Origin of the sequence: Dorea sp. 210702-DFI.3.125 (assembly GCF_020560945.1) — a bacterium.
Lineage (GTDB): Bacteria > Bacillota > Clostridia > Lachnospirales > Lachnospiraceae > Dorea > Dorea formicigenerans.
The window spans coordinates 1-88,837 of the sequence record NZ_JAJCNF010000011.1 but is presented as its reverse complement, the minus strand read 5'-3'; the positions used below and the strand labels follow the sequence as shown (position 1 = coordinate 88,837).

The 88,837-nt window shown below is 39.9% G+C and carries 81 protein-coding genes and 1 tRNA gene; 74 read left to right on the top strand and 8 right to left on the bottom strand.

Features of this window, described 5'->3' with window-relative positions; all coding sequences use genetic code 11:
• From LI164_RS07325 to thiI, 31 genes are all read left to right on the top strand, one after another.
• The coding region (locus tag LI164_RS07325; RefSeq protein ID WP_227086947.1) for a GBS Bsp-like repeat-containing protein at nt 1-931 on the top strand (931 nt) is incomplete at its 5' end.
• Between the two features lie 188 nt (nt 932-1,119).
• On the top strand, nt 1,120-1,896 hold the full coding sequence (locus LI164_RS07320; RefSeq protein ID WP_227086946.1) for an ABC transporter permease: 777 nt from the start codon (nt 1,120-1,122) through the stop codon (nt 1,894-1,896).
• 9 nt (nt 1,897-1,905) lie between these two features.
• Nucleotides 1,906-2,643, top strand: a complete 738-nt coding sequence (locus LI164_RS07315) for an ABC transporter ATP-binding protein (RefSeq protein WP_227086945.1) — start codon at nt 1,906-1,908, stop codon at nt 2,641-2,643.
• 14 nt (nt 2,644-2,657) lie between these two features.
• Nucleotides 2,658-3,257 (top strand): hypothetical protein, encoded by a 600-nt coding sequence (locus LI164_RS07310; protein ID WP_227086944.1) that lies wholly within the window; start codon nt 2,658-2,660, stop codon nt 3,255-3,257.
• Between the two features lie 17 nt (nt 3,258-3,274).
• Nucleotides 3,275-5,728: a glycosyltransferase gene (locus LI164_RS07305; RefSeq protein WP_227086943.1), complete on the top strand. Its 2,454-nt coding sequence runs from the start codon at nt 3,275-3,277 to the stop codon at nt 5,726-5,728.
• 16 nt (nt 5,729-5,744) lie between these two features.
• Complete coding sequence (locus LI164_RS07300) at nt 5,745-9,089, top strand: GBS Bsp-like repeat-containing protein (protein WP_227086942.1); 3,345 nt, start codon at nt 5,745-5,747, stop codon at nt 9,087-9,089.
• 121 nt (nt 9,090-9,210) lie between these two features.
• Nucleotides 9,211-9,600, top strand: coding sequence for a glycerol-3-phosphate cytidylyltransferase (gene tagD / locus LI164_RS07295; protein WP_227086941.1), 390 nt, complete (start codon nt 9,211-9,213; stop codon nt 9,598-9,600).
• 43 nt (nt 9,601-9,643) lie between these two features.
• Nucleotides 9,644-11,365 carry a CDP-glycerol glycerophosphotransferase family protein gene (locus LI164_RS07290; protein WP_227086940.1) on the top strand — a complete coding sequence of 574 codons (1,722 nt, stop codon included), beginning with the start codon at nt 9,644-9,646 and terminating at the stop codon, nt 11,363-11,365.
• 81 nt (nt 11,366-11,446) lie between these two features.
• A complete protein-coding gene (locus tag LI164_RS07285) occupies nt 11,447-12,043 on the top strand; it encodes a GerMN domain-containing protein (RefSeq protein ID WP_227086939.1) in 597 nt (198 codons plus the stop codon).
• 92 nt (nt 12,044-12,135) lie between these two features.
• Entirely contained in the window at nt 12,136-13,809 is a 1,674-nt protein-coding gene (locus LI164_RS07280) for an AAA family ATPase (protein WP_227086938.1), read from the top strand.
• 18 nt (nt 13,810-13,827) lie between these two features.
• Entirely contained in the window at nt 13,828-15,012 is a 1,185-nt protein-coding gene (locus tag LI164_RS07275; protein WP_227086937.1) for a methyltransferase domain-containing protein, read from the top strand.
• Nucleotides 15,013-15,166: 154 nt separating this feature from the next.
• Entirely contained in the window at nt 15,167-16,063 is an 897-nt protein-coding gene (gene rfbA, locus LI164_RS07270) for a glucose-1-phosphate thymidylyltransferase RfbA (protein ID WP_117494794.1), read from the top strand.
• A 68-nt stretch (nt 16,064-16,131) separates the two neighbouring features.
• Entirely contained in the window at nt 16,132-17,163 is a 1,032-nt protein-coding gene (rfbB, locus tag LI164_RS07265) for a dTDP-glucose 4,6-dehydratase (RefSeq protein ID WP_005331716.1), read from the top strand.
• Nucleotides 17,163-18,113, top strand: coding sequence for a dTDP-4-dehydrorhamnose reductase (gene rfbD / locus LI164_RS07260; protein ID WP_227086936.1), 951 nt, complete (start codon nt 17,163-17,165; stop codon nt 18,111-18,113). Before rfbB ends, rfbD begins: the two co-directional genes overlap by 1 nt.
• Before the next feature lie 138 nt (nt 18,114-18,251).
• Nucleotides 18,252-18,860, top strand: coding sequence for a dTDP-4-dehydrorhamnose 3,5-epimerase (gene rfbC, locus LI164_RS07255; RefSeq protein ID WP_005337866.1), 609 nt, complete (start codon nt 18,252-18,254; stop codon nt 18,858-18,860).
• A gap of 16 nt (nt 18,861-18,876) precedes the next feature.
• A complete protein-coding gene (locus tag LI164_RS07250) occupies nt 18,877-20,409 on the top strand; it encodes an MBOAT family protein (protein WP_005331710.1) in 1,533 nt (510 codons plus the stop codon).
• On the top strand, nt 20,396-21,367 hold the full coding sequence (locus LI164_RS07245) for a hypothetical protein (RefSeq protein WP_105309130.1): 972 nt from the start codon (nt 20,396-20,398) through the stop codon (nt 21,365-21,367). Before LI164_RS07250 ends, LI164_RS07245 begins: the two co-directional genes overlap by 14 nt.
• A gap of 33 nt (nt 21,368-21,400) precedes the next feature.
• Nucleotides 21,401-23,071: a glycosyltransferase gene (locus LI164_RS07240; protein ID WP_227086935.1), complete on the top strand. Its 1,671-nt coding sequence runs from the start codon at nt 21,401-21,403 to the stop codon at nt 23,069-23,071.
• 10 nt (nt 23,072-23,081) lie between these two features.
• On the top strand, nt 23,082-24,785 hold the full coding sequence (locus LI164_RS07235) for a glycosyltransferase (protein ID WP_227086934.1): 1,704 nt from the start codon (nt 23,082-23,084) through the stop codon (nt 24,783-24,785).
• Between the two features lie 9 nt (nt 24,786-24,794).
• Nucleotides 24,795-26,009, top strand: coding sequence for a glycosyltransferase family 4 protein (locus tag LI164_RS07230; protein ID WP_227086933.1), 1,215 nt, complete (start codon nt 24,795-24,797; stop codon nt 26,007-26,009).
• Nucleotides 26,010-26,011: 2 nt separating this feature from the next.
• Nucleotides 26,012-26,890 (top strand): glycosyltransferase family 2 protein, encoded by an 879-nt coding sequence (locus tag LI164_RS07225; RefSeq protein WP_117613669.1) that lies wholly within the window; start codon nt 26,012-26,014, stop codon nt 26,888-26,890.
• 104 nt (nt 26,891-26,994) lie between these two features.
• On the top strand, nt 26,995-28,398 hold the full coding sequence (locus LI164_RS07220) for an undecaprenyl-phosphate glucose phosphotransferase (protein ID WP_005337854.1): 1,404 nt from the start codon (nt 26,995-26,997) through the stop codon (nt 28,396-28,398).
• Nucleotides 28,399-28,436: 38 nt separating this feature from the next.
• On the top strand, nt 28,437-29,585 hold the full coding sequence (locus tag LI164_RS07215) for an LCP family protein (protein ID WP_227086932.1): 1,149 nt from the start codon (nt 28,437-28,439) through the stop codon (nt 29,583-29,585).
• Nucleotides 29,586-29,598: 13 nt separating this feature from the next.
• The gene (locus LI164_RS07210) at nt 29,599-30,516 is read left to right on the top strand and encodes a glycosyltransferase family 2 protein (protein WP_227086931.1); all 918 of its coding nucleotides are present in this window, start codon (nt 29,599-29,601) and stop codon (nt 30,514-30,516) included.
• An 81-nt stretch (nt 30,517-30,597) separates the two neighbouring features.
• Entirely contained in the window at nt 30,598-32,022 is a 1,425-nt protein-coding gene (locus LI164_RS07205; protein ID WP_227086930.1) for an LCP family protein, read from the top strand.
• Between the two features lie 51 nt (nt 32,023-32,073).
• Nucleotides 32,074-33,687, top strand: a complete 1,614-nt coding sequence (locus tag LI164_RS07200) for a hypothetical protein (protein WP_227086929.1) — start codon at nt 32,074-32,076, stop codon at nt 33,685-33,687.
• 151 nt (nt 33,688-33,838) lie between these two features.
• On the top strand, nt 33,839-34,936 hold the full coding sequence (gene glf / locus LI164_RS07195) for a UDP-galactopyranose mutase (protein WP_118145177.1): 1,098 nt from the start codon (nt 33,839-33,841) through the stop codon (nt 34,934-34,936).
• 68 nt (nt 34,937-35,004) lie between these two features.
• A complete protein-coding gene (gene prmA, locus LI164_RS07190) occupies nt 35,005-35,961 on the top strand; it encodes a 50S ribosomal protein L11 methyltransferase (protein ID WP_005331694.1) in 957 nt (318 codons plus the stop codon).
• 15 nt (nt 35,962-35,976) lie between these two features.
• Nucleotides 35,977-36,723 (top strand): 16S rRNA (uracil(1498)-N(3))-methyltransferase, encoded by a 747-nt coding sequence (locus LI164_RS07185; protein WP_227086928.1) that lies wholly within the window; start codon nt 35,977-35,979, stop codon nt 36,721-36,723.
• Nucleotides 36,724-36,803: 80 nt separating this feature from the next.
• On the top strand, nt 36,804-37,961 hold the full coding sequence (locus tag LI164_RS07180) for a cysteine desulfurase family protein (protein WP_117605869.1): 1,158 nt from the start codon (nt 36,804-36,806) through the stop codon (nt 37,959-37,961).
• Nucleotides 37,962-37,982: 21 nt separating this feature from the next.
• Nucleotides 37,983-39,164 (top strand): tRNA uracil 4-sulfurtransferase ThiI, encoded by a 1,182-nt coding sequence (gene thiI / locus LI164_RS07175; protein WP_005331688.1) that lies wholly within the window; start codon nt 37,983-37,985, stop codon nt 39,162-39,164.
• 95 nt (nt 39,165-39,259) lie between these two features.
• On the opposite strand, the gene LI164_RS07170 is transcribed toward thiI, so the two are convergent.
• Complete coding sequence (locus tag LI164_RS07170) at nt 39,260-39,508, bottom strand: HPr family phosphocarrier protein (RefSeq protein ID WP_005331686.1); 249 nt, start codon at nt 39,506-39,508, stop codon at nt 39,260-39,262.
• Between the two features lie 107 nt (nt 39,509-39,615).
• On the opposite strand from LI164_RS07170, the gene mtaB reads away from it, so the two are divergent.
• The 8 genes from mtaB (at nt 39,616) to LI164_RS07130 (ending at nt 46,229) form a co-directional block, all read left to right on the top strand.
• Nucleotides 39,616-40,902 carry a tRNA (N(6)-L-threonylcarbamoyladenosine(37)-C(2))-methylthiotransferase MtaB gene (mtaB, locus tag LI164_RS07165; protein ID WP_117657102.1) on the top strand — a complete coding sequence of 429 codons (1,287 nt, stop codon included), beginning with the start codon at nt 39,616-39,618 and terminating at the stop codon, nt 40,900-40,902.
• 93 nt (nt 40,903-40,995) lie between these two features.
• Nucleotides 40,996-41,259 carry an IreB family regulatory phosphoprotein gene (locus LI164_RS07160; RefSeq protein ID WP_005331681.1) on the top strand — a complete coding sequence of 88 codons (264 nt, stop codon included), beginning with the start codon at nt 40,996-40,998 and terminating at the stop codon, nt 41,257-41,259.
• Between the two features lie 5 nt (nt 41,260-41,264).
• A complete protein-coding gene (ruvX, locus tag LI164_RS07155; RefSeq protein ID WP_005331678.1) occupies nt 41,265-41,699 on the top strand; it encodes a Holliday junction resolvase RuvX in 435 nt (144 codons plus the stop codon).
• A gap of 7 nt (nt 41,700-41,706) precedes the next feature.
• Nucleotides 41,707-41,967 carry a DUF1292 domain-containing protein gene (locus LI164_RS07150; RefSeq protein WP_005331675.1) on the top strand — a complete coding sequence of 87 codons (261 nt, stop codon included), beginning with the start codon at nt 41,707-41,709 and terminating at the stop codon, nt 41,965-41,967.
• A 6-nt stretch (nt 41,968-41,973) separates the two neighbouring features.
• Nucleotides 41,974-42,429 carry a Fur family transcriptional regulator gene (locus LI164_RS07145; RefSeq protein WP_005331674.1) on the top strand — a complete coding sequence of 152 codons (456 nt, stop codon included), beginning with the start codon at nt 41,974-41,976 and terminating at the stop codon, nt 42,427-42,429.
• Nucleotides 42,430-42,474: 45 nt separating this feature from the next.
• On the top strand, nt 42,475-44,142 hold the full coding sequence (locus LI164_RS07140; protein WP_040015345.1) for a ribonuclease J: 1,668 nt from the start codon (nt 42,475-42,477) through the stop codon (nt 44,140-44,142).
• Nucleotides 44,143-44,263: 121 nt separating this feature from the next.
• The gene (locus LI164_RS07135; RefSeq protein ID WP_005337843.1) at nt 44,264-44,914 is read left to right on the top strand and encodes an O-methyltransferase; all 651 of its coding nucleotides are present in this window, start codon (nt 44,264-44,266) and stop codon (nt 44,912-44,914) included.
• Nucleotides 44,915-44,987: 73 nt separating this feature from the next.
• Nucleotides 44,988-46,229: a U32 family peptidase gene (locus LI164_RS07130; RefSeq protein WP_005331671.1), complete on the top strand. Its 1,242-nt coding sequence runs from the start codon at nt 44,988-44,990 to the stop codon at nt 46,227-46,229.
• Between the two features lie 124 nt (nt 46,230-46,353).
• On the opposite strand, the gene LI164_RS07125 is transcribed toward LI164_RS07130, so the two are convergent.
• From LI164_RS07125 to sigK, 4 genes are all read right to left on the bottom strand, one after another.
• Nucleotides 46,354-47,418, bottom strand: coding sequence for a PTS sugar transporter subunit IIC (locus LI164_RS07125; protein WP_005331666.1), 1,065 nt, complete (start codon nt 47,416-47,418; stop codon nt 46,354-46,356).
• Nucleotides 47,419-47,565: 147 nt separating this feature from the next.
• Nucleotides 47,566-48,405: a response regulator gene (locus LI164_RS07120; protein ID WP_227086927.1), complete on the bottom strand. Its 840-nt coding sequence runs from the start codon at nt 48,403-48,405 to the stop codon at nt 47,566-47,568.
• Nucleotides 48,387-49,685 carry a HAMP domain-containing sensor histidine kinase gene (locus tag LI164_RS07115; protein WP_227086926.1) on the bottom strand — a complete coding sequence of 433 codons (1,299 nt, stop codon included), beginning with the start codon at nt 49,683-49,685 and terminating at the stop codon, nt 48,387-48,389. Before LI164_RS07115 ends, LI164_RS07120 begins: the two co-directional genes overlap by 19 nt.
• A 58-nt stretch (nt 49,686-49,743) precedes the next feature.
• On the bottom strand, nt 49,744-50,370 hold the full coding sequence (gene sigK, locus LI164_RS07110; protein WP_227078742.1) for an RNA polymerase sporulation sigma factor SigK: 627 nt from the start codon (nt 50,368-50,370) through the stop codon (nt 49,744-49,746).
• A 271-nt stretch (nt 50,371-50,641) separates the two neighbouring features.
• Between sigK and LI164_RS07105 the strand changes: the two genes are divergently transcribed.
• The 18 genes from LI164_RS07105 (at nt 50,642) to LI164_RS07020 (ending at nt 68,356) form a co-directional block, all read left to right on the top strand.
• Nucleotides 50,642-52,195: a YifB family Mg chelatase-like AAA ATPase gene (locus tag LI164_RS07105; RefSeq protein ID WP_227086925.1), complete on the top strand. Its 1,554-nt coding sequence runs from the start codon at nt 50,642-50,644 to the stop codon at nt 52,193-52,195.
• Complete coding sequence (gene dprA, locus LI164_RS07100) at nt 52,195-53,289, top strand: DNA-processing protein DprA (RefSeq protein WP_227086924.1); 1,095 nt, start codon at nt 52,195-52,197, stop codon at nt 53,287-53,289. Before LI164_RS07105 ends, dprA begins: the two co-directional genes overlap by 1 nt.
• A 73-nt stretch (nt 53,290-53,362) precedes the next feature.
• Nucleotides 53,363-55,444 carry a type I DNA topoisomerase gene (gene topA / locus LI164_RS07095; RefSeq protein WP_227086923.1) on the top strand — a complete coding sequence of 694 codons (2,082 nt, stop codon included), beginning with the start codon at nt 53,363-53,365 and terminating at the stop codon, nt 55,442-55,444.
• A 63-nt stretch (nt 55,445-55,507) separates the two neighbouring features.
• The gene (codY, locus tag LI164_RS07090; RefSeq protein WP_005337824.1) at nt 55,508-56,293 is read left to right on the top strand and encodes a GTP-sensing pleiotropic transcriptional regulator CodY; all 786 of its coding nucleotides are present in this window, start codon (nt 55,508-55,510) and stop codon (nt 56,291-56,293) included.
• A gap of 27 nt (nt 56,294-56,320) precedes the next feature.
• Nucleotides 56,321-56,635, top strand: coding sequence for a hypothetical protein (locus LI164_RS07085; protein ID WP_040015344.1), 315 nt, complete (start codon nt 56,321-56,323; stop codon nt 56,633-56,635).
• Between the two features lie 120 nt (nt 56,636-56,755).
• Nucleotides 56,756-57,040, top strand: a complete 285-nt coding sequence (gene groES, locus LI164_RS07080; RefSeq protein WP_005337820.1) for a co-chaperone GroES — start codon at nt 56,756-56,758, stop codon at nt 57,038-57,040.
• A gap of 68 nt (nt 57,041-57,108) precedes the next feature.
• Complete coding sequence (groL, locus tag LI164_RS07075) at nt 57,109-58,734, top strand: chaperonin GroEL (protein WP_005331654.1); 1,626 nt, start codon at nt 57,109-57,111, stop codon at nt 58,732-58,734.
• 174 nt (nt 58,735-58,908) lie between these two features.
• Nucleotides 58,909-60,363 (top strand): IMP dehydrogenase, encoded by a 1,455-nt coding sequence (guaB, locus tag LI164_RS07070; RefSeq protein WP_005331653.1) that lies wholly within the window; start codon nt 58,909-58,911, stop codon nt 60,361-60,363.
• 230 nt (nt 60,364-60,593) lie between these two features.
• On the top strand, nt 60,594-61,292 hold the full coding sequence (locus tag LI164_RS07065; RefSeq protein ID WP_227086922.1) for an N-acetylmuramoyl-L-alanine amidase family protein: 699 nt from the start codon (nt 60,594-60,596) through the stop codon (nt 61,290-61,292).
• A gap of 116 nt (nt 61,293-61,408) precedes the next feature.
• A complete protein-coding gene (locus LI164_RS07060; protein WP_005331651.1) occupies nt 61,409-62,194 on the top strand; it encodes a shikimate kinase in 786 nt (261 codons plus the stop codon).
• Nucleotides 62,194-62,703, top strand: a complete 510-nt coding sequence (locus LI164_RS07055; protein WP_005331649.1) for a YqeG family HAD IIIA-type phosphatase — start codon at nt 62,194-62,196, stop codon at nt 62,701-62,703. Before LI164_RS07060 ends, LI164_RS07055 begins: the two co-directional genes overlap by 1 nt.
• 86 nt (nt 62,704-62,789) lie before the next feature.
• Complete coding sequence (gene efp, locus LI164_RS07050; RefSeq protein WP_005331647.1) at nt 62,790-63,347, top strand: elongation factor P; 558 nt, start codon at nt 62,790-62,792, stop codon at nt 63,345-63,347.
• A 124-nt stretch (nt 63,348-63,471) separates the two neighbouring features.
• Nucleotides 63,472-64,347: a DUF5688 family protein gene (locus tag LI164_RS07045; protein WP_227086921.1), complete on the top strand. Its 876-nt coding sequence runs from the start codon at nt 63,472-63,474 to the stop codon at nt 64,345-64,347.
• 212 nt (nt 64,348-64,559) lie between these two features.
• Nucleotides 64,560-64,631, top strand: a tRNA-Arg gene (locus LI164_RS07040).
• A 35-nt stretch (nt 64,632-64,666) separates the two neighbouring features.
• A complete protein-coding gene (locus LI164_RS07035) occupies nt 64,667-65,248 on the top strand; it encodes a hypothetical protein (RefSeq protein WP_117494770.1) in 582 nt (193 codons plus the stop codon).
• 139 nt (nt 65,249-65,387) lie between these two features.
• The gene (locus LI164_RS07030) at nt 65,388-66,650 is read left to right on the top strand and encodes a S1C family serine protease (RefSeq protein WP_227086920.1); all 1,263 of its coding nucleotides are present in this window, start codon (nt 65,388-65,390) and stop codon (nt 66,648-66,650) included.
• Between the two features lie 36 nt (nt 66,651-66,686).
• Entirely contained in the window at nt 66,687-67,922 is a 1,236-nt protein-coding gene (gene glyA / locus LI164_RS07025; RefSeq protein ID WP_117494768.1) for a serine hydroxymethyltransferase, read from the top strand.
• A gap of 23 nt (nt 67,923-67,945) precedes the next feature.
• Nucleotides 67,946-68,356, top strand: coding sequence for a hypothetical protein (locus tag LI164_RS07020; RefSeq protein ID WP_005331642.1), 411 nt, complete (start codon nt 67,946-67,948; stop codon nt 68,354-68,356).
• Nucleotides 68,357-68,537: 181 nt separating this feature from the next.
• Here LI164_RS07020 and LI164_RS07015 read toward each other — a convergent pair whose 3' ends face one another.
• Genes LI164_RS07015 through LI164_RS07005 form a run of 3 tightly spaced genes read right to left on the bottom strand, consistent with a single transcriptional unit; the run spans nt 68,538 to nt 69,597 of the window.
• Nucleotides 68,538-69,140, bottom strand: a complete 603-nt coding sequence (locus tag LI164_RS07015) for a manganese catalase family protein (protein WP_117494766.1) — start codon at nt 69,138-69,140, stop codon at nt 68,538-68,540.
• 3 nt (nt 69,141-69,143) lie between these two features.
• On the bottom strand, nt 69,144-69,413 hold the full coding sequence (locus LI164_RS07010) for a spore coat protein CotJB (RefSeq protein WP_005331640.1): 270 nt from the start codon (nt 69,411-69,413) through the stop codon (nt 69,144-69,146).
• Nucleotides 69,403-69,597 carry a spore coat associated protein CotJA gene (locus LI164_RS07005; protein WP_044911804.1) on the bottom strand — a complete coding sequence of 65 codons (195 nt, stop codon included), beginning with the start codon at nt 69,595-69,597 and terminating at the stop codon, nt 69,403-69,405. Before LI164_RS07005 ends, LI164_RS07010 begins: the two co-directional genes overlap by 11 nt.
• 186 nt (nt 69,598-69,783) lie before the next feature.
• On the opposite strand from LI164_RS07005, the gene LI164_RS07000 reads away from it, so the two are divergent.
• From LI164_RS07000 to sigG, 17 genes are all read left to right on the top strand, one after another.
• Nucleotides 69,784-70,944, top strand: coding sequence for an FtsW/RodA/SpoVE family cell cycle protein (locus LI164_RS07000; RefSeq protein WP_227086919.1), 1,161 nt, complete (start codon nt 69,784-69,786; stop codon nt 70,942-70,944).
• 121 nt (nt 70,945-71,065) lie between these two features.
• A complete protein-coding gene (locus LI164_RS06995; protein WP_117657094.1) occupies nt 71,066-71,905 on the top strand; it encodes a DegV family protein in 840 nt (279 codons plus the stop codon).
• A 114-nt stretch (nt 71,906-72,019) separates the two neighbouring features.
• On the top strand, nt 72,020-72,274 hold the full coding sequence (locus LI164_RS06990; RefSeq protein WP_005331635.1) for a hypothetical protein: 255 nt from the start codon (nt 72,020-72,022) through the stop codon (nt 72,272-72,274).
• A 222-nt stretch (nt 72,275-72,496) separates the two neighbouring features.
• Nucleotides 72,497-72,937, top strand: a complete 441-nt coding sequence (gene mraZ, locus LI164_RS06985; RefSeq protein ID WP_029731286.1) for a division/cell wall cluster transcriptional repressor MraZ — start codon at nt 72,497-72,499, stop codon at nt 72,935-72,937.
• Nucleotides 72,938-72,948: 11 nt separating this feature from the next.
• A complete protein-coding gene (gene rsmH, locus LI164_RS06980; RefSeq protein ID WP_005331632.1) occupies nt 72,949-73,884 on the top strand; it encodes a 16S rRNA (cytosine(1402)-N(4))-methyltransferase RsmH in 936 nt (311 codons plus the stop codon).
• 31 nt (nt 73,885-73,915) lie between these two features.
• Nucleotides 73,916-74,443: a hypothetical protein gene (locus tag LI164_RS06975; protein WP_005331630.1), complete on the top strand. Its 528-nt coding sequence runs from the start codon at nt 73,916-73,918 to the stop codon at nt 74,441-74,443.
• Between the two features lie 8 nt (nt 74,444-74,451).
• Nucleotides 74,452-76,377, top strand: a complete 1,926-nt coding sequence (locus LI164_RS06970) for a penicillin-binding protein 2 (RefSeq protein ID WP_118000125.1) — start codon at nt 74,452-74,454, stop codon at nt 76,375-76,377.
• A gap of 101 nt (nt 76,378-76,478) precedes the next feature.
• Nucleotides 76,479-78,212 carry a penicillin-binding transpeptidase domain-containing protein gene (locus LI164_RS06965; protein ID WP_044911800.1) on the top strand — a complete coding sequence of 578 codons (1,734 nt, stop codon included), beginning with the start codon at nt 76,479-76,481 and terminating at the stop codon, nt 78,210-78,212.
• 34 nt (nt 78,213-78,246) lie between these two features.
• Complete coding sequence (mraY, locus tag LI164_RS06960; RefSeq protein ID WP_040015341.1) at nt 78,247-79,203, top strand: phospho-N-acetylmuramoyl-pentapeptide-transferase; 957 nt, start codon at nt 78,247-78,249, stop codon at nt 79,201-79,203.
• A gap of 113 nt (nt 79,204-79,316) precedes the next feature.
• Nucleotides 79,317-80,669: a UDP-N-acetylmuramoyl-L-alanine--D-glutamate ligase gene (murD, locus tag LI164_RS06955; protein WP_117657090.1), complete on the top strand. Its 1,353-nt coding sequence runs from the start codon at nt 79,317-79,319 to the stop codon at nt 80,667-80,669.
• Nucleotides 80,670-80,692: 23 nt separating this feature from the next.
• On the top strand, nt 80,693-81,793 hold the full coding sequence (locus LI164_RS06950) for an FtsW/RodA/SpoVE family cell cycle protein (RefSeq protein WP_117657186.1): 1,101 nt from the start codon (nt 80,693-80,695) through the stop codon (nt 81,791-81,793).
• A gap of 13 nt (nt 81,794-81,806) precedes the next feature.
• On the top strand, nt 81,807-82,610 hold the full coding sequence (locus LI164_RS06945; RefSeq protein WP_117657089.1) for a cell division protein FtsQ/DivIB: 804 nt from the start codon (nt 81,807-81,809) through the stop codon (nt 82,608-82,610).
• Between the two features lie 117 nt (nt 82,611-82,727).
• Nucleotides 82,728-83,972 carry a cell division protein FtsZ gene (gene ftsZ / locus LI164_RS06940; RefSeq protein ID WP_005331622.1) on the top strand — a complete coding sequence of 415 codons (1,245 nt, stop codon included), beginning with the start codon at nt 82,728-82,730 and terminating at the stop codon, nt 83,970-83,972.
• A gap of 444 nt (nt 83,973-84,416) precedes the next feature.
• Nucleotides 84,417-85,193, top strand: coding sequence for a sigma-E processing peptidase SpoIIGA (locus tag LI164_RS06935; RefSeq protein WP_117657088.1), 777 nt, complete (start codon nt 84,417-84,419; stop codon nt 85,191-85,193).
• A 154-nt stretch (nt 85,194-85,347) separates the two neighbouring features.
• Complete coding sequence (gene sigE, locus LI164_RS06930; RefSeq protein WP_117657087.1) at nt 85,348-86,088, top strand: RNA polymerase sporulation sigma factor SigE; 741 nt, start codon at nt 85,348-85,350, stop codon at nt 86,086-86,088.
• 37 nt (nt 86,089-86,125) lie between these two features.
• Complete coding sequence (locus tag LI164_RS06925) at nt 86,126-87,733, top strand: MBL fold metallo-hydrolase RNA specificity domain-containing protein (RefSeq protein WP_005331618.1); 1,608 nt, start codon at nt 86,126-86,128, stop codon at nt 87,731-87,733.
• 193 nt (nt 87,734-87,926) lie between these two features.
• Entirely contained in the window at nt 87,927-88,706 is a 780-nt protein-coding gene (sigG, locus tag LI164_RS06920; RefSeq protein ID WP_022279784.1) for an RNA polymerase sporulation sigma factor SigG, read from the top strand.
• Nucleotides 88,707-88,837 lie beyond the last annotated feature (131 nt).

Genomic DNA, 88,837 nt, shown 5'->3' with positions numbered 1-88,837 from the left:
AAATATAGAGTTATCAAGGTTCAGCACACCTTATTGGTGTGGGAAGTTTGAGTTAGGAACAACAACATTTACAGTCTCTAATATATCGTTGGAGTCAGGTGTTCTGATTGATAATTACGGTAATGTAGATGGAAGTTTTGAAATTATTATTCCGAAAGTAAATAGTGCGTCAGGAGTGTCGGAAGTTCAGGCTGCTGTATGGTGTGCCGCAAACCAAAATGATATTGTTTGGTATAATGCCAAAAAACAAAACGATGAAACTTACAAAGTATACGTAGATCCAATGAATCATAAAGGAAATTCAGGATTATATAAAGTACATGTGTATGTAACAGGAGAAAATGGTCTCGTACAGAAAGTAGATACAGCATCTCAATTGGTTACAGCAAGCAAGTATTATACGATTATGGGTGAAACCAGTGTAACGGTAGATCAGATGGTGAAATATTATGAGAGCACAGGTAATCAGTATCCGGCTGCAAAATTAGGCGCAAGTGGAGCAGCTACATTGAAAGAGTTCTGTGAAATTTATTTGCAGGAAGCAGAGGCAGAAGGTGTTCGGGCAGAAGTTGCATTTGCTCAGTCAATGAAAGAAACTGGCTGGTTAAAGTATGGTGGAGCAGTGAAAATTGAACAGAACAATTTTGCAGGAATAGGTGCAGTAGATAATGATCCAGTAGGAAGCAGCGCATGGTTTCCTGATGTGAGGATTGGTGTGAGAGCCCAAATACAGCATTTAAAAGCATATGCAAGTACAAATGATTTAAATAATGCACGTGTGGATCCAAGATTTAACTTGGTTACACGCGGTTGTGCGCCGTATGTGGAATGGCTTGGTACACAGGAAAATCCTAATGGGTATGGATGGGCAACAAGTGCAAATTATGGCGCATCTATAGTAACGATGATAAAAAAATTAAAGACAATGTAGAGTTGCAAATACTATTATAGAATGATATAATATCTGAGTATTATGAATGTATAGACAGGATATTTTATAATTATGGATAATAGTGGAATGTTAAAATATAATAATTTATACATGAAATAGTGAAGCGGACAGCAGTATCGAAAGATACTGCTAGTTTGCATTATAGATAAATTATTTGGAGGTATATTGTGAATAGTTATATACAGAATTTTAAAAAATTTAAACCGTTATTAGGAGAATTGGTTGCAAGAGATGTTAAGATTAAGTATAGACGTTCAGTGTTAGGCGTATTATGGACATTATTAAATCCACTATGTATGATGATAATTTTATCATTGGTTTTTTCAAATATTTTTAAATTTGACGTGGAAAATTATTCGTTGTATATATTAAGTGGACAAGTTGTATTTAATTTCTTTTCAGGGGCAACGACTGATGCAATGTCATCGATTATAAGCAATGGATCGTTGATTAAGAAAGTATATGTCCCGAAATATTTATTTGTTTTATCAAGAATAATATCTAGTTTCATTAATCTTTTAGCATCTTTTACAGCACTGTTGTTAGTTATGATTGCAACAAGAGCAGAATTGCACTGGAAAGTAGTACTTGTTGTGATACCATTAATTTTGTTAGTGGTGTTTTCACTTGGAGTTGGATTAGTGCTTGCTGCAATTACAGTTAAATTTAGAGATGTTATGCATCTTTATTCTGTTTTTACAACAGCTTTGATGTATTTAACACCGGTTATTTATCCGATGTCTATATTGCCTAATTGGTTATATAAGCTGGTAATGTTAAATCCATTGACAAATATGTTGATGATGTTTCGTGATGTTATGATTAATAATAATATATTTGATTTGAAATCCTTGATTATAGCAATTATTGAAACAGCGCTCATGTTTTTAATTGGATTGTATGTATTTTACAAGAATCAAGATGAGTTTATTTTAAATATTTAGAGGTGCATTATGGAAAAGCAGGAAGCAATTATAAAAGTTGAGAATGTTTCTATAAAATTCAATTTATCAACGGAGCGATTTGATACTTTTAAAGAATATGTGATTAAAAGTCTTAAGAATCAGGTTTCATATGAAGAATTTTGGGCATTGAAAAATGTTTCGTTTGAAGTATACCGAGGAGATTCGCTTGGATTAGTTGGATTGAATGGTAGTGGAAAAAGTACAATGCTAAAAACTATTGCAGGTGTTTTAAAGCCGACCGAAGGAAAAGTTACTGTTAATGGTGGAGTAGCACCGCTAATCGAATTGGGAGCAGGATTTGATCTTGATTTGACTGCTCGTGAAAATGTGTACCTGAATGGAGCAATTTTAGGTCATTCAAGGGAAGTCATGGAACAGCATTATGAGGATATAGTTGAGTTTTCGGAGCTGCGAGAATTTATGGATGTACCAGTGAAAAATTATTCATCAGGAATGGTTTCAAGATTGGCATTTGCAATAGCAACGATAGGGACACCAGACATTTTGATTGTGGATGAAGTATTGTCTGTTGGAGATTTTAGATTCCAAAAGAAATGTGAAGAAAGAATTCATGCAATGATGGACAAAGGAACGACGATACTTTTTGTGTCTCATAGCATTGATCAGGTGAAATCCATATGCAACAAAATTGTATGGCTTGAAAAAGGGCATGTGAAGCGTTTTGGAAATGCGGAAGAAATCTGTGAAGAATATAGAAATTCATAAAGGTGAGGCGTAATATGAAATATATTAAAAAAATTATAATAACAATCATTGTTTTAGTTCTCGCATTTGTATATGCACATATTGCGAAAGCGAATGATGTATATGATAGAAATATAGATAATAATCAGTATCAAAGTACGGGACTAGTTCAGAATGGAACGATTGAACAGTCATTTGTCAGCGTAGAGGATACACTGGATGGTGTAAGTGTAAAAACTCAGACAATCGGGGATGTTACTGATATTGTAGTTAAATATACATTAGAAGAGGTAGATTCTGGTAAAATTGTTGCAGAAGGAAATGTTGATGCGAAAGATATCAAAAATGGGAAGTTTCAGAAATATAGTTTTGATACAGTGGAAAAATGCAAAGGCAAAAGTTATAGAATAATATTCGAAATTTCAAATACAACAGAAAATAATGGAGTTGGTTTTTATTTTGAACCTCAGGTTGAAAAATCAACAATATTTACAGTTGCAGGAAATAATACACAGGGTACGTTAATTTTAAAGACTATAACAAATCGTTTTGATTTTGAAACATTTGCAGTATTACTCATTTTTGTTGTGTATATTGTTTTATTTATGAAATTCTTATATAAATTATTTAAATAATGATGGAGAAAAGTAAAATGGAAAAAACAAAAAATGAATTTCAAATTGTTAAATACAGATTGAAGATTGATAATCCTAATATTCTGCTTGTTCAATGTTGGTTTACAGAAAATGAAGTGGAAGAAAGTGACATTTTCTTTTTACTGGGAGAACAAAGATTGATTCCTAAAGTTTCAGTGAAAGAAGGAATTGAGATTCGAAAAAAACATTTGAATGAGAGTTATAATATTGATCGAGAGTATTATTTTTGGATTCCTCTTCCTGAAGATATTAATGCGAAGCAATGTGTGCGGGTTTTCCAGAAGATTGATAATAAAGAGAAACTGGTATATGCAATTCCGTGTGCCAAGATTATAAGTAAGCAGAAAAAGATTGATAAATACATTGAAGAAACTAAAATTGCAGATGACAAAATTAATATAAAGGGTTGGTATGTAGCGGATAAGGATGATGTAGAAATCTGTATTTTGGATGAACGTAATAGGAAGATTGAATTTGCGATAAAAGATATATTCAGGAATGATGTTGTAACAGAATATCCAGAGGCAAAGCAGAGACAAGTGCACGGATTCAATATTGAATTTATGGATAAAGGATATAAAAAAGTTACGGTTGTTATGATTGATGGTCAGAGAAAGTCTGAATTCCAATGTAATGTAAGACCTAGTCTCATATCTAAAGGAACAAAAAAAGTAGTTGGTTTGAGTAAAAAAACTTTAAATAGTTTGTCACAAAATGGAGTGAAGACAACTACAAAATTGATTATAAAAAAAATCCTAAAAATTAAAGAAAATGATTATATGACTTGGAGAAAGAAATATATACTTTCTTCAAGCGATTTGGAAAAACAAAAGGCAAAAAAATTTGAATATCAGCCTAGGTTCAGTATTGTTGTACCATTATATAAGACTCCTGAAAAATATTTGAGAGAGTTTATTGCATCAGTTGAAAATCAGACCTATTCAAATTGGGAATTATGCTTATCGGATGGTAGTGGTGAGAATTCACCGATAGAAAAAATTTTGAAGGAGTATGAAGAAAAAGATGAACGGATAAAGATAGTCAGAAATGATAATGCATTACAGATATCGGAAAACACAAATGAGGCAATTGCTATTGCTAGTGGTGATTATATAGCTTTTGCAGATCATGATGATTTGTTAACCCCAGATGCATTGTTTGAGTGTGTAAAAGTGTTGAATCAGGATCGAAGCGTTGAAGCAATCTATTCGGACGAAGATAAAGTTACAATGGATGGAAAAGAATATTTTGAACCACATTTTAAGACTGATTTCAATATAGAGTTGTTATGTTCAATGAACTATATTTGCCATTTGTATGTAGTAAGTAAACAGATAATCGATAAAATTGGAGTTTTAAATAAAGAATATGATGGTGCGCAGGATTATGATTTTGTATTAAGAAGTGTTGAAGTGGCACAAAAAGTATATCATATTCCAAGAGTTTTATATCATTGGAGAGCGCACAAAGATTCGACAGCAGAAAATCCAGAAAGCAAAATGTATGCATTTGAAGCAGGAGCAAGAGCAATTCAAGCGCATTATAATCGTGTGGGGATAAAAGCTAAAGTACATCAAGGAGAATATTTGGGGCTTTACAAAACGGAGCATATTATAGATGCTAAACCTATGATTTCCATTATTATTCCGAATAAAGATCATATAGATGATTTGGAAAAATGTATAAATTCAATAGAAAGAAAAAGTCACTATGAAAATTATGAGTATATTATTATAGAAAATAATAGTGAGGAAGAAAAAACATTTGAGTATTATCAGAAAGTAGAAGCTGAGAATTCAAAAGTACATGTTGTATATTGGAAAGATGAATTCAACTATTCTGCAATTAATAATTTTGGTGTAAAATATGCAAAAGGTGATTATTTATTATTTTTGAATAACGATACGGAGATTATAAATGATAATTGTTTGGAAGAATTGGTTGGATATTGTATGCATGAAGGGGTAGGAGCAGTAGGAGCCAGATTGTATTATTCTGACAATACAATTCAACATGCAGGTGTGATAGTTGGATTCGGAGGAATTGCAGGTCATGCATTTTTAGGTTTGGACAGAAGTGCAAATGGATATTTTTCTAGAATTATTTGTGCGCAGGATCTTAGTGCGGTGACTGCAGCATGTATGATGGTGAAGAAGGAGGTGTTTGAAGAAATAGGAGGGTTTGATACGGATTTAAAGGTTGCATTCAATGATGTTGATTTATGCATGAAGATAAGGACAGCAGGATATCGAATTGTATATAATCCATATGCAGAATTGTACCATTATGAATCTAAATCTAGAGGATTAGAAGATACTCCGGAAAAGGTAGAAAGATTTAATGGAGAAATTGCAACATTTGCACAGAAATGGCCGGAAATATTAAAACACGGAGATCCCTATTATAATCCTAATTTGTCAATGGAGCGAGGAGACTTTGGATTAAAATAACTGAGAGGAGAGGCCTATGAGGAAAAGAATTGAAAAATTGATAGTTGTGTTTTCATTAGTGTGCATGATGACTGCTGAAAGTGTATATGCGGAAGGGATAACTGAAAATCAACAGTTAATCAGCAATGAAACCACACAGGTTGTTAATGAAGAGCAAGAAGCTCAAGATAGAGTGGAAAATCAAAATGATGTTAATGCAGAAAATGAAGAACAGATACTAAATCAAGAACAGATTACGGATAGAAGTGCGGAAGTAAATGACAACTTAGAAGTTGTTCAAAAAGGAGTGGCACAATATATAATAAAGTATACTTTTTCATCAGAACCGATTTCTGTAAAAAAAGTTAAATTTGCGGTCTGGAGTGAACTGAATGGGCAAGATGATCTCGTTTGGTATGATGCTTCAAAGAAAGAAAATGGAATATATGAGACAGAGGTTTCATTGTTGAACCATGTAGGGCTTGGAAAATATTTAGTGCATGCTTATTATGTGGATGAAAATGGAAATATGAATTTCTTAGAATCTACAGCATTTTCAACAGAGGAGCCGAAACTGAACGAGCCAAGTGTTGAAATCAAAGATTTCGAAAAAGGAATTATTCACGCTACTACAGGTATAATAGAAAAACGCGAATATGTTCAAAAAGTGCAGTTTGCGGTTTGGAGTGAAGATGGCGGACAGGATGATCTTATATGGTATGATATTTCGCCTAATGCAGATGGAGAATATGAAAAAGATATATTTATTAGCAATCATAAGTATGCACTAGGAAAGTATTATGTACATATATATATTACTGATATTACTGGAAGAAGATATGGAGTATGCGCGTTAGAGCAGGAAATAAATGCGCAACTTGGAACTGTATCAGTAGAAAATAAGACTGGCAGTTATGAATATAATATTTCAGTTAAAGGAATGGTGGTTCCAGGAGGAATAGAAGCAGTCCAGTTTCCTGTCTGGAGTGAAGTGAATGGACAGGATGATATTATCTGGTATAATTCGACTAACGTAGGAAATCAGTATGAAAAGACAATTTCTTTAATGAATCATAAAGGATTTGGAACATATGCAGTACACGCGTATGCCAAAACAAAAGGTGGGAAACTGCTATTTCTTGGAAACCATTCTTTTGAGGTGGAAGGGCCTGAAATTGGTAAGGCAGAAATTACTAATTATGATTCGAAGGCTGGAACATTTCAAGTTGTTTTTTCGGATGTAAAACATGACGAATTGATAAAAGAAATTAAAGTTCCAACTTGGAGTGCGATAAATGGACAGGATGATATTGTCTGGTATAGTGCAAAAAAAAGTAAAGATGGAACATATGTAGTAGATGTTAATATAAAAAATCATAAGTATTCAATGGGCACTTATATTTCGCATGCATATATGACCGATATAACTGGGAATACAACAGGTATGGTTGTAGGAACATTGGAGGTAAATATTGAAAGTGGAGCATTAACATGCACACAAGGGACCAGTGACAAAAAGCAGTTTAAGATAGAACTCGAAGGATTAAAAGTCCCGGGAGGAGAGATTGCAGTACAGTTTCCGATATGGAGTAAAGTTAACGGTCAGGATGATATACGGTGGTACACAGCAAAGAAAAATGGCGATGGAAAATATTCTTTGACTATGTCAGTCGCAGATCATAAGGGATTGGGAGCATATGCAGTACATGCATATGCAAAAATGGCAGATGGAAGCTTGAAATATATCGGTAATACGGAGTTTAAAGTAGATGCTCCTACAATTGGTGCGATTGAAGTAAATGATCAGAAAAAGAAATCTGGGGAATTCCAAGTTAAAATTACGGGAATTCAGCATAATGAATTAATAAAACAAATTCAGGTACCGATATGGTCAGAAGGAAACCAAGGGGACATTGTATGGTATAATGCAACTAGAAATCAAGAGGGTGATTATGTTGTAAATGTAAATATAAGTAATCACAAATATAATCTAGGTCTTTATAAGATACATGTATATATGACTGATATAACTGGAGCAAAACAATGGATGGGCGCTACAAGTTGTGATATATCATCTACATATACAAATTTGAAAGTTGAAGATATAGCTGGAACAGAGAGTACTTACAAAATAACATTAAGTGGTTTGGAAGTTCCGGCTGGAGAGAAAGCTGTTTCTTTTGCAGTATGGGGAAGCAGTTCAGGTCAAAATGATATTATATGGTATAATGCATCGAAAGATTCTAATGGAAATTATACATGTGATGTGAAAATTAGAAATCATAAAGAATTAGGATCATATAATGTACATGCATATTGTATAACAAAAGGGGGAAACAGAGCATTTATAGGAGCAACAAGCTTTGAGGTGCAAAGTGTTCCTAATACAATTGTATCAGTGACGGATATAAATGGAACAAAAGGTAGTTTCAAAGTTACGGTATCCGCTGTTGGTGCAGCATCAGGTATTGAAAAAATTCAAGTACCGGTATGGTGTGCAGCTAATCAAAGCGATATTGTGTGGTATACAGCAATTAAAGATGGATCTGGAAATTATGTAGTAAATGTACCAGTTTCGAATCATGCTCATCATTTTGGAACTTATAAAATTCATACATATATTACTATGGGAAATGGTGTCACTGTATTTGGTGGTTCGAATCAGTGCAATATCATTGCTAAAGATTATGTATATAATGTTTCTCTTAGTGCGACAAAAAGAGAAGTTGGAATTATGGGGGCATCGGCAAGTCGAGTTCAATTTCCGTCATGGAGTGATGCTAATGGACAGGATGACATTATATGGTATGAAGGTGTAAATCAAGGAAATGGGAAATGGAATGCAGTTGTTGATAGTACAAAACATAATAATGGTGGAAATTATACCACACATATCTATGTAACTAGTAATGGAACGAAATATAATGCAGGAGCGACACATTACTCATTAACAAAGGCACCGACAGATCAGGGACTGATGCAGGCCAGAGCAAATTTATATGGAAGTTCTACCCCATATATTATTTTAGTAAACAGAAGTACACATAAAGTAGGAGTATTTCAAGGATGGCAAGGTAACTGGACGTGTATTCGATACTGGGATTGCAGTGATGGAGCACCAAGCACACCAACAGTAGAAGGAACTTTTACGGTTGGAATCAGAGGATATTATTTCGATTCCGGGGCTTCGAGATGTTACTGGTATACACAGTTTAAAGGTAATTATCTATTCCATTCCGTTTTATATAATAAGAACGGAACATTGAGAGATGGAAGATTAGGAATGCCATTATCACATGGTTGTGTCAGGTTGGATATCAATAATGCAAAATGGATATATGATACAATACCGTCAGGAACAACTGTTGTAGTTTATCATTAAGGTGTAATATAAAGGAATTGGATAACATGTATTGAAATATGTTATCTGATTCCTTTTTTAGTGAAAATGTTCAGAATATATGATATAATGAATAAAATATTTGTTGGAAAAGGAATAAAATATGAAGAGAGTAATAACATATGGAACATTTGATTTAATTCACTATGGACATATTAATTTATTGGAACGTGCAAAGAAGCTGGGAGATTATTTGGTAGTAGGGTTGTCCACCAATGAATTCAATGAACAAAAAAATAAAAAGTGTTATTTTTCTTATGAAGAAAGAAAAAGGTTATTAGAGGCATTAAGAGTTGTGGATTTAGTTATTCCAGAAGAATCTTGGGAACAAAAAAGAAGTGATATACAAATGTATCATATAGATACATTTGTTATGGGAGATGACTGGAAAGGGAAATTTGATGATTTGAAAGATATATGTGAGGTCGTGTATTTAGAACGGACACCGGAAGTATCTACAACAAAAATAAAAACGGAATTAAAGAAATTTTAGGAGAAAGAGGACACTTATATAATTAGCGTGCGGTATAGTAAGAATGAGAGAGAGAATAGAAAAAGATTTAATGGTGTTTATATCAAGCCCAGATTTTGCAGATAATTCCAGGGGATTATGGGAGTATGTTGTAAAAAATACAAATTATAAAACATTTTGGATTATAAGAGACAAAGAAATATATGATTTGCTATTAGATAAGGGTATTGAATGTGCATTAGAAGGTTCAGAATTAGCTAAAGAGACTATTTCTAAAGCACATTATTTAATAACATCATCTTTTGATTTGGCATATGAAAAGAAAGTTGGTCAAGTTCATGTAGCAGCATGGCATGGATTTCCACTGAAAGTAATAGGCTTTTTTGATAGCGCAGCCTCGAATACTGAAAGCTTTGATGATTTAAAAATAATCACAACACAGACAGATCTTATTACAGCTACATCGAGATTTTCACATCTTACATTGAGTGGTATGTTTGCTGTTGACCCAAGAAAAGTTAAGGAAACTGGATATCCAAGAAATGATATTATGTTTTGGAGTAATGCGCAGGAGGAGTTGCAGAAGTTAGTTGATATTGACGTAAAGAACAGCAGATTGTTTTTTTATTTACCAACTATGCGTAAGGGATTAAAAGATGAAGGAGAGCATTTCGAAAAAAATATTTTTAATTATTCGGATTATGATGTCGAAGAATTGGATTGTTTTTTAGAAAAAAATAATGCATACATCATTGCAAAGGTACATTTTGCAGATAACGAAATGTATAAAAGTGAAGATTTTAAATTGCCTAAGAGGCTTTTATTTCTGGATACACAAATTATGAATACAAAGTTATGTACAATTTACCATATTATGTCTGCTTTTGATGGTCTAATTACTGATTATTCGTCGATATATGCAGACTATATGTTATTAGACAAACCGATTTTATTTTCATGTCCGGATATAGAAAAATATAAAAAAGACAGAGGATTCGTAGTTGATGATCCAACGTTACTGATGCCAGGAGCAATTATAAAGACTCAAAAAGAATTGTTAGAAAATTTGGGTAAGATATTAAAAGGAGAAGACGAGTATAAAGCTGAAAGAACTAAGAAAATAAGTATTTTTCATAAATATCAAGATGCAAATTCATCAAGAAGAGTGTTAGAGATGATGGAAAATATAGCTGTTGAAGGCAGTGTAGATTCATCAAAAACGATGGGAAAATTATTTCAGAAATTTCAGTCTCCATTAGAACAATATGTTGTTCAAGAAGTTAAAGCGGAAATATTCTTTGACAGAGGGGCAGGATATAGTGAAAAAAATAAAGAAATAAAAAAATACTCCTTGATGAATAAAGAAGATAATGTAATCACAGTCCAGATGGAGCTTCCAGATGACATTTGTAATATTCGTTTTGATCCGGATGATTATGGAAGAGTTGTAATGAAATCAATGAAAATATATTTGGATGGAGTGCGTCAGGAAAAATATACCATAGTTAATGGACAGAAAATTGGTGGAGATATTTATTTTGGTAAACTGGATCCTCAAATTATAATTCCTTTGGAAGGGAAAAAGGCAAAAACGTTAAGAATTGAATATAATGCTGCGGATTTATATGAATGTGCAGGTGCGGTAATAGAAAAGGTGTGCGGTGAAAATTATTCATTGAATCAAAAAATAGGACAATTAAATACATTACTCCAAGAAATTTATGAGTCGACTTCTTGGAGAACAACTGAAATATTTAGAAAAATAGGCAGAAGAATTAAAAAATAAGGTTCATTCAATGATAAGCATCAAAATGCATTAAATTTGTTTAATAAAGAAAAAACTTGATTATATGGAGAAGAAAATAAAATGAAAAGAAAAGTATTTGCTATTTTATTAGTAGTAATGTTAGTATCAGTTTCAGCATGTAGTAATTCTACAAGCACAGATTCATCTCAAACTGCTAATCAAAAAACAGAGCAGCAGGAGGATAAGAATAACGCTGATCAGAAAGATGAGAATAAAGAAGAACAGTCAGGAGAGAATTCAGATGAAAAGTCACAGAATACGGTTTCAAATGAGGATAAATCTGTAGAAATCAAGGTTTATATGAGTAATGATGATGCAACCGCATTTGTATCTGAGAGTGTAGAGATTGCTGAACTGACACCAGAGAATATTGTGAATGCATTAATTGAAAAATCTGTATTGTCATCAGATGTTCAAGTATTAAAGTGTGACAAGCAGACAGTAGAGGGTGTGGAAAGTCTGGAGGTAGATTTTAATGGAGCATTTGGTGTATATGTGAGCAGTAAAGGAACAACTGGTGAGTATTATACAATCGGAAGTATTGTAAATACATTTTTAGATGCATATGGTTGCGAAAAGATTAAGATTACGGTGGAAGGAAATACTTTAGAGACAGGGCATAACGATTATCCTGGATATATGGATCGTTTTGAGTAAAAATAGTACAGAAACAGGAATTCCCGGTTTTTCGTTGTGGAAAGCCGGGAGTTGCTTTATAATAAAAATATATTTGGCATGGAGGTGGAAAAGTGATTCGATACAATATCCCGATTGGTATTTCTGAATTTGAGAAGATTAGGAAAAATGATTATTACTATGTGGATAAGACGGAACTGATTCAGACTTTGGTGAAGACAGAACCTGCGGAGATTACACTTTTTACAAGACCTCGCAGATTTGGAAAGACGTTTGTGATGAGTATGCTGGCTTCTTTCTTTGATATTCGCAGAGATAGTAAAGCCTTGTTTGAAGGTTTGAAGATTGCTGAAGATCAGAAACTGTGTGAATTGTGGATGAATCAATGGCCTGTGATTTTTCTTAGCTTTAAAGATGCAGGTGGGGAAACCTTTGAAGATGCATATGGGTTATTGCAATCCATTATTTCACAGCTATATGTAGAACATGCTTACTTAGAAAAATGTACTGAAATTGATGAATCATATAAAGAGATTTTTGCCAGATTGAAACGGTGGCAGGGAAATAAACCAGATGTGCAGATTTCACTTAGAATATTAATGCGTATGATGCAGATATACTATGGAAAACAGGTGATTCTGCTGATCGATGAGTATGATGTGCTGATGGCAAAGGCAGGAGCCAAAGCATATTATAATGAGATGCTGGATGTAATTGGTACAATGATGAGCCAGGCATTAAAGGATAATACAGCACTTAAGTTTTCGGTAATCACAGGCTGTCTGCGTATTTCGAAAGAGAGTATTTTTACAGGTACCAATAATTTTGTGGCAGATACCATTGCGGATGAAAGATTCAGCAGCTTTTTTGGTTTTACGGATGAGGAAGTACGAAAACTTTTAGAGAATACTGATAATCTTGAATATTTCGATCAGATAAAAAAATGGTATGATGGATACTGTTTTGGAAAGACAGAGATTTACTGCCCGTGGGATGTGTTGTGTTATCTAAATAAACTGGCATTCGAATCAGAAAGTGAACCGGAGAATTTCTGGGAAAATACCAGTCATAATGATATCATTCGTACATTTTTATCATGTGAAGGCATGGATGTGACAGATTCTTTTGAGAGGCTTCTTGCAGGTGAGACGATAGAGGTCAATATTACAGAAAACCTGACGTATGAGAATTTGACAGATTCGGAAGAAAATCTGTGGAGTGTGTTGTATCTGACTGGATATCTGACCAAGGATATTAAAAATCCGGTGTCTGGAAAGACGAAAGTATTTTTGAAAATCCCAAATGCAGAGATTATGGATATTTTCAGGAAAAGTGTAGTGCGTTGGTTTGACGAGCGGATAGCTGTTCGTGACAGAAGTGAATTGTTCGAGGCTTTGTGGAATGAAGATGTTGGCAGATTGTCAGATTTGATATCAGAACTTTTATTTGAGACTATCAGCTACCATGATTATGCAGAGAGTTTTTATCATACATTTTTAGCGGGACTATTTGCAAATGCAGGTTATATTGTGGAGTCTAATTATGAAAGTGGACTTGGGAGACCGGATCTTGTAATAAAAGATAAGAAAAAGCGTCGGGCAGTTATTACGGAAATGAAGATTACTGACAGCGTGGAGAGTATGCAAAAGGCAGAAGAAAGGGCTTTGAAGCAGATAGAAGAGATGCGCTATGCGGATGGTATGTATGCTCAGGGGTATCAAAAAGTGCTAAAGTATGGTGCAGTATTTTATTGGAAGAGTTGTCTGATTGGCAGATGTGAAGAATAAAGGTGTAACAAAGGTAGAATGAAAAAGCCAGGTTATTATTCGTCCGGAGAGTTTGCGCGGATGGCGCATGTGACACTTCGGACAATCAGGTATTATGACAAACAGAATATTTTAAAGCCATCGTATGTGTCGGATTCAGGGGCAAGATTCTATACAGATGAAGATTTTGCCAGACTGCAGCAGATTCTTCTTTTGAAGTACCTGGGATTTACGCTGGATGATATCAGAGAGATGACCATTGATGATGCGGATTATCATTTTATGCTGAATTCATTGAATATTCAATTGAAGCTTGTGAGAGATAAGATTGAGCAGATGCAGCTTGTAGAAAAAGCAATACAGGATACATCGGAACTGATTCAGAAGGAGCACACCATTGACTGGAGCCAGATGTTGAATTTGATTCATCTGACTGGTATGGAGAAGAGTTTGAAGAACCAGTATCAGGATGCGTCCAATATATCAGCAAGAATTAATCTGCACAGCCTTTATTCCGTGAATAAAGAGGGATGGTTTCCGTGGATTTATGAGCAGCTTTGTGTGAGAGATGGCATGAAGGTACTGGAAATCGGCTGTGGTGATGGAACGCTCTGGAAGGAAAATAAAGATAAACTTCCAGAGAATATAGAGATTACATTGTCAGATACATCGGAAGGTATGCTTCGGGATGCGAGACGTAATGTAGGGATTGGAGACCATAGGTTCCGGTTTCGGCATTTTGACTGCCACAGAATTCCATATGAGGATCAGAGCTTTGATCTGGTAGTTGCCGGACATGTATTGTTTTACTGTGAGGATATATTACAGGTGTGCCGGGAAGTGAGGCGTGTATTAAAGCCTGGTGGAAGATTTGTGTGCAGTACCTATGGTGGCGAGCATATGAAAGAAGTCAGTGAATTGGTACAGAGCTTTGATGATAGAATTGTTCTATCGGCAGAAAAACTGTATGAAAGATTTGGAAGAGAGAATGGGGCTGAGATACTGGAGCAATATTTTACGGATGTTCATTGGAGAACATACGAAGATGAACTTGTAATTCCGGATCCAGAGCCGTTGATATCGTATATATTGTCCTGTCATGGAAATCAAAGCCAGTATATACTGGATCGGTATAAAGAATTCCAGACTTATGTGCGGAAAAAGACGGAAAAAGGCTTCCGGATTACAAAAGACGCGGGCGTGTTTATAGCATGGAATTCCTGAAGATTTTCTTAAATATTACAAAAAAGTTACATTTTTTGTAAAAAGTACTTGAAGGTGACCTAGGGTCACCTTTTATAATGCAATCATGAACATGCCATAACTTTATGAGATATGGTTAAACTATGTATTGTATTTATTACGAGGAGGTTCCTATATGAAGGGAATTATTTTAGCAGGAGGATCTGGAACACGTCTTTATCCTCTGACTATGGTAACATCAAAACAGTTATTACCTATTTATGATAAACCGATGATTTATTATCCGATGTCTGTGCTGATGAATGCAGGTATCCGTGATATCTTGATCATCTCTACACCACAGGATACACCGAGATTCAAAGAGCTGTTAGGAGACGGACATCAGTTTGGTGTACATCTTTCTTATGCAGTTCAGCCAAGCCCGGACGGACTTGCCCAGGCATTTATCATTGGCGAGGAGTTTATCGGTGATGATACAGTTGCTATGGTTCTTGGAGATAACATTTTCGCAGGACATGGACTGAACAAGCGTCTGAAGGCAGCAGTAGAAAATGCTGAGACAGGCAAAGGTGCTACAGTATTTGGTTACTATGTAGATGATCCAGAACGTTTCGGTATTGTTGAGTTCGACCACGAAGGAAAAGCAATTTCCATCGAGGAGAAACCGGAGCATCCAAAGAGCAACTACTGTGTAACAGGACTTTACTTCTATGACAATAAAGTTGTAGAGTATGCAAAGAGCCTGAAACCAAGTGCCCGTGGAGAATTGGAGATCACAGACCTGAACCGTGTATATCTTGAGAAGGGCAACCTGAATGTAGAACTTCTCGGACAGGGATTCACATGGCTGGATACTGGTACACATGAGAGCCTTGTAGATGCTACAAACTTTGTAAAGACAGTTGAGACACATCAGCATCGTAAGATTGCATGTCTGGAAGAGATTGCATACTTAAATGGCTGGATTTCAAAGGAAGAAGTTCTGGAAGTTTACGAGGTATTGAAAAAGAACCAGTATGGTCAATATCTGAAAGATGTCTTAGACGGAAAATACCGAGAGAATCTGTACTAAGATATTAGAATGAAAAACGAAGAATTTTAATAAATTTTGACTAAGTAATTCAAAGGAGATTTTTAATTATGACAATTATCGTAACCGGCGGAGCTGGATTTATTGGAAGTAACTTTATTTTTCACATGTTAGACAAATATCCGGATTATCGTATCGTTTGTCTGGACTGCCTGACATATGCAGGTAACTTATCTACACTTGCACCAGTGATGGACAACCCGAATTTCCGTTTTGTAAAAGAGAGCATCACAGACCGTGAGGCTGTTTACAAATTATTTGAGGAAGAGCATCCGGACATGGTTGTAAACTTTGCAGCAGAGAGTCATGTAGACCGTTCTATCGAGAACCCGGAAGTTTTCCTGGACACCAATATCAAAGGTACAGCAGTTCTTATGGACGCTTGCAGAAAATATGGTATCAAACGTTATCATCAGGTATCTACAGATGAGGTTTACGGAGATCTTCCACTGGACAGACCAGACCTGTTCTTTACAGAGGAGACACCAATCCACACAAGCAGTCCATACAGCTCATCAAAAGCTGGTGCAGACCTTCTTGTTCTTGCATACCACAGAACATACGGACTGCCTGTAACAATTAGCAGATGCTCTAACAACTACGGACCATACCACTTCCCGGAGAAGCTGATTCCGCTTATGATTGCAAATGCACTGAATGATAAGCCGCTTCCGGTGTATGGAAAAGGTGAAAATGTGCGTGACTGGTTATATGTAGAAGATCACTGCAGAGCCATCGACCTGATCATCCATAACGGACGTGTCGGAGAAGTTTACAATGTTGGTGGACACAACGAGATGAAGAACATTGACATCGTTAAGATGATCTGTAAAGAGCTTGGAAAACCGGAAAGCCTGATCACATATGTAGCAGACCGTAAAGGACACGATATGCGTTATGCAATCGACCCGACAAAGATTCACAATGAGCTTGGATGGCTGCCGGAGACAAAATTTGCAGATGGTATCAAAAAGACAATCCAATGGTATCTGGATAACAAGGAGTGGTGGGAGACGATCATTTCCGGAGAGTATCAGAATTACTATGAGAAAATGTATGCAAACCGGGAGGGAATGAAATAATGAAAGTACTGGTAACTGGAGTAGCAGGTCAGCTCGGACATGATGTGATGAATGAACTGGCAAAGCGTGGCTACGAAGGAATCGGTTCCGATATCGCGGAAAGCTATAATGGAATCCAGGACGGTACACCGGTTGTATCTATGCCATATGTGCAGATGGACATTACAGATAAAGCATCTGTAGAGAAAGTTCTTACAGAAGTAAATGCGGACGCAGTGATACATTGTGCAGCATGGACGGCAGTTGACCTTGCAGAAGATGAGGATAAAAAGGATAAGGTTCATGCAGTAAACGCAGAAGGAACGAAAAATATTGCGGAAGTATGTAAGAAGCTTGACAGTAAGATGGTCTATACCAGTACGGACTATGTATTCAATGGTCAGGGAGAAGAACCATGGCAGCCGGACTGCAAGGATTATCAGCCGTTAAATGTTTACGGACAGTCAAAACTGGACGGAGAGCTGGCAGTTTCTGAGACACTGGACAAATACTTCATCGTGAGAATTGCGTGGGTATTTGGAAAGAATGGTAACAACTTTATAAAGACCATGTTGAAAGTTGGAAAAAATCATGATAAACTTCGTGTAGTGAATGACCAAATCGGTACACCGACTTACACATTTGATCTGGCAAGACTGCTTGTAGACATGATCGAGACAGATAAGTATGGTTATTATCATGCGACAAACGAAGGCGGATACATCAGCTGGTATGATTTTACAAAAGAAATCTTCCGTCAGGCTGTAGAACAGGGACATACAGAGTACGGAGAAGACAGAATTACAGTTGATCCGGTTACAACTGCAGAGTACGGAGTGTCCAAAGCTGCAAGACCATTTAACAGCAGACTGGATAAGAAGAAACTGGTGGAGAATGGCTTTATACCACTTCCGACCTGGCAGGATGCACTTGGACGTTATCTGAAAGAGATGAACATAGACGAACTCTAAAAGCTTTGTGAAGATTCGCATAGACTCAAATAAGAGGCATTGTAAGACGAATAAAAAGAGTGAAAATGAAATGGACGGGTGCACATAATATATGTGTGCCCGTATGCATCATAATCGCAAAAAAAGGAGATATGCAAGATGGGACAGATTAAAGTAGAAAAAAATGCAGGTGGAATAAAGGGACTTTGTGTCATTGAGCCAACGGTTCATGGTGATGCAAGAGGATACTTTATGGAGACATACAATCAGAAGGATATGGAAGAGGCAGGACTTACGATGCAGTTCGTACAGGACAATCAGTCTTGTTCTACAAAAGGTGTTCTTCGCGGATTACATTTCCAGAAAGAGTTTCCACAGGGAAAACTTGTACGTGTCGTAAAAGGTTCAGTATTTGACGTAGCTGTTGATCTTAGAAGTGACAGTGAGACATACGGAAAATGGTTCGGTGTAGAACTGACAGAAGAGAACAAGAAGCAGTTCTATATTCCGGAAGGATTCGCCCATGGATTCCTTGTTTTAAGTGAGATTGCAGAGTTCTGCTACAAGTGTACAGACTTCTATCATCCAGGAGATGAAGGTGGTCTCGCATGGAACGACCCTGAGATTGGTGTAGAATGGCCACAGCTTGTAGGGGAGTATAAGGGCAATGCTTCCGCAGAAGGATATCATCTAGAAGATGGAACAGCACTGAACTTAAGTGACAAAGATCAGCTTTGGGTAGGACTGAAAGATACATTTCATTTTTAAGTAAGAGGAAATATTTATGTCATTAACATCAATAGAATTTCTGGTATTTGTGATTGTGGCAGTAGTTGGATATTATATCATTCCGAAACGCTGTCAATGGATGTGGCTGTTGCTTTTCAGCTACATTTATTATGCATCTGCCGGAATACAGTATTTAGGGTTTATTCTATATACAACACTTGTGACATATGGAACAGCGCTTGTAATTCATCGAATAGACCAGACAGATGAAGCACATAAAAAAGATGCGAAGCAAAAAAAGAAGGGCGTGTTAATACTTGCCCTTCTATTTGTGTTTGGTCTGTTAGGAGTATTGAAGTATACGAATTTTATTGTACAGAATATTGATCAGTTATTTCATACAGATTTTGGCCCATTTCATTTATTACTTCCGATTGGATTGTCTTTTTACACATTTCAGTCAGCAGGGTATATTTTAGATGTTTATTGGAACCGTTGTGAACCGGAAAAAAATGTATTTCGTTTTGCTTTGTTTGTTTCTTTCTTCCCTCAGATTTTGCAGGGACCGATTGGCAGATTTGACCGATTGACAAAGACCTTGTACGCAGAACATGAATTTGACTGGCAGAGAATTGAACGTGGTGTTCAGCGGATAATTTGGGGATTTTTTAAGAAAATGTTGATTGCAGATACAGCAGCAGTATTTGTTGATGCAATTTTTAATCAATATCAGACTTATAATGGAATTGCAATATTAGGTGTACTGGCATATTCTGCACAGCTCTATGCGGACTTTTCAGGAGGTGTAGATGTAGTTATTGGTGTGGCAGAATTATTTGGCGTAGAGATGGATGAAAACTTTAAACGCCCGTATTTTGCGGTTTCTATTACAGATTTCTGGCATCGTTGGCATATTACATTGGGAACATGGATGAAAGATTATGTATTCTACCCGGTATCATTATCTGGATGGATGGGAAAATTCGGTAAATTCGCAAAGAAAAAGTTTGGAAAAACTTATGGAAGAGCATTACCAATCTGTGTAGCGAATCTGATCGTGTTCCTTGTGGTAGGAATCTGGCATGGAGCAGCTTGGAAGTTTATAGTATATGGTATTTATAATGGAGTGATTATTGCATTTAGTGGTCTGATGACAAAAAATTACAGAGAGTGGAAGAAAAAGCTTCATATTGACGATAAATCTACAGGCTGGCATATATTTCAGATTATCCGGACATTTCTACTTGTGAATATAAGCTGGTACTTTGATCGGGCGGACACAATTCCACAGGCTCTTACAATGATGAAAAATTCTGTAACATATTTTGAACCTGCACAGATATTAAATATACAGTTTGGACAGATGAATTTAAAGTATACACCTGTATTTATTGCTGTGCTGTTAGTATGTTGTGCAATTTGCTTTGTAGTCAGTTTTTTACAGGAACGAGGAACGAAGATTCGACAGTCTCTTTCTACAAAGATATGGGTAATTCGTTGGGCAATTTATCTTGCAATGATTTTTGCAATGCCATTGCTTGGCAGAATGCCAGATACAGCAGGAGGTTTTATTTATGCACAATTTTAAAAAACTTGTCAGTCCGGTAATTTTGATGATAATTATTATTTGTGTGAATGAAATGCTTTGCTTTGCAGCAAAACCGTATAGTTTTTTTCGGTTTGATATGCATAATCTGGAAAACGGCGAGGAGTACACAGATATATTTGTAGGAACTTCTCATGGAAAAGCTGCAATTGCGCCGGAAGTTGTAGATCAGTATACTGGCGGTAACAGTATCAATATGTGTCTTGGGGGCGAGTATCTTTCAGATAGTTATTTTATTGTAAAAGAAGCAATACGTGTCGGTCATCCGAAACGAGTGGTTTATGAACTGGATCCAGGTTATTGGGTGGCAGAAAAAAGCAAGGGTGCAGAATATAGAGAAATGTATGATGAATTTCCAAAATCATTGGTAAAAGCAGAGTATTATCATCAACTGCTGTGGGGACAAGACTGGAGAATGACAATTTTCCCATGGTATCTTTGTAGAACCGGATTGAAAAACCCATTTGAAAGAATCAGGACAAAGCTTGGGGAAGCATATAAAAACTTTGACGATTCTTTCTGGAATAGTGATGTTCAGAACTATGGAGGAAAAGGGCATGTCAGCATTCACAGAACAGATGCTGTGAAGACAGAGGATAATTTGAAACTCTGGGACAAACAGGAAATTTTGCCGGAAGTAAAAGAATATTTTGAAAAACTTAAGAAATTATGCAAAGAAAATAATATAGAGCTTGTGGTAATTACAACACCGATTCCGCAGGAGACAATGGAGAAGTATCAGGACAACTTTGAAGAGGCGAATGCATATTTTGCGGAATATATGGCAAAACAGGGGATTCCATATTATAATTACAATTATATAGATACAGAAAGTCTGGATAAATCGTTGAATGGATTTTCAGATTATGAAGGACATATGTATGAAGATGAAGCTGAAAGATTCAGCGCTGAGCTTGGAAAGATGCTTGCTGGAAAGTAGAGCTTTGAGAATCATATGGAAGGCAGAATGAATATGTCAGAATTTTGGAAGAATATAAATACTTATTATAAACGATATGGATTACATGCAACGATAGTCCGTATTATGGATAAATTGACAGGACAGTCTCGTGTAGATTATATGACATGGTATCAGAAAACAAAGCCGACAAAACAGGTGCTCAAAATACAGCGAGAAACAACATTTCCATATATGCCGGAGATTTTGGTAATTGTGCTGGAGAATAAGAGTGGATCTCATCGACTGGCTGACTCTTTGAAAAATCAGACTTATTCAAGGTGGAAGCTTTGCAAAATAAGAGAATTAAATGATGTAGTGGAAATTCTGAAAGAAGCGAAAGAAGAGTATGTGTTGATTACGCAGCTGGAAGATGAACTTTCAGCGGATGCATTCTTTCAGTGTGTGAAGTCATTGAATGCAGACAGAACAATTGAAGTAATTTATTCTGATGATGATATAATAAAAAATGAGACAGAATATGAAAAACCAGCTATGAAGCCGGATTTAAATCTGGATATGCTTAGAAGTTGTAATTATATTCATAATTTTTTATTGGTAAAAAAGAAACTTTGTCAGGAATTGTTTGAGGAGTGTTTGGAAAGTTGGAATGGACAAATTGACTGGAAGTATGACTTTATATTTCGATGCATAGAAGAAAAACACTCAATCCATCATATTGCAAAAGTGTTGTATCACAGGAATGTAGAGCATGTTCAAGTGTGTGACGAACAAGAACGCAAAGCAATTGATATGCATCTGAAGAGAATGAATATAAAAGGGAATGTAGAAAAGACAGAGTATAGAGGGATTTATCGTGTCAGATATACAATGAAAGAAACACCGCTTATTTCCATTGTAATTCCTAATAAAGATCATGTGGAAGATTTAAAAAAATGTATTGATTCTTTGGAAAAAAAGAGTTCCTATGACAATCGAGAATATATCATTGTCGAAAATAACAGTACAGAAGAACAGACATTTGCCTACTATAAAGAATTGGAAGCAAAATGTCCAAGAGCCAAAGTGGTTTATTGGAAAGAAAAAGGTTTTAATTATCCGAAAATCAATAACTATGGAGTGCAGTATGCAAAAGGAGAGTATATTTTATTCCTGAATAATGATACGGAGATTCAGAATCCGGATTGTCTTGAGGAAATGCTCATACATTGCAGCAGACCAGAGGTGGGGGCTGTCGGAGCCCGCTTATTTTATGAAGATGGAACAATTCAACATGTAGGTGTGATTGTTGGGCTTGGAGGAATTGCGGGACATCCTTATGCAGCAGAAGCAGAAGAAACGTTAGGACATATGGGAAGAGTTCATATGATTCAGGATTTAAGTGCAGTAACGGCGGCATGTATGATGGTGAAAAAAACGGTTTTCTTTGAAGTTGGTAAATTTGAGCCGGAGTATGCGGTTGCGTTTAATGATGTGGATTTATGTATGAAAATCCGGAAGGCGGGATATCTGATTGTTTATACTCCATATGCAAGACTGACACATTATGAATCTAAATCAAGAGGTTTAGAAGATTCTCGTGAAAAGGTGAAACGTTTTGATTCGGAGGTAGCACTTTTTGAAGAGCGTTGGGGAAAGGAATTAGAAAAAGGGGATCCTAATTATAATCCTAATTTCAGGCTGGATGAAAAAGATTTCCGATTGAATGTACATGTCAGAAGGTAAGAATAAAAAGATGAATGTAAAGCAAATCAGCGAAAGATTGAATAAAGAGAATGTAAAAAAAGGTTTTGAATATATTCGTAGAAATGGTGTCAGCAGATTTTGGACGCTTGCGAAAGCAAAAGCTTTTCCGGCAGGAAAGAGTTATAAAGAGTGGTATGAAGAGCATTGTCCGACAAAAGAAGAGCTGATGCGTCAAAGAGAGGTTGAATTTTCTGTTCAGCCTCTTATTAGTATTGTTGTGCCGACATACCAGACTCCGATTCCTTTTTTGAAAGATATGATTGATTCGGTAAGAAAACAATCTTATGAAAAGTGGGAACTATGTATTGCAGATGGAAGTTTGAACGGAGATGAAAATGACACAAAAGTCATTCGTGTCAGAGAAGAATTGAATCGTTATTCCATGGAAGATAAAAGAATTAAAGTAGTTTATCTGGAAGAAAATCAGGGAATTGCAGAGAACACAAATCAGGCACTAGCGCTCGCTACAGGAGAGTATATCGGGTTATTTGACCATGATGACATGCTGACGCCAGACGCTTTATATGAGATTGTAAAGGCAATTAATGACTATGATTATGATGTGTTGTACACAGATGAGGATAAAATCTCAGAAAATAGTCACGATTATAAAAAGCCAGTGTTTAAACCGGATTACAGCCCGGAATTGTTATGTGCTAATAATTATATCACTCACTTTTTTGTGGCTAAAAAATCAATTGTAGATCGGTTGGAAGGATTCAGAAAGGAATATGATGGATCTCAGGATTATGATTTTATCTTTCGGTGTGTAGAACTTGCAAAAAAAGTAGGACACGTTTCTAAAGTTTTGTATCACTGGAGGATGCATGGAGGCTCAGTAGCAGGAGATCCAACAAGTAAAATGTATGCGTACGATGCGGGCAAGAAAGCAATTCAATCACATTATGAGAGAGTTGGTATTCAGGCTAATGTAGAGCATACGGAGCGACTGGGACTATATCACACAGAATACAAGATGATAAAGCAGCCTTTGATATCTGTGATTATATATGGGGAAGATGATGAAAAAAAGAAAAGATGTTCAGAGTGGTTCAAAAGAAAAGATTATTCGAATTTGGAAATTTTAGCTTCTGCAGGAATAAGCGTTGAAGAAATTAATGCTCTTGCAGAAAAAGCGAGAGGATCTTATCTGTTTTTTGTTTCAGAAAATCTTGAGAGTGTAGAAAGAGACGCATTGCAACAAATGGCTGGAGTTTTACAGATACAAAATGTTGGTGCCGTGAGCGGAAAGGTGATTGGGCGAAAACATACTGTAGAAGATGTAGGAGTTGTGTTTAGAACAAATGGGGATTTATGCAAAGCGAATTATGGTATTGGAGATTGCGATTATGGAGATATGTTTCGGGCAAAAGTAATGAGCAATTATAGCATTTTATCTTTGAATTGTTTCATGACACACAAAAATACATTTGAAGAATTAGGCGAATTTAATAAACATTTTTCATTAAGTTTTGCAGCAGCAGATTATTGCTTAAAACTGAGAATGCATGGGAAAAGATGTGTCATGCAGGCATCAGTAGTCTGGGAATCAAAAGATGTGATGAAAAATGGTATGATCAATGATGAAGAACGTGAAAGATTTTATAAAGAATGGCAGGAAGTTTTAAGAATGGGAGATCCTTATTACAATTCTAATTATGCAAAACAGGGGGCACTTTATATTCTGGAGTAGGAGTAAAAAATGACAATACGAAATGTGATAGTGGTTTGCGATTATGCTTATATAGAAGGAGGCGCAGCCAGAGTGGCTGTTCAGACTGCAGTTGAGCTGTCGAAGCGAAGTAACCTGAAGGTTTATTTTTTTGCAGGTTGTGGTGAACCATGCCAGGAGTTAGTTCAAAGTTCTGTACAGGTGATTTCGCTGGGAATGTATGATCTGCTCGGAAATCCAAGCAAATTAGATGCTATGAAAAAAGGAATTTATAATCGGAAAGCTGGAAAATTGCTGGAAGATTTATTAAATACTTTGAAAGAAAATGAAACAATTATCCATGTGCATACATGGACAAAAGTGTTATCCAGTGCAATCTTTGCTATTGCGGATAAAAAAAATATACCAGTATTTTTGACTGTGCATGATTATTTTCTTACATGTCCCAATGGAGGCTGCTACGATTATGTAAAAAATGAAATCTGTGAGAGGAAGCCAATGTCTTTTAATTGTGTTGTTTGCAATTGTGATTCCAGGCATTATTATTATAAAGTCTGGAGATGCATGAGGCAGTTCAGACAGAATCGGGTTATGCGAAATTGCAAAAATATTCGGTATATATTTATATCTGAATTTGAAAAAAAGCAATTGGTGAGACGTTTTGGCGAACCTAAGTGGCAGTTTATGCTAAAAAACCCAAGTACATTTTCAGAAAGAAAACGAGTATTGGCAGAAAAGAATGAGATATATCTGTACATTGGGCGAGTATCTGAAGAAAAAGGAGTACCACTTTTCTGTGATGCAGTAGAAAATGCGGGAGTAAAAGCAGTTGTAGTCGGAGATGGCGGATTAAAAAAAGATTTGGAAAAAAAGTATCCAGACATTACGTTTACAGGCTGGCTGGAAAAAGCACAGATAGATCAATGGATTGAAAAAAGCAGATGTCTGATATTTCCGTCAAGATGGTATGAGGGATCACCACTTACGGTACCGGAAGTTCAAGCTTATGGTATTCCATGTATCGTGACAGACTGCAGTGCGGCAGTTGATAATATTGTGACAGAAAAAAATGGTTTGATTGTAAAAGCAGATGGAAAAGAAATGTGCAGCGCAATTGCTAAGATGGCGAATGATGAAATCGTAGCGAAGATGTCATATAATACATTTGAATTGTTCGATGAAAAAAGTTATTCAAATGATGTATACATTAAAAATCTGCTGCAGATTTATGAAAAGGGAGTCTAGAAATGAAAATTTCGGTCATTATTGTAGCTTATAAAAGTGGAGACATTCTTGTGAAATGTTTGGATTCTATTGCAAAATACAATGATATTGAAGATGAGTTGGAAGTGATTGTGGTAGACAATAGTCCAGAAGATGAAAGAATAGAACGAGATTTAGCAAAATCACAATATAAAAATTATCGATATATTCCATCGGACAATCGAGGATTTGGTGCCGGCAATAATCAGGGAGTAGATATATCAACCGGGGAAATCCTTGCATTTTTGAATCCGGATATTATTTTAATTGAACCAATATTTAAAAAAGTCTGGGAGAAATTCCAGAAGGAAAAAGATCTGATGCTCATGGGAGGGAAACTTTTGTTTGAGGATCTAAAACCGGGCTTTTCATTTTACTTTGATTACAAGCCTTCTATAATAAAAAAATGGTCATTAAAATTATGGAATCGGAAAGACCGTTATGATGAAAAGAACATGTATATTGCTGGGGCAGATTTGTTTGTAAGACGAGATGCTTTTTATGAGGCGGGAAAATTTGATGAGAATATTTTTATGTATTATGAGGAGCCGGATTTGATTCGAAGACTTCGAAAGGTGCAAAAAGATTGTAAGATTGTGTATGAACCGGGAATTCGAATGATTCATCTGGAAAAGAAGAGTACGCCGATGTCTATGAATATGATTGGGCACGAAATGGATTCTTGTATTTATTATGGAAAAAAATATGGGCTGGATTATAAGAAGAAGATTCGTTTTGAATACAGATATTATAAATTAAAAAAGATGATTTATAGGGTGTTGAAGAATCAAAAAGCAGAGCGTATGAATGAAATTATTCAATATCTGAATGAAAATTATATAAAAATATTACGTAAATATTAAAGAAATGTTAAGAATTATGCATCTGATTAGGGTTGTAGACAATTTAAAGATATAGTATAATTTGTAGAATAAAGAGCTATATTTCGAAAAGTCAGGTGAAAATTGTGATTAAAGATAATCAAAAGCTATTTAATAGATTACATGTGTTGATAGATGCACTTATTATTATATTTTCTTATGGAGCAGCGTGGTTTATCCGTTTTAAAAGTGGATTATTCGCGCTGTCTTCATGGTATCTTTCTTTGAACCAATATATGAAAGTGCTGGTGTTTGTAGTACCTATCTATTTGATTCTATATTATGCGTTTCAATTGTATACTCCAAAGCGTGGACAGGGAAGAAGAATTGAAGCGTGGCATATCGTACAGGCTAATATTATTGGTCTCTTAGTATTTATTCTAATACTTTATCTCGCAAAAATGACAGATTATTCCAGAAAGATGTTGTTTGTATTTTTCTGTGTAAATGTAGTTGCTGAGATAGGGTTTAGAAATGTGTTACGATGGATTCTCAGAAAGTATAGAAAGCAGGGATATAATCAGAAACATATCTTGTTGGTCGGATATAGCCGTGCAGCAGAAGGATATCTGGATCGCGTGGTAACACATCCAGAATGGGGATATATTGTAAAAGGAATATTGGCAGATAATAAGCCTGAAGGAGAGGAATATCGAGGAATAAAGATTCTTGGCGGAACAGATAAACTGGCAGAAATTCTTCCGCAGAACCAATTGGATGAGATTGTAATTACGCTTGGACTGGCTGAGTATCATAAACTGGGACGGATTGTTAATATGTGCGAAAAGTCTGGTGTGCATACGAAATTTGTTCCGGATTATAATAATATTATTCCGACAAAACCGTACACCGAAGATTTGATGGGAATGCCGGTCATAAATATTCGACGGGTACCTTTGAATAATATGTTAAACGCAGTGGCAAAGCGTTGTGTGGATATTTTTGGAGCATTGGTTGCGATTATATTGTTTTCGCCGGTAATGCTTGTTACTTCAATCATTATTAAAGTAACTTCACCGGGACCACTTATTTTTAAACAGGAAAGAATTGGAAAGCATAATCGTCCGTTTTATATGTATAAGTTCCGTTCTATGGTTGTTCAGGATGAAAAAGATGAAAAGAAAGGCTGGACGACGAAAAATGATCCACGTGTGACACCAATTGGAAGATTTATTCGTAAGACAAGTATTGATGAATTGCCACAGCTTTTTAATATATTAATAGGAGACATGAGTCTTGTCGGACCAAGGCCGGAAAGACCGCAATTTGTTGAAAAATTCAAAGAGGAAATCCCAAGATATATGATTAAGCATCAGGTAAGACCTGGACTTACAGGTTGGGCGCAGGTGAATGGATACAGGGGAGATACATCTATTCAGAAGCGTATAGAATTTGATCTTTATTATATCGAAAACTGGACAATGGGATTTGATTTTAAAATTATTTTCCTGACATTTTTTAAAGGCTTTATTAACAGAAACGCATATTAAACAGGAAATAAGAAGGTTCGAATAAGAGGAGTGTAAGTATGGATAAAAAGAGATTGAATAAAAGACAGCAAAGATTGGAACGTGAACGAAGGCTAAAAAAGAAACGCAGAAAAAGAATCATCATTATTATGGTTGAATTATTAATCCTGGCAGGTCTTGGAGTTGTAGCTTATGGAATGTTCGTTATGGATAAGATGGATACGACTACGTTGAACACAGATGATCTTAATATTTATAAGAGTACAGGAGATTATACGAATATTGCATTATTTGGTCTGGATTCCAGAGAAGGCGAGCTGGATGGCGGGGTACAGAGTGACTGTATGATGATAGCCAGTATTAATAATAAGACCAATGAGGTGAAATTAATTTCACTTTATCGAGATACACTTTTGAAGCAGGAAAATGGGAAATATCAGAAAGCTAATTCTGCATATCATACAGGAGGACCAGCCGAAGCAATTGCGCTTATGAATCGTAATTTAGATCTTGATATTGAAAAATATATCAGCGTCAACTTCAATGCATTGGCAGATATTATAGATGCGTTGGGTGGAATTGATCTTGATTTTACAGAAGATGAAATTAAATACACCAATATGTATTGCGATGAAACTGAAATTGTAGTAGGTCGTGAAACTTCCAGATTAGAAGGAGCAGGAACACATCACGTAGATGGTATTCAGGCAGTAGCGTATTCGAGAATTCGATATACAAGTGGAATGGATTTTGAGAGAACACATCGTCAGAGAATTGTATTAGAAAAAATAGTTGAAAAAGCACAGAGTGCAAACGTGATTACATTGAACAAGTTGATTAATGAAATCGTTCCACAGATTTCTACAAACCTGACAACAGGTAATTTCCTGGCACTTGCATCAAAAGCAACAAATTACAAACTTAGTGAGATGTCTGGATTCCCATTTGAAGTGACAACATGTGACAATGTAAAAGGACACAAAGGGTCTTATGTCGCTCCAGTTGGATTGGCTAAAAATGTAACAGAATTACATCAATTTTTATTTGGAAAAGAAGATTATGATCCTTCTGATGAAGTGAAAGAAGCAAATGATGCAATTATAGAATTGACAGGGGTTGATCCGGAAACTTATAAAGATACTACAGACTTTACTTATAAGAGTGGAGGAGAAGAATCGGACACTTCAGAAAAGCAAAATAGTAAATAAAGGGGAATTTTAAATGCAGGTGGATGTAATTATTCCAACATACAGACCGGGAAGTGAGTTTAGACAATTAATTAGCAAGTTACAAGAGCAGGAATATCCGATTCATAAAATTATCATAATTAATAGTGAAGTAGGAGAATTTCCACAAATGCTTGAATCAGAACCATATCAGATTGAAGTTACTCACATCAGACAAGAAGAGTTTGATCATGGGGGAACAAGAAATATGGGAGCTAGTATTTCACAGGCAGATATTGTTCTCTATATGACGCAGGATGCAATCCCAGCAGATAATCGGTTGACTGAAAGATTTGTGGAAGTGTTTAAAAGTAATCCAGAGATTGGAATTGCATATGGAAGACAATTGCCAAGAGAGGATTGCAACATAATAGAAAGATATACAAGAAGGTTTAATTACCCAGAAAAAAGCAGGATCAAATCAAAAGTTGATTTGCCACAGCTTGGAATTAAAACATTTTTTTGCTCAGATGTATGTGCAGCTTATCGAAGAAACTATCTTTTGAGTGCAGGAGGATTTGAAGATCCAACTATATTTAATGAAGATATGATTTTTGCCGGAAAGAGGATATTAGCTGGAGATAAGGTGGCATATGTGGCAGAAGCGAAAGTGATACATTCACATAATTATACGGGAAACCAACAGTTTCATCGTAATTTTGATCTTGCAGTGTCACAGGCGCAACATCCGGAAGTGTTTGAAGGAGTTCCGTCAGAAGGAGAAGGAATCCGTATGGTAAAAGCGACTGCAAAATACCTGATCCGGAGCGGACAACCTTTAAGAATATGGAATTTGATATATCAGTCAGGATGTAAATATATGGGATATTTCTTAGGAAAGAGATATGAAAAATTACCAAAATGGCTCGTATTAAAATGTACATCAAGTCCAAAATACTGGAAAAAATCTTAAGAAACATAATTTCTGTTGAAATTTGTAAAAAAATAGGATATTATTAATCTGTTTAATTCTGTTCAAAGAAAGGAAGTTTCGATGGCTAAGAAAAGAAGAAGTAATCGTAAGGTACATAGAGGTAGAAGAAAAAAAAGAGGATTTTCTACCTGGTCGTTAGGTAAGAAGATTGGTGTGATTGCTGTTAGCATACTATTAGTACTCGTGATTGGTGGAGGAGCAGCGGCAGCGGCTTATGTGACCAGCAAGGTAGACAAGATGGAAGTCCAGAAGCTAGATGTGAATAAGCTGGAAATTAATAAAGAAGTAGAATATAAGACGGGATACTTAAATGTAGCGTTATTTGGAGTGGATTCCAGAGAGGCTTCTTTGGGAAAAGGTACCAGAAGTGATACAATCATGATCGCAAGCCTGAATCAGGAGACTGGAGAAGTAAAGATTAGTTCCGTATATCGTGATACGATTTTGCAACAGTCAGATGGTACATATAATAAAGCGAATGCAGCATATTCCTTTGGAGGAGTAGAAGAGGCAGTTGCACTGTTGAACAAAAATCTGGATTTGAATATTGAACATTATGTTGCAGTGAATTTTAATGCTATGATTGATGTGATTGATACACTTGGTGGTCTGGATATTGAACTTACAGAAGAAGAAGTTAAGTATACGAACATGTATTGTGATGAGACTGCTGTAGTAACAGGACGTCCATTTGAAGAAGACCTGGTTGGTGCTGGGGTGCATCATCTAGATGGTGTTCAGGCTACTTCTTTCTGTCGTATTCGTTACACGAAAGGCGATGACTTTAAAAGAACTGAGCGTCAGCGCTTTGTGATTGAGAAGATTGTAGAAAAATTACAGGCAGCTAATCTTGCAACAATCAATAAAATTGCAGACGACGTATTTGCAGAGGTAGGTACTAACTTTACATTACCGGAAATTCTTTCTTATGCAAAAGATTTTAAAAAGTATACATTGGGAGAAACTACGGGATTCCCATTTAATAAATCAACTGGAACATTAAGTGGAATTGGAAGTTCCGTACTTCCTACTGATTTAGCAGGAGATGTGCAACAGCTTCATCAATTCTTCTTTGGAGATGATGGCTACACCCCATCAGATGTTGTGCTGAGTATTGATGCAGGTGTTAAAAAGAAAGCAACTGATGTTGGTAAAGGTACAACAAAAGATAATGACAGTTATTACGATGACAGCTCCAACAGTTCTTCTAAGGGCTCATCAGGAAGTAGTTCCAATAAATCTTCAGGAACTTCAAGTGGCGGCTCCGGTAGCGGCAATTCCTCTGGCAGTGGAAGCTCCGGTGGCAGTAAATCAGACAGCGGATCAGGCGGCGGCTCCGGTAGCGGAAGTTCAGGCAGCGGTTCCGGTGGCGGAAGTGAATCTGGCGGAAGCGGTTCTGGCGGCAGCAGTTCCGGTGGAGGAAGTGAATCTGGAGGAAGCAGCTCCGGCGGCGGAGAATCTTCCGGTGGTGAAAGTGCAGAATAATGTATAACCATTCTTAAAATACAGAAACTATAGAAAAAAGAGGTAAAGTACATGAAGTTTTTAAAGAAAGTACTGGCTGCAGTTGCCTGTGTATGTGTGCTGGCTACCAGCGTGACACTGACATCCCATGCAGCTGGCGGCAGAATTTCTTTTGCAGATCCGAGTACGGCTGTGGGAGATATGGTAGACGTAAAATGTGTTTTAAAATCCAGCAGTGGATCTCTTGGAAGTTCATCAGTAACACTTTCTTATGATGCCAGTGCATTGAAGTTTAATTCCGGTGATGGAGTGACCGGTGGTGATGGAACCCTGACATACTCAGGAGATGGCGGTTCTTCAGAAGTGTCATTTACCATGACATTCCAGGCACTGAAAGAAGGTTCCACAGAGATTACGGTAGCATCTCAGGATGTGAAATCCAGTTCTGGTTCAGAGGTTAAGTTGACAGAAGGAAAATCTACAGTGACAATCGCTGCCGGAGATCCTTCTAAGATCGTGGATGATACTCAGGCAGCAGAAGGTGCTGACACAGCAGCTAGTGGTGATGTAACCGTTGAGGTGAACGGTACATCTTATACGCTGAGTGATTTTGTAGAAGCTTCTGTTCCAGCAGGATTTACAAAGACAACAATGAATTATGAGGGCGCTGACCGCCCAATGGCTTATAACGAGACAAATGGTATTTACCTTGCTTATCTGACATCAGCGGATGGTAATTCCAATTTCTTCTTATATGATGATTCAAATGCAACATTTGCACCATATGAAGAGATTGATATTTCCGATACAACAACGATTGTTCTGTTAAGTGATACAAGTGTGAAGCTGCCATCTAATTATGCGCAGACAACGCTGACACTGAACGGACAGGAATTCCCTGTATGGCAGGATAATGACAAAGATGGATTCTATCTGATGTATGCTGTAAACAACAATGGTACAAAGAATTTCTATGAGTATGATTCTCAGGAGAATACGTATCAGAGATGTGATGTAAAGCAGGATACCGGAGCAAGCAATGCTAAGAAAAAGGCAAATGGCTTCTTTGACAAGATGCAGAATGTGATTGACGGACATTTTAAAGTATTTACGATGATCTTTATTGTTATTTTACTTCTTCTCATTATCCGTTTGATTGTGGTTCGTGTGAAGCTTCGTAACCGTGATATTGAGCTGGATGATCTGTATGATGAGTATGGAATTGACTTAGAAGAGGAAGAACCGGAACCGGCTCCGAAGAAGAAAAATAAAAAGAAAGCTCAGCCGGCTCCTAAGAAGGGCAAAAAGAAAAAAGTCGTAGACGAAGATGATTTCGATGACTACGATGATGACGAATTTGACGATGATGACGATTATGATGACGATCGTTATGATAGCAAGCGTTATGATGACGAAGATGATTATGCAGATGATGACTTTGAAGAAGAGGAATTTGATGAAGTCAGAGAAGCACCGCTTCGTACAGTGAAATTCGATGATTTTAATACCATTACGGATATGTCTTTATATGAAGATGAGAACTTCGAATCATTTGTGATGGATGAGGAAGAAGAGGATGATATGGTAGATGATTTAGATGATCTGCTCAGTGAGCGTCCGAAGGAGAGACGCAGCCATTCTGAGAAGGATGACACATTCCAGGTAGATTATATTGATCTGGATTAATAAGAGTGAAATGAGTAACCAGGGAGGAATGCATAATGTAAGATGCATTCCTCTCTTAATAAATGGAACTTAAAAGACATAAATGGAGTTTGAAAGGCATAAATGGAGTTTGAAAGGCATAAATGGAGCTTAAAAGGCAGCAGGAGGGATTATGTACGATTATATTATTGTAGGGTCTGGGCTTTATGGAGCAATCTTTGCCCATGAGGCTATGAAGGCAGGAAAGAGCTGCCTCGTTGTAGAGAGACGTTCGCATATCGGTGGAAACATTTATACAAAAGAGATGGAAGGAATCCAGGTGCATCAGTATGGAGCACATATTTTCCACACAAGTAATAAAGAGGTGTGGGATTACATTGGACAGTTTGCAACATTTAACCGTTATACGAACTGCCCGGTGGCATATTATAAAGGCCAGATGTACAATATGCCGTTTAATATGAATACATTTCATAAGATCTGGGGTGTGATCACACCGGCAGAGGCGAAGGCTAAGATTGAGGAACAGGTGAAGGAATATGGCGTAAAGGAGCCGAAGAACCTGGAAGAGCAGGCAATCAGCCTGGTTGGAAAAGATATTTACGAGATCCTGGTCAAGGGGTACACTGAGAAGCAGTGGGGAAGGCGTGCGACAGAGCTGCCGCCGGAGATCATTAAGAGACTGCCGGTCCGCCTGACTTATGATAACAATTATTTTAATGACCTTTATCAGGGGATTCCGGTGGGAGGCTACACGCAGATCATTGAGAAGATGCTGGAAGGCGCGGAGGTCCGTTTGAATGTGGATTATCTGAAAGAAAAAGAAAATCTTCGCCCACTTGGTAAAAAAGTAGTGTATACTGGACCTGTAGATGCATATTTTGACTATTGTTTTGGTGAATTAGAATATCGTACGGTCCGTTTTGAGACAGAGATTCTGGATACAGACAATTATCAGGGAAATGCGGTGGTCAATTATACAGAGTATGAAGTTCCATATACAAGAATCATTGAGCATAAGCATTTTGAATTTGGAACCCAGGAGAAGACCGTTATTTCCAGAGAGTATCCGGTGACATGGAAGAAAGGGGACGAACCTTATTATCCGGTCAATGATGAGAAGAATACAGCACTTTATGCAAAATACAAAGAGCTGGCAGAGAAGGAAGAGAACGTAATCTTTGGAGGGCGTCTGGGACTTTACCGTTATATGGATATGCATCATGTGGTGGATGCGGCGTTACAGGCTGTAAGAGAAGAAATGAAATAAATGATAACGAGGTTAGAAACCGGGTATCATCAAAGGAAGATAATGAACGTAAAGAAGGAGAAAGTATTATGAAATGGAAGCAGTTTCGTTTAAAAACAACGACACAGGCGGAGGATATTGTGAGCAGTATGCTGGCAGATCTTGGAATTGAAGGTGTACAGATTGAGGACAAGATTCCGCTTACAGAACAGGATAAGGAGCAGATGTTCGTGGATATTCTGCCGGATATTCCAGATGATGACGGGACAGCATATTTGACATTTTATCTGGATGAGGAAGAAGATGTGGCGCCGGTTCTTATGAACGTGAGAAAAGAACTGGAAGATATGCGCGCATTTCTTGATGTTGGGGAGTGCACCATCGAGGAATCTGAGACGGAAGATGTAGACTGGGTCAACAACTGGAAGCAGTACTTCCATCAATTCTATATAGACGACATTCTTGTAATCCCATCCTGGGAAAAAGTAAAGCCGGAGGACAGCGACAAGATGGTCATTCACATTGATCCGGGTACAGCGTTCGGAACAGGTATGCATGAGACGACACAGCTTTGCATCCGGGCGCTGAAAAAATATGTGACATCCGAGACGGAGATTTTAGATGTTGGTTGTGGAAGCGGGATTCTTGGAATGCTGGCGCTTAAGTTCGGGGCAAAGCATTCTCTTGGAACAGATCTTGATCCATGCGCCATTGATGCGACTCACGAGAATATGGAAGTGAATGGGATCCGCAAGGATCAGTATGAGGTCATGATTGGAAACATCATTGACGATAAGGCTGTTCAGGATGCGGTTGGATATGAAAAATATGATATTGTAGCAGCAAATATTCTGGCAGATGTCCTTGTTCCGCTGACGCCGGTCATCATTCATCAGATGAAGCCGGGGGCTGTATATATTACAAGTGGAATTATCGAAGATAAAGAAAATGTTGTAGTAGAAGCTGTGAAGGCTGCCGGACTGGAAGTTCTGGAAGTGAATCACCAGGGCGAGTGGGTGTCTGTTGTAGCAAGAAAGAATGCTTAGAGGAGTAAAGAAAAAATGCAGCATTTTTTTGTAGATGCCTCTCAGGTATCGGAAGAAACAATCCGAATCGAAGGTTCTGATGTGAATCATATGAAAAATGTGCTCCGTATGCGGATTGGTGAGGAAGTGACGGTCAGTGACGGTCAGGGAAAAGAATATCTCTGCCAGGTTCGGGATTTTGAAGAGGAGCAGGTGCAGTTGAAAATCGTAGAGACGAAAGCTTCAGATGCGGAACTTCCATCAAAGATTTATCTGTTTCAGGGTCTTCCGAAGCAGGAGAAGATGGAATTGATCGTGCAGAAATGTGTGGAGCTTGGGATCTATGCGGTAGTCCCGGTCTCCATGAAGCGGTGTGTGGTGAAGCTGGATGCGAAAAAAGGGGCGAAGAAAGTGGAGCGTTGGAATACAATTGCAGCCAGCGCAGCCAAACAGTCCGGGCGGGGGATCGTGCCGGAAGTGACGTCTGTGAAGACTTATAAGGAAGCCCTTGAGATGGCAAAAGATTTGGATGTTGTATTGGTGCCTTATGAGTGTGCAGAAGGTATGGACCACACAAAGAAACTGATACAGTCCATAAAGCCGGGACAGTCTGTTGGAATATTTATCGGACCGGAAGGCGGATTTGATCCGGATGAGATTGCGCTTGCATGTGAGACGGGCGGCCAGGTCATAACTCTCGGAAAGCGTATTTTACGGACAGAGACAGCGGGACTTGCGCTATTGTCTGTGCTGATGTTTCAACTGGAGCAAGTTACATATTAAATTGCAGGGACATATATTGATGATAAGAAGAGACAGTGATCAACTGTTATTGGAAAAAAGAAAACAGGAAGTGAGATAGAATGAAGGAAGTATATCTGGACAATTCTGCTACGACGAGAGCATACCCGGAAGTGGGAGATCTGGTCCGTAAGGTATTGTGTGAAGATTATGGAAATCCATCTTCCATGCACCGTAAGGGCGTGGAGGCTGAAAAATATATAAAAGAAGCGAAAGAGACATTTGCAAAGCTTTTAAAGGTGCAGGAGAAAGAAATTTTTTTCACCTCCGGAGGTACGGAAAGTGATAATCTGGCATTGATCGGGGCAGCAAAAGCGAATCGAAGAGCAGGGAATCATCTGATCGCATCCGGAATTGAGCATCCGGCGATCATTAATACGATGCGTTATCTGGAAGAGGAAGGATTTCGTGTTACATTTCTTCCGGTGGACCGCTTTGGAAGAATCAGTCTGGATGCACTGAAGGATGCACTCTGTGAAGACACGATCCTTGTATCTGTGATGTATGTGAATAATGAGGTGGGATCCGTACAGCCGATCCAGGAGGCTGCCAGCATGGTAAAAGCGTATAACAAGAACATTTTGTTCCATGTGGATGCTGTGCAGGGATTTGGAAAGTATCACATTTACCCGAAGCGCCTGAAGGTGGATATGTGTTCCATCAGTGGACATAAGATTCATGGACCAAAAGGAATTGGAGTGCTTTATATTGATGAACATGTGAAGATAAAACCAATCGTATTTGGCGGTGAACAACAGAAAAATGTCCGTTCCGGTACGGAAAATGTACCTGGAATTGCAGGGATTGGTCTTGCTGCGAAGATGATTTATGAAAATCTGGATGAAAAAGTTGCAGCGATGCGTGCGATGAAGGAGCATTTTATTGAAGGCGTGAAGCAGATCCCGGATACGACCATCCATGGTCTTTATGATGAGACCAGTGCGCCACACATTATTAGTGTTGGATTTGCGGGAATCCGAAGCGAGGTTCTTCTGCATGCGCTGGAAGATAAAGGCATCTATGTATCCAGTGGTTCTGCATGTGCTTCCAACCATCCGCAGATCAGTGGCGTGTTAAAAGGAATCGGAGCCGGTCAGCAGTTTTTGGATGCAACGCTTAGATTCAGTCTTTCTGAGTTTAATACGATGGAAGAGATTGACTATACATTAGATACTCTGTATAATATAGTACCGATGCTTAGAAAATATACCAGACATTAGAGATAAATGAGGAGAAGATCGATGAGATTTCATACATTTTTATTGAAATACGGGGAGATTGGTATCAAAGGAAAGAACCGTTATCTTTTTGAAGATGCTCTTGTAAGACAGGTGCGTTATGCGTTAAAGGATGTAGACGGGAACTTTGATGTCCACAAATCCCAGGCAAGAATCTATGTGGACTGTGAGGGTGATTATGATTACGAGGATACGGTGGAACATTTGAAAAGAGTGTTCGGACTGGTCGGAATCTGCCCGGTTGTCCGTATGGAGGATAAAGGTTTCGAGGAATTGAAAAAAGACGTGGTAGCTTATATGGCAGAGATGTATCCGGACCGCAACTTTACATTTAAGGTAGAGTCACGCCGTGCCAGAAAGTCATATCCGAAGAACTCTATGGAAATAAGCCGTGACCTTGGAGAGGCAATTCTCTATGCGTTCCCGGAGATCAAGGTAGACGTACATCACCCGGATGTGCTGGTAAATGTAGAAGTGAGAAATGAAATCTATGTTTATTCTGAGATTATTCCAGGAGCAGGCGGAATGCCGGTGGGAACTAATGGAAACGCTATGCTTCTGTTATCCGGCGGAATTGACAGTCCGGTCGCAGGTTATATGGTATCCAAACGAGGAGTTGGTCTTGAGGCAACTTATTTCCATGCGCCGCCGTACACAAGTGAGCGTGCAAAGCAAAAAGTTGTTGATCTTGCGAAGATTGTGGCAAGATATTCTGGACCAATCAAATTACATGTTGTGAACTTTACAGATATTCAGTTGTATATTTATGACAAATGCCCGCATGACGAGCTGACTATTATTATGCGCCGCTATATGATGCGTATTGCGGAAGAATTCGCAAGACGTGATGGCTGCCTTGGACTGGTGACGGGAGAGAGTATCGGACAGGTGGCAAGTCAGACTATGCAGAGCCTGGCTGCAACGAATGATGTATGTACAATGCCGGTATATCGTCCGCTGATTGGATTTGATAAGCAGGACATTGTAGATGTGGCAGAGAAGATCGATACTTACGAGACCTCCATTCTTCCATTTGAGGATTGCTGTACCATTTTCGTGGCAAAGCATCCGGTCACAAAGCCGAATATCGAGGTTATCCGCCGTTCTGAGGAGAATCTGGCAGAGAAGATCGATGAACTTATGCAGACAGCGTTAGATACAGCAGAGATCATTGAAGTGAAATAGAAAAAGTGAAATAAAAAGGGGCAGCCCTTCGAAAGGAAGAACTGCCCTGTTATCTTTGCTGCTTTGCTTTTGATATATGCTTTTTGGCCTGAATCCTACTTAGGATCTTCGCTTACGATATAAGGCTTGATTGCTTCAAGAATAGGACCCATCTCAGAATCTGTTGCGTGGATATTCAGAGTTGTTGGCTCATTCAGATCCAGACTGAAGATTCCCATAACAGACTTAGCGTCTACGATATATCTTCCGGAAACAAGATCAAAGTCGTTGTCGAATTGTTCAAGCTCGTGAGAAAAAGAGTTCACCTTTTGGATTGAATTTAAATAAACCTGTACAGTTTTCATTGTACGTTACCTCCTTATTTATCATACTTCTATCATCTCTATCTTAAAAGTATGACAGATAAAAGTCAAGAAACAAATTACCAAATATTTTGAAAGGAATGTGTAAAATGAAAAAGAAAGCTGCGCTCCATAATCTGGGCTGCAAAGTAAATGCATATGAGACAGAGGCTATGCAGGAGCTTCTGGAGCAGAATGGATATGAGATCGTGCCATTTAAAGAAGGGGCAGATGTCTATATTATCAATACATGTACAGTCACCAATGTTGCAGACCGCAAATCCCGGCAGATGCTTCATAAAGCACGGAAAATGAACCCGGATGCGGTAGTTGTGGCGACAGGCTGTTATGTGCAGGCAAGAGGAGAAGATATCGACCCTTGTGTGGACATCGTAGTTGGAAATAATAAAAAGAAAGACCTGATCGCGATTCTGGACGAGTATTACAATGCTCAGCATAAAGTAAAAAAAGAGCTGCTTGATATCAACCATGAGAAAGAATATGAGGAGATGCAGGTCACTCATACAGCAGAGCATACCCGCGCGTATATCAAGGTCCAGGATGGGTGCAATCAGTTCTGTTCTTACTGCATCATTCCGTATGCGAGAGGACGTGTCAGAAGCCGTAACCTGGAACATGTATTAGAAGAGGTGCGGACACTGGCAGCTTCCGGATATAAAGAAGTTGTGCTGACAGGAATCCATCTGAGTTCTTATGGAATTGATACCGGGGAGAGCCTTCTGGAACTGATCCAGAAAGTACATGAAATTGACGGCATTAAAAGAATCCGGCTTGGATCTCTGGAGCCGAGGATCATTACAGAAGAATTTGCTTCCAGTATTGCGGTACTTCCGAAGATGTGTCCACATTTTCATCTGTCATTACAGAGTGGCTGCAATGCGACCCTGAAGCGTATGAATCGTCGTTACAGTGCAGAAGAATATATGGAAAAATGTGACCTTTTACGGAAATATTTCCACAATCCTGCACTGACAACAGATGTGATTGTAGGATTCCCGGGGGAGACACAGGAAGAGTTTGCCGAGTCCATGGATTTTGTAGACCGCGTGAATTTCTATGAGACACACATTTTCAAATATTCCAGAAGAGCAGGAACGAAAGCAGCCGTGATGCCGGATCAGGTTCCGGAGGAAATAAAAAGTGAGCGAAGCGCGAAAATGATCGAGCTTGGACATAGAAAACAGAAAGCTTATGAAGAAAAACTCCTTGGAACGACACAGGAAGTGCTGATGGAAGAGGCAGTTGAGACAGAAGACGGCATTTACCAGGTCGGGCATACGAAAGAATATGTTAAAATTGGTTTAAAAACAGAAGAAAATCTATCAAATCAACTGAAAAATGTTAAAATCGAAGATACAAAGCAAATAATTCATTGAATTTTGACAAATGATAGGTTAGAATAAGATTGAAGAAATGTAATTATGAAGATGTGAGAATAATTACAAAGTAATGTGAAGGACGTGAGTAGTATGAAAGAATTAAGCAATACGCAATTTTTTCAGGTAGAGAGTGCACCACAGATTCAGGCAAAAGATATTCTTGAAATTGTGTACAAGGCTCTTGTGGAAAAAGGGTATAATCCGGTGAACCAGATCGTAGGTTATATTATGTCAGGTGATCCGACTTATATTACCAGTTACAATGGTGCCCGCAGTCTGATTATGAAGATGGAACGGGATGAGCTGGTTGAAGAGATGTTCAAGACGTATATTGAGCATAATAAGTGGGGATAATATATATGAGGATTATGGGACTGGACTACGGCTCGCGTACAGTCGGGGTGGCTGTCAGTGATCCTTTGGGGATAACTGCGCAGGCTGTAGAGACTATATGCCGTAAGGACGAGAACAAGCTTCGGAAGACATGTGCCCGCATCGAGGAACTGGTGGCAGAGTATGAAGTTGAGAAGATTGTGCTCGGACTTCCGAAGCATATGAACAATGATATTGGAGATCGGGCGGAAAAATCTATGCAATTTGGTGAGATGATCGGACGACGGACCGGCCTTGAGGTCGTGATGTGGGATGAGCGTCTGACTACTGTTTCGGCAGAGCGGACTTTAATCGAGAATAAGGTAAGAAGAGAAGACCGCAAGAAGTATATTGACCAGATTGCGGCTGTTTTTATATTGCAGGGATACTTGGACTCCGCACACCTGAATAAAGAAGGGTAGAAGATTTATGGAAAAGATTACATTTGCGTCTGCAGATTCACAGGAAAATGAAGAGTTTTTTGTGTTGGAGCAGACAAAGTTAAATGGAGTATCTTATATTCTTGTCACGGATTCGGAAGAAGACGATGCAGAATGTTGGATTTTAAAAGACACGTCACCGGAGGAATCATCCGAGGCAATCTATGAGTTTGTGGAAGATGAAAAAGAACTGAATGGGATAATGGGAGTTTTTGAAGAACTTCTGGAAGATGTGGAAATTGAAAGGTAATGAATTATGTCAGTCAGTCAGGAGAGTTTTAAGAAAAAGTTAAAAGAAAAAGGGCTTAAAGTGACGAATCAGAGACTGCTTGTACTGCAGGTTCTTGCAGAGAATAAGGACAGACATCTGACTGCTGAAGATATCTATGAGCTCGTAAAAGAAGATTACCCGGAGATCGGGCTGGCAACCATTTACCGAACAGTGCAGTTGTTACTGGAAATGCAATTGGTGGATCGTATTAATCTGGATGATGGATGTGTGCGTTATGAGATCGGGGAGACGCTGGATGGCACAGGAAAGCACCATCATCACCATCTGATATGTAAAACATGTGGAAAAGTACTGCCTTTTAAAGACGACCTGTTGGATGAACTGGAGCGGCATATAGAGGAAGAGACAGGATTTCATGTGTTAGACCACGAATTAAAGTTCTACGGACAGTGCAGTGAATGTAGAAAGAAACAGAAATAGACCCTTTGTTACACTGGGGGTCTGTAATTACGTGGAGGTGTAAACTTGAAAAAAGAGAATATTGGAAGTATGCGTATCATTCCACTCGGGGGACTCGAGAAGATCGGAATGAACATTACTGCCTTCGAGTACGAAGACAGTATTATTGTTGTGGATTGCGGATTGGCATTCCCAGAGGACGGTATGCTTGGAATTGACCTTGTTATTCCAGATGTGACATACCTGAAAAACAATATTGAAAAAGTAAAAGGATTTGTTATCACGCATGGTCATGAGGATCATATTGGAGCATTAAGCTATATTTTACGGGAAATCAATATCCCAATCTATGCAACAAAGCTTACGATGGGTATTATAGAGAAGAAGCTGACAGAGCACAATCTGCTTCGCTCAACGAGAAGAAAAGTAGTAAAACATGGACAGTCTATCAACCTTGGACAGTTCAGGATAGAATTTATTAAGACGAACCACAGTATCCAGGATGCAGCAGCACTTGCAATCTATTCCCCGGCAGGAATTGTTGTGCATACAGGAGACTTTAAGGTAGATTATACACCAGTCTTTGGAGATGCTATCGATCTTCAGAGATTTGCAGAGATCGGGAAAAAAGGAGTACTGGCACTTTTGTCAGACAGTACCAATGCAGAACGAAAAGGCTTTACACAGTCTGAACGTACGGTAGGTATTACCTTTGATCATATATTTGCAGAACATCAGAATACAAGAATCATCATTGCGACATTTGCGTCTAATGTAGACCGTGTACAGCAGATCATCAATTCAGCGTGCAAGTATGACCGTAAGGTTGTGGTAGAAGGACGCAGTATGGTGAATATCATTCAGGTAGCACAGGAACTCGGATACTTGAATGTTCCGGAGAACACGATGATCGAGATTGACCAGCTTAAGAATTATCCGCCGGAGAAGACGGTTCTGATTACGACCGGAAGCCAGGGTGAGTCTATGGCGGCTCTTTCTAGAATGGCGGCAGACATTCACAAGAAGGTAACGATCATGCCAGGCGATACAGTTATTTTAAGCTCTAACCCGATCCCTGGAAATGAGAAATCCGTATCCAGAGTTATCAATGAGCTGTCTGAGAAAGGTGCAAATGTTATCTTTCAGGATGCTCATGTATCCGGACATGCGTGTCAGGAAGAATTAAAGCTGATTTATTCACTGGTCAAACCAAAGTATGCAGTACCGGTACATGGTGAGTACCGTCACAGAAAGGCAAATGCGAACCTGGCAAAATCTCTTGGAATTCCAAAAGAGAATGTCTTCATGCTTCATTCCGGAGATGTACTGGAAGTCAGTGAACAAGAGGCAAAAGTCGTAGATAAAGTCCATACGGGAGAGATTCTTGTAGACGGACTTGGTGTCGGTGATGTAGGAAATATCGTACTTCGAGACAGACAGCATCTGGCAGAGGACGGAATTATGATTGTAGTCCTGACGTTAGAGCGCGGAAGCAACCAGCTCCTGGCAGGACCGGATATTGTGTCCCGTGGATTTGTCTATGTTCGTGAGTCAGAAGATCTTATGGAAGAGGCAAGACAAGTCGTAACTGACGCAGTAGAAGATTGCCTGAATCATCAGAGAAATGCTGACTGGAGCAAGATAAAATTAGTGATCCGCGATACAATGAACGAATTTATCTGGAAAAAAACAAAACGTCGTCCGATGATTTTGCCGATTATTATGGATGTATAAAGTGATATTTATTTAACAGGGGACGTAGTACTTTGAAGAAGTGCTACGTCCCCAATTGCGAAGAGAGGTGTCTCCAATTGCGAGGTGGGGGGTCCCTGATTGAGGAGAGAGGTGGTTGTAAATGATCGTAGATGAGCGGATGGTGACTTATATCCGGTCGCTGGAGGTGCCGGAAAGCGCGGTAATTGAAGCGATTGAGCAGGAAGCTTTAAGAGATCGTGTGCCGATTATCCGGAAGGAAATGCAGAGTTTTCTGAAGGTTCTGCTGATGATTAAAAGACCGATGCGGATTCTGGAAGTAGGAGCTGCGGTTGGTTTTTCGTCAATTCTTATGAGTGAATATATGCCGGAAGGCGGGCATATTACAACAATAGAAAATTATGATAAACGAATTCCGATAGCCCGGGCGAATTTTAAACGGGCAGGGAAGGAAGAGCAGATTGATTTGATTGAGGGAGATGCCCTGGAAGTGATGCATGGCCTGGAAGGGCCGTATGACCTGATATTTGTGGATGCGGCAAAGGGGCAGTACATTCATTACCTTCCGGAAGTTATGCGGCTTCTTGGGACAGATGGAGTGCTTGTGTCAGATAATGTGCTGCAGGAAGGTGATATTATTGAGTCCAGATTCGCGGTGGAGCGCAGAAACCGGACTATTCACAGCCGTATGCGGGAATATCTCTATGAGTTAAAGCATCATGATCAGTTGCAGACATCGATTATTCCACTGGGAGACGGCGTGGCATTGAGTGTAAAGCGCAGTGATATTTAAATAGTGATAGATATTTAAGCAGTGATATTTAAGAAGAATAGAAAATTAATAAAAAGAGAAGGAGAAGAGAAGTATGAGTCAGAAACGTCCGGAATTATTAATCCCGGCCAGCAGTCTGGAAGTATTGAAGACTGCGGTTATGTTTGGTGCAGATGCAGTATATATTGGTGGTGAAGCATTTGGGCTTCGTGCGAAAGCAAAGAATTTTTCCATGGAAGATATGAAGAAGGGTGTGGAATTTGCGCATGCACATGGTGTAAAAGTACATGTGACGGTCAATATTCTTGCGCATAATGATGATCTTCCGGGAGTAGAAGAGTATTTGAAAGAATTAAAAGAAGTTGGACCGGATGCGCTTATTATCGCAGATCCCGGTGTGTTTGAGCTGGCAAAGGAAATCTGCCCAGAGATTCAGCGCCACGTCAGCACGCAGGCGAATAACACGAACTATGCGACCTATCAGTTCTGGTGGAAGCAGGGAGCTTCCCGCGTAGTGTCTGCCCGAGAATTATCCTTGAGAGAAATCAAAGAAATTCGTGAGAGGATCCCGGCTGAGATGGAGATTGAAAGCTTTATTCACGGAGCAATGTGTATATCATATTCCGGAAGATGTCTGCTTAGTAATTTCTTTACCGGTCGTGACGCAAATCAGGGAGCATGCACGCATCCGTGCCGCTGGAAATATTCCATCGTGGAAGAGACGAGACCGGGAGAGTATATGCCTGTCTATGAAAATGAGCGTGGAACATACATTTTCAACTCAAAAGACTTATGCATGATCGAGCATATTCCGGAAATGATCGATGCCGGAATCGACAGCTTTAAAATTGAAGGGCGTATGAAAACGGCTCTTTATGTTGCAACCGTTGCAAGAACTTATCGTAAAGCGATAGATGACTATCTGGAAGATCCACAGAAATACAGAGATAACATGCCTTGGTATCTGGATCAGATATCCAACTGCACCTATCGTCAGTTCACTACAGGATTCTACTTTGGAAAACCAACCGAAGAGAGCCAGATCTATGACAGCAATACTTATGTAAAAGAATATACTTATCTTGGAATTGTAGGAGAAATCTGTGACGGGCGCTGCAAGATTGAGCAACGTAACAAATTCTCAGTCGGTGAGACAATTGAGATTATGAAACCGGATGGAGAAAATGTAGAAGTTACAGTCAAACGGATTATCAACGAAGAAGGTGAAGACCAGGAGAGTGCACCACATTCTAAACAAGTGCTCTATATTGAGTTAGAAGGCGGTCAGGCAAGCCCATATGATATTTTGCGCAGGCAGGAGCCAGAAGTTCAGTAAGGCGGTAAATGAGAACTTGTTGCATAATTATCGTGAATTCCATTTTTAATGTAAAAAAAAGATGCGCTGGCGAAGCGCATCTTTTTTTATATGTATCAATGTCAATATCGATGGAGTGCGATACTTACATTCCAGGCTCAAGCTCTGCTTCTGCCATTTCTTCGGCTGCTTCAGATGCCTTCTCGTAAGTTCCGTTTTTCATACGAATGTGTTTGAAAATTGTTCCACCTACAAGTCCTGCAACACTTCCTCCGATAGCTGCGAACAGAAGAGCAAGTAATACATTCTGAACCGGGTTAAATGCAAATGGTGCTAACAGTCCAGGGATTGGAGATGCTGTACCAGGTGCATCGTTCACAATGTGGAATACTGCTGCTGAAATTCCGGCAAATCCACCTCCGAAGAAGTTAGAACCGTAAATCGGAATTGGGTTAGAAGTAACGATTGGAGCCTGTGTTAATGGCTCAAGCATAACGCCGATCACATTACCTTTGTTACCAAGTTTCAGTTTGTGGAATACAAGTCCATTTGTAAAGGATCCACCAAAACATGCGATGGCTGCAATACCCATTGGAAGACCGGTCAGTCCTAACATAGCTGTGAGCGCCATAGAACTAAGCGGCGATGTACAGATCATCTTCATCATTCCACCTAACAGGAATCCCATAACGATTGGAGACTGGTCTGTAGCAGCAGAAATAGTAGCACCAATGTGTGACAGAATCCATGTTACACCAGGATCAACAACTGTTACAATAATACGGGCAACTGGAGCAATTACAAGTGCTCCTGCAATAATGTTAATTCCAACAGGAAGTTTCTTTTCAATAATCGGAGCGATGAATCCAATGACATAACCTGCGATAAATCCAGGAAGGATTCCGAATCCACCAACAGCAACACCGGCTACAACTGCGAATAACGGGTTAGCACCCATTGCAATTGGAACAAGAGTAGCTGCGGCAACGCCGCCCATGCTTCCGGAGATATCTCCAACTTCACGTAAGAATGCAATGCCAATCAGATCACCGGAAATATACTTATGAATTGCTTCAACAAGGAATGTTGCAACGGCTGCGTCTGCCATACCGCCCATTGCAAGAGATCCTTTTGGCATCTTCAGACTGAAAATAGAGAAGACTGCCAGAGTGACGAGTAGTAAACCTACACCAGATAAAATTGTTACCATACTTTGTACCTCACATTTCTTTAATTTGTTATTTTAATAACATCGTCGTGTTTATTGATGAGATTAATATATAAGCATGGTTACAAAAAGTATCAAATGGTGTCAAAATACCATTAAAAATTTAACAAATCGCGATAACTTTGTGCATTATTGACAATAAGAGGCCAATGCGTTCAAAAACTGCTTAATCCTTACATTGCCGTGTTTATCAGTCTTTCCACGTATAAAATCCATTTCCCTGCGAACCTGCTCAAAATTGTATAATGTGCTGGAATAGTCTACAAAAATTTCGTTACTATAATCTTCAAGACCAAGGTGAGCCAGGTTTACAAGTCCATTAAATGCTGTTCTGCGTATGCGCTGCTCCATAGATTTCGGTGTATCACAGAAGCGGCTGCACAGATCACTGACTGTCAGTGAGTCAGCATGATCCTGGTGGTCGACCAGATATTTGACAATAGAAATGATATCTTTACTGCCAATATCCCCGATAATACCGATTCTTGTAAGGATTGTGCGAAGGGAATTCTCAATCTGCTCACTATTGTCAGGTACAGTCACAGTTGCAGGTCTGGTATCTTCCATAAAAATGTTTTGCATTTTGCGGACCATTCGTTTCATAGATAAGCCATCGGAAACTTTTTTGATGACAGCTTCTACTTCCACACTATTAATTGGTTTCTGGATAAAGAATTCAATCCCGGCTTCATAGGCAGAAGCAATCATATCTTTGGAGGACACTTGGGACAGCATAATATAAGATGCATCTGGTACTATTTTTCGAGCCTGTTTTACAAAGCTGATTCCATCCATCTCAGGCATGAGCAGATCTACAATTACAATATCCGGTTTAGCTGAAGGAAGATCTTCCAGTGCTTCAGCCGCATTATTAGCACTGCCGCAACATACCCCAAGTCCTCGTTCATTTATAATTAGTTTCAAAATGTTACAAATATTTTTGTCATCGTCTATAAAATAGAAAGACATAATTTTGACATTACCTCCAATTCATTTAAAGGGATGCAGATGGTAAAAACTGTCCGACCCGGAATAGAGGTCAGACCAATCGTTCCATGTAATTCCCCTTCTACAAGATCTTGTACCAGATTCAGTCCAAGTCCCCGGCTGACTTCCCCTGTCTGGAAATTAATCTTGGTCGAGAATCCAGTCTTAAATACTTCTCCTATGTATTCAGCCGGAATTCCCGGGCCGTCATCAGTAACGGTAAAAATAGCCTGCCCATCTTCGATGACCTCTGTGACAGAAAGATTAACTGTGTCAGTCTTCGAAGCTTCCAAAGCATTTACAAAAAGGTTACGGAAGATGGAAAGAAGGGCATAGTGGCTGGAAGTATAGAAATTTTTCTGATATTCATAAGTAAGATTCAGTGTCTTTCCCTGTGATTCCGCCAGATTGGTGATGGAAGATTTTAAAAGGGAGAGCACTTCTTCCAGATACATACCGTCATTTTCCAGTTCCTGTTCCAGTGCTTCGGAAATTCCACGCATGATCAACAGATATTCTTTCTTTATCTCGTGAATATCTTTTGCAGTAGTAAGCGCAGAAGAGGCAAGGGCAGGATCGGCACCTGAGTCACGCAGTGTTTCAAAGAGCCGGTAAGAATTATTCATAGTTTCTTCTATTAATGTAGTATTTTTCTTCATCCAGACAATTTCCCCATTGAGTTTGGAGAAGAGAAGTACCAGTTTCTGATAACGTTCCTCATGTTCTTTCTTAATTAAAAAGATCCGGTATTTTTCAAAGAGTAACATGACAAGCCATGTGAGACAGGAACGCATAACAGCAGCCAGAAAGATTCCGGACTGCATGTGAAGCACAAGGGAACTGAGTTCCAGTCGTACGAGAAGCTCGATAAAGTTTGCCAAGTAGTCGATCAGAATCAGAGCTCCCAGTGTCAGGTTCCGCTTTTCATGAATAGCAGCCGACAAGTGATCAAACCGTCTGATATACAGATGTAGAAGAAGTCCGTAGCAAAGATAGAAAGCTATCTCCGGCATATAGTGAGAAGGACTCGTCCAGTGCCCGTGGGTGATCCAGTAGACGATCATACGCATAGAAAATACACCGATTGCGGATAAAAATGTAACCGGAATCAGTGGAAAATTGGACATTAATAATCCACAAGCGGCCAGAATAACGACTGCAATGGATATTTTAAAGTTTGCTGTGAACCAGTTAATACTGAGCTGCGAAGTTAAAGCAATTGCGAAACTGTAAAATATAGATTTTTTCAATATATCTTTCATAATATATACCACACCCTATACCTAATATAGTACAGGAAAAAAGAAGACTGCGCAAGTATTAAAAATACCCACGCAGTTTTTCAATAGCGCTCTTTTCGATTCTGGATACATAGGAGCGGGAGATGCCAAGAAGCTTTGCAATTTCGCGCTGTGTATATTCTTCTTCGTTATACAGACCATAGCGCATTTTTAAGACCAGACGTTCCCGGGTGGATAATTTAGACTCTACGTGTTGATATAATTTCAAAATATCATCTTTTTCCTCGATTTTCCGGTGGGCCTCCTGATCGTCTGTCTCAATTACATCGAAAAGCTGGATTTCGTTGCCTTCCCGGTCCGTGCCGATTGGTTCATAAAGGGAGACTTCCCGAGAAGTTTTTTTTCTGGCACGCAGATGCATCAGAATTTCATTTTCAATACAGCGTGCAGCGTAAGTTCCGAGACGTACGTTTTTTCCCGGATTAAATGTAACGACTGCTTTGATTAGCCCGATGGTGCCAATGGAAAGCAAATCTTCAGCTTCTTCTACATTTGCCTGATATTTTTTGACAATATGAGCTACGAGCCGGAGATTATGCTCAATCAGGATATGCTTGGCATTTAAGTCGCCCTCGATATATTTTTGCAGGTAATACTGTTCTTCAGAAGCAGTCAGGGGAAGGGGGAAAGATTTCAAGAAATGCACCTCGAGACAGATTTGATATAGTTTATGATGGAAAATGAAAATTTGTGCTTTTCCCATGTGGAAAAGTGTGCTATACTGATGCTACTTCAGACAGGAAATTCTTCCGTCTGCAGGAGATCTGTTGTATCGGGCGGTATCCGCCGGAGAATCCAACGATTTTGATTGAGATTGATTGTTATTAATTGTTACCTGATTATCGAAAAAATCTATGAGTGACTGAACATGAAAATGTGAATAAAAAGTATAGTTCAGTTAGAAATGAGGTGTATGAATGGCATTTAGTTCAATTACGTCTGCCTGTGTTCAGGGACTTCACATTGAAGTGATCCATGCAGAATCAGATGTCAGTAATGGTCTTCCGATGTTCCATATGGTGGGCTATCTTTCGTCGGAAGTGAAGGAGGCTGCTGAGCGGGTGCGGACTGCAATCCGTAACAGTGGATTTTCGCTTCCACCTAAGAAAATCGTAGTAAATCTGTCGCCGGCAACGGTGAAAAAGAAAGGAGCATCTTATGATCTTCCAATCGCATTATCTGTATTAGAAGCTGTTGGCAATATTCCGGCAAAAGCGCTGGAGAGAGTTCTTGTAGCCGGGGAACTTAGCCTGGACGGGAAAGTACGTGAAGTAGAGGGAGTTCTGCCAATCGTTCTGGAGGCAAAGATGCAGGGATTTCACACATGTATTTTGCCCGAAAAAAATGTAAGAGAAGGGCGTCTTGTTCCGGGAATCCGTATTATAGGTGCCGAGACATTGGAACAATTGTGCCGGGATTTAAATAAGAAGGAAGGGTTAGGGGGAAAAATATCAGAGACGAAAGCAATCACTGAGTTTAAACAGATATGGGAACCGGAGATGCTATATGATGTGGATTACAGTGATATCTGTGGACAGGATATGGTGAAGCGGGCGGTTGAAGTTGCAGTAGCGGGTGGTCATAATCTGTTGCTTGTAGGTCCGCCGGGAAGCGGAAAATCCATGGTGGCAAAGCGAATCCCGACCATCTTACCGCCGATGCAGTTGGAAGAGAGTATGGAGGTGACAAAGATTTACAGCGTGGCAGGGATGGTAGACCGGGAACATCCGTTGATTACAAAACGTCCATTTCGAAGTGTACATCATACGGTAACAAGAGCAGCACTTATTGGTGGTGGTGTGATACCGAATCCGGGGGAAATCAGTCTTGCACATGGAGGTGTCTTATTTCTAGATGAACTGGCGGAATTCCATAAGCCAGTGCTGGAAGTTTTAAGACAACCTCTGGAGGAACATAAAATCCGGATTTCCAGAAACAGTGGATGTTATGAGTATCCGGCTGATTTTATGTTGATTGCGGCAATGAATCCGTGTCCTTGTGGAAATTATCCGGATTTGAACAAATGTAATTGTACAAAAACGCAGATTCAAAATTATCTGGGTCATGTAAGCCAGCCTTTTTTAGATCGTATGGATTTATGTGTAGAGGCTTCAAGGGTAGAATACGGGGAATTACACAAGACTGGAAAAGAGGAAACATCAGAAGAAATACGTAACCGTGTCTGCACGGCGAGAAAAATCCAGGAGCAGCGTTATGAGGGGACCGATATCCGGACAAACTCCGGAATCGGAGTACGGCAGATGGAAGAATTTTGCCAAATTGGAGAAAAAGAAGAAAAACTGATGCGATGTGCATTTTCAACGATGAATCTGACTGCCCGGACTTATCATAAAGTATTGAAAGTCGCCAGAACGATCGCTGATCTGGACGGGGAAGAACAGATTGGATGCAGCCATCTGAAAGAGGCGCTTGGATACCGTATGCTGGATAAAAAATACTGGGGGAGGTAATGTGGGTGATTTATGAATACTGGTTTGCCAGGATGAAAAATATCTCTGATAATAAGAAGAAAAAACTAAGAGAGGCATATGGCTCTGCAAAAGAGATATATTATATAGAAGAAACTCAACTCAGATTACAGAATTTCCTGACAAAAAAGGATATAGAACAGCTGAAAATGGCGAGAAAGCAGAAAGATTTAGAAGAAAAATATTATAATATGGAAGAAAAAGGAATTGACTTTGTGCCATATTTTCAAAAAACATATCCGAAACGGTTGTCGGAGCTTGACGCTGCACCGTATGCGCTTTATGTAAAAGGGAAACTGCCGGAAGAAGATCGGCCTTCGGTAGCGATTATCGGAGCAAGAAGATGTAGTAATTACGGGGAAGGGCAGGCGCTGGAATATGGAAAATGTCTGGCATCAGCCGGGGTACAGATTATCAGTGGTCTTGCACTTGGGATTGACGGGGCCGGACAACGGGGTGCGCTAAATGGAGGGGGAACAACTTATGGCGTGTTAGGCTGTGGAGTGGACATTTGTTATCCGAGAGAAAATATCGGTCTGTATATGGATATTCAGAGAGAAGGAGGGATAATTTCGGAGCAAATACCAGGAGAACCACCTATGTCATATCATTTTCCACTGAGAAATCGTATCATCAGTGGATTGGCAGATGTAGTGCTTGTGATGGAAGCGAAAGAAAAAAGCGGATCTTTGATTACCACAGATATGGCACTGGAACAGGGGAGGGACGTATATGCTCTTCCAGGGCCTGTCACAAGTACTCTCAGTCAGGGGTGCCACAGGCTGATCAGACAAGGTGCGGGCATATTGATCTCGCCGGAAGAATTCCTGAAAGAACTGCAGATTGAGGTTTCTGAAAACTCTACAGAATTATTAAAAAATGAAAAAATGCTTGAAACAACAGAAAAAGTGGTGTATAGTTGTCTCGATTTGTTCCCCAGAAATGTAAGTGAGATTCAGGTGAAGACCGGGCTTGATGCACGGATTCTTATGGAGACACTTATGACGCTGGAGATGGAAGGATATATAAAAGAAACGGCAAAGAATTATTATGTCAGAATGTCAGATGTGAGATGAAACATTTGCATTTGAACGAAAATAGTGTACGGGAATTTGCCCGATACAGATAACATGGAGGTTAGATACAGATATGGCACGATATCTCGTGATAGTGGAGTCACCGGCAAAGGTGAAAACAATCAAAAAGTTTCTGGGAAGTAATTATGTGGTGGCTGCGTCAAATGGACATGTCAGAGATCTTCCGAAAAGTCAACTTGGTGTAGATGTGGAGAATGACTACGAACCGAAGTATATTACGATACGTGGAAAAGGTGAGATCCTTGCAAATCTCAGAAAAGAAGTGAAAAAAGCAGATAAAGTTTATCTCGCAACTGACCCGGACCGCGAAGGAGAGGCGATTTCCTGGCATCTGAGTAAAGCATTGAAACTGGAGGATAAGAAAGTTTATCGTATTAGCTTCAATGAGATCACCAAGAATGCGGTGAAGGCATCTCTTAAGAACCCGCGGGATATCGATATGGATCTGGTGGATGCACAGCAGGCGAGACGTGTGCTGGACCGTGTGGTTGGATACCGCATCAGTCCCCTCCTCTGGGCAAAAGTAAAGAGAGGTTTAAGTGCCGGCCGTGTGCAGTCTGTAGCGCTTCGCATTATAGCAGATCGTGAGGCGGAAATCGATGCATTTATTCCAGAGGAATACTGGACTCTGGATGCAGAGCTGAACGTAAAAGGTGAGAGAAAGCCTTTGATCGCGAAGTTCTACGGAACAGAGAAAGAGAAGATGACGATTGAGTCGAAAGAACACTTGAATAAGATTTTAAAGGAGCTTGATGGTGCGGACTATGAAGTGAGTGAGATCAAAAAAGGAGAGCGTACAAAAAAGGCACCGGTCCCATTTACGACAAGTACACTGCAGCAGGAAGCTTCCAAAGCTTTGAATTTTGCAACCTCCAAGACGATGCGTATTGCGCAGCAGCTTTATGAAGGAGTTGATGTCAAGGGAAGTGGAACCGTGGGTATTATCACATATCTTCGTACGGATTCTACCCGTATTTCCGAAGAGGCAGATGCGAATGTAAGAAGCTATATTGGAGAGCAGTATGGCAGTCAGTATGTGGCAGCAGAAGGCGCCAGGAAAAGTGGCAGTCAGAAGATTCAGGATGCTCATGAGGCAATTCGTCCGACGGATGTTACCCGCACTCCGGCTATGTTGAAGGATTCCTTGTCCCGTGACCAGTTCCGCCTGTATCAGCTGATCTGGAAACGTTTTGTTGCAAGCCGTATGATGCCTGCAGTTTATGAGACCACTTCTGTAAAAATCGCAGCAGGAAAATATCGTTTCAATGTTGCAACATCAAAGATTGCATTTGAAGGATTCCGTCTGATTTATACGGAGGCGGGAGAAGAAAAAGACGAGAAGGGTGTGCTTTTAAAGGGACTGGATGAGAACAGTAAACTTTCTCTGGAACAGTTTGACAGTAAGCAGCATTTTACACAGCCGCCGGCGCACTACACAGAGGCGTCTCTTGTAAAGACTTTGGAGGAGCTGGGAATCGGACGCCCAAGTACTTATGCACCGACAATTACATTGATTATAAATAGAAGATACGTTGCGAAGGAAAATAAAAACCTTTATATGACAGAACTTGGAGAAGTTGTTAATAATATAATGATGCATTCATTCCCAAGTATTGTGGATGTCAGTTTTACGGCAAATATGGAAAGTCTTCTGGACGGTGTTGCGGAAGGAAAAGTCAGATGGAAGACGATTATTGAAAATTTCTATCCGGATTTGGACGCAGCTGTGAAAAAAGCGGAAGAAGAACTGGAAGAGGTAAAAATCGAGGACGAAGTAACGGATGTAATCTGTGAAGAATGTGGCAGAAACATGGTTATCAAATACGGTCCGCATGGAAAATTCCTGGCATGTCCGGGATTCCCGGAATGTCGGAATACAAAGCCGTATCTGGAAAAGATTGGTGTAAAATGTCCGATGTGCGGAAAAGATGTAGTAATTCGCAAAACGAAGAAGGGAAGACGTTATTACGGTTGTGAAAATAATCCGGAATGTGAGTTCATGTCCTGGCAAAAACCGTCTGAAAAGAAGTGCCCTCAGTGTGGAAATTATATGGTAGAAAAAGGAAATAAACTTCTTTGCAGCAATGAACAATGTGGTTACACTGAAAGTATAAAAAAAGAGAAAGAAAATTAAGGAAATTTATTGAATAAGCGTGAATTGTATGATAATATACACTCATAGATGGAGGAATTGCATATGGGCGTACAATTATTAGATAAAACTAGAAAAATCAACAAATTACTACACAACAATAATTCGAGCAAGGTTGTATTTAATGACATTTGTGATGTCTTGACTGAGATACTGGAGTCAAATGTTCTGGTAGTCAGTAAAAAAGGAAAGGTGCTTGGAAAAAGTCGATGCCTGAATGTACAGCCGATTGGAGAACTGATTGCCTGTGAGGTTGGCGAGCATATTGATGGTATGTTGAACGAGAGATTGCTTAGTATCTTATCAACAAAGGAGAATGTAAATCTTCAGACACTGGGATTTTCTGCTGAGGCAAGCGGAGGATATCAGGCAATCATCACGCCAATCAATATTGCAGGAGAGCGTCTCGGAACATTGTTCATTTACAAAGTAGATAAACCATATGAGATTGATGATATCATTCTCAGCGAGTATGGAACAACAGTTGTAGGACTGGAGATGCTCCGTTCTGTTAACGAAGAAAGTGCAGAGGAGACAAGAAAAGAACACATTGTACAGTCTGCGATCAGTACATTATCTTATTCAGAACTTGAAGCGATCATTCATATTTTTGATGAGCTGGATGGCTCAGAGGGAATTCTGGTTGCAAGTAAGATTGCAGACAGAGTTGGAATCACCCGTTCTGTAATTGTAAATGCTCTGCGCAAGTTTGAAAGTGCAGGCGTGATTGAATCTCGTTCATCAGGAATGAAAGGAACTTATATCAAAGTTGTAAATGATTATGTATTTACAGAACTGGAGCACATCAAGGAAGAAAAGAACAGAGGTTAAACTTTGAAAAATCGGAGGATGGACAACATGTATGAAGAGTGTCCGGCGCTGCTTCAGATGACGCGGACGTTTTTGGAAGATGGAGAAAAAGATGAAATCATTCATCATTGTAAAGTAATCCGGTATGATCCGGAAGAAGAGAACATATACTTAATTGCAGGAAAATCAGATATCACAAGTTTTTTGCTGGATGGAGTATATAGATGTACGATCAATAGTGAAAAAAAAGAAATCTGGTGCCAGGGCGTCATACGTGAAAGATACTGTAATAAAGTCGGAAAAGTCTTAGTATTTCGTGTACAAAACGGCTTTTATGAAAAAAATATAAACAAGATAAAATAAATAAAAGAGTGTTGACAAAAGAGAAAGAGAGTGCTATTTTATACCTAGAGTTTTTAATAGCACTCTCTTTTTATGAGTGCTAACAACATAAAAGAGATGTTAAAGCAAGGAGGAATAAATATGAAATTAGTACCATTAGGAGACAGAGTCGTATTGAAACAGATCGTGGCTGAGGAGACTACAAAGTCAGGAATCGTATTACCTGGACAGTCTAAAGAAAAACCACAGCAGGCAGAAGTTGTGGCAGTTGGACCAGGCGGAACTGTTGATGGAAAAGAAGTGAAGATGAACGTAACAGTAGGACAGCAGGTTATCTATTCTAAATATGCAGGAACATCTGTTGAGATTGAAGACGAAGAATATATTGTTGTGAAACAGGATGATATTTTAGCAATCATCGAATAAGGAATGTTTGTTAATTTTAAATATTTTGTGTGAAATCAGTAAAGTCTAATTTAGGAGGCAGTTTAATCATGGCAAAGGAAATTAAATACGGAGCAGAAGCAAGAGCAGCCCTGGAAGCAGGAGTAAATCAGTTAGCAGATACAGTAAGAGTGACACTTGGACCAAAAGGACGTAACGTAGTACTTGACAAATCATTTGGTGCACCACTGATTACAAATGATGGTGTTACAATCGCAAAAGAAATCGAGTTAGAAGATCCATTTGAGAATATGGGAGCTCAGATCATCAAAGAAGTTGCATCTAAAACAAATGATGTAGCAGGAGATGGTACAACAACAGCTACTGTACTTGCACAGGCTATGGTACATGAAGGAATGAAGAACCTGGCAGCAGGTGCTAACCCGATCATTCTCCGTAAAGGAATGCAGAAAGCTACAGATGCAGCCGTTGAGGCAATTAAGAACATGTCCAGCAAAGTTAACGGTAAAGACCAGATCGCTAAGGTTGCAGCTATTTCAGCAGCAAGCGAGGAAGTAGGCCAGATGGTAGCAGATGCTATGGAGAAGGTTTCTAACGATGGTGTTATCACAATCGAAGAATCTAAGACAATGAAAACAGAGCTTGACCTTGTAGAAGGAATGCAGTTCGATCGTGGATACATTTCTGCATATATGGCAACAGATATGGATAAGATGGAAGCTAATCTGGAGGATCCATATATTCTGATCACAGATAAGAAAATCAGCAACATTCAGGAAATCCTTCCAGTACTTGAGCAGATCGTTCAGTCAGGATCCAGACTCCTGATCATTGCAGAGGATGTTGAGGGTGAAGCTCTTACAACCCTGATCGTAAATAAACTGCGTGGAACATTCAATGTTGTTGCTGTAAAAGCACCTGGATATGGTGACAGAAGAAAAGAGATGCTCAAAGACATCGCTATTCTGACAGGCGGACAGGTAATTTCTGAGGAGCTTGGATTAGAGCTGAAAGATACTACTATGGATCAGCTTGGACGTGCAAAATCAGTCAAAGTACAGAAAGAGAATACAGTTATCGTAGACGGCTGTGGAGACAAAGATTCCATCCAGGCAAGAGTTGCTCAGATTAAAGCTCAGATTGAGGATACAACATCTGAATTCGATAAAGAAAAACTTCAGGAGAGACTTGCAAAACTGGCAGGCGGAGTTGCAGTAATCCGTGTCGGAGCAGCAACAGAAGTTGAGATGAAAGAAGCAAAACTTCGTATGGAAGATGCTCTGGCAGCAACAAGAGCAGCAGTAGAAGAAGGAATTATCTCCGGTGGCGGTTCTGCATATATCCATGCAGCAAAAGAAGTAGCAAAATATGCTGCAACACTGGAAGGTGATGAAAAGACAGGAGCTAATGTAGTTCTCAAAGCACTGGAGGCTCCATTATTCCACATTGCTGCAAATGCAGGACTGGAAGGCTCTGTTATTATCAATAAAGTATCTGAGTCTGAACCGGGCGTAGGATTTAACGCATTGACAGAAGAGTATGTAGATATGGTAGAGGCAGGAATTCTTGATCCGGCTAAAGTAACAAGAAGTGCACTTCAGAACGCAACAAGTGTAGCATCTACGCTTCTGACAACAGAGTCTTGTGTAGCGAACATCAAAGAAGATACTCCGGCAATGCCAGCAGGCGGCGGAGCAGGCATGGGAATGATGTAAGAATAGTGTATTAGCAATTCTAATAATCATAGATTAGTATTATGAAAACTCCCCCTTTAGGGAGTTTTCTTTTTAATACAATTTGTGGTAAAATAGAGAAAATGGTTGACAAATGCCGACTGTTTTTTGTATCATAGCTTTTAAATATTACAAAGGAAAGTGAGGATAATAATCATGGGAAAGATTATTGGAGAAGGTATTACATTTGATGACGTACTTTTAGTACCAGCTTATTCAGAAGTAATTCCGAATCAGGTTGATCTGTCAACATATCTGACAAAGAAGATCCACCTTAACATACCGATGATGAGTGCAGGTATGGATACGGTTACAGAGCATCGTATGGCAATTGCTATGGCTCGTCAGGGAGGAATCGGTATCATTCATAAGAATATGTCTATTGAGGCTCAGGCTGAAGAGGTAGACAGAGTAAAGCGTTCTGAGAATGGTGTTATTACAGATCCATTTTATCTTTCACCGGATCATACACTGGCAGATGCTAATGAATTAATGGCTAAATTCCGCATTTCAGGTGTGCCGATCACAGAGAACGGAAAGCTGGTCGGTATTATCACGAACCGCGATCTGAAATTTGAGGAAGATTTCTCAAAGAAGATCAAAGAGTCTATGACTTCTGAGGGGCTCATCACAGCACCGGAAGGAATTACACTGGAGGAAGCAAAACGAATCCTTGCAAAAGCAAGAAAAGAGAAACTTCCAATTGTAGATAAGGATTTTCACTTAAAAGGACTTATTACAATTAAAGATATTGAAAAACAGATCAAATACCCTCTTGCAGCAAAGGATTCACAGGGACGTCTTCTTTGTGGTGCTGCTATTGGTATTACAGCAAACTGTATTGAGAGAGCTCAGGAGCTTGTTAATGCAAAGGTTGATGTTGTTGTTCTTGATTCTGCACACGGACATTCAGCAAATGTTATCCGCACAGTGGATATGATCAAGTCTAAATTCCCGGATCTTCAGGTTATTGCTGGTAACGTTGCAACAGGAGCGGCTACAGAGGATCTGATCAAAGCAGGAGCTGATGCAGTTAAGGTTGGTATCGGACCTGGATCCATCTGTACAACACGTATCATCGCAGGTATTGGTGTGCCTCAGATTTCAGCAGTTATGGATTGCTATGAAGCAGCAGATAAATATGGAATTCCGATTATTGCTGATGGAGGAATCAAGTACTCAGGAGATATGACAAAGGCAATTGCAGCCGGAGCAAATGTATGTATGATGGGAAGTATCTTTGCAGGTTGTGACGAGAGCCCTGGAACATTTGAGTTATATCAGGGAAGAAAATACAAGGTTTACCGTGGTATGGGATCTATCTCCGCTATGGAGAACGGAAGTAAAGACCGTTACTTCCAGACAGATGCCAAGAAACTGGTACCGGAAGGTGTCGAAGGACGTGTCGCTTACAAGGGAAGCGTAGAAGATACTGTATTCCAGTTAATGGGAGGTCTTCGTTCCGGTATGGGTTACTGTGGAGCACCGACAATCGAAGATCTGAAGGAAAAAGGAAGATTTGTCAAGATTTCTTCTGCATCATTAAAAGAGAGTCACCCACATGACATCCACATCACAAAAGAAGCTCCGAACTACAGCGTAGACGAGTAAGATCAGTAATTCACTGGTGAGCTGCTTTTGCATTGAAAGATAGAATTTGTGGCTGAGTGAACAGCAGATAATAAAATTCATAAATTAATAAGAATTCATTCATAAAATGTTTCGCTGGAATATGTAGAATATATATCAGATGAGTGATGACTCCACCTCTATAGGTGGCGGGCAGCAAGAATGCCTGGGGCATTCTTGAATCAGAAAAAGGCGGGGCAAAGAACGTGCGGATGAAGAGGAACAGAAAAAGAAGAACTCTAAGCACGACAAAGAAGAAAAGAAAGACCCAGCGGAATATCCGGCTGGGTTTTCTTATTCTTGGAATTGTGCTAGTGGTCATGTTGATTATAAAAATAAATAATCCGGGATTTTTTTCCAATAAGTATTATGAGGTGGATACGAAAGCAGTGGATGCATCAAAGCCTGATATTGACGTGGAGCTTCTGACACCGAATCCATATTCCAGATCGCAGGAGAAGACAGACAAGATTACAGGGATTGTTATTCACTATACAGCTAATCCTGGAGCAACGGCTATAGGTAACCGGAATTATTTTGAAGGGTTAAAAGACAGTCACGAGACGAAAGCCAGCAGTAATTTCGTGGTGGGACTGAACGGGGAGATCGTGCAGTGTATTCCGACCTGGGAAGTGGCGTATGCATCGAATGACAGGAATTATGATACAGTATCCATCGAATGTTGCCATCCGGATGCGACTGGAAAGTTTAACGATGTGACTTATCGTTCTATGGTCCAACTGACAGCGTGGCTTTGTCTGAAGTTCAACCTGACAGAAGAAGATGTGATCCGCCACTATGATGTGACTGGGAAAATCTGTCCGAAATATTTTGTGGAAAATGAAGGCGCATGGGATCAGTTCCGGAAAGATGTAAAGTCAGCTATGGCGATGAACAAGAATCCGGAATAGGAATGAATAGAAAAAATAAGGCAGTTGCGAAATAAGATAATTGTTGGTATAATACACCCGGTAAGACAGAAAAGAAGTGGATAAAGAGGCCACATTTGACACAGGAGTAATATACGATGAATGATTTGGAAATGTACAGAGAGAGTCTGGCGCTTTGTGATGATAAGATTATTGATGCACTTGTTGAAAGAAGTAAAATAGTAGAAAAAATCATGGCATATAAAGAGGAATATGGTATGCCGATTTTACAGCCGCAGCAGGAGGCAAAACAGGCCTTGAGACTGGAAGAAAAGCTGAATGATAATAAGTACAGAGAAGAGATTATGGATATCTTTGAATGTATCCGTATGAACAGCAAGAAGATTCAGGCAAGAAAGTTATTCGATTACAATATTGTAATGATCGGATTTATGGGAGCTGGAAAATCAACAGTGGCAGAGTATTTAAGTACCATGTTTGCTATGGAAGTTGTAGAGATGGATCAGGAAATTGTGAAAGAGGAAGGAATGAGTATTCCGGACATTTTTGCAACTTATGGCGAAGAATATTTCCGTAACTGTGAGACAGAACTCCTGAAGAAAATGCAGAGCCGCAAAAATGTACTCATTTCCTGCGGAGGCGGAGTTGTACTTCGAGAATGCAATGTAGAACAGATGAAGAAGAATGGAAGAGTCGTTCTTTTGACTGCCAGTCCGGAGGAAGTTTATGAGCGCGTGAAAGATTCTGACGACAGACCGGTTCTCGCAGGACGAAAGAATGTAAAAGGTATTGCAGAATTGATGGAGGCACGTCGTGAAAAATATGAGGCAGCAGCCGATATTATTGTCAATACGGATCACAAGACTGTTCTTCAGGTGTGTGAAGAGTTAGTACAGAGACTGACAGAAATGGATGGAGAGTAATGTTTGACAGATTTTTCCCGGATAGATATGTGGCTTCCACATATGTGATTGATTTTGAAAAATTATATGAAGAAGGATATCGTGGCCTGATCTTTGATATTGACAATACACTTGTACCGCATGGAGCACCGGCTGATGCGAGGGCAATCGCACTCTTTGACAGATTAAAAAAGATTGGATTTAAATGTTGTCTCATTTCCAATAATCAGGAGCCGCGTGTAAAGATGTTCAATGAGCCGATTCAAGTAGATTATGTGTACAATGCGCACAAGCCATCAACAAAGAATTACCGGAAGGCTATGGAGATTATGGGGACTGATGAGACAAACAGTGTGTTTATCGGAGATCAGTTATTTACGGATGTCTGGGGCGCAAAAAGAACGGGGATTTCCAATATTCTTGTGAAACCGATTCACCCAAAAGAAGAGATTCAGATTGTGCTGAAGAGATATTTGGAGAAGATTGTGTTGTATTTTTATGCAAGAAGTAAGAAACAGGCGAAAAAATAGTTGAAAAAAGGCACAATCTATTATAAAATGGTAAAAGTGAAAACGTATAAAGTGCCATTCGGGTGCGATTAAGGAGGATATATACAATGGCTGATGCTTATATTGAAAAAGGTACGACGTATGAGATCGACGGAAAGGTATATGAATGTCTGGAATTCTTACATGTAAAACCAGGTAAAGGTTCTGCTTTCGTCCGTACAAAACTGAAAGATGTTATCAACGGTGGTGTTGTTGAGAGAACATTTAACCCATCTAAAGATGTATTAAAGAAAGCATTTATCGAGAGAAAGACAATGCAGTATTCCTATGTTGACGGAAACCTGTATTACTTCATGGACAACGAGACATTCGAGCAGATTCCGGTTGATTCTGAGGATGTTGGAGATAGCCTGAAGTTCGTAAAAGAAGGAACAGACGTAACTCTGAAATCATATCAGGGTAAAGTATTTGCAATTGACCCACCGACAACTGTTGAGCTTCTGATCACAGAGTCTGAGCCGGGCGTAAAAGGTAACACAGCAACAGGTGCTACAAAACCGGCTATCGTTGAGACTGGTGCGCAGGTTATGGTTCCTCTGTTCGTTAATGAGGGAGAGGTCATCAAGATTGATACACGTTCCGGCGAGTATCTTTCAAGAGCATAAGCTTAAGGAAAACATAAGAAAAACAAACGACAAAAGCCTTGCATTTTTTGCAGGGCTTTTTTATAATTCTAATACCATAATATTTGAAACACAGAAACTGCTGCTGTCTGAGGAAAGGAGATATATGGATTATAAGCAGTTTTTAGAGACAGTAGAGAAAAAAGTAAGAGAGAACATGGGGGCACACATCAGAGTCAGCACACGTACCGTGAAGAAGAATAACGGAACCGAGCGGAGCGGGCTTCTGATTGAGGATGACAGTACGAATATTTCACCGACCATCTATCTGGAAGAATATTATCAACAGTTCCTTAGCGGCAAAGGAGTTGATAAGATTGCAAAAGAAGTGGCCGATTTGTATGAGGATTTGAAAGTTGACCGGCCGTGGGATGAGCAGAAGCTTGGAGAATACGATAAAATCAAGGAAAAAGTGATTTATCGTCTGATTGGTCGTGAGGCAAATGAAGAACTCCTTCAGGAAGTGCCATATGTGCCATATCTTGATCTGGCAATTATCTTTTGTGTACTTTTTGAAGCAGGAGATTATGGCATGGCGACAATGATGATCCGTAACCGGCATCTGAAACTGTGGCATGTGACAAAAGAGGATATTTATCATCAGGCAAGATATAATACATGGCATGAACTTCCGGGAGAATTTCTGACTATGAGTGATCTGATTGCGGAACTTACAGGAATAAAGGAGAAATGTCCGGAAGAACCTATGTATGTATTGACGAATCAGATCCGCAATTATGGAGCATCAGCAATTCTGTATCCAGACAGACTTGCGGGTATCAGTTTATGTCTTAAAGAGAATTTCTATGTGGTTCCAAGTAGTGTCCATGAGATGATCATAGTGCCGGAGAGTGTTTCGCCGGGACGGAGAATGCTGACAGAGATGTTAAGAGAAGTCAATGAGACACAGGTACCGGACGAAGATATTTTGTCAGATCATGTTTATTATTATGACAGAAAAGAACGAAGATTGCGATTATAAGAAAAGTGAAGAGCAGTCAATGCAAGTAGCGAAAGATAATCTATGATATAGAAGAGTATTATGATTGGTGTATGGGAGCGCCAGCGGTCAGGAATGCCGAAGGCGCTCTTGCTATAATGTTATAATGATTCGAATTGTGTAGAAAATTATCTCATGTATTTACTTTACTTTGTGAGATAAATGTGTTACTATTACAAAGTCAAATTGACCAGGCACCCGTAGCTCAGGGGATAGAGCACCGCCCTCCGGAGGCGGGAGCGGCGGTTCGAATCCGCCCGGGTGTGTATGAATAACGAGTACTGATGTGTGGAGGAGATCTATGAAGAGAAGGTGGATTGTCCTCCTGCTTCTTTTTATGACGATAGGAGCAGCGGGGTATGGATTTACCAGAGAAGAAGCACAGAAGGTACAAAAGACAAGTTCGTTGAAGATACAGGCTGTTTATCTAGAATGTGAATCAGAAGAGGCAAATCCGCTTTTGGAAGATGCAGTTTTGGAAGTGAATCGGGCAGTAGAAGAACACTTTGCGAAGATGCAGGAAGAGACAGGCTATGTAGAAGCTTATCATAATCTGCATGTGTATACAAAGGAAGGAAAAGATGCGGATACATATGTGACATTTGTGACATACGATATGAAAATCCGAGGGATTTATACAGAAGTACCAGGACTTGCAACATTTTATGCAAAAAAAGAAAAGGACAAGATGCAGGTAATCTCAGATCCAAAAGAGAGTGACGTACAGAGATACATTGCAAGACTTACGAAACACCAGGATGTTCAGAATCTGTTCCGGAAAGTGAATGAGGAGTATAATGGAGCACTTCAGTCCGATGCACTTTTGCGGGAGGCGTTGAGCGAATTGCAGAATGCATATGGAAGTACGGAAGATAACGGTTAAATATTTTAGAAATAGAGAAGTATGCTGTCAGAAGCATGCTTCTTTTTTAAATTTATAGATTTGACAAGATTTCATCACAATTCGAACACATTTAAACGATACAATCTATTACAGAAATGAAGGAAAGGAGATTATTGATATGGAAAATCAATATACTTATTATAAACCAGAACCTGATGACATGAATGGTATGAACGAGGAAACGCCAAAGCCAAAAAAGAACCGAAAGGTGCCAAAACCAGTGAAACTTGTATGCGCCGGAGTTGCATTTGGTCTTGTGGCAAGTGTAACATTCCAGACAGGAAATTATGTGGGAACAAAAGTGTTCGGCACAACAACTACAAACGGTAAGACTGCCAAGACAGCACAGACAGTGGATGGTGCGAAACTAACAACATCATCAAGCAGTACAGGAACTTCCGATATTGCAACGATTGCAAAGAATGCAATGCCATCTATCGTATCTATTACGAATATGAGCGTTCAGGAAGTACAGAGTTTCTTCGGAGGAACACAGCAACAGGAGAGTACAAGTGTCGGATCTGGTATTATTATCGGCCAGACAGATAGCGAACTTCTGATCCTTACAAATAATCATGTAGTGGAAGGCAATGAAAAGCTTACAGTTTCTTTTGTAGATAATGAAAGTGTTGAGGCCAATGTAAAAGGAACTGATTCCACAAAAGATCTTGCAGTTGTGGCTGTCAAGATCAGCGATGTGAAAGATTCTACTATGGATGAGATCGCAGTTGCGACAATGGGAGATTCCAGTAAGCTTGAGGTAGGTGAACAGGTCGTCGCAATCGGTAATGCACTTGGTTATGGACAGTCTGTAACATCAGGTATCGTATCTGCAACGGAGCGGACACTGGACGGTTATGAAGGAGGTACTCTGATTCAGACAGATGCAGCAATCAACCCTGGTAACAGTGGCGGAGCACTTTTGAACTCTAACGGTGAAGTTATTGGAATTAATACCGCAAAAGTTGCAACAGATAGTGTAGAAGGTATGGGCTATGCTATTCCAATTTCTGATGCAAGCGATACGATCCAGAATTTGATGAATCAGGAGACAAAGACAAAAGTGTCTGAGGCAGAACAAGGATATCTTGGAATCCAGGGTGTAGATGTCTCGGATGAAAGTGCCAAGATGTATAATATGCCTACTGGAGTTTATATTTCCGATGTTGTAAAGAATGGTGGAGCCCAGCAGGCAGGTCTGACAAAAGGCAGTGTTATTACAGGACTTGAGGGAACCACAATCAGCGATATGAATTCACTGAAAGAACAGCTTCAGTATTATCGTGTGGGTGATAAAGTCAAGGTAACAGTACAGGTTCCTGGAAATAATGGCGAATATACTGAAAAAACTGTCGAAGTAACACTTGGAAGTAAATCATAAAAATGATATAATTGTCCCCATAGGAGGGACAGGACTATGTATACATTTGATGAAATTGAAAAGACAGACAGCGAAATAGCAGATGCGATCAAGGCAGAGATGGAAAGACAGAACTCACACATCGAGCTGATCGCATCTGAAAACTGGGTAAGTAAAGCAGTCATGGCGGCTATGGGAAGTCCGCTGACGAACAAATATGCAGAGGGGTATCCGGGAAAGAGATATTATGGCGGCTGCCAGTGTGTAGATGTTGTAGAGAATCTTGCCAGAGACAGAGCGAAAGAGTTATTTGGCTGTGAGTATGCAAATGTTCAGCCACATTCAGGAGCACAGGCAAACCTGGCAGTATTTTTTGCAATGCTGGAGCCGGGAGATAAAGTAATGGGAATGAATCTGGATCATGGCGGACATCTGACACATGGCTCACCGGTCAATATTTCCGGAAAATATTTTAATATTGTGTCCTATGGTGTCAATGAAGAAGGCGTGATCGATTATGATAATGTAAGAGAGATTGCTTTGAGAGAAAGACCGAAGTTAATTGTCGCAGGAGCAAGTGCTTACGCGAGAACAATTGATTTTAAAAAATTCCGTGAGATTGCAGACGAAGCAGGCGCATATCTGATGGTAGATATGGCTCATATTGCAGGTCTTGTTGCAGCAGGACTGCATCCAAGCCCGATTCCATATGCTCATGTGACAACGACAACGACTCACAAGACTCTTCGTGGACCAAGAGGAGGTATGATCCTGTGTAACCAGGAGGCAGCAGATAAGTTCAACTTTAACAAAGCTGTATTCCCGGGAATACAAGGCGGACCATTGGAACATGTTATTGCTGGAAAAGCAGTATGCTTCAAAGAGGCATTACAGCCAGAGTTTAAAGAATATCAACAGCAGATTCTGAAAAACGCACAGGCACTCTGCAAAGGATTACAGTCCCGTGGCGTGAAAATCATTTCCGGAGGAACAGACAATCATCTGATGCTTGTAGATCTTCGCGATGAAGAGGTGACGGGAAAAGAGCTGGAGCGTCGTCTTGATGAAGCTCATATTACCTGCAACAAGAATACAATTCCGAACGATCCACGTTCACCATTTGTTACAAGTGGTGTAAGACTCGGAACACCAGCCGTTACAACAAGAGGCATGGTAGAAGAGGATATGGATGTGATTGCGGAAGGTATTGCACTTGTGATTAAGAGTGAGGATAATATTGAAAAAGTACGCGAGATGGTAAAAGGTCTGACTGACAAATATCCATTGATCTAAGAGATAGATAACAGGAGGTATTGATGATGAAGTGTCCAACATGTGGCGGACCATTGAAACCAAGCAAAAAAGATCCGGATTATCTGCTTTGCTATACATGTAAGAAAAAATTTAAAGTTCCACAGCATCAGGCGAAAGATGTGGCTCCGAAAACAGAGCGTATGTCTGCGAAGAAAGAGGCTGGTAGAAGAGATAGTGCGAAAAAAGATAGCGCAAGAAAAGAGAATGTAAAGAAGGAACGTTCTGTAAGAGAACAGAAGTATTCCAATATTCCGCCAAAGGAAGTACGTGATAAGCGGGAACGCGAGATGAAAAAAGCGTATGATGACATGCTTTCTGTTGAGGAAGAGAAGGTGTCTAAAGCACCGATTATTATTCTTGCGATTGCAATTATCGTAGTGGCAGCAGTTATTGTGTATATGTTATTAAAGTAAGATGTAAAAGCTGAAAATTTTCTTTAGGAGCCTTTCCTGAATTTTTTACAGAAACTGAGATTAATATTTTGTTATAGAAACTGAGAGTGTGGATGATCCACACTCTCATTATTATTTTGCAGGAGACTGCGTATACTTTCGGAAGGTATCGTTGGACATTTTTGGCTAATTGAATTAAGAATTAAGATTTAAGATCAAATTCAGGATTAATTGCATAGAAGTTCTTACTATCCAAGTGATCCTGGATGATTCGGAGACTTTCGCCAAATCTTTGGTAATGTACGATTTCACGTTCTCTGAGAAAACGAATCGGATCGCAGACTTCAGGATCTTTTACAAGCCGTAAAATATTGTCATAAGTCGTTCGTGCTTTTTGCTCTGCTGCAAGGTCTTCATGTAGATCTGTGATAGGATCACCTTTTGACTGAAATGTTGTTGCGCTCCAAGGTGTGCCGCTGGCTGCCTGAGGCCAAAGTGCTAACGTGTGGTCAACATAATATTGGTCGAATCCAGATTCCTTTAATTGTTCAGGTGTCAGGTCGCGGGTAAGCTGGTGCACAATGGCGCAAATCATCTCGAGATGGGCAAGTTCCTCAGTACCGATATCTGTCAGTATTCCTGTTACTTCCTTATATGGCATCGTGTATCGTTGAGAGAGATATCTCATAGATGCGCCTAATTCTCCATCAGGTCCACCATATTGCGTCAGTATAATCTGTGCGATTTTTGGGTTTGTTTTTGTGATTTTCACCGGATACTGTAATCTTTTTTCATAATTCCACATAGACTAGCACCCTCCTTCCTGCCATGGCCACGGTGTATCAATCCATTTCCACTTATCAGCAGGAGTACACATGGTATCCAGTGTCAATGGACCATAATACTTTGCATATTCCTGAAGTGCCTGCATTCTTTGATTTTTAAATTCCTCGTAAAATTCTAAGGCTTCTGTGTTACATGGGTGAGTGTCCAGAAACAATTTTGTATCATCGCATACAAAACTCACAGTGTTGATCCAGTCCAGAAGCTCTGCTTTGCAAGGTCTGTTATCTGCCATTTTGACAACCTCCTATTCCACGGAAAGGTTTATCCAGATCCTGAAAAATAGTTCCTCTTCGTAATCCTTTTTCAGCCTCATAAATATTTCGCCATTTCGTCCATGGTACATAGGCCATAGTCACAGGCATTTGATCTAATGCTATACCTGCACATAATTCTCGACTGGAATCTGGCTGTCTCATACAGCCTCTGGAATTTCCTGATGAGCGATAACGGTAATTTTGCATTTTCCATATTCCTTTCATAACTGATTGCACTATCATATTATGTTTCAATCTGAAAAACTGTGAATTTACTGTACTCATGAATTATCTGTTGTTTTTGAAAGCGTGTCCCGTTATAATAGAAACGATTGGAGAGTATAAAAAATGACAGAAAGAAAAAAGAAAAAAAGAAATACAAGGAATGTTAAGAGTGCAGACCAGTATTTTGACTACAGTATGTTGGCTGTTCTGATTTTTTTGATTTGTTTTGGATTGGTAATGCTATTTAGTACCAGTTCTTATAGTGCCCTGATAAAACAAGGGGACAGTATGTTCTATTTAAAGCGCCAGTTGATTTTCTGTGTGGTTGGTTTTTTTGGAATGATAATCGTATCAACAATAGATTATCATTACTATATTAAATTGGCGAAACCGTTGTATTGGTTTTCAATCTTTCTGATGGCGTTAGTTAAGACGCCGCTCGGAAAGACGGTCAATGGAGCGAGAAGGTGGTTGAGACTTCCGGGAAATCAGCAGTTCCAGCCGGCAGAGGTTGCAAAAATCGCAGTAATTTTGTTTATACCGGTAGTGATTATTGAACTTGGTAAAGAGGCAAAGACCCTGAATGGTATTTTGAAGACACTGGCTTGGGGTGGATTCAATGCTGCGTGCGTATATATTCTTACAGATAACCTAAGTACAGGTATGATTGTACTTGGAATTACATGTATTCTTATTTTTGTTATGCACCCAAAGACGAAACCGTTTCTGATGCTTGTTGGAGCCGGTGTGGTAGTGGCCTCAGCTGGAGTGTTTGTTTTGTCGAAGACTCTGGAGACAAGTACAAGCTTCCGACTTCGCCGTGTCATTGCATGGCTGCACCCGGAAAAATATGCTTCAGACGGAAGTTATCAGACTTTGCAGGGACTGTACGCAATCGGTTCTGGCGGATTCTTTGGAAAAGGGTTAGGAAACAGTGCTCAGAAAATGATCATTCCAGAGGTGCAAAATGACATGATTTTGTCAGCAATCTGTGAGGAACTGGGAGTGTTTGGTGTTATTATGATCCTTGTGATTTTTGGATTGCTTTTATACAGATTGTTGTTTATTGCCCAGAATGCGCCAGATGTGTATGGTTATATGATTGTAACTGGAATTTTTGCTCATATTGCACTTCAGGTCATATTAAATGTAGCGGTTGTGACTAATGTTATTCCCAATACGGGAATTACATTACCGTTTATCAGTTATGGAGGTACGTCGGTTCTCTTCCTGATGGCAGAAATGGGAATAGCTCTTGGAGTATCAAGAAAAATTAAAATATAAATATTTCTTTTCTTTCTATAATAAATGTGCTATATTACTAATGTAGTAATAGAAACTACATATAATAGAAATGAACACGTGTCTTTGAGATATAGATAAGATACTAAGTCGGGAGGCAAGTATGAGTTATAAAGTGATTGTGGATAGTTGTGGAGAATTAACGCCGGAGATGAAAGCTTCCGGTATTTTTGAGACAGCGTCATTGACAATAGAAGTAGGGGGACACCATATTGTAGATGATGAGACATTTGACCAGAAGCAGTTCTTGCAATACGTGGCAGAAGCAGCAGAATGTCCCAAGTCTTCTTGTCCATCACCGGAAAAATATATGGAAAAGTATGACTGTGATGTGGATCGGGTGTACGCAGTGACATTGTCAGCAGAACTGAGTGGTTCTTATAACAGCGCAGTTCTTGGCATGAATCTGTATCATGAGGAGCACGGCGAGAAGAATATCCATGTTTTTAATTCGTGTTCTGCATCGATTGGAGAGACGTTGATTGCGTTGAAGATTCGTGAATGCGAGGAGCAGGGTATGACATATGAACAGGTCATAGAGACGGTGGAAGCATACATCGAATCCCAGCATACATATTTTGTGCTGGAGACACTGGACACATTGAGAAAGAACGGGAGATTGACAGGAATTAAGGCGCTTGTTGCGACAGCTCTGAATATTAAGCCGGTCATGGGAGCTACTCCGGAAGGGACAATTTATCAGATCGGGCAGGGGCGTGGCATGAAAAAATCCCTTGGCAAGATGGCAGAAAGTGTGCTGGCTGAGCTGTCAGATCCGCAGAATAAGATACTTGCAATTTCCCATTGTAACTGCCCGGAACGTGCAGAAGCGTTTAAAGAGCTGTTGGTGAAACATGCAACATTTAAAGATGTGATTGTTTTGGATACGGCGGGGATCAGTAGTATGTATGCTAACGACGGCGGTATCATTGTAGTTGTGTAGGATTCGCAGGACTCAGGCTTTACAACTCAGGCTTTGATAGTAAAATCTGGTTGTACAAATGCGTGGGATGTGCTACAATATGAAAAGCGAACATAGACAAGGAGCATTTGAATTATGAGCCAGGCAAAAGTGGATAGATATAAAGAAGAAAAAGCAAACAGAAAGAAAGTCATGCGCAAGGAGAAGATTGCCAACAGACTTCGCAAGTGTGCGGTGGCAGTTGCAGCAGCAGCGCTTGTTGTGTGGATTGGATATTCTGCTTACAATATGTATGAGTCCAGCAGACCGGTGAAAGAAGCGGAAGTGAATTATCAGTCTGTAGATACATTTAATCAGGAGATTGCCACTGCAGCAACAACAGCTGAGTAACAGATAGAGGGTATACAGATAAGAAGTGAAATTGCATATTAGAAGATAAATCAGAGAACTGAAGAAATTCGGTTCTCTTTTTTTGTGCAAAACAGGAAAAAGTGCTTGAAATAGGTGGAAAAGTGTTTTACAATGGTTTCAAGTGGTAGAAAGTGGTGATGAGTGGTACAAAGTGGTGGAGATGTGGAGAAAATATCCGCCATGGGAGAGAAGGTGAGTTTCATGTTGAAAGGAGAGTACAGTCATAATATTGACGCAAAGGGAAGATTGATCATTCCTGCAAAGTTTCGTGACGATCTAGGGGAGAATTTCGTCATAACAAAAGGAATGGAAAATTGCCTTTATGTATATCCGGAAGATGAATGGAACGACTTCGAAAAGAAACTCAATGCATTACCAACCACTACAGATAAGAAAGCCCGCGCTTTTGCCTATTTCTTTCAGGGAAGCGCAGCAGACGGCGAACTTGATAAACAAGGTCGTACTCTGATTCCTTCTGTGCTCAGAACCTATGCAAAACTTGATAAGGAAGTTGTGTTTGTCGGTATGGGGAAGCGTGCCGAGATATGGGACAAGGCCAGATGGGATGAAAAGAATGCTGAAGTGGAGCTTAACATTGAAGAGATTGCATCGGATATGGAAGCAAGCGGGTTCAGTATCTAGAGGGAGAAGATATGGAATTCAAACACAAATCAGTATTACTAAATGAGACAATTGACGGACTGAACATTAAGCCGGACGGAATCTATGTAGATGGAACGCTCGGTGGAGGCGGACATGCATACGAAGTGTGCAGACGTCTCGGAGAAAAGGGGAGTATTGTAGGAATAGACCAGGACGCTGCAGCAATCGAGGCTGCAAGTGCCCGATTAAAAGACTTCGGGGAGAAGGTTACAATAGTCCGGAGCAACTATTGTGATATGAAGTCAAAGCTCCATGAACTGGGAATTGACAAAGTAGATGGGATCGTGCTTGATCTGGGCGTATCATCATATCAGCTTGATACGGCAGAACGGGGATTCTCCTATCGGGAAGATGCACCTCTGGATATGAGAATGGATACACGTCAGAAGATGACGGCCAGAGACATCGTCAATGACTACACAGAAGCAGATCTTTACCGAGTGATTCGCGATTACGGGGAGGACAAGTTCGCGAAGAACATAGCCAAGCACATTGTGCAGGCTCGCGCGGTGAAGCCTGTAGAGACGACAGCGGAATTGTCGGAGATTATCCGTGCATCAATTCCCATGAAGTTTCAGAAAAAGTCTGGACATCCTGCAAAGAGGACGTTTCAGGCAATACGCATCGAGTTGAACAGAGAACTTGATGTGTTACGCGATTCGCTGGACGATATGATCGATCTGCTGAATCCGGGCGGGAGATTATGCATTATTACATTTCATTCGTTGGAGGACCGTATTGTGAAGAGTGCGTTCCGAAAGAATGAAAATCCATGTACCTGTCCACCGGACTTTCCGGTTTGCGTATGTGGGAAAAAATCAAAAGGGAGTATTATAACAAAGAAGCCGATTCTGCCAAGTGAAGAGGAACTTGAGTACAACAGCAGATCTAAGAGTGCGAAGCTTCGTATTTTTGAACATTGCTAAAGTCGGCGGATAGATAATTGAGGTGAGTATTATGGCAGCGGGAAGAACCGTGCATACACAAAAGAATAGAGTGAACAGACAGGGACAGTATGTGTATGGCAATGTTGTGACAAAGCCGTCATATGAGCCACAGAGACGAACGAGTGCTCCAAAGAGAAAGAAGAATGTAAGCAGACGGGTCAGCCAAAATCGAAAAAAGGCTCTGGCTATGAACCGTGCTTATGTAACATTTCTTGCGGTGGCAGCAATATTTGCACTGATCCTGTGCGTGAATTATGTGCAGATGCAGTCAAGAATTACAAGTCATTCAAAAGAAGTAAGTTCCTTGCAGAAGGAGCTTGCAGATTTGAAGGAGCAGAACAATACGAAGTATAATTCAGTGATGGATTCTGTAAATTTAGATGAAATCCGAGAGAAAGCTATGAATGAACTTGGTATGGTATATGCGACTTCTGATCAGGTGATTGAATATGAAAGCCCTTCTGGAGATTATGTGAAGCAATACGAAGGAATTCCGGAGGATGGAGTACTTGCCCAGTCTGATAAGAATGCGAAATAGGTGATAGAATGGCAAGAAGACCAAGAAAAAACAAATTTCGAAAAAAATTTACAAAACTTATGCAAAAAAAGCTAGTATTACTCTTCGCGGGGATTGTACTGGCTTTTGCTTTATTGGTAGGAAGAATTACTTATATCAATGCTTTTAACGGGGATAAATATTCTAAAATCGTGCTGGATCAGCAACAGTATCAGAGTAGAACGATTCCATTTAAACGAGGTGATATTGTAGACCGGAATGGCACGAAGCTTGCAACAAGCCAGCGAGTATACAATGTGATTCTGGATGCAAAGGTCATGAACAGTGATGAAAAATATGTTGACCCGACAATTCAGGTGTTGGCAGACTGTTTTGGACTTGATAAAAGTGACGTGGAAGATCAAGTGGAGGAGAATCCGAACAGCCGTTATCTGATTATGAAAAAGGGTGTCAGTTATGAAAAAGCTCAGGAGTTCGAAAAGATAGATGAGGATGATGAGAATTATCCGAATGTCAATGGAATCTGGCTGGAAGAGGATTATGTGAGAACATATCCGTATAATACACTGGCCAGTGATGTGATTGGCTTTACCGTGTCTGGAAATGTGGGAAGTAATGGAATCGAGGCTTCTTATAATTCCATTTTAAATGGTACAGATGGCAGAGAATATGGATATCTGAGCGAAGATTCATCTTATGAAAAGACAGTGAAGGAAGCCCAGAACGGAGATACGGTTGTGTCAACAATTGATCTTCAGGTACAGAGTGTAGTGGAAAAATATATTACACAGTTCAACGAGGAGAACCGTTCCGGTACGACACTTGGAAGTAAGAACACGGCAGTTATGGTTATGAATCCGCAAAATGGAGAGATTCTTGCGGAGGCATCTTATCCGAATTATGATCTCAACAATCCACGTGATCTGACAAAACTACACACAGAAGAAGAACTGGCAGCACTGTCTGATGAGGAGAAAGTCAAAGAACTGAATTCACTTTGGAATAATTTCTGCATCAGCAGTGGATATGAGCCAGGTTCCACATTTAAACCGTTTACCATATCGGAAGGTCTGGATCTTGGAGTGCTGACCGGAGATGAAAGTTATGTCTGCAATGGTGTTCTTCACGTAGGAGACCATGATATTCACTGTAGTAACCGTGATGGACATGGAACACAGTCATTAAAAGTAGCTTTGGAAAATTCCTGTAATGTTGCACTGATGCAGATCGGTTCAGCAATAGGAAAAGAGCAGTTTGTAAGATATCAGCAGTTGTTTGGATTTGGACAGTCTACTGGAATTGATCTTCCGGGAGAAGCAGCAGGACTTTTATACTCACTAGAGGATATGGATTCCTCTACGCTGGCTACCAACGCGTTTGGACAGAACTTTAATGTTACAATGACTCAGCTTGCAGCATCGTTTTGTTCACTGATCAACGGCGGAAATTACTATGAGCCACATGTGGTAAAGCAGATTCAAGATGAAAATGGAAATGTGACGGAAAATAAAGATCCGGTTCTTGTAAGACATACCATTTCTAAGGAGACGAGTGATATTATCAAAGATTATATGCTTGGAGTTGTGGAAGAAGGAACAGCTAAGACTGCGGCAGTAGAAGGTTATGACGTTGGAGGTAAGACTGGAACTGCGGAAAAACTGCCAAGAGGAAATGGAAAGTATCTAGTCTCTTTTATTGGATATGCACCACAGGAAAATCCACAGGTCATGGTCTACGTTGTGATTGACGAGCCAAATGTGGATAATCAGGCAAACAGTAAACTGGCAACGACAATGGCATCTCAGATTATGACAGAGATATTGCCGTATCTCGGAGTAGAAAAATCTGCAGATGCTAAGGCAGCAGATGCAAAATCATCTGATAGCAGTGCGAGCAGTGACAGCAGTGGTGATACACCAGATGACATGGCAACAGAGTCCGGTGACGGAGAATAGATATATTTGAAAATTAACAGGAAAAATTAAATATGAAAATGAATAACCTCGGAAGTGTCCTAATAAATTGATAAAAACAGCGCTTCTGAGGTTTTTTTGTATTGAGAAATAAAACATATAATAAAAGGAAAATTATGATTGTGTTTTTAGCGGCACTTTTGATGATTTTGGGTCTGATAGGACGAATGGTCTATCTGATGGTTTTTGATGCGGAGTATTATCAGAAAAAGGCGGAAGATCTTCACGAGCGGGAACGAAAGATTAAGGCAGCCAGAGGAGAAATTATCGATACGAATGGTACAGTGCTGGCAACAAACCGGACGGTGTGTACAATTTCGGTCATACATAGCCAGATTAAGGAACCAGAGGTGGTGATAAAAAAACTGAGCAAATGTCTGGGCATGGAGGAAGCGGAAGTTAGAAAGCGGGTGGAGAAGGTGTCTTCCATGGAACGGATTAAGACGAATGTTGATAAGGAGACAGGGGATAAGATACGGGAAATGGAACTTGCCGGAGTGAAAGTGGATGAAGATTTTAAACGGTACTATCCGTATAATGAGCTTGCTTCGAAGGTGATTGGATTTACCGGTGGTGATAATCAGGGAATCATCGGACTGGAAGTGAGATACGAAGATTACCTAAAGGGGAGTAACGGCAGGATTCTGACAACGACAGATGCAAGAGGTATTGAACTGGAGGGTGTAGCTGAAGACCGGGTAGAACCGGTGGCAGGCAAGACACTTCAAATCAGTATGGACTATAATATTCAGATGTACGCCCAACAGATGGCAGAAAAAGTCATGGAAGAAAAACAGGCGGATAAGGTTGCGATTCTTCTTATGAATCCACAAAACGGAGAAATCCTTGCCATGGTAAATGTACCGGAATTTGATCTGAACGAACCATTTACGTTGAATCAGGATCAGGAAATTTCAGAAAAATCAAAAGAAGCTTTGAATCAGATGTGGAGAAATGGATGCATCAATGATACATATGAGCCGGGTTCCACTTTTAAAATTATTACAGCGTCAGCCTGTCTGGAAGAAAGGGTGGTATCTCTTTCAGATACATTTTCCTGTCCGGGCTACCGGATCGTGGAAGACCGGAAAATCCGGTGTCACAAAGTAGGGGGACATGGAGCTGAAACATTTGTACAAGGGATACAGAATTCCTGTAATCCGGTATTTATTGACATTGGACTGAGATTGGGAACAGGACGATTCTGTGATTATTTTGAACAGTTCGGGCTTCTTGGGAAGACGGGAGTAGATCTTCCGGGGGAAGCAGCAACGATTATGCATAAGGAAGAAAATATTGGTCAGGTGGAGCTTGCGACCATGAGTTTCGGTCAGTCCTTTCAAGTGACACCGATTCAGATGGCAGCGACCGTGAGTGCTCTGGTCAATGGGGGAAAGCGCGTGACACCACATTTTGGAGTCCGGATACTGGACAAAGATAAAGAGACAGTACGGGAATTAAAATATGACGATGGAAAGCAAATCGTGTCGGAAGAAACTTCCAGGACAATGCAGGCATTGCTGGAAAGTGTTGTGTCAGAGGGATCCGGGAAAAATGCAAAGATCGAAGGATACCATATTGGTGGAAAGACAGCTACGTCTCAGACACTTCCAAGAAGTGCGAATAAGTATATTTCTTCTTTTATAGGGTTTGCACCGGCTGCCAATCCGCAGATTCTCGGCATGTGTGTCATTTATAACCCACAGGGTGTATACTACGGGGGGACCATCGCAGCTCCGGTGATCCGGGATATATTTGACAACATATTCCCGTATCTTGGCATTGAAAAAGACGTCGAAATGCAGTATACTAACTAAAGCAAAATGAACAAAAGAAATGAAGAGGTGTGTTATGGATTATACGATATTTTTACCGGTGATTATTGCATTTGCACTGAGTGCGGTTATGGGGCCTTTGATCATTCCGGTGCTGAGAAGACTGAAAATGGATCAGACAGAACGCGAGGATGGTGTGAAGTCTCATTTGAAAAAAGCAGGAACTCCGACTATGGGAGGAGTTATGATCCTGCTTAGTGTTGTGATCACATCCGTATTTTATATTAAAGACTATCCGAAGATTATCCCAATCTTGTTTCTGACACTTGGATTCGGTCTGATTGGATTTTTAGACGATTATCTGAAAGTTGTTATGAAACGTTCTGATGGTTTATATCCAAAGCAGAAAATGGCACTTCAGATTGTAGTGACAGCAATTTTTGCGTTTTATATGGTAAAGTACAGTGGAGTTTCTCTTGCAATGCTGATTCCGTTCTCTGGTGGAAAGTATCTGGATATCGGCTGGCTTGCGATTCCTTTGATGTTCTTTGTCGTGATTGGTACTGTTAACGGAACAAATTTTACAGATGGTCTGGATGGTCTTGCTTCAAGCGTGACTGTTCTGGTAGCAACATTTTTTACAGTTGTTGCAGTTGGAACAAAGAGTGGAATTGAGCCGATTACATGTGCAGTTGTAGGTGCATTGCTTGGGTTTTTATTGTTTAATGTGTATCCGGCAAGTGTGTTTATGGGAGATACAGGATCTCTGGCACTGGGCGGTTTTGTTGCGTCCGCAGCTTATATGCTCCAGATGCCGATTTTTATTGTGATTGTCGGACTCATTTATCTGGTAGAAGTATTATCTGTTATGATTCAGGTAACTTATTTTAAAAAGACAGGTGGAAAGAGATTTTTCAAAATGGCTCCGATTCATCATCATTTTGAATTATGTGGCTGGTCAGAAACAAGAGTCGTCGCTGTATTTTCCATTATTACAGCACTTCTGTGCCTGATCGCACTGATGGCCATGTAATGATGCCAAATCTCAAAAGTCCGAAGCACGAAGCCGAGGCATTACGTGAAGTAGAGAGAAAATATGAAAATACCGAATCGCGAGATTGGGTATGAATGCAGGAGGAAGATAAAATGGTAGTAGCAGGAAAGAAAGTGCTGGTATTCGGTTCTGGAATCAGTGGAATCGGGGCAGTGAAATTACTGGAAGAGAATGGAGCGGATGTGGTGCTCTATGACGGAAATGAAAAACTGACTGAAGCAGACGTGCGCGCAAAGCTTCAGGAAGGAAGCAAAGCCCGGATCATAATCGGTGCTTTTCCAGAGGAACTTCCAAATACGCTGGATCTGGTGATCTTAAGTCCGGGTGTACCGACAGATCTTCCGATTATTTTAAAGATGAAAGAAAAAGAGATTCCGGTTATCGGAGAAGTGGAACTTGCATATACATTTGGTAAGGGAGACGTACTTGCAATTACCGGAACGAATGGCAAGACGACAACAACAACACTTCTCGGTGAGATCATGAAGGCTTACCAGGATGATGTGTTCGTAGTTGGAAATATCGGGAATCCCTATACTATTGCAGCAGATCTTATGACAGAGCATTCCATTGCCGTGGCAGAGATGAGTAGTTTTCAGCTAGAGAGTATCGTGTCATTCCGCCCAAATGTAAGTGCGATTCTGAATTATACACCGGATCATTTGAACCGGCATCATACGATGGAAGCTTATATTGCTGCTAAGGAGAATATTGCAAGAAATCAGACAGAAGACGATTATTGTGTTCTGAACTATGAAGAGCCGGTTATGCGTAAATTCGCAGAGACATTAAAGTGTCATGTTCTGTTCTTCAGCAGTCAGCATAAGCTGGAAAAAGGTATTTATCTGGATAACGATAAAATTATTTACAAGAATCCGGATGAAGTCGAAGTCTGCCATGTTGACGAACTTCAGATTTTAGGAACGCACAATTATGAAAATGTTATGGCAGCTGTATGCATGGCAGCTGTTTATGGCGTTCCGATGGAGACAATCAGGAAGGCAATTCTTGCATTTAAAGGAGTCGCACATCGTATAGAATATGTGGCTGAGAAAAACGGAGTTGTTTATTACAATGATTCTAAAGGAACGAATCCGGATGCCGCAATTAAGGCAATCCAGGCAATGCGCCGGCCGACAATCCTGTTAGGCGGGGGATACGACAAGGATTCCGAGTATACAGAGTGGATTAACAGTTTTGATGGAAAAGTCAAGAAACTGATCCTGATGGGTGCGACAAAAGAAAAGATTGCGAGAGACTGTGAAAAATGTGATTTTCATGATTATGTGTATGTGGACACATTTGAAGAAGCTATGAATCTTGCAGTGGAGATGGCAGAGCCGGGAGATGCAGTGCTTCTGTCTCCGGCGTGTGCAAGCTGGGGCATGTTCCCGAATTATGAAGTACGTGGAGATAAATTTAAAGAGATTGTAAATTCCTTATAAGGAGTGCGAATGGATTGACACGTATGGCAGCAAGAGGCAGATACGATTATACGCTCCTGACAGTACTGGGAATTCTGGTGCTGTCAGGTCTTATCATTCTGTATAGTACAAGTGCGTATAATGGGGAAGTGAAATTCTGTGACAGTTCCTATTATCTGAAAAAGCAGGTATTTGCGACTTGTCTTGGTTTTCTGGCAATGTTTTTTACTGCACAGCTTGATTATCACAGATTGAAGAACATAGCGTGGCTTTGTTACCTTGTGGCGCTGCTTCTGTCGATTGCTGTCATATTTGTGGGCAGGGAGTATAATGGTTCCAAGCGCTGGCTTGCACTTGGTCCACTGTCATTTCAACCATCGGAATTTGCAAAGGTTGCGGTTATTTTATTTCTGGCTTCTTACGTCACACGCAATGTGAAAAAAATGTACCGTATGCGGACATTGATAAAAATCATGATAGTCGTGCTGCCGATAGTAGGATTGGTCGGAGCCAGTAACTTGAGCACAGCAATCATTATTCTGAGTATAGCAGTCGTCTTGATTTTTGTGGCGAGTCCAAAGTACGGGCAGTTTATTTTTCTGGGAGCGGCCGGGGCAGGATTTATGGGAATCTTTCTTGCTTTGGAGAGCTACCGGCTGGAACGGCTTGCAGTCTGGAAGAATCCGGAAGCTTATGAAAAGGGATATCAGACTCTGCAGGGATTGTATGCAATTGGGAGTGGAGGATTATTTGGAAGAGGGCTGGGACAGAGTATTCAAAAACTTGGCTTTGTACCGGAAGCCCAAAATGATATGATTTTTTCCATCATTTGTGAAGAACTTGGATTATTTGGCGCATGTTTTATTCTGATGCTTTTTCTGCTTCTGATCTGGCGTTTTTTTGTCATTGCAACGCAGGCAAAAGATCTGTTTGGAGCATTGATTGCTTCCGGGGCAATGGCACATATGATGATTCAGGTCATCTTAAATATTGCGGTCGTGACCAATACGATCCCCAATACTGGAATTACGTTGCCATTCATTAGTTATGGCGGAACTTCAGTTGTATTTTTACTGGTAGAAATGGGGCTTGTACTAAGCGTCTCGAAAAATGGAAGTTACTGTGAAGAGGAGATTACAGAATAAGGAGCAGGGGTGAATGAAAAGGGAAGAATACCTGGACGACTATCAAGATCATGCAGAAAGACGTCCGAAAAAGAAAAAAAAGAAGAAAAAACGAAAACATAGAGTTTATGCTTTTTTTGTATTGCTCTTTGCCTTTTTAATTCTTGTACTTGGAATTTTTATTTTGTTTCATGTCCAGAAAGTAGAAGTGAAGGGAAATGATTATTGTAGTACAGAAGAAATTGTAAAATCTGTTCAGAACGATAAATATTCGGTCAATGGGCTGTATGTGCTTGCAAAATATAAACTCGGTTATGGAAAACAGCCGGACTGTTTTGAAAGTATTAAGGTAAGTCTTAAAAATCCGTGGACGCTTAAGATTACAGTTCAGGAGAAGGAAAGAATCGGATATGTAATGGATTCAGATGGAAAGTATTACTATTTTGACCAGGATGGTATGGTCGTAGATGTAGAGGAAGCACCGGTAGATGGAATTCCGCTTGTAGACGGTATAGATCCGGACGAACTTAAGCTTTACCATAAATTGAAAAAGAAAAGTTCGATTATCTATCAGGAGATACTGGAAGCTACCAGAGAGATGAAAAAGTACGAGTTGTCTGTCACAAAGATTATGTGTCGTTCTGACAGAATTTATGTGTACATCGGGAATGTATGTGTGAGCCTTGGAAATGATGTCACTTCCGTGAAAGTTGCGCAGATTCCTAAGATTCTTGAAAAGCTGGAAGGAAAAGAAGGAACGCTTCATCTGGAAAATTTTTCTGATGAGAGTGACACAGCGACTTTTGATATTGGAGTTTTTCCGGAAGATGCAGGATAAAACAAAAAAAATTGAAAAAGTCATGAAATTCTATTGATATTTTGGACAAAAGTCTATATTATAGAAATATATATGGGTGTATAATGTATAATAAGGATAACAAAGGAGGAGAAACCCTTGCTAGAAATTAAAACCAACGAGTCAGAAGCAGCGGCTAAGATCATAGTTGTAGGAGTCGGCGGTGGCGGTAACAACGCTGTGAACCGAATGATCGACGAGCAGATTGCCGGTGTGGAATTTATTGCAATTAATACAGATAAACAGGCACTTCAGTTAAGTAAGGCTCCGACACTTTTACAGATCGGAGATAAGATCACCAAAGGTCTTGGTGCGGGAGCAAGACCGGAGATTGGTGAGAAAGCTGCAGAGGAAAGTTCCGAAGAGATTGCAGCAGCATTAAAAGGAGCAGACATGGTCTTCGTTACCTGTGGTATGGGTGGCGGAACAGGAACAGGAGCTACACCGGTTGTAGCACGTATTGCCAAGGAACAGGGTTCCCTGACAGTCGGAGTTGTAACAAAACCGTTCCGTTTTGAGTCCAAGACACGTATGAACAATGCTCTTGCAGGAATTGAAAAATTAAAAGAAAGTGTAGACACACTGATCGTCATTCCAAATGATAAGCTTCTTGAGGTTGTTGATAGACGTACAACTATGCCGGAAGCACTTAAGAAGGCTGATGAGGTGTTACAGCAGGGTATTCAGGGTATCACAGACCTGATCAATGTACCATCCTTGATCAACCTGGACTTTGCAGATGTTCAGACTGTTATGACAGACAAGGGAATCGCACATATCGGTATCGGTATGGGACGCGGTGACGATAAAGCGCTTGAGGCAGTAAAACAGGCAGTTGCCAGTCCTCTTCTGGAGACAACAATTGCCGGAGCTTCTCATGTTATCATCAATGTATCCGGAGATATCACTCTTATGGATGCATCAGATGCAGCTGAGTATGTTCAGGATCTTGCCGGAGAAGATGCGAATATTATCTTTGGTGCAATGTATGATGATTCCAAGGCTGATGAGGCTACAATCACAGTTATCGCAACAGGACTTCACAATGTAGGAGGTACAGCTTCCAAATTAAAATCCAGACTGGAGAGCCAGCGCCCGGCAGCAAATGTGGGGCATACGGCTACACATACAGGACATGCTTCTGCATATGACAGACAGCCGGTTCGCCAGCAGGCAGCTCCAAAGCTTGATATGAGTATGGGATCTGTGAACAGAACAGTGGAAGAGCCGGAAGTTCCTAGAAGAACAGTTGGAGGAACATCACCTTCCATGGAGACACCGAGAACTCCGACAAGTCGTGTAAAAGAGCAGTCTATCAAGATTCCGGATTTCTTTAAAAAATAGGAATTCATATTAGAATACAAGATTGAATGAATAAAAGAGTCAAAGAAACGAATAAGTTTCTTTGACTCTTTTTGTATATAATAGGAAATTGCATTTCCTATTATATACAAAAAGCCTCCGGCAGGATGCGCACTGCGGCGTACAATGATGATGTCGCAAACGATTGCCGCAGGCGCCAGAATATGCCAAGGCACATTCTTTATTCATCATTGTAAAAATACATCGACAAAAAATTCGTTCATTTGTGGTAAATACATGAATTATGTCATATAAAATTACATGGCGAAAAAACATGGAAAAAGAAAGGATAATGCGTAAAATCCTGTCGTAATAAACTGAATTGTTTCTTTCATTATCTGACAAAATCTACGTGTGGTCACACGTATAATAAAATCACTCAAAAGTACAAAATCGATTGCGTATACAAGAGGAAGAAGGTGGAACATGCACTATGAGCTGTACATAGATCTGTTTTTTCTTATTAATTTTCTGATGGATTATTTCCTGTTATTAATGGTAGGAAAGATGCTTAAGTGCCGGATCAGACGTCTGCGAATTATTGCGGGAGCAATGGTCGGTGCGTTTCTGACTTGCATATTTGTGGTATTTTTGCGAGGAAAGATATGGAGGCTTGTGTTGTTTCACGGAGTCATGAATATGTGTCTGTTGAAAACAGGACTTGGGATAAAAGAAAAGCGTACTCTGATAAAAGCATGGATATTGCTGTATGTCAGTGCATTTTTGCTGGGCGGAATACTGAATGTATTTCAGCCATACGTTCGTGGAGGTGCAGTGTTTTTAATACTTGCATTTGCAGGATATCATCTTTGTCTTGGAATATGGGATTTGCTGGCTTATTTTCATAAAAATATGGCTGGCTCCTGTAGAGCCAGGCTGTATCAAAACGGAAGAGAATGTGAGATTTATGCCATTATCGACACTGGAAACAGGTTGCGGGATTCGTTGACGGGAAGACCGGTTCATGTAATTACAGGAGAGATAGCCGAAAAACTTGGCTGCACAGATTTTTCAAGTAAACGTGTAATCACCTATCAGAGTATTGGAAAGGAAAATGGTACGATGCCGATCTTTATGCTGGATTGTTTGTGTTGTCAGTGTGAAAAGGAAGAAAAATGGGTGGAAAAACCACTTGTGGCAGTCAGTGAGAGACAGAAGCTTTCCAATGTATATGACATGATCTTGAATCCTGATGATTTATAGCAGGCAGAAGAATAAATCGGACATTGAAAAATGTATTTATAGTCATTGTCGAAGTAAATAGTGGATTTAATATGGAAAGACATCTGTGAAAATGGAAGCTATGAAATGACTGATAAGTAAATAAAAAAGTTAATTTGTAAATGGAGGAATAGATATGTTAATGAAAGCAGTTATGCCCAAAAAGTTTCAGTTAAACGTAATTCCGGATTTTCGGACATTTTTATTTCCGGACGGAGGAGAGATACACTATATCGGAGGGTCAGACATTTTGCCTGCACCGTTAGAAGCAGATGATGAGGCGAGAGCAATCGGTTATCTGGGAAGTGCACATGACGAAGAGGCGAGGAAACTTCTGATAGAACATAATTTGCGCCTGGTCGTTTATATAGCGAAAAAATTTGATAATACTGGTATCGGAGTGGAAGATCTTATTTCCATCGGAACAATTGGATTGATTAAGGCAATTAATACATTTAACCCGATGAAAAATATAAAACTTGCGACCTATGCTTCCCGCTGTATTGAAAACGAGATTTTAATGTATCTGCGACGTAATAATAAAACGAAACTGGAAGTGTCGATCGATGAGCCGTTGAATGTGGACTGGGATGGAAATGAACTCTTGCTGTCAGATATTCTGGGCACGGAGGAGGATACGATTTATAAGGATCTGGAGCAGGAGGCAGAGAGGAAGATTCTGATAAAAGCACTGAATCTGTTGTCAGCAAGAGAACGTTCCATCATACAGATGCGCTTTGGTATCGGAACTGTGGACGGGGAGGAAAAGACGCAAAAAGAGGTGGCAGATCTGCTGGGGATTTCCCAGTCCTACATATCCAGACTTGAGAAAAAAATTATGGTGCGCCTGAGAAAAGAAATGGTGAAGTATTCCTGAAAAAGTGGTAGAATGAAAATAAAAAGGGGATACGTGTATGAAGCTTACTTTTATAGGAGCGGACCACGAAGTGACAGGCAGCTGCCACCTTGTTGAGGCCTGCGGAAAGAACATTCTGGTAGACTGCGGTATGGAGCAGGGGCCAGATCTTTACGAGAACCAGGAAATCCCGGTTGCATCGGGAGATATAGATTATATTCTCCTGACGCATGCACATATCGATCACTCCGGAAAGATTCCGATGCTCTGCAAACAGGGATTTCATGGAGAAATCGTAACAACATTTGCCACATCAGATCTGTGTAATATCATGCTGCGTGACAGTGCCCATATTCAAGAGTTTGAGGCGGAATGGCGGAATCGTAAAGCAAGGCGAAGCGGCGGACCGGAATATGAGCCGCTCTATACAATGGCGGATGCCGATGCAGCGATCAAATTGCTGGCACCGTGTGATTATGATCAAAGAATTACACTGTGTGACGGAATAGATATTCGTTTTACGGATGTAGGGCATCTTCTTGGCTCTGCGGCAATCGAGATGTGGATCACAGAGGGAGACATTTCCAAAAAGATCGTATTTTCCGGAGATGTGGGAAATCTGGATCAGCCGATTATCAAGGATCCAAAGAAAGTGACAGAAGCAGATTATATTTTGATTGAATCTACATATGGAGACCGGGTGCATGGGGATGTAAGACCGGATTATGTCGGAGAGTTTACAAGAATTTTAAAGGAGACTTTTGACCGCGGAGGGAATGTGGTTGTTCCATCCTTTGCAGTGGGACGTACACAGGAACTTCTGTATTTTATCCGTGAGATCAAGGAGAAAAACTTGCTGCCGGACTATCCGAATTTCGAGGTTTATGTGGATAGCCCGTTGGCAATTGAAGCAACGAACGTATTTAATAAGAATGTAAAATCCTGTTTTGACGAGGATGCACTTGCGATTATTGAGAAAGGAATCAATCCACTTGTTTTTCCGGGCTTAAAAACAACGATTACAAGTGATGAGTCCCGGATGATCAATTTTGATACAAAACCGAAGGTTATCTTATCGGCATCAGGAATGTGTGAGGCAGGACGAATCCGCCACCATTTGAAGCACAATCTGTGGAAAAAAGAAAGTACGATCTGTTTTGTAGGATATCAGGCGGTAGGAACACTGGGGCGAAAGCTGATTGAGGGTGCGGAATGCGTCAAGCTTTTTGGTGAGACAGTCGAAGTCAATGCGAAGATCGAAAGTCTGAAAGGTATCAGCGGACATGCAGACCGGAACGGACTTTTAGACTGGCTGTCAGGATTTGAGAACACACCGCAGCATGTATTCGTAGTTCATGGTGAAGATCAGGTTACGGATACATTTGCAGAAGCAATTACGGAAAAGTTTGGCTGGCCGGCCATGGCACCGTATTCTGGAGGATGTGTGGATCTTGCTACAGGTGAAATCCTGTCCGTTGGAATTAAAGAACCGAAAAAGGCAGTGGAAAAACCAGCACAGATCCGTAAGCAGAATGCATTTTACAGAGTGGTCGCAGCGGCAAAGAGGCTGCTTGATGTGGTATATAAGAATGAAGGACTTGCAAACAAAGAACTGATGAAGTTCGAGAATCAGATTAATAATCTGGCAGACAAGTGGGACAGATAAGAGTGTCAGATTTGGCAAAATAATCAGACCTATAAAGTGGTTTGCATGGCTGGCGGGATAAGATGATGCCGGACGTGTGATGTCAAGGGGCAAAAATTTTTTAATTTCATGACACTTACGAATAAGTAACCTGCATATGGAGAGAATTTCTACTAGACGTAATCAGAAAACATCTGGCAGGAGGTTCGAAAAAATGCAGGGAAAAGTTGAAATATGTGGTGTGAATACGGCAAAGCTTCCTATCCTGAAAGAAGAGGAGAAGGAAGCTTTGTTTGCGCGTATTAAAGCGGGAGACGATGAGGCAAAAGAGGAATATATCAAAGGAAATTTAAGACTGGTTCTAAGTGTGATCAAACGATTTCATTCCAGTAATGAAAACCCTGATGACTTATTTCAGATTGGTTGTATCGGGCTGATTAAGGCAATCAATAATTTTAATACGGAGCTGGACGTCAAATTCAGTACTTATGCAGTGCCTATGATCATTGGAGAAATTCGGCGTTACATGCGGGATAACAGCAGTATACGAGTCAGCCGTTCCCTTCGTGATACCGCATACAAAGCAATTTATGCGAAAGAAAATTATGTGAAACAGAATATGCGAGAGCCTACAGTTCAGGAAATTGCACAGGAGATTGGAATAGCCAAGGAGGACATTGTCTATGCGCTAGATGCCATTCAGGCACCTATGAGCCTCCAGGAGCCAGTGTACAGTGACGGAGGCGACGCACTTTACGTGATGGATCAGATCAGCGATCACAAGAATAAAGAAGAAAAATGGGTCGAAAGCCTGTCGCTACAGGCTGCCATGGAACATTTAAACGAACGGGAAAGATACATTATTTCCCTTCGCTTTTTTGACGGGAGAACCCAGATGGAAGTGGCAAGAGATGTGGGAATCAGCCAGGCACAAGTAAGCCGCCTGGAAAAAAACGCACTTCGCATAATGAGGCAGTATTTGGTGGAAAGTTAAAAAGGGACAGGTGTGAGAGGCACTAAAGCCCGTAAAAACGTAGGTGGGGTTAAAAAAGGGACAGGTTAAAGTCCAATTGGGGACGGGGTTTTTTTGAAAACAATGTCATTAAGTTAAGGATTTTAGTAGTG

Coding starts and splice junctions, on each gene's coding strand:
- LI164_RS07315 (WP_227086945.1), top strand. CDS start 1,906: ATGGAAAAGCAGGAAGCAATTATAAAAGTTGAGAATGTTTCTATAAAA.
- LI164_RS07310 (WP_227086944.1), top strand. CDS start 2,658: ATGAAATATATTAAAAAAATTATAATAACAATCATTGTTTTAGTTCTC.
- LI164_RS07305 (WP_227086943.1), top strand. CDS start 3,275: ATGGAAAAAACAAAAAATGAATTTCAAATTGTTAAATACAGATTGAAG.
- LI164_RS07300 (WP_227086942.1), top strand. CDS start 5,745: ATGAGGAAAAGAATTGAAAAATTGATAGTTGTGTTTTCATTAGTGTGC.
- tagD (WP_227086941.1), top strand. CDS start 9,211: ATGAAGAGAGTAATAACATATGGAACATTTGATTTAATTCACTATGGA.
- LI164_RS07290 (WP_227086940.1), top strand. CDS start 9,644: ATGAGAGAGAGAATAGAAAAAGATTTAATGGTGTTTATATCAAGCCCA.
- LI164_RS07285 (WP_227086939.1), top strand. CDS start 11,447: ATGAAAAGAAAAGTATTTGCTATTTTATTAGTAGTAATGTTAGTATCA.
- LI164_RS07275 (WP_227086937.1), top strand. CDS start 13,828: ATGAAAAAGCCAGGTTATTATTCGTCCGGAGAGTTTGCGCGGATGGCG.
- rfbA (WP_117494794.1), top strand. CDS start 15,167: ATGAAGGGAATTATTTTAGCAGGAGGATCTGGAACACGTCTTTATCCT.
- rfbB (WP_005331716.1), top strand. CDS start 16,132: ATGACAATTATCGTAACCGGCGGAGCTGGATTTATTGGAAGTAACTTT.
- rfbD (WP_227086936.1), top strand. CDS start 17,163: ATGAAAGTACTGGTAACTGGAGTAGCAGGTCAGCTCGGACATGATGTG.
- rfbC (WP_005337866.1), top strand. CDS start 18,252: ATGGGACAGATTAAAGTAGAAAAAAATGCAGGTGGAATAAAGGGACTT.
- LI164_RS07250 (WP_005331710.1), top strand. CDS start 18,877: ATGTCATTAACATCAATAGAATTTCTGGTATTTGTGATTGTGGCAGTA.
- LI164_RS07245 (WP_105309130.1), top strand. CDS start 20,396: ATGCACAATTTTAAAAAACTTGTCAGTCCGGTAATTTTGATGATAATT.
- LI164_RS07240 (WP_227086935.1), top strand. CDS start 21,401: ATGTCAGAATTTTGGAAGAATATAAATACTTATTATAAACGATATGGA.
- LI164_RS07235 (WP_227086934.1), top strand. CDS start 23,082: ATGAATGTAAAGCAAATCAGCGAAAGATTGAATAAAGAGAATGTAAAA.
- LI164_RS07230 (WP_227086933.1), top strand. CDS start 24,795: ATGACAATACGAAATGTGATAGTGGTTTGCGATTATGCTTATATAGAA.
- LI164_RS07225 (WP_117613669.1), top strand. CDS start 26,012: ATGAAAATTTCGGTCATTATTGTAGCTTATAAAAGTGGAGACATTCTT.
- LI164_RS07215 (WP_227086932.1), top strand. CDS start 28,437: ATGGATAAAAAGAGATTGAATAAAAGACAGCAAAGATTGGAACGTGAA.
- LI164_RS07210 (WP_227086931.1), top strand. CDS start 29,599: ATGCAGGTGGATGTAATTATTCCAACATACAGACCGGGAAGTGAGTTT.
- LI164_RS07205 (WP_227086930.1), top strand. CDS start 30,598: ATGGCTAAGAAAAGAAGAAGTAATCGTAAGGTACATAGAGGTAGAAGA.
- LI164_RS07200 (WP_227086929.1), top strand. CDS start 32,074: ATGAAGTTTTTAAAGAAAGTACTGGCTGCAGTTGCCTGTGTATGTGTG.
- glf (WP_118145177.1), top strand. CDS start 33,839: ATGTACGATTATATTATTGTAGGGTCTGGGCTTTATGGAGCAATCTTT.
- prmA (WP_005331694.1), top strand. CDS start 35,005: ATGAAATGGAAGCAGTTTCGTTTAAAAACAACGACACAGGCGGAGGAT.
- LI164_RS07185 (WP_227086928.1), top strand. CDS start 35,977: ATGCAGCATTTTTTTGTAGATGCCTCTCAGGTATCGGAAGAAACAATC.
- LI164_RS07180 (WP_117605869.1), top strand. CDS start 36,804: ATGAAGGAAGTATATCTGGACAATTCTGCTACGACGAGAGCATACCCG.
- thiI (WP_005331688.1), top strand. CDS start 37,983: ATGAGATTTCATACATTTTTATTGAAATACGGGGAGATTGGTATCAAA.
- LI164_RS07170 (WP_005331686.1), bottom strand. CDS start 39,508: ATGAAAACTGTACAGGTTTATTTAAATTCAATCCAAAAGGTGAACTCT.
- mtaB (WP_117657102.1), top strand. CDS start 39,616: ATGAAAAAGAAAGCTGCGCTCCATAATCTGGGCTGCAAAGTAAATGCA.
- LI164_RS07160 (WP_005331681.1), top strand. CDS start 40,996: ATGAAAGAATTAAGCAATACGCAATTTTTTCAGGTAGAGAGTGCACCA.
- ruvX (WP_005331678.1), top strand. CDS start 41,265: ATGAGGATTATGGGACTGGACTACGGCTCGCGTACAGTCGGGGTGGCT.
- LI164_RS07150 (WP_005331675.1), top strand. CDS start 41,707: ATGGAAAAGATTACATTTGCGTCTGCAGATTCACAGGAAAATGAAGAG.
- LI164_RS07145 (WP_005331674.1), top strand. CDS start 41,974: ATGTCAGTCAGTCAGGAGAGTTTTAAGAAAAAGTTAAAAGAAAAAGGG.
- LI164_RS07135 (WP_005337843.1), top strand. CDS start 44,264: ATGATCGTAGATGAGCGGATGGTGACTTATATCCGGTCGCTGGAGGTG.
- LI164_RS07130 (WP_005331671.1), top strand. CDS start 44,988: ATGAGTCAGAAACGTCCGGAATTATTAATCCCGGCCAGCAGTCTGGAA.
- LI164_RS07125 (WP_005331666.1), bottom strand. CDS start 47,418: ATGGTAACAATTTTATCTGGTGTAGGTTTACTACTCGTCACTCTGGCA.
- LI164_RS07120 (WP_227086927.1), bottom strand. CDS start 48,405: ATGTCTTTCTATTTTATAGACGATGACAAAAATATTTGTAACATTTTG.
- LI164_RS07115 (WP_227086926.1), bottom strand. CDS start 49,685: ATGAAAGATATATTGAAAAAATCTATATTTTACAGTTTCGCAATTGCT.
- LI164_RS07105 (WP_227086925.1), top strand. CDS start 50,642: ATGGCATTTAGTTCAATTACGTCTGCCTGTGTTCAGGGACTTCACATT.
- dprA (WP_227086924.1), top strand. CDS start 52,195: ATGTGGGTGATTTATGAATACTGGTTTGCCAGGATGAAAAATATCTCT.
- topA (WP_227086923.1), top strand. CDS start 53,363: ATGGCACGATATCTCGTGATAGTGGAGTCACCGGCAAAGGTGAAAACA.
- codY (WP_005337824.1), top strand. CDS start 55,508: ATGGGCGTACAATTATTAGATAAAACTAGAAAAATCAACAAATTACTA.
- LI164_RS07085 (WP_040015344.1), top strand. CDS start 56,321: ATGTATGAAGAGTGTCCGGCGCTGCTTCAGATGACGCGGACGTTTTTG.
- groES (WP_005337820.1), top strand. CDS start 56,756: ATGAAATTAGTACCATTAGGAGACAGAGTCGTATTGAAACAGATCGTG.
- groL (WP_005331654.1), top strand. CDS start 57,109: ATGGCAAAGGAAATTAAATACGGAGCAGAAGCAAGAGCAGCCCTGGAA.
- guaB (WP_005331653.1), top strand. CDS start 58,909: ATGGGAAAGATTATTGGAGAAGGTATTACATTTGATGACGTACTTTTA.
- LI164_RS07065 (WP_227086922.1), top strand. CDS start 60,594: ATGAAGAGGAACAGAAAAAGAAGAACTCTAAGCACGACAAAGAAGAAA.
- LI164_RS07060 (WP_005331651.1), top strand. CDS start 61,409: ATGAATGATTTGGAAATGTACAGAGAGAGTCTGGCGCTTTGTGATGAT.
- LI164_RS07055 (WP_005331649.1), top strand. CDS start 62,194: ATGTTTGACAGATTTTTCCCGGATAGATATGTGGCTTCCACATATGTG.
- efp (WP_005331647.1), top strand. CDS start 62,790: ATGGCTGATGCTTATATTGAAAAAGGTACGACGTATGAGATCGACGGA.
- LI164_RS07045 (WP_227086921.1), top strand. CDS start 63,472: ATGGATTATAAGCAGTTTTTAGAGACAGTAGAGAAAAAAGTAAGAGAG.
- LI164_RS07035 (WP_117494770.1), top strand. CDS start 64,667: ATGAAGAGAAGGTGGATTGTCCTCCTGCTTCTTTTTATGACGATAGGA.
- LI164_RS07030 (WP_227086920.1), top strand. CDS start 65,388: ATGGAAAATCAATATACTTATTATAAACCAGAACCTGATGACATGAAT.
- glyA (WP_117494768.1), top strand. CDS start 66,687: ATGTATACATTTGATGAAATTGAAAAGACAGACAGCGAAATAGCAGAT.
- LI164_RS07020 (WP_005331642.1), top strand. CDS start 67,946: ATGATGAAGTGTCCAACATGTGGCGGACCATTGAAACCAAGCAAAAAA.
- LI164_RS07015 (WP_117494766.1), bottom strand. CDS start 69,140: ATGTGGAATTATGAAAAAAGATTACAGTATCCGGTGAAAATCACAAAA.
- LI164_RS07010 (WP_005331640.1), bottom strand. CDS start 69,413: ATGGCAGATAACAGACCTTGCAAAGCAGAGCTTCTGGACTGGATCAAC.
- LI164_RS07005 (WP_044911804.1), bottom strand. CDS start 69,597: ATGAGACAGCCAGATTCCAGTCGAGAATTATGTGCAGGTATAGCATTA.
- LI164_RS07000 (WP_227086919.1), top strand. CDS start 69,784: ATGACAGAAAGAAAAAAGAAAAAAAGAAATACAAGGAATGTTAAGAGT.
- LI164_RS06995 (WP_117657094.1), top strand. CDS start 71,066: ATGAGTTATAAAGTGATTGTGGATAGTTGTGGAGAATTAACGCCGGAG.
- LI164_RS06990 (WP_005331635.1), top strand. CDS start 72,020: ATGAGCCAGGCAAAAGTGGATAGATATAAAGAAGAAAAAGCAAACAGA.
- mraZ (WP_029731286.1), top strand. CDS start 72,497: ATGTTGAAAGGAGAGTACAGTCATAATATTGACGCAAAGGGAAGATTG.
- rsmH (WP_005331632.1), top strand. CDS start 72,949: ATGGAATTCAAACACAAATCAGTATTACTAAATGAGACAATTGACGGA.
- LI164_RS06975 (WP_005331630.1), top strand. CDS start 73,916: ATGGCAGCGGGAAGAACCGTGCATACACAAAAGAATAGAGTGAACAGA.
- LI164_RS06970 (WP_118000125.1), top strand. CDS start 74,452: ATGGCAAGAAGACCAAGAAAAAACAAATTTCGAAAAAAATTTACAAAA.
- mraY (WP_040015341.1), top strand. CDS start 78,247: ATGGATTATACGATATTTTTACCGGTGATTATTGCATTTGCACTGAGT.
- murD (WP_117657090.1), top strand. CDS start 79,317: ATGGTAGTAGCAGGAAAGAAAGTGCTGGTATTCGGTTCTGGAATCAGT.
- LI164_RS06950 (WP_117657186.1), top strand. CDS start 80,693: ATGGCAGCAAGAGGCAGATACGATTATACGCTCCTGACAGTACTGGGA.
- LI164_RS06945 (WP_117657089.1), top strand. CDS start 81,807: ATGAAAAGGGAAGAATACCTGGACGACTATCAAGATCATGCAGAAAGA.
- LI164_RS06935 (WP_117657088.1), top strand. CDS start 84,417: ATGCACTATGAGCTGTACATAGATCTGTTTTTTCTTATTAATTTTCTG.
- sigE (WP_117657087.1), top strand. CDS start 85,348: ATGTTAATGAAAGCAGTTATGCCCAAAAAGTTTCAGTTAAACGTAATT.
- LI164_RS06925 (WP_005331618.1), top strand. CDS start 86,126: ATGAAGCTTACTTTTATAGGAGCGGACCACGAAGTGACAGGCAGCTGC.
- sigG (WP_022279784.1), top strand. CDS start 87,927: ATGCAGGGAAAAGTTGAAATATGTGGTGTGAATACGGCAAAGCTTCCT.